Source organism: Streptomyces sp. NPDC041200 (assembly GCF_055591805.1).
This window is the reverse complement of sequence record NZ_JBVIZF010000026.1, coordinates 1-93,395: the sequence shown is the minus strand read 5'-3', so window position 1 is coordinate 93,395 and position 93,395 is coordinate 1. Positions and strand designations below refer to the sequence as shown.

General features: G+C 71.9%; 63 protein-coding genes and 3 pseudogenes. 35 read left to right on the top strand and 31 right to left on the bottom strand.

All coding sequences use genetic code 11. The features are described 5' to 3' along the window. The 4 genes from ACZ6CL_RS34145 to ACZ6CL_RS34130 form a co-directional block, all read right to left on the bottom strand. The coding region (locus tag ACZ6CL_RS34145) for an AAA family ATPase (RefSeq protein ID WP_468943103.1) at window positions 1–532 on the bottom strand (532 nt) is incomplete at its 3' end. Continuing rightward, the gene (locus ACZ6CL_RS34140) at window positions 522–3,278 is read right to left on the bottom strand and encodes an AAA family ATPase (protein WP_468943101.1); all 2,757 of its coding nucleotides are present in this window, start codon (window positions 3,276–3,278) and stop codon (window positions 522–524) included. The genes ACZ6CL_RS34145 and ACZ6CL_RS34140, both read right to left, overlap by 11 nt. Before the next feature lie 61 nt (window positions 3,279–3,339). Beyond that, window positions 3,340–6,243, bottom strand: a complete 2,904-nt coding sequence (locus tag ACZ6CL_RS34135) for a helix-turn-helix transcriptional regulator (RefSeq protein ID WP_468943099.1) — start codon at window positions 6,241–6,243, stop codon at window positions 3,340–3,342. A gap of 271 nt (window positions 6,244–6,514) precedes the next feature. Beyond that, entirely contained in the window at window positions 6,515–6,709 is a 195-nt protein-coding gene (locus tag ACZ6CL_RS34130) for a DUF5999 family protein (RefSeq protein ID WP_468943096.1), read from the bottom strand. Window positions 6,710–7,073: 364 nt separating this feature from the next. Here ACZ6CL_RS34130 and ACZ6CL_RS34125 point away from each other — a divergent pair, with 364 nt between their 5' ends. Both ACZ6CL_RS34125 and ACZ6CL_RS34120 read left to right on the top strand, forming a co-directional pair. Continuing rightward, the gene (locus ACZ6CL_RS34125; protein WP_468943094.1) at window positions 7,074–9,377 is read left to right on the top strand and encodes an ATP-binding protein; all 2,304 of its coding nucleotides are present in this window, start codon (window positions 7,074–7,076) and stop codon (window positions 9,375–9,377) included. A 214-nt stretch (window positions 9,378–9,591) separates the two neighbouring features. Further along, the gene (locus ACZ6CL_RS34120) at window positions 9,592–11,799 is read left to right on the top strand and encodes a pyridoxal phosphate-dependent aminotransferase (protein WP_468943091.1); all 2,208 of its coding nucleotides are present in this window, start codon (window positions 9,592–9,594) and stop codon (window positions 11,797–11,799) included. Here ACZ6CL_RS34120 and ACZ6CL_RS34115 read toward each other — a convergent pair. Further along, entirely contained in the window at window positions 11,794–12,123 is a 330-nt protein-coding gene (locus ACZ6CL_RS34115) for a hypothetical protein (protein ID WP_468943088.1), read from the bottom strand. The two genes, ACZ6CL_RS34120 and ACZ6CL_RS34115, sit on opposite strands and share 6 nt — an antisense overlap. 198 nt (window positions 12,124–12,321) lie before the next feature. On the opposite strand from ACZ6CL_RS34115, the gene ACZ6CL_RS34110 reads away from it, so the two are divergent. Both ACZ6CL_RS34110 and ACZ6CL_RS34105 read left to right on the top strand, forming a co-directional pair. Continuing rightward, a complete protein-coding gene (locus ACZ6CL_RS34110; RefSeq protein WP_468943085.1) occupies window positions 12,322–13,182 on the top strand; it encodes a helix-turn-helix domain-containing protein in 861 nt (286 codons plus the stop codon). Between the two features lie 5 nt (window positions 13,183–13,187). Further along, window positions 13,188–13,424: a DUF397 domain-containing protein gene (locus ACZ6CL_RS34105; RefSeq protein WP_009720660.1), complete on the top strand. Its 237-nt coding sequence runs from the start codon at window positions 13,188–13,190 to the stop codon at window positions 13,422–13,424. A 73-nt stretch (window positions 13,425–13,497) separates the two neighbouring features. Here ACZ6CL_RS34105 and ACZ6CL_RS34100 read toward each other — a convergent pair whose 3' ends face one another. Both ACZ6CL_RS34100 and ACZ6CL_RS34095 read right to left on the bottom strand, forming a co-directional pair. Then, on the bottom strand, window positions 13,498–14,652 hold the full coding sequence (locus tag ACZ6CL_RS34100; protein ID WP_468943083.1) for a M20 family metallopeptidase: 1,155 nt from the start codon (window positions 14,650–14,652) through the stop codon (window positions 13,498–13,500). A 33-nt stretch (window positions 14,653–14,685) separates the two neighbouring features. Continuing rightward, entirely contained in the window at window positions 14,686–16,290 is a 1,605-nt protein-coding gene (locus ACZ6CL_RS34095; protein WP_468943080.1) for an AbgT family transporter, read from the bottom strand. Between the two features lie 136 nt (window positions 16,291–16,426). Here ACZ6CL_RS34095 and ACZ6CL_RS34090 point away from each other — a divergent pair, with 136 nt between their 5' ends. Beyond that, on the top strand, window positions 16,427–17,443 hold the full coding sequence (locus ACZ6CL_RS34090) for an Lrp/AsnC ligand binding domain-containing protein (protein ID WP_468943077.1): 1,017 nt from the start codon (window positions 16,427–16,429) through the stop codon (window positions 17,441–17,443). Window positions 17,444–18,980: 1,537 nt separating this feature from the next. Continuing rightward, the gene (locus ACZ6CL_RS34085; RefSeq protein WP_468943076.1) at window positions 18,981–20,147 is read left to right on the top strand and encodes a transglycosylase family protein; all 1,167 of its coding nucleotides are present in this window, start codon (window positions 18,981–18,983) and stop codon (window positions 20,145–20,147) included. Window positions 20,148–20,250: 103 nt separating this feature from the next. On the opposite strand, the gene ACZ6CL_RS34080 is transcribed toward ACZ6CL_RS34085, so the two are convergent. Both ACZ6CL_RS34080 and ACZ6CL_RS34075 read right to left on the bottom strand, forming a co-directional pair. Continuing rightward, window positions 20,251–20,964, bottom strand: a complete 714-nt coding sequence (locus tag ACZ6CL_RS34080; RefSeq protein WP_468943074.1) for a DUF429 domain-containing protein — start codon at window positions 20,962–20,964, stop codon at window positions 20,251–20,253. A 58-nt stretch (window positions 20,965–21,022) separates the two neighbouring features. Beyond that, window positions 21,023–22,198, bottom strand: coding sequence for an epoxide hydrolase family protein (locus ACZ6CL_RS34075; RefSeq protein ID WP_468943071.1), 1,176 nt, complete (start codon window positions 22,196–22,198; stop codon window positions 21,023–21,025). A 130-nt stretch (window positions 22,199–22,328) separates the two neighbouring features. On the opposite strand from ACZ6CL_RS34075, the gene ACZ6CL_RS34070 reads away from it, so the two are divergent. The 5 genes and pseudogenes from ACZ6CL_RS34070 to ACZ6CL_RS34050 all read left to right on the top strand — a co-directional run bounded on the left by ACZ6CL_RS34070 (window position 22,329) and on the right by ACZ6CL_RS34050 (window position 27,239). After that, window positions 22,329–22,925, top strand: coding sequence for a DUF4291 domain-containing protein (locus tag ACZ6CL_RS34070; protein ID WP_468943068.1), 597 nt, complete (start codon window positions 22,329–22,331; stop codon window positions 22,923–22,925). A 102-nt stretch (window positions 22,926–23,027) separates the two neighbouring features. After that, window positions 23,028–23,255: pseudogene (locus tag ACZ6CL_RS34065) on the top strand (hypothetical protein); the annotation flags it as partial. Continuing rightward, a pseudogene (locus tag ACZ6CL_RS34060) lies at window positions 23,234–23,584 on the top strand (4Fe-4S dicluster domain-containing protein); the annotation flags it as partial. The pseudogenes ACZ6CL_RS34065 and ACZ6CL_RS34060, both read left to right, overlap by 22 nt. 62 nt (window positions 23,585–23,646) lie before the next feature. Further along, window positions 23,647–24,565 (top strand): annotated as a pseudogene (nrfD, locus tag ACZ6CL_RS34055) (NrfD/PsrC family molybdoenzyme membrane anchor subunit). 106 nt (window positions 24,566–24,671) lie between these two features. Next, window positions 24,672–27,239 carry an alpha-L-arabinofuranosidase C-terminal domain-containing protein gene (locus ACZ6CL_RS34050; protein WP_468943065.1) on the top strand — a complete coding sequence of 856 codons (2,568 nt, stop codon included), beginning with the start codon at window positions 24,672–24,674 and terminating at the stop codon, window positions 27,237–27,239. A 53-nt stretch (window positions 27,240–27,292) separates the two neighbouring features. Here the strand turns inward: ACZ6CL_RS34050 and ACZ6CL_RS34045 are convergent, their stop codons facing one another. After that, window positions 27,293–28,048, bottom strand: a complete 756-nt coding sequence (locus ACZ6CL_RS34045) for a GntR family transcriptional regulator (RefSeq protein ID WP_468943063.1) — start codon at window positions 28,046–28,048, stop codon at window positions 27,293–27,295. A gap of 106 nt (window positions 28,049–28,154) precedes the next feature. On the opposite strand from ACZ6CL_RS34045, the gene manD reads away from it, so the two are divergent. From manD to ACZ6CL_RS34020, 5 genes are all read left to right on the top strand, one after another. Further along, window positions 28,155–29,372, top strand: coding sequence for a D-mannonate dehydratase ManD (gene manD / locus ACZ6CL_RS34040; protein WP_468943060.1), 1,218 nt, complete (start codon window positions 28,155–28,157; stop codon window positions 29,370–29,372). Beyond that, window positions 29,369–30,796 carry a mannitol dehydrogenase family protein gene (locus ACZ6CL_RS34035; protein ID WP_468943058.1) on the top strand — a complete coding sequence of 476 codons (1,428 nt, stop codon included), beginning with the start codon at window positions 29,369–29,371 and terminating at the stop codon, window positions 30,794–30,796. Before manD ends, ACZ6CL_RS34035 begins: the two co-directional genes overlap by 4 nt. 33 nt (window positions 30,797–30,829) lie before the next feature. Further along, window positions 30,830–32,227, top strand: a complete 1,398-nt coding sequence (locus tag ACZ6CL_RS34030; protein ID WP_468943056.1) for an MFS transporter — start codon at window positions 30,830–30,832, stop codon at window positions 32,225–32,227. A gap of 65 nt (window positions 32,228–32,292) precedes the next feature. Next, a complete protein-coding gene (locus ACZ6CL_RS34025; RefSeq protein ID WP_468943054.1) occupies window positions 32,293–32,709 on the top strand; it encodes a YchJ family protein in 417 nt (138 codons plus the stop codon). A 140-nt stretch (window positions 32,710–32,849) separates the two neighbouring features. Continuing rightward, complete coding sequence (locus ACZ6CL_RS34020; RefSeq protein ID WP_468943052.1) at window positions 32,850–36,365, top strand: phosphodiester glycosidase family protein; 3,516 nt, start codon at window positions 32,850–32,852, stop codon at window positions 36,363–36,365. A 49-nt stretch (window positions 36,366–36,414) separates the two neighbouring features. On the opposite strand, the gene ACZ6CL_RS34015 is transcribed toward ACZ6CL_RS34020, so the two are convergent. Together ACZ6CL_RS34015 and ACZ6CL_RS34010 are read right to left on the bottom strand one after the other, a co-directional pair. Beyond that, window positions 36,415–36,963, bottom strand: a complete 549-nt coding sequence (locus ACZ6CL_RS34015) for a tyrosine-type recombinase/integrase (protein ID WP_468943049.1) — start codon at window positions 36,961–36,963, stop codon at window positions 36,415–36,417. Window positions 36,964–37,020: 57 nt separating this feature from the next. Beyond that, window positions 37,021–37,488 (bottom strand): nuclear transport factor 2 family protein, encoded by a 468-nt coding sequence (locus ACZ6CL_RS34010; RefSeq protein WP_468943047.1) that lies wholly within the window; start codon window positions 37,486–37,488, stop codon window positions 37,021–37,023. Window positions 37,489–37,543: 55 nt separating this feature from the next. Between ACZ6CL_RS34010 and ACZ6CL_RS34005 the strand changes: the two genes are divergently transcribed. The 4 genes from ACZ6CL_RS34005 to ACZ6CL_RS33990 all read left to right on the top strand — a co-directional run bounded on the left by ACZ6CL_RS34005 (window position 37,544) and on the right by ACZ6CL_RS33990 (window position 40,821). Continuing rightward, window positions 37,544–38,050, top strand: a complete 507-nt coding sequence (locus tag ACZ6CL_RS34005) for a metallophosphoesterase family protein (protein ID WP_468943044.1) — start codon at window positions 37,544–37,546, stop codon at window positions 38,048–38,050. Window positions 38,051–38,165: 115 nt separating this feature from the next. Continuing rightward, window positions 38,166–39,503, top strand: a complete 1,338-nt coding sequence (locus ACZ6CL_RS34000) for an MFS transporter (protein WP_468943041.1) — start codon at window positions 38,166–38,168, stop codon at window positions 39,501–39,503. Between the two features lie 93 nt (window positions 39,504–39,596). Beyond that, complete coding sequence (locus ACZ6CL_RS33995; RefSeq protein ID WP_468943105.1) at window positions 39,597–40,154, top strand: DoxX family protein; 558 nt, start codon at window positions 39,597–39,599, stop codon at window positions 40,152–40,154. Window positions 40,155–40,269: 115 nt separating this feature from the next. Continuing rightward, window positions 40,270–40,821, top strand: coding sequence for a hypothetical protein (locus tag ACZ6CL_RS33990; protein WP_468943040.1), 552 nt, complete (start codon window positions 40,270–40,272; stop codon window positions 40,819–40,821). Between the two features lie 136 nt (window positions 40,822–40,957). Here the strand turns inward: ACZ6CL_RS33990 and ACZ6CL_RS33985 are convergent, their stop codons facing one another. The 7 genes from ACZ6CL_RS33985 to pqqA all read right to left on the bottom strand — a co-directional run bounded on the left by ACZ6CL_RS33985 (window position 40,958) and on the right by pqqA (window position 46,986). Further along, the gene (locus ACZ6CL_RS33985) at window positions 40,958–42,091 is read right to left on the bottom strand and encodes a GDSL-type esterase/lipase family protein (protein WP_468943037.1); all 1,134 of its coding nucleotides are present in this window, start codon (window positions 42,089–42,091) and stop codon (window positions 40,958–40,960) included. Between the two features lie 262 nt (window positions 42,092–42,353). After that, window positions 42,354–43,292: a ParB and winged helix-turn-helix domain-containing protein gene (locus tag ACZ6CL_RS33980; RefSeq protein ID WP_468943034.1), complete on the bottom strand. Its 939-nt coding sequence runs from the start codon at window positions 43,290–43,292 to the stop codon at window positions 42,354–42,356. Window positions 43,293–43,822: 530 nt separating this feature from the next. Next, complete coding sequence (gene pqqB, locus ACZ6CL_RS33975; protein WP_468943032.1) at window positions 43,823–44,710, bottom strand: pyrroloquinoline quinone biosynthesis protein PqqB; 888 nt, start codon at window positions 44,708–44,710, stop codon at window positions 43,823–43,825. Continuing rightward, window positions 44,707–45,861 (bottom strand): pyrroloquinoline quinone biosynthesis protein PqqE, encoded by a 1,155-nt coding sequence (pqqE, locus tag ACZ6CL_RS33970; RefSeq protein ID WP_468943030.1) that lies wholly within the window; start codon window positions 45,859–45,861, stop codon window positions 44,707–44,709. Before pqqE ends, pqqB begins: the two co-directional genes overlap by 4 nt. Then, a complete protein-coding gene (gene pqqD / locus ACZ6CL_RS33965) occupies window positions 45,854–46,126 on the bottom strand; it encodes a pyrroloquinoline quinone biosynthesis peptide chaperone PqqD (RefSeq protein WP_468943027.1) in 273 nt (90 codons plus the stop codon). Before pqqD ends, pqqE begins: the two co-directional genes overlap by 8 nt. Next, window positions 46,123–46,845 (bottom strand): pyrroloquinoline-quinone synthase PqqC, encoded by a 723-nt coding sequence (pqqC, locus tag ACZ6CL_RS33960; RefSeq protein ID WP_468943024.1) that lies wholly within the window; start codon window positions 46,843–46,845, stop codon window positions 46,123–46,125. Before pqqC ends, pqqD begins: the two co-directional genes overlap by 4 nt. Window positions 46,846–46,878: 33 nt before the next feature. Then, window positions 46,879–46,986, bottom strand: a complete 108-nt coding sequence (pqqA, locus tag ACZ6CL_RS33955) for a pyrroloquinoline quinone precursor peptide PqqA (protein WP_385439205.1) — start codon at window positions 46,984–46,986, stop codon at window positions 46,879–46,881. 319 nt (window positions 46,987–47,305) lie between these two features. Here pqqA and ACZ6CL_RS33950 point away from each other — a divergent pair, with 319 nt between their 5' ends. Next, on the top strand, window positions 47,306–48,943 hold the full coding sequence (locus tag ACZ6CL_RS33950; protein ID WP_468943020.1) for an ABC-F family ATP-binding cassette domain-containing protein: 1,638 nt from the start codon (window positions 47,306–47,308) through the stop codon (window positions 48,941–48,943). Continuing rightward, window positions 48,936–50,645: an ABC-F family ATP-binding cassette domain-containing protein gene (locus ACZ6CL_RS33945; protein WP_468943018.1), complete on the top strand. Its 1,710-nt coding sequence runs from the start codon at window positions 48,936–48,938 to the stop codon at window positions 50,643–50,645. Before ACZ6CL_RS33950 ends, ACZ6CL_RS33945 begins: the two co-directional genes overlap by 8 nt. Before the next feature lie 14 nt (window positions 50,646–50,659). On the opposite strand, the gene ACZ6CL_RS33940 is transcribed toward ACZ6CL_RS33945, so the two are convergent. From ACZ6CL_RS33940 to ACZ6CL_RS33905, 8 genes are all read right to left on the bottom strand, one after another. Next, complete coding sequence (locus ACZ6CL_RS33940) at window positions 50,660–51,214, bottom strand: hydrolase (RefSeq protein WP_468943016.1); 555 nt, start codon at window positions 51,212–51,214, stop codon at window positions 50,660–50,662. Window positions 51,215–51,220: 6 nt separating this feature from the next. Further along, window positions 51,221–53,971, bottom strand: coding sequence for an alpha/beta fold hydrolase (locus ACZ6CL_RS33935; protein ID WP_468943012.1), 2,751 nt, complete (start codon window positions 53,969–53,971; stop codon window positions 51,221–51,223). A 69-nt stretch (window positions 53,972–54,040) separates the two neighbouring features. Continuing rightward, the gene (locus tag ACZ6CL_RS33930; protein WP_468943009.1) at window positions 54,041–61,378 is read right to left on the bottom strand and encodes an SDR family NAD(P)-dependent oxidoreductase; all 7,338 of its coding nucleotides are present in this window, start codon (window positions 61,376–61,378) and stop codon (window positions 54,041–54,043) included. A gap of 40 nt (window positions 61,379–61,418) precedes the next feature. Next, window positions 61,419–62,729, bottom strand: coding sequence for an FAD-dependent oxidoreductase (locus tag ACZ6CL_RS33925; RefSeq protein WP_468943006.1), 1,311 nt, complete (start codon window positions 62,727–62,729; stop codon window positions 61,419–61,421). A 5-nt stretch (window positions 62,730–62,734) separates the two neighbouring features. Next, on the bottom strand, window positions 62,735–63,616 hold the full coding sequence (locus ACZ6CL_RS33920; protein WP_468943003.1) for an ACP S-malonyltransferase: 882 nt from the start codon (window positions 63,614–63,616) through the stop codon (window positions 62,735–62,737). A gap of 11 nt (window positions 63,617–63,627) precedes the next feature. Then, window positions 63,628–68,823: a beta-ketoacyl synthase N-terminal-like domain-containing protein gene (locus ACZ6CL_RS33915; protein WP_468943001.1), complete on the bottom strand. Its 5,196-nt coding sequence runs from the start codon at window positions 68,821–68,823 to the stop codon at window positions 63,628–63,630. Window positions 68,824–68,891: 68 nt separating this feature from the next. Next, complete coding sequence (locus ACZ6CL_RS33910; protein ID WP_468942999.1) at window positions 68,892–69,740, bottom strand: polyketide synthase dehydratase domain-containing protein; 849 nt, start codon at window positions 69,738–69,740, stop codon at window positions 68,892–68,894. Beyond that, a complete protein-coding gene (locus tag ACZ6CL_RS33905; RefSeq protein ID WP_468942997.1) occupies window positions 69,737–74,590 on the bottom strand; it encodes a beta-ketoacyl synthase N-terminal-like domain-containing protein in 4,854 nt (1,617 codons plus the stop codon). Before ACZ6CL_RS33905 ends, ACZ6CL_RS33910 begins: the two co-directional genes overlap by 4 nt. A 117-nt stretch (window positions 74,591–74,707) precedes the next feature. Here ACZ6CL_RS33905 and ACZ6CL_RS33900 point away from each other — a divergent pair, with 117 nt between their 5' ends. Continuing rightward, window positions 74,708–76,300, top strand: a complete 1,593-nt coding sequence (locus ACZ6CL_RS33900; protein ID WP_468942994.1) for an SDR family NAD(P)-dependent oxidoreductase — start codon at window positions 74,708–74,710, stop codon at window positions 76,298–76,300. Between the two features lie 29 nt (window positions 76,301–76,329). On the opposite strand, the gene ACZ6CL_RS33895 is transcribed toward ACZ6CL_RS33900, so the two are convergent. Further along, on the bottom strand, window positions 76,330–77,595 hold the full coding sequence (locus ACZ6CL_RS33895) for an MFS transporter (protein ID WP_468942992.1): 1,266 nt from the start codon (window positions 77,593–77,595) through the stop codon (window positions 76,330–76,332). A 257-nt stretch (window positions 77,596–77,852) separates the two neighbouring features. Between ACZ6CL_RS33895 and ACZ6CL_RS33890 the strand changes: the two genes are divergently transcribed. The 3 genes from ACZ6CL_RS33890 (at window position 77,853) to ACZ6CL_RS33880 (ending at window position 81,498) form a co-directional block, all read left to right on the top strand. Beyond that, window positions 77,853–78,155 (top strand): acyl carrier protein, encoded by a 303-nt coding sequence (locus tag ACZ6CL_RS33890; protein WP_468942989.1) that lies wholly within the window; start codon window positions 77,853–77,855, stop codon window positions 78,153–78,155. After that, window positions 78,152–79,777 carry an HAD-IIIC family phosphatase gene (locus tag ACZ6CL_RS33885; RefSeq protein WP_468942986.1) on the top strand — a complete coding sequence of 542 codons (1,626 nt, stop codon included), beginning with the start codon at window positions 78,152–78,154 and terminating at the stop codon, window positions 79,775–79,777. The genes ACZ6CL_RS33890 and ACZ6CL_RS33885 overlap by 4 nt, the downstream gene beginning before the upstream one ends. 83 nt (window positions 79,778–79,860) lie before the next feature. Continuing rightward, complete coding sequence (locus ACZ6CL_RS33880) at window positions 79,861–81,498, top strand: outer membrane protein assembly factor BamB family protein (RefSeq protein ID WP_468942984.1); 1,638 nt, start codon at window positions 79,861–79,863, stop codon at window positions 81,496–81,498. A gap of 50 nt (window positions 81,499–81,548) precedes the next feature. Here ACZ6CL_RS33880 and ACZ6CL_RS33875 read toward each other — a convergent pair whose 3' ends face one another. Continuing rightward, the gene (locus tag ACZ6CL_RS33875) at window positions 81,549–81,779 is read right to left on the bottom strand and encodes a hypothetical protein (protein ID WP_468942981.1); all 231 of its coding nucleotides are present in this window, start codon (window positions 81,777–81,779) and stop codon (window positions 81,549–81,551) included. A gap of 180 nt (window positions 81,780–81,959) precedes the next feature. On the opposite strand from ACZ6CL_RS33875, the gene ACZ6CL_RS33870 reads away from it, so the two are divergent. After that, window positions 81,960–82,421: an Lrp/AsnC family transcriptional regulator gene (locus ACZ6CL_RS33870; protein WP_468942979.1), complete on the top strand. Its 462-nt coding sequence runs from the start codon at window positions 81,960–81,962 to the stop codon at window positions 82,419–82,421. Between the two features lie 32 nt (window positions 82,422–82,453). On the opposite strand, the gene ACZ6CL_RS33865 is transcribed toward ACZ6CL_RS33870, so the two are convergent. Beyond that, window positions 82,454–83,221, bottom strand: a complete 768-nt coding sequence (locus ACZ6CL_RS33865; RefSeq protein ID WP_468942978.1) for a FadR/GntR family transcriptional regulator — start codon at window positions 83,219–83,221, stop codon at window positions 82,454–82,456. Beyond that, window positions 83,218–84,678, bottom strand: a complete 1,461-nt coding sequence (locus tag ACZ6CL_RS33860) for an amidase (RefSeq protein ID WP_468942975.1) — start codon at window positions 84,676–84,678, stop codon at window positions 83,218–83,220. The genes ACZ6CL_RS33865 and ACZ6CL_RS33860 overlap by 4 nt, the downstream gene beginning before the upstream one ends. Before the next feature lie 150 nt (window positions 84,679–84,828). Here ACZ6CL_RS33860 and ACZ6CL_RS33855 point away from each other — a divergent pair, with 150 nt between their 5' ends. The 8 genes from ACZ6CL_RS33855 to ACZ6CL_RS33820 are packed head-to-tail and all read left to right on the top strand — an operon-like array spanning window position 84,829 to window position 93,372. Next, a complete protein-coding gene (locus ACZ6CL_RS33855; RefSeq protein ID WP_468942973.1) occupies window positions 84,829–85,908 on the top strand; it encodes an isocitrate/isopropylmalate dehydrogenase family protein in 1,080 nt (359 codons plus the stop codon). Continuing rightward, a complete protein-coding gene (locus ACZ6CL_RS33850) occupies window positions 85,905–87,419 on the top strand; it encodes an ABC transporter substrate-binding protein (protein WP_468942972.1) in 1,515 nt (504 codons plus the stop codon). Before ACZ6CL_RS33855 ends, ACZ6CL_RS33850 begins: the two co-directional genes overlap by 4 nt. A gap of 16 nt (window positions 87,420–87,435) precedes the next feature. Then, the gene (locus tag ACZ6CL_RS33845; RefSeq protein WP_468942969.1) at window positions 87,436–88,386 is read left to right on the top strand and encodes an ABC transporter permease; all 951 of its coding nucleotides are present in this window, start codon (window positions 87,436–87,438) and stop codon (window positions 88,384–88,386) included. Then, the gene (locus tag ACZ6CL_RS33840; RefSeq protein WP_468942967.1) at window positions 88,383–89,279 is read left to right on the top strand and encodes an ABC transporter permease; all 897 of its coding nucleotides are present in this window, start codon (window positions 88,383–88,385) and stop codon (window positions 89,277–89,279) included. The genes ACZ6CL_RS33845 and ACZ6CL_RS33840 overlap by 4 nt, the downstream gene beginning before the upstream one ends. Then, window positions 89,276–90,334 carry an ABC transporter ATP-binding protein gene (locus tag ACZ6CL_RS33835; RefSeq protein WP_468942965.1) on the top strand — a complete coding sequence of 353 codons (1,059 nt, stop codon included), beginning with the start codon at window positions 89,276–89,278 and terminating at the stop codon, window positions 90,332–90,334. Before ACZ6CL_RS33840 ends, ACZ6CL_RS33835 begins: the two co-directional genes overlap by 4 nt. Further along, window positions 90,327–91,208, top strand: coding sequence for an ATP-binding cassette domain-containing protein (locus ACZ6CL_RS33830; protein WP_468942963.1), 882 nt, complete (start codon window positions 90,327–90,329; stop codon window positions 91,206–91,208). The genes ACZ6CL_RS33835 and ACZ6CL_RS33830 overlap by 8 nt, the downstream gene beginning before the upstream one ends. Next, window positions 91,205–92,698 (top strand): aldehyde dehydrogenase family protein, encoded by a 1,494-nt coding sequence (locus ACZ6CL_RS33825; protein WP_468942962.1) that lies wholly within the window; start codon window positions 91,205–91,207, stop codon window positions 92,696–92,698. The genes ACZ6CL_RS33830 and ACZ6CL_RS33825 overlap by 4 nt, the downstream gene beginning before the upstream one ends. A gap of 8 nt (window positions 92,699–92,706) precedes the next feature. Next, window positions 92,707–93,372, top strand: a complete 666-nt coding sequence (locus ACZ6CL_RS33820; RefSeq protein ID WP_468942959.1) for an SDR family NAD(P)-dependent oxidoreductase — start codon at window positions 92,707–92,709, stop codon at window positions 93,370–93,372. Window positions 93,373–93,395: the final 23 nt, after the last annotated feature.

Below are 93,395 nucleotides of genomic sequence, written 5' to 3'. Positions count from 1 at the left end.
CGCCGTCGCGCAGGGCGCAGACGAGTACGGCGCGCAGCCCGTGCAGCCGCTTGGCCAGGTAGGCGAGCCAGCGCAGCGAGGGGGCGTCCGCCCACTGGAGGTCGTCCACCAGGATCAGCAGCGGCTGATCGGCGCCGACGTCGGCCAGCAGGGAGCGCAGTCCGTTCAGCACCGTCTCGGAGAGGGCGACGGAGCGGCACTCGCCCAGCGGCAGGGCGTCGTCGGCGAGGACCATGCGGGCGAAGTCGCCGTGTTCGCGCAGCCAGCGTTCGCAAGCGTCGGGCGGGGCTGTGGTCAGCAGGCTGTCGAAGAGCTGCCGAACCACGCCGAAGGCGAAGTCCTCCTCCATCGGGGCGGCGTTGGCGCGCAGGACGCGGACGTCCTGCCCGGCCAGCAGGGGCAGCCGCTGCAGCAGCGCGGTCCGGCCGATCCCGAGCGGGCCGGTGAGCAGCAGCAGCGACGAGGTGCCCGCGGCGGCGGCCCGCAGGGCTTCCCTGATCTGGGCCACCTCGGTGTCCCGCTCAAGCAACATCCGTGCCGTATCCCTCCGTCGCCCGCACCAGCTCGTGGAGTTCCGCGCGCCCGGCGATCCGCAGCTTCCGGTACGCGACGCTGAGCCGCAGCTCGACCGTGCGCCGGGTCACCGACAGCATCTCGGCGATCTCCCGGTTGCCGTGGCCGAGTCCGGCGAGGGTCGCGGTGCGCCGCTCGGGTTCGGTCAGCGTCGCCCAGGCGGGGTGCGGGCCGGGCCCGGGCGCGGCGGGCTGTCCCAGCCGCTCGGCGAGCGAGCGCACCCGCGCGGCGAGCCTGCTGGAGGGGCGGTGGGTGGTGGTGAACGTGAACAGCTCGGCCACCAGCGGGGCGGCGGCCTGCCGGTCCCCCGCGTCCAGTTCGGCGGTGGCCAGTTCGATCAGCGCACCGGCGTAGGCGAGCCGGGCGGCGGTGGGGCGCAGAGTGCGCACGGCCTCGCGGAGCCGGTCGGCGCGGGCCTCGCGGGCCACCCGTCCGGCGCCCAGCTGGGCCCAGCCGAGGGTGCTGGCGGTGCCCCACCGCCGGGCCAGGGCGATCTCCTCGTGGCACAGCCGCTGGGCCTCCTCGTGGTCGCCGAGCGCGTGGCACGCTCCGGCGGCCCTCGAACGCCAGGGCATCAGGGCGGGGTTGCCCCGGTCGCCGCGCAGCAGCCGCCGTCCGCAACCGCGGAACAGCTCCAGCGCATCCGCGGGTCTGCCGTCCCGGGAGGCCACCAGCCCCCTGGCGAACAGCAGATGGGCGAAGGCCGCGCCGTCCTGGGCCTCGGCCGGTACGGGGGCGGCGGCCAGTTCCCCGGCTTGGCCGGCGTGGCCGCTCTCCAGGGCGACGGTGATCCGCAGCGCCGTCAGATACGGGAGGTGGTGCGGATGCCAGTGGGTGTGGGGCAGGGCGCGCCCGGCGGCGGCGACGTCCCGTTCGGCCGCGTCGAGCCGCCCGCGCCGCAGGTTCAGTTCGCCCCGGACGGCGAGGACGAGCCCGGCGGCGGCCCGGGCGTTGCGCCGCCGCAAGTCGAGGTGCAGGGCGTCCAGCCGCACCTCGGCCTCGTCCAGGTCGTCGGTCAGGAGCAGGATCCGCGCGGCCGTGATCCGGGGCAGGATCAGCTCGTCGCCGCCGGGCTCGCCGGTGAAGGCGCGCCGGGCCAGCGCCCTGGCGGTGGGCAGGTTTTCACCGCGCAGGGCGAGTTGCCGGGCGCGGGCGGCGGCCTGCGCCGGGTCGGTGGGATGGGCGGGCAGCGGGGGGATCTCGGGCAGCAGCAGGTCGGCGTCGTCGTGGCGGCCGGGTTCGGCGAGCCGTAACAGCCCGGCCAGGGCATCCCGTTCGCCGTCGCGGGCGGCGGGCAGCGCGTTCGCCACGGCGGACCGCAGGCTGTACACGCCGCCGCGGGCGAGGCCGAGGTCGGCGGCGCGCACCCGGGCCCGGGCGGGTGCGTCGCCGCCGGTCCGGATGATCTCCGCGAGCCGCCGGTCGCCGGCCTCGGGCGCGCTCAGCACCTCGATGGCGGCCAGCTCCAGGCCGAGTTGGAGGCGCCCGTCGCGGTCCTGGTGCTCCGCCAGGGCGCGGGACAGGCAGGCGATGGCGCGGGCGGGGTGCCCGGCCCGCAGGGCGGCGGTGGCGGTGCGGCGCAGTGCGTGGACGGCCCAGGGTTCGCCGAGCGGGCGGGCGGCGAGCAGCAGCCGGGCGATGTCCTCGTCGGGTACGGCGGCCCGGTGGGCGAGTTCGGCGGCCCGGGCGTGCAGGTCGGCCCGCTCGTCGGCGGTCATCTCCTCCAGGATCCAGTTCCGTGCCTCCGGGCAGCACAGCCGCAGCCCGGTGCCGGTGTCGGTGGCCAGGCCGCTGGCCTCCAGCGCCGCGGACAGTCCGGATTCGCTCGCCGCTCGGGGCCCGGCGAGCGCGTACACCAGGGGCAGTTCGAGGAGTTCGCCGCAGACGGCCAGGGCGCGGACGACCGCGACGGCGGTGTCGGAGAGCCCGCCGAGCGCGCGGACGACGTAGTCGCCGCAGACGGCCTCGATGAGCGCGCGCAGCTCCGGCGCCCGTCCGTCGACCGGCTGGTGGCCGCGTGCGGTGAACTGGGCCAGCGCCTCGTGCAGCACCATGGGGTTGCCCGCGCTCACCTCGAACGCCGTCTCCGTGAACGCGTCCTCGCCGGGCTGTCCGCAGACCGCGGCGATCATGGTGGCGACGTCCCGCCGGGTGAACGCGGACAGCGCGAGCTGACGGGTGGGGACCAGGCCGGGGAAGGGGGAACCGCCCCACCAGCCGGGGCGGCTGACGCCTCTGCTGCTCGCCAGCAGCGCGACCGGCTTCCCGGGCAGTCGCCGTACCAGGGCGTCGAACCAGTGCCGGGAAGCCGGGTCCAGCCAGTCCACCTCGTGGACGACGAGCAGCGTCGGCCGGTCGTGGGCGCCGCGCAGCAGTTCGGCGAGGCCCGGCAGTCCGCTGTCCGGACCCGGTTCGGCGAGCGTCGCCAGCGTGCGGTCGCTGAGTCCGTCCAGCGGTGTCAGCAGCTGCTGCACCACGCCGTAGCGCAGTCCGCTCTCGCCCCGTGTGGCGTGGGCGGTCAGGGTGCGCAGCCCGCGTTCTCCGGCGAGCCGGGCCGCCCGGCGCAGCAGCGGGCCGCAGCCGAAGCCGGGCCGGCCGGACAGGGTGACGACCGCCGGGTGGCCCGCCGCCAGGTCGGTGATGACCGAGTCCAGCACCGCCTGCTCTCGTTCCCGTCCCGGGAACGGAAGCCCGTTGAGCTGCATGGAACGACTATATGTCGAACGGATAGTCGAGGCGGGGGAGGGCGGCGCCGGGGTGTCGCGCTCAGTCGCGGCCACGTACCTGGGACACCCACGCCGGGGCCTGCGGGTGCGGAATGCTGGGGGTGCGCAGCACCGAGGTCAGCTCGGCCCGCTGGGTCAGCCCCAGTTTCCGGTAGACGCTGGTGAGATGCGTCTCGACGGTACGTACCGTGACGAACAGCGACTCGGCGATCTCCCGGTTGCCCGACCCGGCCGCGGCGAGGGTGGCGACCTTGCGCTCGGTGCCGGTGAGCAGGTCCACCGGGGAGGCGGTGATCTCGCGCATCCGGCCGCCCGCGGCGACCAGCCGCCGCCGGGCGGCCTTGGCGAGCGCCAGTGCGCCGCAGCTCTGGGCGAGGTCGGCGGAGGTCCGCAGGTGCTCGCGGGCGCCACGGGAGTCCCCGGCGTCCAGCAGGGCGGCGCCGAGCGTGAATTCGGCCCGGGCGTGCTCGGCGCGGGCGGGCGAGGCGGACAGCTGCTCGACGGATTCGGTGAGCAGGGCGATGCCGGTCTCGCCGCGGGTGGTCATGCCGCGGGCGAGCGCGGCGAGTCCGAGGGCGCGGGGGGTGCCCCACCGGCGGGCGAGTTCGGTGCCGTGGTCGACGACGTCCCGGGCCTGGTCGGCGCGCTTCTCGGCGGCGTACACCCAGGCCGCCTCGGCCCACCAGGGGATGAAGCACGGGTTGGCGAACCCGGTCTCCTCCAGGGACGAGCCGCAGTCGAGCAGCAGCCGCAGCGCGGTCCGCCCGTCGCCGAGCGCCCAGCGGGCCCGGGCGCGGGCCATCAGGTACCAGTGGTACTCCATGACGAACCCGTCCAGGTTCGGCCGGGTGACCTGGCCCAGCAGCTCTTCGGCCCGCTCGGGCTCGCCGCGGTCGACCAGTATGGTCGCCAGGGCGATATGGGGCATCGTCATGTGGCTGCCCCACCGCTCTTGGCCGACGATCTCGACGGCGGTCTGGGCGTCGGCCAGCGCGTCCGGCATCGCGCCGAACCCGTGCAGGATGAGGGCGCGGGTGGAGAGGGTGAGGACGTACGACCACACCGCGGCGTTCTCCTGGCCGTACCGCAGCGAGCGGTCCAGCGCCTCCAGCGCGTCCTCGACCTCGTCGGCCAGGCCCAGGGTGAACGCGGAGAAGAGCAGCGACCAGTTGCCGAACGCCACCCCCGGGGGACGCAGCGCGCGGCGGGCCTGGCGCACCGTACGCTCCGGAGAGGTGCCCTCCATCGCGCTGAGCACGGTCATCATGGCCAGCAGCTGCCGCTGTGCGGGCGTGTCCCCGGCCGGTTCGGCCAGCTCCGCGAACCGCTCCCGGACCGTGGTGATGGTCGCCTTCTCGTCGGATCCGCTGATCAGCAGCGCGGACCGGACGAGGGTGAGCAGTTCGTGGTCGCGGGGTTCGGGGTCGGGCCCCAGCTCGGCCTCCAGCGCGTCCAGTACGCCGACGAGCGTCCGTACGGCGGCCGGTGACTGCTGCACCGTCAGGCAGGTCATCCCCAGCTGTACGGCGATGGGCGCCTTGGCGCGTACGTCGGGGGTGAGTTCGAGGGCGTCCTTCAGGAGCTGGATCGCCTCCACCGGGTGGGTCTCGGCGAGCGCCCCGGCCAGCTGGACCCGGGTGGACACGCTGTCGGGCTCGGCCTCCAGGATCCGGCGCAGATAGCGGGCGACGGCCTCGGGCGCGCCGCGGTTCACGGCCTGGCCGGCGGCCTCCCGCAGCACCCAGCGCATCCACGGCTGGGGGTCTCCGGGCACCAGCAGCACCTGGCCCGCGACCTCTTCGGCGGGGCGGCCGATATCGCTGAGCAGTTGGGCGGCCCGCGCGCGGAGACCGGGCAGGGCGTCGGCCCCGGCGGCGTCGAGCACGGCCGAGCGCACCACGTCGTGGATGAAGCCGGGGCGGTCCGGCGCCACCACCTCGGCGCCGCGCAGCAGCGTCACCGCCTCCTCGACGTGTGCGGCGGACACCCCGGCGAGGGCGCCGATGTGCTCCGGGTCCTCCTCGCCGAGCACGGCGATCGCGGTGGCCACGTCCCGGACCCAGCCGGGCTGGCGGGCGAACAAGGCGTGCACCGACTGGGCGACCACGTACTGGCCGACCTCGGCGATCTCGCGGATCCCGGTGTCGTCCGGCCGCGCTCCCTTGGCCCGCAGCTCGTGCAGGAGCCGGGTGACGGTGAGAGGGTTGCCGCCGCAGACGGCGGCGGCGCGCTCGGCGAAGGAGGGCGCGACGGGGAGCGGGAAGATCTCCCGGGCCATCTCGGCCACGTCGGCGTCGGTCAGCGGGCCGAGCCGGAGCGCCGAGGAGCGGGGCTGGGCGGCGATGTCGGCCAGCGCGGCGGGCGCGACGGGCTCCGCCTCGGTGCGCAGGGCGAGCACCACGAGGAGCGGCAGGTGGTCGGCGCGCCGCAGCAGGAAGTCGATCCAGCGCAGCGAGCGTTCGTCGCACCAGTGCGCGTCGTCGAGGACGAGCGCGAGCGGGCCCTGTGACATGAGGTTCACCGCGAGCCAGTAGAGCCCGTGGAGCACCGGGTAGGCGGTGGCGGACGAGGGCTGGTCCTCGTCGCCGGGCCAGGGGGCGAGCGCGGGCAGGGCGCGGCGGGCACTGCCCCGCAGCAGCGGGGAGTCGACCGCGTCGTCGGCGGTCAGCTCGAGGGGGCCGAAGAGGGCGCGTACGCCGCCGTAACCGGAACCGGCCACGACCTCGCCGCAGGTGCCGTGCAGGACGGTCATCTTCCCGCAGGTGTCGCTGTCGAGGAAGGCGCGCAGCAGACTGGTCTTGCCGATTCCGGCGGGCCCGGAGAGCACCACCAGACCGGACCGCCCGGCGCAGGCGGCCTCCGCGTGACTGGTCAGCACCGTCAGCTCACCGGTGCGGCCGACCAGCATGCTGGGTAAACCCGAGTCGTTGGCCCGGTCCAGCACAGTGGTCCCCCTCGCACCCCCGTGGTGTGGAATTCGCACAAATACGCTACTCGGCGCGATCATTAGGCTACACGAACAGCCTCACGGCGATCAACGTCGATCGGAGGCGCGCACGAACGCGCACAAGGCGCGCAAGATGCCCCAGAGCGCGCGAAGGCCCGGGAGGCGGAAGGCGTGGTGAGGGCGTTCACCGTTCCGTCCCCGGGCCGTTTTCGTATCACCGTGTGGGTACAAGGCGTGGAGTCGTCAATCGCATCTCCCTTCGTCGGCTTCATCCCGCCTGGTCAGGGCAGGCACGGGGCGCCGGGATGACGCGTCCGTCAGGAAGCAGTTCACCCGTGTCCGCGAAGACCACCACTCCATTGCAGAGCAGACTCCACCCCTGCTCGGGGTAGGAGGCCACCAGACGCGCCGAATCGTGATCGGGCGCGTCGGCGGAAGGACAAGGGGGCTGGTGGAGGCACATGGCGGACCTTCGATCTTCCGCCGACGGTCGGCGGAACTCTTCACGAGGTCACCAGCATGGAACGACGGGCCGGGCGGCGAGGAGGGGAGAACTCCCCGGATGGCTACCTGACCCACCCCCGACCCGGTCGCCCTGGGCGACGACCACTCACGCTCGGTGGACGTGCGAGCACCGGCGAGGGCCCGCGAAGGCCGAGCGAGCTGCGAGGGCCGTCCCCCGGGCATAGCCTGGACAGTGACCGTTCGGGCCGAGCGGGGGAGTCCCGCCCGCCCGAGGCTGGTGCGAGGCATCGATGGGTGCGGTGGCGACCGGCACCCCGACCGGGCGGCAGACAGGCTGGCTGCCGGCCGAGGTGACGACTTTCGTGGGGCGTCGGCACGAGGCGGCCGAGGCCCGGCGCATGCTGTCCGCCTCCCGGCTGGTGACCCTCACCGGGGTGGGCGGGGTCGGCAAGACCCGGCTGGCGCTGCGGGTCGCCGAGGACGCGCGCCGGGCGTTCGCCGACGGGGTCTGGCTGGTCGAACTGGCCGCCTTGGAGACCCCGGATCTCCTCGCCCAGAGCGTGGCCGAGGCCCTGGAGGTCCGGGACCAGTCCGCCCGGCCGCCGCTGGACGTCCTGGTCGACCATCTGCGCGAGCGGCAGACGCTGATCGTCCTGGACAACTGTGAGCATCTGATCCAGGGCTGCGCGCTGCTCGCCGACCGGCTGCTGCGGGCGGCTCCCCGGCTGCGCATCCTGGCCACCAGCCGCCAGGCGCTGGGCACCGCCGGCGAGCAGACCCTGTCCGTTCCGGCGCTGGCGCTGCCCGGCACCACCGGGCCCCGGCTGTCCACCGCGGCGCTGGCGCAGTGCGACGGGGTGCGGCTGTTCGTCGAACGGGCCGGGGCGATCCTGCCGGGCTTCGCCGTCACCGAGGCCAACCGGGACGCCGTGGAGCGGGTGTGCCGCAGACTGGACGGCATCCCGCTCGGGATCGAGCTGGCGGCCGTACGGCTGCGCGCCCTCTCCGTCCAGCAGCTGCTGGACCGCCTCGAGGACCGTTTCCGGCTGCTGACCACCGGCTCCCGGTCGGTGCTCCCCCGCCACCAGACCCTGCGGGCGCTGATCGACTGGAGCCATGACCTGTGCACCGAGCAGGAGCGGCTGCTGTGGTCCCGGGTCTCGGTGTTCGCCGGGAGCCTGGACCTGGAGGCCGCCGAGGCGGTCTGCGCGGGCGACGGCATCGCCCGCGAGGACGTGCTGGACCTGGTGACCGAGCTGGTGGACAAGTCGGTGCTGATGCGGGAGGAGCACGGCGCCACGGTGCGCTACCGGATGCTGGACACGCTGCGCCAGTACGGCCGCGAACGGCTTGAGGCCGCCGGGGAGGAGCCCGACCGGCTGCGGCGGCACCGCGACTACTACCGGCAGCTGGCGGCCGACGCGCGCGCCGCGCTGTTCGGCCCGGCCCAGGTGCAGTGGTTCACCCGGCTCCAGCTGGAGCACGCCAATCTGCGCAGCGCCCTGGAGTCCAGCTTCGCCGAACCGGAGGAGACCACCTGCGGCCTGGGGATCGCGGCCGACCTGCTCTACCACTGGATCACCAGCTACTACCTCGGCGAGGGGCGGCGCTGGCTGGACGAGGGGCTCGCCGCCTGCCCCGAGCCGACCGAGGTACGGGCCCGGGCGCTGTGGACCAACAGCTGGCTGGCCATCATCCAGTCCGACACCAAGGCGGCCGCGGCCATGCTGGCGGAGAGCCGGGCCATCGGCGAACGGCTCGGCCTGGCCCCGGTCCTGGCGTACGCGGCGCTCTACTCCGGCATGGTCGCCATGTACCGGGGCGACGCTCCGTCCGCGATCGCGCTCTACCAGGAGGCGGTGGCCCGCCACCGGGCCACCGGCGATCCGGTCGGGCTCGCGCTGGCCCTCATCCGGCTCTCCCTGGCCCACTCCTTCATCGGCGACTCGCCGCGCGCCATCGCGCTGGGCGAGGAGTCCCTGGAGGTGTGCGACGCCTACGGCGAGGGCTGGCACCGGGCGTACACGATGATGGCGCTCGGCGTCGAGGTGTGGCGCCAGGGCGACACCGCCCGCGCGGCCGCCCTGGAGAAGGACAGTCTGACCTTCAACCGCTCGCTCGACGATCCGCTGGGCGTGGGGGTCAACCTGGAGGTGCTGGCCTGGATCGCCGCCACCGACCGGGACCACCGGCGGTCGGCCCGGCTGCTGGGCGCCGTACGGACCCTCTGGCAGTCGGTCGGCTCCTCGCTCTCCGGCTACGGGCACCTGGCCCACTACCACGACCAGTGCGTGGCGGACGTGGCCCGGGCGCTGGGCAGACCGGCGTACAACGCGGCCGTCAAGCAGGGCGCCCGGCTCCGTTACGACCAGGCGCTGGTCTACGCGCTGGAGGACGAACTGCCCACCGGGGAGGCGGCGGCGCCCGAGCGGCCGTCGCCGCTGACGCCCCGGGAGACCGAGATCGCCCAGCTGGTGGCGCAGGGGCTCAGCAACAAGGAGATCGCCGCGGCGCTGGTGATAGCACAGCGAACCGCCGAGGGCCATATTGAGCACATTTTGAGCAAACTTGGTTTCACCTCGCGTGCTCAGGTAGCTGTTTGGGTAGCGCACCAGGACCGGGCCGCCCTCACCGACGGCGAGCGTCCGCCGGACGCCCCCGCCTGACGCTCCGCGACCGCCACCACCCTCCGGGCGAGCGGGCGACAGGCCGAGCAAGGGGCGGAATTTTATTCGATCAGGGAACATCTGTCCCTCGGTTTCGCGCACACCCCACGAAAATCCTCAGGTCCCCCACGTTTTTGGGATCATGCGTCAGGCTCGAGGGACGAGCCGCAAAGGTCGTGATTGCACGACCCCTTGCGACCGAGGAGGTCCCGCCGTGACTGTTGCCGCAGTCGGCAATTCCGGTGATGCCATGGAACTCTTCCGTGGCACCGCCCACAGCCCGTCTTTCTTCGCGCTCAACCGCGCCGGGATCACGGGTGGCGGACAGGAGCTTGTGGACTTCTGCATCCCCTGCAATCCGTACTTCCCCACCCCCGCCATGTTCGCCGTGATGGCGGTCAGGCTGCGGGAGATCCTCACGTACTACCCGAGTTCCGCGGACACCATCACCGCCGAACTGGCCGATGTGCTGGGCCTGCAGCCGCAGACCATGGCCATGGGCAACGGTTCGACCGAGCTGATCACCTGGATCGACCATCTACTGGTGAAGGAAAGCCTCGCGGTGCCGATTCCCACCTTCGGCCGGTGGACGGACCAGCCGATGGAGACCGGCAAGCGGGTCGACATGTTCCAGCTCCCGGAGATGAACGGATTCCAGCTCGACCCACAGGCCTTCGTCCAATTCGTCCGGTCCCGCGGCTCCCGGGTCGCCGTCATCTGCAATCCCAACAACCCGGACGGCGGGCTGCTGTCCCGCCAGGCCGTCATCGGCCTCATGGACGCGCTGTCCGATCTCGACCTCGTGGTGATCGACGAGTCCTTCCTGGAGTTCGCCGACGCCGAGGCGTATCCGAGCGTCGTGGACGAGGCGATCCTGCGGCCCAACGTCATCGTCCTGCGCAGCCTCGGCAAGAGCTTCGGACTGCACGGCGTCCGCTTCGGCTACCTCGTCGCCAATCCGGCACTGGCCGTGCAGATCCGCTCCCGGCTGCCGAAGTGGAACCTGAACTCCTTCGCCGAGGTCATCGTCTTCATGCTCAAGCGGTACCGGCAGGAGTACGTGCAGAGCCTGCGCATGCTCAGCCGCGACCGGCAGGAGATGACGTCCCAGCTGGCCGGGCTGCCCGGGATGACGGTCTTCCCCTCCCAGGGCAACTTCGTCTTCGTCAAGCTGCCGGGTGGCACGGACGGCGCCTGGGTCCGGGACCAACTGCTCGCCCAGCACGGGGTCCTGGTCCGCGAATGCGGCAACAAGCTGGGCAGCAGCAGCCAGTTCATGCGGCTGGTGGTGCGCTCCCAGCCGGATGTGCAGCGGCTGCTGACCGGGCTGAGCACCGTGCTCTACGGGACCTCCTTCTACGCCCCCCAGATCAGCTACGAGCAGCAGCGCGGCTGGGACGTTCAGGCGCCGCTCTACTCCGCCCCGGCCCAGCAGCTGGACTACCAGTACCAGCAGATGCCGCAGCTGCCCGCGGCGCCCGCCGCTCCCGAACCCCAGCCGCCGATCCAGCAGACACCGGAGCAGATGCAGCAGATCCTGCAAATGCAGCAGATGCAGCAGGCGGCGCCGCAGCAGCAGCTGTACTCGGCGAACGCCCTCCCCGCGCCGCAGGGCGTGGCCTCGGACGCGTACGGACAGTCCGACCCGTACGGGCAGTCGGGGTCGTCGGCGCAGTCGCCGTCGCAGCCGCCCGCCGAGCTGGCACCCGCGTACGTCGCCACTCCCCCGGTCCAGACGCCGCTGTACCAGGTACCGGCGCAGCAGCAGATACCCCAGCAGATGCAGTCGATGCCACAGATGCAGCAGACGCCACAGATGCCGCAGATGCAGTCGATGCCGCAGATGGCTCAGATGCAGCAGGCCCCCCAGATGGCCGAGCAGATGGCTCAGCAGCAGATGCAACAACAGATGCAGCAGATGGCGATGCAGCAGCCCCAGATGGGGCAGATGCAGCAGGCCCCCGCGCCGCAGCCCCAGGCGGCGCAGGGCCAGGCACCGTACCTGCAGATGGCTCAGACCCCGCAGACGCAGTTCCCTCAGGCCCAGGCCCCACAGGTCCCGCAGGCGCAGACTCCGCAGATGCAGATGGCGCAGGCCGAGACCGGCCAGATCCCGGTCGTCCAGCCGCAGGCCCCGGCGCAGGGCGCGATGGCCGGGTACGCCCAGGGGCCCTCGCCCTCCGAGCAGACGGCGCTCGACCAGATCCCGCTCTACCGGCCCGAGCCGACCCCCGTACCGGAGCCGTCCCCGGCGGAGCAGACCCAGGTCATCGACTACGACCCGGCCGAGCTGAGGGCCTCCACCCCGGCCCGGCCCAGCCGCCCCGCCGACGCCGACAAGGACCCGGACGGTTCCGGGCCCGCGCTGATGCGCTACCCGCGCCCGGCCGCGTACTTGCAGACGGACGACAACGCCTCATGATCCGGAACGCCGGTCTCCGCGCGGCCAGGCCGGAGAGACCCCGGCCACCGCGCAGACGGCGATGTGCAGCAGCAGCGGGTGGGTGTAGGGCATTCCGTCGTCCGGCGAGTGCACCACCCGCGGTCCCCCTGCCGCCCGGTCGGTCCGCCGCCCGAGCGGCGGACCGACCGGCACCGCGCCCACCGCGTAGACGGCCGCCGAGGGCCAGTTGACCCCGATGTCCGACTGAGACGGCACGATCCACCACCAGCGGCCTCCGGCGGCCAGGACGCAGCCCACCCGGGGCAGCCGTGCCATGACCGCGGGCCCGTACCGCTCGGCCACTCCCACCGCGTCGTGCGGCCGACACGGCCGCGATGACGGCGGCCTCCGTAACGGGATCATGACGCAACTATCGCGATGGCCGCGCACACATGGCAAGTAACACTCTGAATTGTGCAGAGTTGCTTGTGCAGTGTGTCTGGGCCGTACTGGACATGGCAGACTGCGGGCATCAGCCACGGGGGCAGGGGAGGTAGCAAGGTGAGCGAACCGCGGTCGGCCCCGACCGTGGGCCAGGTCGTCCTCGGGAAACGCCTGCAGGAGCTGCGCGAGAAGGCGGGGTTCAAGCGCGAAGAGGCCGCGCGGGTGTTACGAGTCGCCCCGGCCACCGTCCGCCGGATGGAGACCGCCGAGGTCGCCCTCAAGGTGCCCTACGTGCGGATGCTGCTGGACTCCTACGGGGTCATCGGCGCGGAGTTGGAAGGGTTCATCGCCCTCACCGAGGAGGCCAACCGCCCCGGCTGGTGGCAGCGGTTCCACGACATCCTGCCGGACTGGTTCAGCGTGCACGTCAGCCTGGAGGGCGCGGCCGAGATGATCCGGGCGTACGAGCCGCACTTCGTCCCCGGCCTCCTGCAGACCGAGGACTACGCCCGCGCCGTCATGCAGACCGGTGCCATCGGCAAGGCCGGGGCCCAGGAGGCCGAGCGGCATGTGGCGCTGCGGATGGAGCGCCAGTCGCTGCTGAACCGCCCGGACGCGCCCCGGCTGTGGGTCGTGATGGACGAGACCGTGCTGCGCAGACCCGTCGGCGAGCCCGCGGTGATGCGCAGACAGGTGGACCGGCTGCTGGAGAGCACCGAGATGCCGCATGTGACGCTGCAGATCTCGGAGTTCGCCTCCGGTCACCATCCGGGCACCTACGGGCCCTTCGTCCTCTTCCGCTTCGCTGTTCCCGAACTGCCGGACATGGTCTACGTCGAGTACCTCACCGGCGCCGTCTACCTCGATGAACGCATCGAGGTGGCCTCGCATCTGGAGGCCATGGACCGCATGGCGGCCCAGGCGGCAACCGCACGACGCACAAAGGAAATCCTCCGCGATTTCCGCAAGGAGCTCTGATCTGCATGGATCGCATCTACAACGGCATGCGCGCCACCGACCTCGGCACCGAAGGCTGGCGCAAGCCGTGGAGCGGTGGCAACGGCGGCAACTGCGTCGAGGTCATGAAGCTGGACGACGGCCGGGTCGCGATCCGTCAGTCCAAGGATCCGGACGGCCCGGCGCTCATCTACACCCGCAGCGAGATAACCGCCTTCATCCAGGGCGCCAAGGAGGGCAAGGCCGACTTCCTGGTCTCCTGACCCCGCTCTCCTGAACCGTCCGCCCGCCGCCGTGAGTGACCGTCACGGCGGCGGGCGGCGGTCTTCACGGGGCTTACGAGGCGTCCGCCGCCAGCGCCCGCAGCAACCCGATCGCGAGGGCGGTGCGTGCCGGGACGGCGTCCAGCAGCGTGTGTTCATGGCGGGCGTGGGCGCCCGAGCCGAGGGCGCCGAGGCCGTCGAGGACCGGCCGCCCGAGCGCGGAGACGAAGTTGCCGTCGCTCGCCCCGCCGACCGCGGTCTCCTCCAGCTCCCAGCCCAGTTCGGCCGCGACGGCGTGGGCCTGCTTGAACAGCTGACGGGACGGCTCGTTCGGCACCATCGGCGGCCGGTTCCATCCGCCGCTGACCGCCAGCCGCACCCGCGGATCGGCGGGGGCGAGGGCGGCGAACGCGGCGTCGATGCGCGCCATCTCGGCCGGTTCGGTGATCCGGATGTCGATGCCGCAGCGCGCCTGGGCTGCGACCACGTTGCGGCCGGTGCCGCCGCTGATCAGTCCCACGTTCACGGTGGTGCCCCGCTCCGGGGCGCCGAGGGCGGTGATGTGCGGGACGGCCTCGGCCAAGGCGTGGATCGCGCTGGCTCCGGCCAGCGGATCGAGCCCGGCGTGCGACTCGACGCCGTGCGCCGTCACATCGAACAGCCCGACGCCCTTGCGCGAGGTCTTGAGCGCCCCGTTCTGCGCCGCCTCGAACACCAGGGTGGCCAGGACGCCCTCGCTCAGCCGCTCGATGTGCGGCCGGGAAGACAGGCTGCCAATCTCCTCGTCCCCGTTGAGCAGCAGCCGGACGGTCGGATGCGGCAGCTTCAGCTCGCGCAGCAGCCGCAGCGCCCATACGGCCTGCACCAGGCCGGTCTTCATGTCGAAGGCGCCCGGTCCGCTCGCCTTGCCGTCGGTCACCTCGAAGGGCCACTCGGCGAGGGTCCCGGCCGGCCAGACCGTGTCGTAGTGGCACAGCAGCAGCGCGGTGCCGGGCGCGGTGCCCCGGTAGGTGACGGCCAGCACGTCGCCGTGCGGGCCGCAGTCGTGGCGCTCGGTCTCGTCCGGCTCGCCGAGCCGCGCCACCAGCCAGTCGTGGATCGCGGCGAGCCCGGCGTCCAGCAGGTGCTTGTCGTCGCTCGGCGTCTCCAGTTCCACCAGCGCCCGCAGGTCGTCGGTCATCTCGGGCAGTGCCCGCTCCGTCGCGGCGGCGATGTCGGAGAGCGTCATCAAGGGGTCCTTCCGGGAGGGAGGTTCGGTGGCTCAGCGGACGGGAGCGCCGGGGCCGAGCGGAATGCCCAGCGCCCACCACGCGTAGAAGAGCAGGGTCCAGGTCACCAGCATGGCCAGGGACAGCGGCAGGGTCAGCGAGGCGAGGGTGCCGATGCCCGCGGAGCGCCGGTAGCGCTGGAGGAAGCCGAGCGCCATCACGAAGTAGGCGCTCATCGGGGTGATGGCGTTGGTGCAGGAGTCGGCGATGCGGTAGATCGCCTGGGTGGCCTCGGGGGGCACGTCCAGCAGCATCAGCATGGGGACGAACACCGGGGAGACCAGCGCCCACATGGCCGATCCGCTGGTCATCGCCAGGTTGATGACCGTGCACACCACCACGATGCCCAGGAACGCGACCGGTCCCGTCACCCCGAGGTCCTTGAGGAGGTCGGCGCCCCGGATGGCGAGCACCTGACCCACGCCCGTCCACTTGAAGTAGGCGAGGAACTGGGAGATGGCGAAGAACAGCACCAGGATCGGGGCCATCTCCCGCATGCCCTGGGCCATGAAGTCGGGGATGTCTCGGCTGCCGCGTACGCTGCCCGCCGCGCGCCCGTACACCGTGCCGAGCAGTGCGAAGAGCACTCCGAGCACCACGGCGATCCCGGAGAGCACGGGCGACTCGACGATGCTGCCGCCCTCGCCGCGCAGCGGCGAGCCGGTGGGAATCATGGCCACCACGATCGCCGCGAGGAAGGCCAGGAAGACCAGCCCGCTGCGGCGCAGTCCGCGCCGCTCCTCGGGGCGCAGATCGAGCGCGACCGGGTCGGCGCCGTCCTCCGTGGCGGTCTCGCCGCTGTCGGGCGGCAGCGCCGCCACCTGCCTGGCCGACACCTTCTCGGTGACGAGGGTGATGACGGCGGCCAGGACCACGGAGGAGGCGATCGAGAAGAAGTAGTTGGCCAGCGGGGTGACGGTGTAACCGGGGTCGACCGTGTGCGCGGCCGCCGTGGTCAGTCCGGAGAGCACGGCGTCCATCGGCGTGATCAGCGGGCTCGCGTCGTACCCGGCCGACACACCCACGAAGGCCACCACGATGCCGAGGACCGGGCTGCGTCCGACCGCGCGGAAGGCCAGGCCGCCGAGGGGGACGAGCACCACGTAGGCGGCGTCGGAGGCGATGTGGGCGACCATCGAGGTGAAGGCCAGCGCGAACGTCATCCAGCGCGCCGGGACGCGGGAGACACCGGCCCGCAGCATCGCCGTGAGCATCCCCGACTTGTCGGCGACGGCGACGCCGAGCATCACCACGAGGATGGTGCCGAGCGGCGGGAAGGTGGCGTAGTTGGTGATCGCGTCGGTGATCATCGAGCGCACGCCGTCGACCGAGATCAGGCTGCGGACGACCACGGTCTTGCCGTCGGCCGGATTGTCCGCGGACACGTCCGCCGCGGCCAGTCCCCAGCTCACCACCGCGAGCAGTGCGCTCAGGATGGCGAACAGCCAGAAGGGATGGGGCAGCTTGTTGCCCCAGCGTTCGATGGCGCCGAGAACCCGGAGCAGACGGGACAGCGCCGCGGAGCCCTCCGCGGGCGCCCCGGGCGGCGTCCCGGGTGGTGGGTTGTCGGGCGTGGTGGTGGTGTCGTTCGAGCTCACCGGCCGCACTTCCTTCGTCGGATGACGCAAGCGTGGTCGTCCATTAGAGAAGGACTGACGGAATGAGGCAAGTAAAAGCTTTGTAACGCAAGAATGATTCACTGATCAGGCACTCATCGCACGATACATTCGCTCCATGCCGGACACTTCCCCGCTGGACAATGCCGACCTCGACTTGGTCGCCGCCCTCCAGGTGGCCCCCAGGGCCCCACTCAGCGCGCTCGCCGATGTGCTCGGCAGCTCGGCCAGCACGGTCGGCCGCCGACTGACGCGGCTCGCGGACGAGCGGCTGCTGCGGGTGATCGGGCAGGTGGACTGGCCGATGCTGGCCGAGGGCAACCCCATGCACATCTGGGTGGCCACCGTCCCGGGGCAGGCGCGGCAGGTGGCCGGGCGGCTCGCCGAGCTGCCCGAGATCCCGTTCGTGGCGACGACCACGGGACGCACCGACGTCTACTGCTCCCTGCACGCCACGCGCCGCGCCGGGGCGCGGGAGCTGCTGATGAACCGCATCCCGTCCGTCCCCGGCGTGCGGTCGGCCCACACCGAACTGGTACTGCGGGCCTCGACCAAGTCCGACTCCTGGCGACTGCGGAGGCTCAGCGACGAGCAGTCGCGGGCGCTGCGGGAGGTGCCCGAACCACTGAACGAACCCGCCGAGCCCGCCGAGCCCGCCACCGTCGCCGGTTTCAGCGACGAGGAGCTGGGCGCGGTCGAACTGCTGCGCCACGACGGGCGGGCCAGCGCCGCCGAAGTGGCCCGCGCGCTCGGCATCAGCCGCTCGACCGCCTACCGGCTCACCCAGTCGCTCCTGCGGCGCGGGCTGGTACGGCCCCGGGTGGAGATCGAGCCCGCGCTGCTGGGGTACGCGCTGGAGGTGGTGGTCGAACTGCACGTGGCGCCCGGAGCCATCCAGCAGGTGGCCGACGCCCTCGCCCGGCACCCGTCCGCACGTTACGTGTCGATCGTGGCGGGCACCTCGTCGGTGATCCACCACGGGGTGTTCCGGGACGAGGAGGGGCTGGCCACCTTCCTCACCCACGACCTGGCCGCCCTCCCCGGCATCACCGCCTGCGAGGTGTCCGTGATGCTCGATGTACTGCGCCGCTACTGGATCGGCCGCGCGGACGGACGGCTCGTCACCACGGGCTGATGCGCCAGGACCGCTGGAGGGGACGGGAGCGGCCGGGGGCCGAGGGGGCCGACCGGCGTCCGAGGGCACGGCCCGGAGCGGTGTGCGCCCCCGGCCGGGCGTCCAGCGGCGCGACGGAGCGCCACGTACGCCAGAAGGCCGACGGCGCACGGCCGGTGACGACCGGCATGCGCCGTAGGCGCACTGCACATCCTGGGGTACGGACCGCCGTGCGAGGATTCCCTCGATGCGGCGGGGGATGCCGTACGGAATTGACGGCACCGACGTCGCGGGGGCTCCCGGCGATCCGGGGTCAGGAGGTGATTATCCGGAACCGCTCCTGCGAGCGATCTACCGTGATGAAGTCGATGTGAGGCAATGATATGCGCGTCGGCGCGCTTCCCGCTATACGAGGACCGCGTGATTCTCCGCCAGTTCCCGGCCGCCGCGGGAGTGGCCTCCTTTTCGGAGAACTGGCGCGGTACGCGGGCGGTCCGGGAGGCGGTGGGGGTGGGAGATTAGGCAAACGGCACGTCAAGTTCGCTTGTGAGCCCCCGGGGTTGCCGGGAGGTTGGCCCATGCCTTGAGACGGGGCCAAAGCCGGGTGAGAGCACGGGAGTTGTGGCCGGGGTTCTTCGGTCGCCGTGTACCGTATCCCGCGCCGATGGGCGGTGATGGCGCCAGGCGCGCCAGGCCGGAGGGGGCGGCGCAGGCCGCCCGGGCCGCCGTCGATACCGGTACCGAGGCCCACGCCGAGGCCAACATCGAGTCCCCTGCCGACGGGCCCCTCCCCTACGGCCGCTCCCCGCGGCCCGCGGCGACGGCCGGGCCGCAGGCCGGGGCCGCGACCGCCGTTCACCGCCGGTATTGCCGCGCCCTCTCCACCGCCCTTCCGCTATTCAACTTCTCCCGCTCCGCTCTCCGACCCGCTCTTCGACTTCGCGGTCGCCCCGCGCGACGGCATTCGACCGGTCCGGCGGCCCGGGCCGGTACATCCTGTTCCCCGCCCGGCCCCCGGCACGGCCAAGCGGCCGATCTTGGGCGGGCGGCGGCCGCAATAGCGCTCCACAAGATCCGCCCAACGCGTCCCGCGGTCGCACTCCCCCGCATTGGATCGCCCACGGACCGGTCCGGACCGAACCGCCGCTCCCCGGGCGGAAATTCGGCCGACGTCGAGAAGATGATCGGCCGCCGGTTCCCCGGGAAACCAATCCGCCGGAAAAGCGACATCCCACCGGGGAACCGCGCGCGGCCGGTCGGAGAATCATTTTCCGCCGCCGGGGTCCGCGTACGGCACGCGACGGAAAGCGATCTCGGGCCCGGCGCCCCGGCCGTCCCGTCAGTCCCGGGTCTGTCCGTGCGCCCCCCGGTCCTCCACGCGCCTTCCCCCGCACAGCTGATGGAGCGTCACCCGATCAGGGGGCGGCTTCCGGGAGCGCGCGGCGTCCCGTGACCACCCCTGCGCCTTGTGACCGGCGGCCCCCGCCTGCGGTACTCGTACAGCCGCCGGGACCTCCGGAGGCGACGTCGAGAGCCGTTGTGGAGAGGAACCAGCCTCATGGCCGTTCGAGGAAGTCACCGCCGCCCCGCATCGCCCAGCCGGGTCTCCCCGCTGTGCGCGGTCCTGACCGCGGGCAGCGTCGGCATCGTCCTGCCCTTCCTCAACACCGGCGCCGCCCAGGCGGCCCCGGTCGACACCTGGGACAAGGTCGCCGCGTGCGAGAGCGGCGGCAACTGGCGCATCAACACGGGCAACGGCTACTACGGCGGACTGCAGTTCTCGCAGCACACCTGGGCCGCGTACGGCGGCACCCGGTACGCCCCGCGGGCCGACCTCGCCACCAAGGGCCAGCAGATCGCCGTGGCCGAGGCGGTGCTCCGTGGCCAGGGCCCGGGCGCCTGGCCGGTCTGCTCGGCGCGCGGCCGGCTGTCCCGGTCCGGCCCGCCCGCAGCCGAGGCGGCGAACCGCGGCGCCTCGCGCGGTGCCAAGCCGCCCGCCAAGCAACACCACCCGAAGCGCACCGCCAAGCCATCCGGCAAACACAGTCCCGGGCGGACGGCCGGGGCCGGTTCCGGGACGTACGCGGTGCGCGGCGGCGACACCTTATCCCGCATCGCGACCCGCACCTCCGTCAGCGGTGGCTGGAAAGCGCTGTACCACGCCAACCGCCGCACCATCGGCGCCAATCCGCACCTGATCCACCCGGGCCAGCGGCTCACCCTGCCCTCGGGCAAGGCCCGCGCGGTCAAGCGGCAGTCCCACCGGGCGGCCCCCCAGCGCACGACCGCCCGGCAGTCCGCGGCGCAGCGGTCCACCAAGCACCGGCTGGCGGCCCCGGTCAACGGCCCGATCACCGCGGCATACGGGGTGCGCGGCCCGCGCTGGGCGAGCGGCCACCACACCGGCGTGGACTACGCGGTGCCCATCGGCACCTCGGTGCACGCGGTCGCCCCGGGCACCGTGGTGGCCGCGGGCTGGGCCGGGGCGTTCGGCTACCAGGTGGTCATCCGCCACGCCGAAGGGCTGTACACCCACTACGCGCATCTGTCGGCACTGACGGTACGCACCGGGCAGACTGTCGACGCGGGGCGCCGGATCGCCCGGTCCGGCAACACCGGCAACACCACCGGCCCGCATCTGCACTTCGAGGTACGCACCACCTCGCGCTACGGGTCGGACGTCGACCCGCTCGCCTATCTGCGCCCGTACGGCATCGGCGCCTGACGGCTCCGGACCGGCGCCACTGGACCATTTCCGGGGGTGGGGGAAAAGGGAGGCCGCCCGAGGCACGGCTCGGGCGGCCTCCCGCCGTCTTGCGCCAGGGGGGTCAGTACCAGATGGCGATGTCCAGCCCCGTGTCCGTCTTCTCCGGCGGGGCGGGCAGGCTCACGGCCGTGCCGAGCGCGACGCGGTGTGCGCTCCAGGCCGCCGCCGCGGCGTCCAGGACGTCGTCGGACGGCACCCGCCCGGCCGGGCCCAGGTCGTCGGGCAGGACGATGCCCTGTTGCTGGAGCAGACGGCGGCGCACGGCCTGGCCGTTCCAGCCCTTCTTGCTCCAGGCGACCGGCTCGCCGCCCCGCATGTTCGCGAAGGAGACCTCGGGATGCACCTCGTGGAGCCGGTGGTCGCCGCCGTCCCGGAGGGCGTTGGCCTCCCGGAGCTTCGCCACCAGCCCCCAGGTCTGGCGGGGCAGCCCCAAGCCGGTCAGTTGACGGCGGCACGCGTTGGCCGCGGCGTAGTCCGGCTGCTCCCAGACCTGCCGGGGCGGCACCGGGAAGACCCGCGACCGGTGCGCCCCCAGCGCGTCGGCGGCCAGCTGGTCCGCACGGCGGTTCCCGGACTCCAGCAGCCCCAGCGGCATGTCGACCGCGACCACGGCCGCGTCCTCCAGCCCGGCCAGCAGATCACTCAGCCCGCCGGCTGTCGCGGCACCGGCGAACACACCACCGCGCAGGATCACCGCGACCCAGCCGGAGCGGCAGGCGTCCACCCCCACGACGTCCGGGGACGAACCGAGGAGGGTGTCGCTACGGGAATCCATGCGCCGTATCCGACCATACGGCCCCGTTCCCGTACAGCTATGGCCAACGCCCTTGGGCTCAGCCCGCCGCCGCCCGGTAGGGGCGGAAGAACGCGCGCAGTTCCTCCGCGTACAGCTCGGGCTCCTCGAAGGGCGCGAAGTGTCCGCCGCGCGCGGGCTCGGTCACCCGCGCCACGTTCGCCGTGCGGTCGAGCCACGCCCTCGGCGGGCGGACGATGTCGCCGGGGAAGAGTGAGAAGCCGGACGGGACGTCGACCCGGCGGGCGTGCTGCGCGGGCGGGATCGCGGAGTTCGCGCCGTACATGCGCATCGACGAGCCGATCGTCCCGGTGAGCCAGTAGAGCGTGACGTTCGTCAGGATCTCGTCCTTGGTGAAGCTCCGCTCGATGTCGCCGTCGCAGTCGCTCCACGCCCGCAGTTTCTCGACGATCCACGCGGCCAGCCCGACCGGTGAGTCGGTGAGCCCGAAGGCGGCGGTCTGGGGCTTCGTACGGTGCAGGGCGGCGTAGGCGCCCTCGGTCGCGCCCCAGGCCATGACGTCCTCGAACCAGGCCCGCTCCTCGGGCGTGAGGTCCGCCGGGTCGCCGGTGAACACGGGCAGGCCCCCGTCCATGCGGTGGACGCCCACGACCCGGTCGGGGTGGTCGAGTCCGAGGTAGCGGCTCACATGGCTGCCGATGTCCCCGCCCGCCGCGCCGAACCGCTCGTAGCCGAGGACATCCATCAGCTCGGCCCACAGACGGGCCACGGCGATGGAGTCGAGCGGCGGCCCGGTGGGGCGGTCGGAGTACCCGTAGCCCGGCATGTCGGGCACGACCACGTCGAACGCGTCGGCGGGGTCGGCGCCGTGGGCGCCGGGATCGGTGAGGTGCGGGATGACCTTCGCGTACCGCCAGAACGAGTCCGGCCAGCCGTGGCCGAGGACCAGCGGCAGGGCGGTCCCGGCCGGTGTGGCGGCCGCCCGCGCGTGCACGAAGTGGATGCCGAGGCCGCCGAGCCGGACGCGGAACCGGGGCAGCCGGGCGAGCAGCGCCTCCTGCGCGGGCCAGTCGAACTCGTTTGCCCAGTAGGCGACGAGTTCGCGGAGGTAGCCGAGGTCGGTCCCGAGCGACCACCCGGCGTCCTCGGGAGCGTCCGGCCAGCGCGTCACACGCAGCCGCGCGCGAAGCTCGTCGAGCGCGGCGGGGTCGGTCTGCTGGAGGAACGGCTCGGGGCGGGGCGGGACGTCAGGCATGATGATCACCGTACACAGGGCGCCGTGGCGGCTACCTCAGTCCTCCTCTTCTCTCTTTCCGAAGGTCTTCGCACCGCCGCTGGAAAAATCAGTGGCCGGGCACCGACCTCCCCCGCCACGCTTGGCGACCATGGAACACCAGTCCCACCAGATCCGCGCCCGGCACACCCCGGACACGGTCACCGTCTACCAGGCGTATCCCCCGCACATCGGCCGTCCCGCGGCCCGCGACGGCCGGTTCCCCGCCGTCTGGAAGCGGGACCGGATGACCTGGATCAAGCCGTCGTTCCTCTGGATGATGTACCGCTGCGGCTGGGGTCTGAAGGAGGGCCAGGAAACGGTCCTGGCCGTCGAGATCACCCATGAGGGCTTCGCCTGGGCGCTGCGCAACGCCTGCCTCTCCCATTACGTACGCGGCCTCCACCCCGACCAGGCGGCCTGGAAGCGCCAGTTGCACCGCTCCCCCACCCGGGTCCAGTGGGACCCGGAACGCGACCTGCATCTGCGGCCGCTGCCGTACCGCTCCCTCCAGCTCGGCCTGGCGGGCGAGGCGGCGCGCCGGTACGCCGACGAGTGGACGGTGTCCATCACCGATGTCACGCCCCTGGCCCACGAGGTCCACGCCCTCGTCCGGGCGGGCGACCTCGACGCGGCGGCCGGGCGCCTCCCCGGGGAGCGCCCCTATCCGGCGGAAGATGACCTCCTCTCTCACCTTCGGGTCGCGTAGCCGACGCATCCGGCGGCAGGCGCGGTGTCAAACCCGCCGCGAGGGGAACCCATGCGCCGTATCCGGCCATGCGAGTGGCCTGAGCGGCGGGAAGGACAGGCGATGGGCGTGCGCACCTGGGTCCAGGAGTGGCCCGTCTACCGGCAGCTGACCGGGACCGATCCGCTCGGCCGCGGAGCCACCGCCGCCTCGGCCGCCACCCGTGCGCTGCGCCCCCGCACCGAGACCGCGGACCGGGTGGTGAAGTCGGTCTGCCCGTACTGCGCGGTGGGCTGCGCCCAGAACGTGTACGTCAAGGACGACCGGGTGGTGCAGATCGAGGGCGGGCCTGCGCCAAGGCGTGCCCCACCGACTCCATCCAGTTCGGCCCGCTGGACGAGTTGCGCGAGCGCGCCGCCGCCCGGGTGGAGGACCTGCACGGGGCGGGCGTGTCCGACGCCCGGCTGTACGGCCACGACCCCGAGGACGGGGTGGGCGGCGACGGCGCGTTCTTCCTGCTGCTGGACGAACCGGAGGTGTACGGGCTGCCGCCGGACCCGGTCGTCACCACCCGCGATCTGCCCTCGATGTGGCGGCACACCGGGGCCGCGGCGCTGACGCTGCTCGGCGGAGTGGCCGCCGTGTTCGCGGCGCACGGCCGGAACGGAGGGAAGCGCTGATGGGTGAGGAGGAGGACGGCAAGGGTCGTAAGGGCCGCAGGGGGCGCCGGGGCGAGCAACTGATGGTGCTAAAAGGCCGAGTTCACCTCGTACTACGGCAGGCCGATCCTCAACCCGCCCACCTGGCAGGCCCGGGACATCGCCGGGTACTTCTTCCTCGGCGGTCTGGCGGGCACCGGGTCGGTGCTCGCCGCGGGTGCCGGGCTGACCGGCCGCCCTCGCATGGCCCGGGCGCTGAAGGTCTCGTCGCTGGTGTCCATCACGGGGTCCGCCGCCCTGGTCCATGACCTCGGACGACCGGAGCGCTTCGCCAACATGCCGCGGGTGTTCAAGCCGACGTCGCCGATGAGCGTCGGTTCCTGGCTGCTGGCCGCGTACGGCCCGGCGGCGGGGGCCGCGGCGGTGCTGGACGTCGGGGGCCGGCTGCCGCGTACCGGCCGGGCGGCCACGGCGGCGGCCGCCGGGCTGGGCCCGGCGGTCGCGCCGTACCCGGCGGTGCTGGCCGCCGACACCGCGGTCCCCGGCTGGCACGAGGGCTATCGCGAACTGCCGTATGTCTTCGTCGGGTCGGCAGCGGCGGCGGCCGGCGGCATGGCGCTGATCGCCTCTCCGGTCACGGAGAACGCCCCGGCGCGCAGCGCCGCGCTGTTCGGCACGGCGCTGGACTCCATGGCCGTACGGGCGATGGAACGGCGGCTCGGGGTCGTCGCCGAGACGTACCGCGAGGGCACGGCGGGGCGGCTCACGCGCGCCGCGAAGGTGCTCGGCGCGGCGGGCGCGCTGGGCGGGGCGCTGCTGGGCCGCCGCAGCCGTACCGCCGCGGTCCTCAGCGGCACGGCCCTGCTGACGGCCTCGGCGTGCACGCGGTTCGGTGTGTTCCACGCCGGAATGCGGTCGGCCGAGGACCCGAAGTACACCGTGGTCCCGCGGCGCGAACGGGTGGCGGCGGCCCGGGAGGCGCGGAAGGCGCCGCAGAGCTGAAGGGCTGTCCGTGGCGTTGACGTGCCCTGCCCTCCCCCTTATCTTTCGTTCGAAGTTCTGAGCGACGTACGGGATTTCGAACGACACGATTCGGAACGGGAGACGCATGCCCCGCACACGCTGGAGACTCGGCCTGACCCTCACCATCGGCGCCCTGCTCGCCGGTACCGTCACCGCCGTCCCCACAGCCGCCACCGGCGCTCCCGCGCACACGGCGGCGGACACCACCGACTACACGCTCTCCGTCGACCCGAAGGCCAAGGGCCCGGCCATCGACGACTCGATGTACGGGGTGTTCTACGAGGACATCAACCGCGCGGCCGACGGCGGTCTGTACGCCGAGCTGGTCCAGAACCGGTCCTTCGAGTACGACCCCGCCGACCACGCCTCGTACACCCCCATGACCGCGTGGGCCGAGACCGCGACCGGCGGCGGCACCGGCGAGGCGAAGGTCGTGGACGACGAGGGCCGCCTGAACGAGCGCAACCGGCGCTATCTGCGGCTGACGCTCGGCGGCACCGGCGGATCGGCGGCCCGGTACGGGGTGACCAACTCCGGTTACACCACCGGGATGGCCGTCACGGCGGGTGAGCGCTATGACTTCTCGGTGTGGGCGCGCACCGACCAGACCGCCGGAACACCGCTGACCATCGGCCTCGGCGACGGCTCCGGCGGCGACACGCTCGCGCGTCCGCTGCGCGCCACCGTGCGCGGCGACCGCTGGACCAAGTACACCGGCACCCTCACCGCCGCCGCCTCCAGCACCACAGGGCGGCTCACGGTCGCCGCGGGCGGCAGTGGCACGCTCCGGCTCGACATGGTCTCGCTCTTCCCCCGCGACACCTACAAGCACCGCCGCAACGGCATGCGCGAAGACCTCGCGCAGAAGATCGCCGCCCTGAAGCCCGGCTTCCTGCGCTTCCCGGGCGGCTGTCTGGTGAACACCGGCAGCCACGAGGCGTACGAGGCGCCGAACTGGCCGCGCAAGCGGTCCTACCAGTGGAAGGACACGGTCGGCCCGGTCGAGCAGCGGGCCGTCAACGCCAACTTCTGGGGTTACAACCAGTCCTATGGCATCGGCTACTTCGAGTACTTCCAGTTCGCCGAGGACATCGGCGCGATGGCGCTGCCGGTGGTGCCCGCGCTGGTCACCGGCTGCGGCCAGAACAAGGCCACCGACGACCCCGCGCTGCTGAAGCGCCACATCCAGGACACCCTGGACCTCATCGAGTTCGCCAACGGCCCGGTGACCTCGGCCTGGGGCAAGCTGCGGGCGAAGATGGGCCATCCGAAGCCGTTCGGCCTGACCCATCTGGAGGTCGGGAACGAGGAGAACCTGCCGGACGAGTTCTTCGCGCGGTTCACCGGGTTCCGCAAGGCCATCGAGGCCAGGTACCCCGACATCACGGTGATCAGCAACTCCGGTCCCGACGACAGCGGGCAGACCTTCGACCGCGCCTGGGCGCTGAACCGGGCGGCGGGCGTCGACATGGTCGACGAGCACTACTACAACAGCCCGCAGTGGTTCCTGGAGAACAACCAGCGCTACGACACCTACGACCGCTCGGGCCCGAAGGTGTTCCTCGGCGAGTACGCCTCGCAGGACAACAAGTGGCACAACGCGCTCACCGAGGCGGCGTTCATGACGGGCCTTGAGCGCAACGCCGATGTCGTCAAGCTGGCCTCGTACGCCCCGCTGCTGGCCCACGAGGACGCGACGCAGTGGCGGCCCGACATGATCTGGTTCAACAACTCCGCCTCCTGGGGCTCGACCAGCTACGAGACGCAGAAGCTGTTCATGAACAACGTCGGGGACGAGGTGGTGCCGAGCAAGGCGTCCGCCACCCCCGCCCCCAGCGAGCCGATCAGCGGCGCCGTCGGCCTGTCGACCTGGGCCACCAGCGCGGCGTACGACGACGTCAGCGTGACCGCCGCGGACGGTTCGACGCTGCTGAGCGACGACTTCTCGGGCGATGACGGGCAGTGGACCAAGACCGCGGGCAAGGGGTCGTGGTCGGTGCGGGACGGCGCGTACGTCCAGTCCGACGCCGCCGCCGAGAACACCCTGGTCACCGCGGGCGACAAGGCCTGGCGCGACTACGACCTGAAGGTGAAGGCGACGAAGAAGTCCGGCAAGGAGGGCTTCCTCATCGCGTTCGGGGTCAAGGACACCGGCAACTACTACTGGTGGAACCTCGGAGGCTGGGGCAACACCCGCTCCGCCGTGGAGAAGGCGGTGGGCGGCGCCAAGCAGACGATGGCCGAGGACGCCACGAAGATCGAGACCGGGCGCACCTATGACGCCCGGGTCGAGGTGCGCGGCCGCCAGGTCACGCTGTACCTGGACGGCAAGAAGTGGGGCGGCTTCACCGACGACAAGGTGGCCGAGCCGTTCCGCCAGGTGGTGACGCGGGACAAGGCCACCGGTGAGCTGATCGTCAAGGTCGTCAACGCGCAGAGCACGGCCGCCCGTACCCGTATCGACCTGGGCGGGGGCAAGGTGGCGCGGACGGCGCGGCTGACCACGCTCCAGGGCGCGCCGGAGGCGGTCAACACCGCTGCCGAGCAGCCCGTCAAGCCGGTGAAGTCCACGCTCGACGGGGTGGCGAACACCTTCACGCACACCTTCCCGGCGGACTCGGTCACGTTCATGAGGATCAAGACCAAGCACTGATACGGGCAGGTCATGGGGCGGGTCCACAACGGGCCCGCCCCGCTGTCATGTGCTCAGTCCTCGCGGGCGGCGGTGCGCCGGGCGCTCTCCCGGCGCGGCCGCAGCGGGGCGTCCTGGTCGCTGAACAGCTCCGGGTGCTTGGCCCGGATCTTCTCCACATCGCTGAAGACCAGCCGCAGGTGCGAGCGCAGCGCCCCGTCGGCCCGGTCCAGATCGCCGTCCTCCAGCAGATCGACCACCTCGCGGTGCTGGCCGATCAGCAGCGACATCTGCTGCGTCATGGGCAGTGAGAGGCGGCGGGCCCGGTCCAGCTGGGCCTTGGCCTGGCTGACCACGGGCCACGCCGAGCCGTGTCCGCTCACCGCCATCAGCCGCTGGTGGAACTGCTCGTCCAGCTGGAAGAAGCCGGCCATGTCGGACCGCTCGTCGGCCTCCTCCTGCGCGATGAGCAGCACCCGCAGCTCCGCCACGTCGCGCGCGGTGGCCTTGCCGACGGCGTCGCGCAGCGCCGCGCACTCCAAGGCCTCCCGGATGAACTGGGCGGAGGCCACATCGCGCTCACGGATGCGCGAGATGAACGTCCCCATCTGCGGATAGATGTCCACCAGCCCCTCGTCGGCGAGAAGGATCAGGCTCTCGCGGACGGGGGTGCGGCTGACGCCCAGCTCGGCCGCCAGGTCGTTCTCCGATACGGCCGAGCCGGGGGCCAGCTCCAGGCCGACGATGCGCGCGCGCAGCACCTCATGGACCAGCTGCCGGGTGTTCCGCCCCCGGGAGCGTGCCGCGTGCAGTCCCTCCGCCGATGCCATCCGACCCCTTCCGAACCCTTGACCCACCTCGCTGACGTACTTGTATGGTAGCCGACCAATAGCCCGGGCTCCACCCCGGAGCCGGCGCAGTGAGGAGCAGACGCGCATGGCCACGATCACGGAGGCGACGGTCATCGTCACCTCTCCCGGCCGCAATTTCGTGACCCTGAAGGTGACCACGTCCGACGGGGTGACCGGGCTCGGCGACGCCACGCTGAACGGGCGCGAACTCGCGGTCGCCTCCTATCTGCGGGACCACCTCGTCCCGCTGCTGATCGGCCGCGACCCCGCCCGCATCGAGGACACCTGGCAGTACCTCTACAAGGGGGCGTACTGGCGCCGCGGCCCGGTGACCATGACCGCGATCGCGGCGGTCGACACCGCGCTGTGGGACATCAAGGGCAAGGTCGCCGGGATGCCGGTGTACGACCTGCTGGGCGGCAAGGCCCGCGAAGGGGCCATGGTCTACGGCCACGCCAGTGGCGGCGACATCCCCGAACTCCTCGACGACGTCGCCCAGTTCCAGGAGATGGGCTACCGCGCGATCCGCGCCCAGGCCGCCGTCCCCGGCTCCCCCGGGACGTACGGCATCCGCCACGGCACGGTCGCCACCGTCTACGAGCCCGCCACCGGCGCCCTCCCCGAGGAACAGCCGTGGTCGACGGAGGCGTATCTGGACTTCGCGCCGCGCTATCTGGAGGCGGTCCGCGAGCGGTTCGGCTTCGGCTTCCACCTGCTGCACGACGTGCACCACCGGCTCAGCCCCACCGAGGCGGGGCGGCTCGGCCGCAGCGTGGAGGATCTGCGGCTGTTCTGGATGGAGGACCCCACCCCCGCCGAACTCCAGGACTCCTTCCGCCAGATCCGCCAGTCCACCACCACCCCGATCGCGGTCGGCGAGGTCTTCAACTCCATCTGGGACTGCCAGCAGCTGATCACCGAGCGGCTCATCGACTACATCCGCGCCTCAGTCGTGCACGCGGGCGGCATCACCCATCTGCGGCGGATCTTCCACCTCGCCGAGCTGTATCAGGTGCGCACCGGTTCGCACGGCGCCACTGATCTGTCGCCGGTGAGCATGGCCGCCGCCGTCCATCTGGACGTCACCGTGCCCAACTTCGGCATCCAGGAGTACATGGCGCACGACCCGCTCACCCATGAGGTGTTCCGGCCCGCCTACGAGCTGCGCGACGGCGCGCTGCACCCCTCCGACGCGCCGGGTCTGGGCATCGAGCTGGACGAGGAGGCGGCCGCCCGCTTCCCGTACGACCCGAAGTACCTGCCGGTGAGCCGCCGTACCGACGGGTCGGTGCACGACTGGTGAGCACGCCACAGCGGCTGTCCCTGGCCACCCTGTCCGCCGTACCGGCGGCCATGCGCCCGCCGGTCGATCCGCGGGCGCTGCGCCCGCGGATCGTGCACCTGGGGATCGGCGCCTTCCACCGCGCCCACCAAGCCCTCGCCACGCAGACCGCCGAGGCCGCACGCGGCGGCGGATGGGGCATCGCCGGGGTCACCCAGCGCAGCCGGGCGGTGGTGGACGCGCTGCGCCCGCAGGACGGGCTGTACTCGTTCACCGAGCGGCGGCCCGAGGGCCCGGCCACCCAAGTGGTCGGCGCGGTGACCGAGGTGCTGCACGCGACTGACGACGGCTCCCGGCTGACCGGGCTGATCGCCTCGGCGGACGTCACCGTGGTCACCCTCACCGTGACCGAGAAGGGCTACCGGCGCGACCCGGCGGGCGGCGGTCTGGCACTGGAGGACCCGTCCGTACGCGCCGACCTCGCGGGCGCCCCCGCCCCCGCGAGCGTCGTCGGACAGCTCGCCGCGGGGCTGCGCGCCCGGCTGCGGGCGAGCGGCGCGCCGCTGTCGGTCGTGTCCTGCGACAACATGGCGGCCAACGGCGCGGTCCTGCGGCGGCTGGTACGGGACTTCGTGGCGGCGAGCGCGTGGGACGAGCGCGAGCGCCTCCTCGACTGGATGACCGGCTCGGTGGCCTTCCCCGCCACCGTCGTCGACCGCATCGTGCCCGCCACGACCGACGCCGATCGCGCGGCCGCGGCCCGTGCGCTCGGCGTGGCGGACGAGGGCGCGGTGACCGGCGAGCCGTTCACCCAGTGGGTGCTCCAGGACATCTTCGCCGCGGAACGCCCGCACTGGGAGGAGGCGGGCGCCCGGTTCGTCGCCGATGTGGCCCCGTACCAGTCCGCCAAGCTCCGGCTGCTCAACGGCGCGCACTCGCTCCTCGCCTACCGCGGCCTCGCCGAGGGCTGCGAGACCGTGGCCGACGCCCTCGCCACGCCCTGGGGCGAGGCGGCCGTACGCGCCTACTGCGCGGAGGCGGCGCGGAGCCTGCCGCCCGCCGAGGGCCTGGACCTCGCCGGATATATCGACAGCCTCGTGGTCCGGTTCGCCAACCCGGCCATGCGCCACCGGATCCGGCAGATCGCCATGGACGGCTCGCTGAAGATCCCCGAACGGTGGCTGGCCCCGCTGCGCGAGCTGCGCGCCGCCGGACGGGACGCCCCGGAACTGACGTCGGCCCTCGCCGCCTGGGCCCGCGTCACCCGTGACCACCCCCTGGACGACCCCGAGGCCGAAGCGCTGCGCCGGGCCTGGGACGCCCGGCCCCCGCGCGACGCCCTGCGCCGCCTGCTGAGCCTGCTGGGCGCCGACGACCTCGCGGACGACACCTCCCTGGTCACCTCCGTGGAGGCGGAGCTGCACTCCGGCGCCCGGACGCGCTGACCTCACGTACCACCGTTTCAAAGGAGAGCCGCCGTGAAGACCCCCAGAGTCGTCACCGCCACCGACACGCCATCCCAGGGCGAAGCCACCTCCGCCTCCGCGCCACCACGCCCGCGCGGCCTGCGGCACAACACCCGCTGGCTGATGGTCTTCCTCTGCTTCCTCGGCATGACCGTCAACTACGTCGACCGCGCCACCATCTCCATCTCCCTGCCCTACATGACCGATGACCTGAACATCGGCCCCGAGTGGCAGGGCGTGATCCTCAGCATGTTCTTCGTGACGTACGCGCTGGGCCAGCTGCCCGCCGGGGCGCTGATCGACCGGTACGGCGAGAAGAAGATGTTCGCGCTCGGCGGGCTGCTCTGGTCCGTGGTCACCATCGCCACCGGATTCGTCCGGGGCATCGGCAGCCTGCTGATCGCGCGGCTGGCGCTGGGCGCGGGCGAGGCACCGGCGTACCCCTCGTGCGCCAAGTCCGTCTCCCGCTGGTTCCCGGTCCGCGAACGGGCGCTGGCCAACAGCGTCTGGGACAACGGCGCCCGCGCCGGTACCGCGGTCGCGGCCCCGGTGGTGACCGCGCTGATCGCCTGGCAGGGCTGGCGGATGGCGTTCTGGGTCACCGGCGGGGTCGCCCTGCTGTGGGTCGCGCTGTGGCTGAAGGCGTACCGCGAGCCCTCGGCGGGCGGCGGGATCAGCGCCGAGGAGCGCGCCTACGTCTCGGCGGGCGGCGCCCGGCTGGAGGACGCCCCCGACGAGGACACCGCCAGGGGTGCCGAGGAGGCGGCGCCGGAGGAGCCCGCGGTGCGCTGGCGCGATCTGTTCCGGTACCGCACTGTCTGGGGCATGATGATCGGCTTCTTCTGCCTCAACTACGTCATCTACTTCTTCATCACCTGGTTCCCCAGCTACCTCGTCGACGCCCGCGGCTTCGACCTGCTGAAGCTCGGCTTCTACGGCGCCCTGCCCGGCCTCGTCGCCATCGGCGGCAGCCTGCTCGGCGGCTGGACCAGCGACACCCTGCTGCGCCGCGGCTGGTCGGTGACCCGGGCCCGCAAGACCTGCCTGGTGTGCGGGATGCTGTTCTCCTCGGTCATCGCCTTCGCCGTGCTCGTCCCGAGCGCCATGTGGGCCCTGACGCTGCTGTCCGTCAGCTACGCGAGCCTCGCCTTCTCCGCCGCCTCGGTGGCCAGCCTGCCCGCCGATGTCGCGCCCACCCCGCGCCATGTGGCCTCGCTCGGCGGCATCCAGAACTTCGCGTCCAACCTGGCCGGGGTGCTCGGCTCGACCACCACCGGACTGCTGCTGGGCTTCTTCAACCACTCGTTCGTCGCACCGCTGATGCTGTCCGGCGCGCTGTGCGTGGTCGGCGCCCTCACCTACGGCCTGGTCATCAAGCGCGTCGAACCCCTGCGGATATCCGCCGCCTAGCCCGGAAGCCGCCCGGGCCGGTGGTCCGAAACGGAGGGCACCGCGGGGGACGGCACAATGGGCGCATGTCCCGACGCACGCGCCGTACCACCCCTGTGACCTGCCCCTGCGGGCTGCCCGCGCCCTACGCCGACTGCTGCGGCCGCCTCCACCGGGGGGAGGCCCGGGCGGCCACGGCCGAGCAGCTGATGCGGTCCCGGTACAGCGCCTTCGCGGTGGGCGACGAGGCCTATCTGCTCCGCAGCTGGCACTCCACGACCCGGCCGCCCCGGCTCGAACTCGACCCGGGGCTCCGGTGGGTGCGGCTGGAGATCCTCGGCACGACGGACGGCAGCGCGTTCCACGCGACGGGCACGGTCGAGTTCCGCGCACACTACATGAACGGCGGGGACGGCGGACGCACCGGCGAGCAGCACGAGAACAGCCGCTTCACCCGGGAAGGGGGCGCGTGGGTGTACGTGGACGGGGTGTCCCTGCCCTGACACGCCCCCCATGACAGCAGCCGAACGGCGTTTGTTCTCCATGATGTCGCCCACGCCTTCTGGCGCTCCGTCATCTCCATGGCGATGCTGGGGCGCTGTGCGTGGAAGCCACGCGCGTCCCATGGCCCCATGGAGCTGCCATGTCCCCTGTCGCGTTCACCAGACCCGTGGCGGCGCTGACCGCCGCCTGTGCCCTTGTGCTGGGCGCCGTAGACCAGGCCGCCGCCGACAGTCCCCCCGCGCCCGAACCCCTCCCCCGGTCCGCCGCGGAGATGCTGCGGCCGGTCGCCCCGCCGGCCGCCGTCAACCCGCCGCCCGGCGCACGCACCATCGCCGACGGCGACGGCTTCCAGACCGCCCGCACGTCGCGGCCGGTGGCCCCCGGGGTGAAGCTCACCTCGTACGACCGGCTGGAGTCGGACAAGTGGCTGCGGGCCGACGCGCTTTCCGTGGACCTCACCGGCTCCACGAAGGTCGACTACCTGCGCCCGGACACGGTCGCCCGGCGCGAGACCGTCTCCCGGCTCGCCCAGGAGCACGACGCGGGGCCGGGACGCCGCACGGTCGCCGCGATCAACGGTGACTTCTTCGACATCAACCAGACCGGCGCCCCCGAGGGCACGGGCATCGGCGACGGCCGGATCGTCAACTCCGCCGCGTCCGGCTCCGGCAGGGCGGTCGGCATCGGCCCGGCCGCCGCGGGGCGCGTCCTCCAGCTGTACTTCGACGGCACCCTGACCCTCCCGGACGGCCCGCGCCCGCTCGCGGCGCTCAACGCCGCCAACGTCCCGGGAGGCGGCATCGGCGCGTACAACGCCCAGTGGGGCGAGGCGGACCGGGCCCAGACGGTGGACGGGGCACGGCGCACCGCCGAGGTCACGGTCGTGGACGGCAAGGTCACCGCGGCGCCCGGAGCGCCCGGCAAGGGGGCGATCCCGCAGGGCGCCACCGTGCTGCTGGGGCGTGACGCGGGGGCGGATGCCCTGGGCAGGCTGACGGTCGGTGACGCGGTGTCGTGGGAGTACCGGCCCCGTACCGACAGCGGCGACACCCCGCGCACAGCGGTCAGCGGCCGGGAACCTCTCGTCGTGGACGGCGAACCGGTCGGCCACGAGGGCGAGGGCAACAACATCGCGGCGCCGCGCACGGCCGTCGGCTTCTCCCGCGACGGCCGGACGATGCAGGTCCTCACCGTGGACGGGCGGCAGGCGGACAGCGGCGGGGTCACCCTCACCGAGCTGGGCCGGATGATGAAGGACGCGGGCTCCTACAGCGCGCTCAACCTCGACGGCGGCGGCTCGTCCACCCTCCTCGCCCGCGAACCCGGCAGCGACACGGGCCAGGTGGAGAACAGCCCGTCCGACGGCAGCGAGCGCCCCGTGCCCAACGGCCTCGCCTTCACCGCCCCCGACGGCAGCGGCCGCCTCCGGGGCTTCTGGGTGGAGACGGCGACCGGCGCGGCAGAGGCGCCCACCGCCGATACGGTCCGGGGCGGCCACCCGGAGCGGGTGTTCCCGGGCCTGACCCGCCGTCTCACCGCCGCGGGCTACGACGAGACGTACGGCCCGGCCGAGGGCGCCCCGCACTGGCAGTCGGCCGATCCCCGGGTCGGACAGGTCGGCGCCGACGGCACGTTCACCGCGCGCCGCGGCGGCGACACGGCGGTCGTCGCGCGCCGCGGCGCGGCTCACGGCTCGCTCAACCTGAGCGTGCTGGACGAGCTGGACCGGATCCAGCCCACCACCCGGCTGCTCGGGCTCGCCGACGCCGGGGCCACCGGCCGCTTCGGGATCGTCGGCCTGGACGCGCACGGCACCAGCGCGCCCATCGAGCCGTCCGACGTCCGGCTGACGTACGACCACGCGCTGTTCGACATCGCCCCGGATCCGGCGACGGGCGACTTCACCGTCAAGGCCCGCGGCGACCGGGCCGCGGGACAGGTCAAGGTCGCGGTCGGCGACGCGGTCACCGTACTCGCCGTCACCGTCGGCCTCACCGATCAGCCGGAGGCGTCCTTCGACGACGCCGGGCGGTGGGTGTTCAGCCAGGCCCGCGCCTCCGGTTCGGCGAAGGCCACGCCCGACGGCCACAGCGGCACCGGTCTGGAGCTGACGTACGACTTCAGCCAGTCCACCGCCACCCGCGCCGCCTATGTCACCCCGCCGGAGCCGATCGCGGTGGACGGCCAGCCTCAGTCGTTCGGGCTGTGGATCAAGGGCGACGGCAAGGGGGCGTGGCCGACCCTCCAGCTCAAGGACGCCGCGGGCTCGGACCAGTTGCTGCGCGGCCCGTACGTCACCTGGACCGGCTGGCGACATGTCGACTTCACGGTTCCGGCCGGGGTCGCGTATCCGCTGAAGGTGAGCCGTTTCTATCTCGCCGAGACGGGCGCCGCCCGCCAGTACACGGGTCAGGTCGTCCTCGACGACCTCACCGCCCAGGTCCCGCCGGAGGTCGAGCTGCCGAAGGAGGACGTACGCCCCGATCCGCTCATCACCACTGCCGCGCACACCGGGGGCCGGGACTGGCGATTCGCGGTGATGTCGGACGCCCAGTTCGTGGCCCGGGCCCCCGACAGCCCGATCGTGGCCCAGGCCCGCCGCACCCTGCGGGAGATCAGGGCGGCGAAGCCCGACTTCCTGGTCATCAACGGCGACTTGGTCGACGAGGGCTCCCCCGCCGATCTCGCCTTCGCCCGCCGTGTGCTCACCGAGGAGCTGGGCGACGCCCTGCCCTGGACTTACGTGCCGGGCAACCATGAGGTGATGGGCGGCTCGATCGGGAACTTCACGGCCGAATTCGGCCCCGCGCACCGCACGTTCGACCACCGGGGCACCCGGTTCCTCACGCTCGACACCTCGAGCCTGAGGCTCAGGGGCGGCGGCTTCGACCAGATCAAGCAGCTGCGCGAGCAACTGGACGCGGTCGCCGCCGACCCGGGCATCGGCTCGGTCATGGTGATCGAACACGTCCCGCCGCGCGACCCCACCCCGCAGCAGGGCAGCCAGCTGAGCGACCGCAAGGAGGCCTCGGTGCTGGAGAACTGGCTGGCCGACTTCCGCCGTACGACGGGCAAGGGCGCGGCGTTCATCGGCAGCCATGTGGGCACCTTCCACGCCTCGCGGGTGGACGGCGTCCCGTATCTGATCAACGGCAACGCGGGCAAGAACCCGGCCACCCCGCCCGGTCAGGGCGGCTTCACCGGCTGGTCGATGGTGGGCGTCGACCATGTCTCACCGCGGCAGCGGGCGGCGGCGCGCCACGCACCGTGGACCGGCGGGCCCGACTGGGTGTCGGTGCAGACCCGGGCCCATGTGGACGGGCTGACGGTCACCGCACCGGCCGAACTGCGCACCGGGCAGGACGCGGACGTCACGGCGGCGGTGATCCAGGGCGAGGGGGCCGGTGCCCGCACGGTGCCGGCCGGCGGGCCGCTCAGCGCGGACTGGACCGGCTCACCAAACGTCTTCGTCGGCGATGTGTCGCGCGTCCGGGCGCACCCGGGCCGCTATGTCGCCGCGTTCGACCCGGCGACCGGGAGGCTCCTCGCGCTGCGCCCGGGTACGGCGACGCTCGCGGTGGCCGTGAACGGTGCGACGGCGCAGGCGCGCTTCTCCGTGACGGCGGCCCGGGCCGCCGAGGCGCCCGCGGCGTGAACGGGCCGGTGGGGGCGGGGCGCCGGTCCGGGCCCGGCCCCCACCGGCTTCAGGTGTCCCAGACCCGGCGGACCTGTTCGAAGCGGGTCGGCAGCGGAGGGCGGCGCGCGGCGTACCGGGCGTTCGTACGGTGGACGAAGCGGCGCCACGAGAGCACCAGCCCCTGCCGGGTGATGGGCAGCCCGGCGGCGACGGTCACCCCGTGGTCATGAGTGTGGTGCACGGTGAGCAGCAGCGCGTCCGGGATGGAGCCCTCCAGCTCGGTGCACAACTGCTTGCGCACCAGCAGCCAGCGGCGCAGGACCAGGATCGTCCCGGCGTCCAGACCGTGCCGGCGCGGGATCCGGTGCTTGCCGTGTTCGATGGTCACCCAGCCCGCGTCCAGGTCGAGGGAGGCCATGGTGCAGCGCAGCAGTCCGCCGTAGCGCGCGCCGCTGGCCCGGGCCAGCCCCACGATCACCGCGAGCCGTACCGTCTCCGGCTTCGCGCCGTTCTCCAGGGCCTGCACCGACAGCAGCCGCCAGATCCACTCCGCCTCCGCGGCCGACACCACGGGCCGCGGATACCGGTCCCGCGCCGTCTCCCCCGCCTTCGCCATCACGCCGCCACCTTCCTCCGATCGTCCGCTTGGCACATTATTTCTGCGACCGGCGGATCACAACCCCAGATCGCTCAGGCCCGGGTGGTCGTCCGGGCGGCGGCCGAGCGGCCAGAAGAACTTCCGGTCCGCCTCCGCGATGGGCAGATCGTTGATGGACGCGTGGCGGCGCGTCATCAGACCGTCGGCGCCGAACTGCCAGTTCTCATTGCCGAAGGACCGGAACCAGTTGCCGGACGCGTCATGGCATTCGTAGGCGAACCGCACCGCGATGCGATCGCCCTCGTGGACCCACAGCTCCTTGATGAGCCGGTAGTCCAGCTCTTTCGCCCACTTCCGGGTCAGAAAGTCGACGATCTCCGGACGGCCGTGCGGGAATTCCGTGCGGTTGCGCCAGCGGGAGTCGACGGAGTAGGCGAGGGCCACCTTTTCGGGGTCGCGGGAATTCCAGGCGTCCTCCGCCTGACGGACCTTCTGGAGGGCGGTGTCCCGGGTGAACGGCGGAAGCGGCGGGCGCTCGGTCACAATCTCTCCCTGTGCGGTGATCCATGGCTGACGGTTCACACGGTACGGTCGCCGCGTGCGTCTTCTGCTGATGTCCGACACCCATCTGCCGCGACGGGCCAAGGAGCTGCCGAGCGAGCTGCTGGCCCAGGTGGCGCGCGCCGATGTGGTCATCCACGCGGGCGACTGGGTCGACACCGCCACCCTCGATCTGCTGGAGGCACGCTCGTCCCGGCTGATCGGCGTGTACGGCAACAACGACGGGCCCGAGCTGCGGTCGCGGCTGCCGGAGGTGGCGTACGCGGAGCTGGGCGGGCTGCGCTTCGGGGTGGTGCACGAGACGGGCGCCGCGCAGGGGCGTGAGCGGCGCTGCGCCCACCGGTTCCCGGAGCTGGATGTGCTGGTGTTCGGCCACAGCCACATCCCGTGGGACACCACATCGGCCGACGGACGGCTGCGGCTGCTCAACCCGGGCTCCCCCACCGACCGGCGCCGCCAGCCGTACTGTACGTTCATGACGGCCGCGGTCGAAGCCGGACGGCTGACCGCCGTGGAGCTGCACCGGCTGCCGCCCCGCCGCTGAGGGCGCCCGAAGGCGCCGTTCCCGTTCGCCCCGTTTTCCCCGCCGTTCGTGGCGCTCTCTCTTCTCTCATCAGCCCCCGCCTGTCCCCCTCCGTGGTGCTGATGAGGAGTGACTGATGACGGTACGGAGCGCTGTTTCCGTACGGCGCGCGGCGCTGGCCGCCGTGTCGCTGACCATGTTCTGCGTCCAGCTGGACGCCTTCGCGCTGAATCCGGCGCTGCCCCGGATCGGCCGCGACCTCGGGGCCGAGGGCGGGCTGCCGTGGGTGGTCAGCGGCTATCTGCTGGCGGCGGCCTCGCTGATGCTGGGCGCCGGGCGGCTGGGCGATGTGCTGGGACGGCGCGCGCTGCTGACGGCGGGCCTCGCGGTGTTCGGGGGCGCGTCGCTGGTGTGTGCGCTGGCACCCTCGCTGCCGGTGCTGGTGGGCGCCCGGGTCGTCCAGGGAGCGGGCGCCGCGCTGGCCGTGCCGGTGGGGCTGGCGCTGCTGACGCACGTCTATCCGCCCGCGCTGCGCGGCCGGGCCCTGGGGTGGGCGATGGGCGCCGGGGGCGTCGCGACGGCGTGCGGGCCGTTCGCGGGCGGGGTGCTGACCGAGGCCGCGTCGTGGCGTGCGGTGTTCTGGCTCAATGTGCCGGTCGCCGCGCTCGCGGCGGGGTGCGCGGCCCGCGCGGCGGAGCCCCGGGACCGGCGCGCGGCGCGCCCGGTGGACGGAAAGGGCCTGGTCGCGGCGGTCACGGCGCTGGCCGCGCTGGCGGTGTGCACCGACCGCGGGCCGGTGTGGGGCTGGGCGTCGGGGCGTACGGCCGCCGCTCTGGCCCTGGCCGCCGCCCTGTCCGTGGTCTTCGTACGGCGCGAACGGGCGGCGCCGAATCCCCTGGTGAGCCCGGCTCTGCTGCGCGACCGGCCCTTCGTGGCGCTCACCGCGGCCGGTGCGGTGGCCAATGCCGCGACCGTGGTCTTCCTCTTCGTGGTGCCGACGTCGCTCCAGGGGCCGTGGCGGCTTTCGGCGGGCGCCGCCGTGGCGGCCTTCCTCGCCCCGGCGGCGGCCATGTCCGTGGCCGGACCGCTGGCCGGGCGGATCGCTCCGGCGCGGGCGGTCGGGGCGATGGCGGGGTGTCTGGCCCTGGGCGGGGCGGGGCTGTGCGCGGCGCCGCTGGCGGCCTCGCTGCCGGGCTATGTGCTGGTGGCCACGGGCTGCGGGGCGGCCCTCGGGGTGGCGGGCGCCCTGACCCTCATCGCCACCCAGGCGGCCGCGGGCCCGGAGCGGGCGGGCGAGGCGTCCGGCGTGACCAAGACGGCGATCACTGCCGCGGCGGGCCTCGGTGTGGCCCTGTGCGCTCCGGCCACCGGGACGTCCCTGACCACGGTCGGCCTGGGCTGTCTGGCCGCCGCCCTGGCGCTCGCCGCCGGGGCGCGGCGCGGCCTCCGCGCCTGCGAGGGGCGTACGGATTGAACCCAGGGCCTGGTTGCGACAAAGTGAACATAAGGCACATATCCCTTCTCCGGCTCGGTGGCCGCACACCGAACCCCGACCGACGAGGGCGCCATGGCGTACTACGGCGATGACAGCACTCCCGCGATGGGCACGCCCGCCCATGCCTCGCCCAGGAGCGCGCCGGGCGTGCTGCGCGCCCATGACGTCGGCCTGCTGGTGGTGCGGCTCGGGGTCGGGCTGATCGTCGCCGCGCGGGGGGCGCAGCATCTGTTCGGCTGGTGGGACGGGCTCGGGATCTCCCGGACCGCCGTGGAATTCGCCCACCTCGGCTATCCGGCGCCCCGGGCGATGGCCATCTGCGCGGGGCTCACCGAGACCCTGGGCGGGCTGGGGCTCGCCGTGGGGCTGCTCACGCCGCTGGCCGGAGCCGCCGTGGCGGGCACCATGGCCAATGCCGTCGCCGCCACCTGGAAGCTCGGTCTGTTCGGCGGTTTTGAGTTCCCGCTGCTCATCGGCGTGTGCGCGGCCGGGCTGGCGTTGAGCGGGTCGGGCCGTATCGCGATCGACGGGCTCATTCCGGGGTTGCGGTCGCAGCGGCTCGGCTATGGTGTGGCAGCGCTCGTCCTCGCGGCGATCCTGGCGACGGTCCTCATCCTGCTGCGCGCGTGACGTGGCGCGCCCCGATCCCTGCGGCTCACGGTGAACGGGGCGCGGCGGTTCTCCGTATGGCTCTGTATGCGCCCTGGTATGCGGGGCGCGGACCGAACCTACGGAGGACCAGCTCATGAGCGAACGGTTCACGCCTCCCATCCAAGCCCTCCCGGACGGGGACGCCGAAGTCCGTCTGGTGCTCCACCTGCCGTGGGACGTGGTCTCCGCGCTGGGCCAGGAGGCCGGGCGGCTGGCCGCCCAGATGCACCGGCCGGTGAGCCTGGACGAGGCGGTCAGTCACCGGCTGCGCACCCAGGCCATGAGCGCCGCCGCCCATGCCAAGCCCCAGCTGGAGCGGAACCAGCCCGCGCCCCCGCCGTCGCCCTCGGCGCAGCCCACGACCCGGTCCCCGGGCGAACAGGCCCGGCAGGCGATCGACAAGATCAACGGTTCCGCCTCTTCCGCCAACGGCAGCAGCCACGCCGGGACGGCCCACGGTGGCACCGGTCAGGGCGGCTCCCCCAGCGGCACCGAGGCCTCCGGCCCGCCGCCCGGCGCCACCGCCGCGGACGCCCCCGCCGACCGCGGCATCCTGGAGCGCCCCGCCCGGGCCACCGGCCCGGTGAACGGAACCGCGCACGGGCCGGGGTCGCTGAACGGGACGGCCACCGAGATGCCGAGATGAGCACGACGGCGTAGCAGCCGTCGCCGAGACGGGCTCCGCCGACGCACGGTCGGCCTTGCCTCCGGGGGATGACCACGCGCTGGCGACGATGACCAGCGCGAGGGTGACCCGCCGCCGGGCGGGCGGATCGCGGGCGTCAGGATCCGAGCGCGCCGAGATCGACCGTCGCGGCCATGGCCAGCGCCCCGTCGTCGTTGAGGTGCATGCCGTCCCCGCTGTCGAACGCGGGGCGCAGATGGTCCGGGCGGACGGGGTCCGCCACGGCTTGGGCGACGTCGAAGACCGTGTCGAAGGTGCCGCTGTCGCGGATCCAGTCGTTCACCTCACGCCGTACGGCGATGCCCTCGGGCGTGATGTTGTTCGGGGGGACGGCCCCGGCGAAGGGGCCCAGGGTCGCGGCGTGGATCGTGAGACCGGCGTCGTGCGCCCGCGCGGCCAACTCGGTGAATCCGGCCACCAGTTCATCGGCCGTGACCGGGGGCAGGCCGAGCATGCCGGGCAGCCCGAGGTCGTTCAGGCCGAAGTGCACCAGGACGTGCCGGGCGTTCCCGCACGACAGCACGTCGCGCTCGAAGCGCGCTAAGGCGTGTTCGCCTATCTCGTCGGCTAACAGCCGGTTCCCCCCTATGCCCTGGTTGACCACCCAGCCGTGCCGCAGCCTGCGGTTGAGCGCGTCGACGGAGCGCCGGTTGGCGCCGAGGGTGGTGCCGACGCCCTCGAACCAGGAGTCGCCGAACGCGACGGTGACCGGTGTGTCCCGCTCCGCGAGCACATCGACCCCGGTCACGTAGAACCCGGCCCGGACCTGCTCGGCACCGGGAAGGCTCGCCGCACCGGCGCGGTCCCCGGCCGCGACATAGGCCGTCTCGACGCTCGTGTGGGAGTAGGTGGCCGGTCCGGTGTCCTCCGGGAGGTAGAGGCTGAGCACCAGGTCGGTGCCTGCCCTCACCGGCAGTGCGACCGGATCGCTGACGATCTCCTCGCCCACGGGCACCGTCACCCACGTCGAACCGTCGAAACGCAGCGCGGTATCGGTGGCCGTCTCGATCCGGTCGGCGCCGCCGCGCACGGCGACCCGGGCGTCGGCCACGGCCAGGGGGGCGTGGCCGTACCGATTGGAGAGCCACACCCGCACCTGCTCACCGCCACCGGCCATATGCAGTATCTGGCGCACCGTCTGATCGCGGAAAACCCGAGGCTCGTCGAACCGGAGCTGCTCGTAGGGGCTGATGACCGCGCTTCTGAACCCCGCCAGCCACTGGACAGCCATGATGGGCCTTCTCCTTCCCCCGTCAGCGGTCTCGTCCTGACCGCCGGCGCGGCGGGGCCGGTATCGGCCTCGCCACATGTTCAACCGCGCACTCGCGTCAGTTGAACATCTGCCGGGCATGGCTGGAGGACCGCTGAGAATGTGAATTCGGCGGTTGCCCCGAGCGACGAGTCAGACGATAGCCTGTTCGACGGGCAGCCACCCTCAGCGCTTCGCATCCTGCGTCCTGGACCCGGGCCGCGTCCAGCGATCTGTAATTTCTTCAGCCGGTTTCCCCGACCTCCTGCGCGAACTCCGCCCACATGCCCGCGTATTCTTTCGCCAGGTCGGCCACCAGACCCGTGCAGTGCGGGGGCACCGCCTCGGCCAGCTTCAGCAGCTCCTGCCGCTGCATGGCACTGCGCTGCAGCAGACGAAGCAACCGGCGACCGCTCTCCTTGTGCCGGAGCGACGGATCGCGTAACAACTTGACCATGGGCGACATGTCGGTTGGCCGCATCGGCCTGATGGCGCTCACGGTGGCCTCGGCGGTCCTGCCCAGCGATGTGGCGCAGCTCTTCGTGCCGGTGGCCGACTGCTGCGGGTGCCCGTCCCGGTCCGGTACGGGGAGGCGGCCGGAGGCGAGCCGTTTCCGGACATCGCTGACCGTCGCCGGTGAGATGCCGACGGTCCTCGCCACCTCGCGCAGGGAGGCGTGCGGGCGTTCCGTCAGCAGTTCTGCGGCCCTCCTGCGGCCCTCCGCGCTGTCCGACGGCCGGACCTTGCCGTCCCTGCCGATACGGGCCTTCGGATGCGGTGTCACATCGGTCAGGGTGGACCGCAGCCCCGCCACGGTCTTGGCGCTGAGACCGGCGGTGCGCGCGACCGTGCGGTCCGACAGATGCGGAGACGAGACGAGGATGCGCGCCGCCGCGGCCCGGCGGTCCTCCCGGGACAGCGGAAGGCCGTGCGCCATGTTGGACCGGACCGCGAGGAGGAACGCCTCCTCGGCCGTGCCGTCGAAGAAGCGCACCTCGATGGTCTCCTGGCCCCTCGTCCAGGCGGCCATGAGGCGGTGCATGCCGTCGATCACCCGCATCGTGGACCGCTCCACGACGATCGGCGGAAGCGGACCGTCAACTTCCGCCAGCCGGGCGACATGCGCGGCGTCTTCTCCTTGCAGTCGCGGAGAGAGACCGGGCACGAGCGACGAGATCGGCACGGGCTCGGCCTCTTGGGGGATCGCCCGGGTCAAAGTCCCCGCCCTCGACGGGACGTCGGAATCCTCTTGCTCGGATTCCAGGGGATGTGCGCTGCGATCGGCCATGTGACTGAACCTCTTTCATCCTGAGTCGCCTGGGTGAAATGGCCTGGTCGGCTGAGCTGGTGAAGAGCCAGGTCCGTTCCTCGCGCAAGCCCGGGGGCTGCACCCAGTCCTCAGACCGGCGCGGGGGTGGCGTCCCTGTGGCGGCGCCCTGGCGGGACGCCGGTGAGACACCGCGAACTCCCCTAGCACTACCCGCGCTGTTCCGGATGAAAGAGTTTCACCGACTCATCTCCCCCACATTTCGGCACCCTTGGCGCACCCGCTGCACTGTACACAGAGTCGGGCGTTCAGCGGTGCGGGAGAATTGCACGGAACTGCGTTCCGGAAACATGGGTCGATGCCACGGCGGACAATTACCGATAACCGGCGACGTAGTACCCCATCGTGGCGCTCCGGGCGAATGCCCGCACGATGGGATACATGACTCACAGGATGAGTTCGCTGCCGTCCGCCATGACCTCCACGCCCCCTCGTCGCACCGCCGCGCTGGCGGAAGAGGAGGGATCGAGAAGGGGGTTGGTGTTGTTGAGGTGGGTGTAGATACGGCGCAGCCCCGGGTGGCGGGCGAGGGCCGTGAGGCTGCCGCCGGGTCCGGCCACGGGCACATGGCCCATCAGGGACTGACCGGCGCCCCCGGAGCGGACGGCCGTGCCCAGTTCGCCGGCGCTGAAGAAGGTCCCGTCCAGCAGGGCGCAGGACGCCGATTCCAGCAGGTCGTCGAACCCGTCCGGCCAGGTGGCCAGGCAGGGGGCGTAGACCAGGGCGCCGCCGGTCGCCGTGTCCTCGACACGGTAGGCGCTCACCCAGGGGGCCCCGGGGTCCGGAGCGCCCACGTACTTGGGGGCCTTGGCGCTGACGGGGTGCGCGGTGACGGTGAGCCCGCCCGCCAGCTCGAAGCCGGTGCCGTCCTGCCACTCCCATGGCGCGTAGCGGTCCAGCAGGCCGCGCAGCGGCAGGTCGGCGGTGAGCGCGCCGATGACCGGGGGCGCGGCGTGCACGGTCAGGCCCGCGCCGCCGCGCAGGATGGTCAGCCCCAGGGCGTGATCGACCTCGGCGTCGGTGAGCAGCACGCCGCGCAGGGGGGTGTCCCGCGGACCCGGGCCGGGCGCCAGGGCGGGTGTGGCGAGGAGCTGGGTGCGGATGTCCGGGGAGGCGTTGAGCAGCCACCAGTCGCGGCCATTGCCGCTGACGGCCGCGCACTCCTGGGAACGGGCGGGCAGTTCGCCCCGGTGACAGCGGGCGCACAGCGCGCAGGCGCAATTCCACTGCGGGAATCCACCGCCCGCGGCGGTGCCGAGCAGGATCACCCTCATGGGACCACCGGCTTCCGGGGGACGAACGCCAGGTCGGCCGCCTGCAGGCCGTCCTCAAGCGCCGCGTCGACCAGTGGCCGGTGCGGGGAGAGGCCACAGACCGGATCCGTGGCCGCGGCGTCGCCGGTGAGCTGGAACGCCTGGCAGCGGCAGCCGCCGTGGTCGGTGTGGCGCTCGGGGCAGGTACGGCACGGTTCGCGCATCCAGCCGGTGCCGCGGTAGGCGTTGAACGCCTCCGACTCGTACCAGATCTCGGACAGCGGGCGGCGCAGCGCGTTCTCCCTCGGCAGCGTGGTGATGGCGTACGCCGCCGGGCACGGCAGCACGTCCCCGGTGGGGGTGACGGTCAGCTGGGTGCTGCCCCAGCCGTCCATGCACGGCTTGGGCCGGTCGGCGTAGTAGTCGGCGGTCACATAGACGAGTTCGGGGCCGCCCGCGTGCTTGTCCCGGGCGCACCGGACGGCTTGGCGCGCGGCGGCGAGCTGGTCCGGGGTGGGCAGCAGTGCGGCGCGGTTGCGCAGCCCCCAGCCGTAGTACTGGGTGTTGGCCAGCTCGATCCGGTCGGCGCCCATACCGACGGCGAGGTCCACGATCTGTTCGGCCCGGTCGATGTTGGCGCGGTGGAGTACGACGTTGACGGTGAGCGGCAGTCCGGTGGCGGCGACCGCCTCCGCGGCCTTCAGCTTCGCGGCGTGCACCCGGGCCCCGGCGATCAGGTCTCCGGCGGCGGGGTCGGCGTCCTGGAGGGAGAGCTGGACGTGGTCGACTCCTCGCTCCGCCAGCTCCCGCGCGCGCTCGGCGGTCAGTCCGACGCCGCTGGTGACGAGGTTGACGTAGGCGCCGAGCTGCCGGGCCCGGCCGACCAGCTCCGGCAGATCCGGGCGGGCCAGCGGCTCACCGCCGGAGAAGTGCATCTGTACGACGCCGAGCGCCCGGGCCTGGGCCAGGATGTCCGACCACTGCTCGCGGGTCAGCTCCTCGGAGCGGCGGACCAGCTCCAGGGGGTTGGAGCAGTAGGGGCAGTGCAGCGGGCAGCGGTGGGTCAGTTCGATCAGCATCCCCAGCGGGGGCGGAACGGTCGCGTCACGGGCGGTCGCGTCAGGGGCGCTCGCGTCACGGGCGGTCGTGTTACGCGCGGTCGCGTCAGCCATCCAGGTCCACCACCCGGCGTTCCGCAAGCCGCAGCAGCAGCTCGGAGACGTCGTCGGCGCTCACGCCCTCGTACTCCTCGCCGAGGCGCTCGACGATGCGGCCGACGTCGGACGCGCCGTCGCAGAGGGCGAGCACCGCCGCCGCGGTGTCGTTGAGCACCACGACGCGTTCGGGCAGGAGGGCCAGCTCGCCGCGTACCGGATCGCTGGTCAGCCGGACTCCGGTCCGCAGCCGCGGCACGGTGGGCTGTGGCAGGACGGTCATGTGCGCGTGCCTCCGTTTCCCGAGTGGTAGTCGAGCGCGTCGAGGACGGCGCTCAGCACATCGCACTTGAAGGCCAGCGCCTTCACGCAGGCCTCCTGCTGCTCACGGGTGACGGCGTGCCGCGCCACCAGGTCCAGCAGCGAGCGGCCCTCGGGACCCACCACCTCGATGCGCGCGGTGAAGTACTGGAAGCCCTCTTCCGCGATCCACGGGTAGTGCTCGCGCAGCCGGCCCAGCCGGTGGGCGAGCAGGCCCGGTGAGAACAGCTCGGTCAGCCCTGACGCGGCCGCCTCCAGCCAGGGGCGGCGCCGGGCGAAGTCCCCGTAGGCGTCCACCGCGAAGCGCACACCCGGCAGGACGAGGCGCTCGGAGAGCACCTCGTCCTCACCGAGCCCGACCGCTTCGGCCAGCCGGAGCCATTTCTCCGCACCGCCCGAGGAGGAGTCCGTCCCGTCGTGGTAGACGATCCGGGACAGCCACTGGCGCCGCACCTCGGGCAACGGGCAGTTGGCGACGATCGCGGCGTCCTTCTGCGGCAGGCAGCGCTGGTAATACCAGCGGTTGGCCGCCCACAGCCGCAGCTCGCCCTTGTCCAGCAGCCCGTCGTGCATCCGCTGGTGGAACGGGTGCCGGTCCCAGTACGACGACTCCAGCGCGTAGAGCGCCTTCCGGAATTCGGCCTCGCTCCACGGGGCGCCGGCCTCATGCGTCACGGACATCGAAATGGCTGCGTCCTTTCCTGCGACAGTGCGTCAGTCGCGGGCGAAGTAGGCGGTGACTTCCAGCGCTGTGTCGAAGGAAACGAAATCGGGACGGTGCCAGGTCTTCTTGACCCGGAGTTCCTTGTCGGCGGTCCGCATACGACTACTCCCTTTCATAGAACGGTGTTTGTCGAATGTGCGAGAGTGAGGCTAACGACACCCGTGAGACGGCGGCAATATCCGGCCCGGTGTTCAACACCGGGCGGCAACGGCCACCTCTGGTAGGGTGAAGTGCGAGTGATGTGCGACAAAGGAGAGGCAACCGTGGTTGTGGCGGGTGACGACGACATCTCCGGATGATCCGGATGTCAGCGGACACAGATGTGCACCAGGCATCTGTGGTCGTACCCCCATGCCTTGACCACCGCACCCTCCGGGCCACCCTTGTGCGCCCGCGTCACCTGCGAGGCCTCCCTTCATGTCCGAAGCCGCTATCGTCTGCTCGAATCTCTCCTTCTCCTGGCCCGACGGCACTCCGGTGTTCCAGGACCTGTCCTGGTCCGTGGGTGACGGCCGCACGGGCCTGGTCGCACCGAACGGCGCCGGGAAGTCCACCCTGCTCCGGCTGATCGCGGGCGAACTCGGCCCGAACCGCGGGGGCGTGACCGTCAAGGGCCTGCTCGGCTATCTCCCCCAGAGCCTGCCCCTCACCCTCGACCTCACGGTGGCCGAGGTGCTCGGCATCGCCCCCATCATCCAGGCGCTGGACGCCATCGCGTCCGGGGATGTGGGCGAGGAGCACTTCACGACGGTCGGCAACGACTGGGACATCGAGGAGCGCAGCCGTATCCAGCTCGACCGCTTAGGCCTCGGCGACATCCCGCTGACCCAGCGGCTGCACGCCCTCAGCGGCGGCCAGGTCATCTCCCTCGGTCTCGCGGCCCAGCTGATCAAGCAGCCCGATGTGCTGCTCCTGGACGAGCCGACCAACAACCTCGACCTGGATGCCCGCCGCAAGCTCTACAGTGTGCTGGAGAGCTGGTCCGGCTGTCTGCTGGTGGTCAGCCACGACCGGGAGTTGCTCGACCGCATGGACCGGATCGCCGAACTCGACTCGGGCGAGATGCGGTTGTACGGCGGCAACTACACCGACTACGAAGAGGCCGTGCGCGCCGAGCAGGAGACCGCCGAGAAGAACATCCGCACCGCCGAACAGCAGGTCAAGCGGGAGAAGCGGGAGATGCAGCAGGCTCGTGAGCGGGCCGCGCGCCGGGCCGGAGTCGGCGCCAAGGCCGCCAAGAAGGGCAGCATCCCCAAGATGGCCGCCGGTACGCTCAAGCGTCGCGCCCAGGAGTCGGCGGGCAAGGCGAACGACATGCACGGCCAGCGCCTCGCCGACGCCAAGGCAAAGCTCGACGAGGCTGGCCGGGCGCTGCGGGATGACCGCAGGATCACGCTGGAGCTACCCGACACCAAGGTCCCCGCAGGGCGCACCGTCTTCCTGGGCGAGGGCCTCCACGTCCGCTACGGCGAACGGGAGCTGTTCGCGGGCGAAGGCGTCGACCTCTCGATCCGGGGGCCCGAGCGCATCGCGCTGACCGGCCCCAACGGCGTCGGCAAGTCCACGCTGCTGCGCGTCATCAACGGTGAACTCGACGCGAGAGCAAGGGAATTCAAGCGGGCGGACGGACGGGTCGCCTATCTCTCCCAGCGTCTGGACACGCTGCCGCTGGACCGCAGCGTCGCGGAGTGTCTGGCCTCCTACGCGCCGCAGAAGCCCGAGGCGGAGCGGATGAACCTGCTGGCCCGCTTCCTCTTCCGGGGCCCCGCGGCGCATCTCCCGGTCGAGGCGCTGTCGGGTGGTGAGCGGCTGCGGGCCACCCTGGCCTGCGTCCTGGGCGCCGAGCCCGCGCCACAGCTCCTGCTGCTCGACGAGCCGACCAACAACCTCGACCTCGACAGCGTCGAGCAGCTGGAGGGGGCGCTCAACTCGTACGAGGGCGCGTTCATCGTGGTCAGCCACGACGAGCGGTTCCTCAAGGAGATCGGGGTGAACCGCTGGCTGCGGATGTCGGACGGCCGCCTGCGCGAGACCGGGGCGCCCGCCGGTGACTGACGCATCCACACCACGGACCGGCGGGCAGGACGTCCTCTCCGCCGACCACCGCTCCGCACACCTGCTCGCCGAGAACCTCCACTGCGTGCTGGGGGACCGCATGGTGCTGCGCGATGTCTCGCTCAAGGTCTCCCACGGCGAGCGGGTGGGCCTGATCGGGGAGAACGGCCGGGGGAAGTCCACGCTGCTGCGCGCGCTCGCCGGAGAGCTGACACCGCAGCGCGGCCAGGTCGTGCGCGCCGTCACGGGCCAGGTGGGGTTTCTGCCGCAGCGGCCGGACTTCCCCGCCGACGCCACCATCGAGGACGTGCTCAGCCGGGCGACCGCGGAGTTCGGGGAGCTGTCCGCGCGGATGCGGGACGCCGAGGAGCGGATGGCCTCCGCCGAGGGCGACCTCGACGCGGTGCTGGAGGAGTACGGCCGTCTGCAGGAGGAGTTCAGCCGCCGGGGCGGCTGGGAACTCGGCGCCCGCGTCGGTGAGGTGCTGGACGTCTTCGGCCTGGCCGGACTGGACCGCGGGCGGCACACCCGGACCCTGTCGGGCGGCGAGCGGGCCCGGCTGGCGCTGGCCTCTTTGGTGCTCACCGAACCGGCCGGTCTCCTGCTCGACGAGCCGACCAACCACCTCGACGACCGGGCGGTGGACTGGCTCGTCCAGTGGCTCGCCCGGTACCAGGGCCCGTGCCTGATCGCCTCGCACGACCGGGTGCTGCTGGACACCGCCGTCACCGCCATCGTCGACCTGGACGGCCCCCGCGGCTCCACCGTGCGCTACGGCGGCGGCTACCGGGACTACCTCGACGAACGCGCCGCGGCACAGGAGCGCTGGCGGCAGCGGTACCGCGACTGGAGCCAGGAGCTGGCCGAGGCCCGGCGGCGGCTGCACCGGGCCCGTACGAGCGGCCGCGTCTTCGGGGGCCGGGGCGACAACGACAAGCTGTCCTACAACGCCGCCGGGAGCGCCGCCCAGGCGGCCGTCGCCCGTACGGCCCGCTCCGCCCAGCAACATCTTCGGCGGCTGCTGGACGAGAAGGTGCCGCGTCCTCCGGAGCCGTTGACCTTCACTCCCCCGCCGGAGGCGGGCCCGGCCGACGAGGCTCCGGATGCGGCCGACGGGGTGCTGTTGCGGGCCGAGGGCCTGGCCGCCGGTGCGGTGCTGCGGGACGCGGACCTGGAGTTGGCGCCCGGCGCCCGGTATGTGATCACCGGTCCGAACGGCTCGGGCAAGTCGACGCTCCTGTCGGTGCTGGCGGGCGAGCGGCCCCCCGAGGCGGGGGTGCTGGAGCGCGCGCCGGGGCTGCACATCGGCTATCTGCCGCAGGACAGCGACTTCAGTGCCGAGCACGGCAATCTGCTGGACACCTTCGCCGCTCGCCGCGCGGCCCATGTCGAGGACGCGGCGGCCGAGTTGACCCGGTTCGGGCTGTTCGGGCCCGCCGACTTCGACACCCCGGCGAACCGGCTGTCCGTGGGCCAGTGGCGCCGTCTCGAACTGGCGCTGCTCTTCGCCCGGCAGCCGCATCTGCTGCTGCTCGACGAGCCCACCAACCACCTCAGCCTGGTGCTGGTCGAGCAGCTGCTGGAGGCGGTGGAGGGCTTCACCGGTCCGGTGGTAATGGTCACCCATGACCGCGCGTTGCGCGAGCGCCACCGGGACCGGCTGCTGGAGCTGTCCGGCGGGCGGCTGGTCCGGCCTGGCTGAGGCCACTTCCCGGGCTAGCGGATGTAGCGCCCGTCGAGGTACTTCTTGGCCAGTTCGAGGTAGCGGGGGTCTTCTGAGTTTCTGATCAGTTCGAAGAAGAACATCTCCCGCGTGATCAGGTGCGCGCCGTTCTGCCGCAGGCGGGCGAGCCCCAGCTCGTGGTCCGCGTGGTTGCGGGCGGAGCAGGTGTCGGCCAGTACGAACACCGTCTTCCCCCGCTCGACCAGGCTCATCGCGGACTGGAAGAGGACCACGTGGGTCTCGGCACCGGCCAGCACGTACTGGTCCCGGTCCGAGGACACCACGTGGTTCTCGATGGGATCTTCGCGGAGGAAGTCGAAGTGCTCCTTCTCCAGCCGGGGCGCGCCCTCGGCCGCCTCATGCAGTGAGAGGGAGAGCCCGCCCAGCTTCTTGTGCTCGGTCAGCAGGAGCGGAAGGCCGAATTCCCGCGCCACCTCCGCGACCCAGCAGGTGTTGTGCAGCAGTTGTGTGCCGTCCAGCAGCAGCGGGATGAGTTCCAGCTGCATGTCGAAGAGGACGACCGCCGCCCTGTCCACGTCTACCAGCATGTCGTGTCACCGTTCCCTTTCCATGAGGTGATCCCGCTCGGACCAGAACTCCGTCAGCGTCCGGTTGAAGGCCCGTCCCGCGGTGAGCGGCATGTAGTGCCCGTGGGCGTCGAACTCCCGCACCCGTGCCCCGGGGATCCTGGAGTACAGCGCGGCGGCTTCCGCGTCGATGACGCAGTCGTCGCGGCCGCGCACCACCAGGCAGGGGGCGGTCACGTCGGCGAGCCGGTCGACGATGTCGAAGCCCGTCAGGGCCGCGTAGTAGCAGCGCAGCGTGTCCATGGGGGCGGCCGCGGTGAATCGCTCGGCGGGGTTGCCGCGTTGGCCGCCTCCCTCACCGAACACCACGTCCAGCAGGCTGCCGTGGACGCGCAGTTCCTCCCGCAGCTCCAGGGTGCGGTCGAAGGCGTCGTCGCCGTAACGGGGCGCGCAGCTGATGAGCGTCAGCGAGCCGACCCGCTCGGGGTGCCGCAGGGCGGTGAGGGACGAGACGCAGCCTCCCAGGGACCAGCCGACCAGGTCGGCCGGGCCGTCGGCGGCCTCTCGCAGGAAGGCGGCCACCTCGTCCGCGAGCGTCTCGAAGGAGAAGCGCCGCTGGTCGAAGGGGGCGTTCCCGTGCCCCGGGTACTCCGGGACGTACACCGTGCGCCCCTGCCGGAGCAGGGCCGGGATCTGCTGGGTCCACGCCCGCTGGTCGCAGTTGAGCGGGGGCAGCAGCAGGGTGGGCCGCCCGCCGCGGCCGTACTCCAGCCACCGGGTCAGCGGCGCGGCGTCGTGCGTACGGGGTGCCCGGGTCTGCTGGCGCTCCTCCGGCTCGGGGGGCCGTCCGCCGATGGCGGCCGCGAGGTCGGCCACCGTCTCGTAGCGGAAGAGGTCGTGCGACTTGATGGGGCTTCCGGCCTTCTGGTGGGGGCTGAGCAGCTGGACGGCCGAGAGGGAGTCCAGGCCGAGCGAGGCGATGCGCGTGCCGGGTGTGATGTGGTCCGTTGCCTCGTCGAAGCCCAGCAGAGCCGACAGTTCCGCGCACAGTCGCCGGGCGAGGCGGTCGCCCGCGGGCGCGTCCGGCCGGTCGGGTGTTCCGGCGGGGGCGTCTTCGCTCAGCCAGTGCCGCCGCTTCTCGAACGGGTAGCCGGGCAGCGTGATCCGTGCCAGGTCGGCCGGTGCGTCGAGCCCCCGGAGCAGTGCGGTGGTGTCGCGGGCCCGCCAGCGTGCGACGAGGTCGTGCAAGCCGCCGTCGAGGCGGTGGGGGTCCGTGCGCTCCCCCAGGTCGCCGAGGCCGGTGAGGAGTTCGTCGCGGGTGCGTGCCACGATCACCCGCTCATGGGCGTAGCACGGGCGCCGCAGCAGCAGTTGGGAGAGATCCCAGAGCCGGTCCTCGGGGAGATCGGCCACCAGCGCCCGGCAGCGGTCCGCCAGTGCCGTCAGGCTCTCCCGCGACTCCGCCGACAGGCAGAAGGGCAGCGCCCGCCCGGGACGGCGGTCCACCGCGTCCTCGCCCGCGACACCGCCCGCCACCTTGCGCAGGACCACATGGCCGTTGGAGCCGGTGAAGCCGAAGGCACTGACGGCGCACAGCGGTTTGTCCTCCGGCCATGGCAGCGGCTCCCGGTTGACCCGGAACGGCGCGACATCGAGGTAGGAGGCCGTCTCGTCGGTGGCGGCCACCGGCGGGATGGTCTCGTGGTGGAAGCTGAGCAGCCCTTTGATGACACCGGCCAGCCCCGAGCACACCAGGGTGTGCCCGATGAGCGGCTTCACCGCGCCGAGGTGGCAGCCGTCGCCACCCCCGGCCCGGCGGAAGGCGGACTTCAGCCCCTCCAGCTCGATGGGATCCCCCAGTGGCGTCCCGGTGCCGTGGGTCTCCAGGTAGGCGATCCGCGAGGGGTCGATCTTCTCGCGCTCGTACAGCTGCGCGATCAGCCGTGACTGCGCCTGGGAACTCGGCGCCATCAGACCGTTGGTGGTGCCGTTGTGGTTGGTGCCGGTCGCCTGGACCGCTCCATGAATCCGCAGCCCCCGGGCCCTGGCCTCGTCATGGCGCATGAGCACGAGGCACGCGGCGCCTTCGGCCGGCACGAAACCATCGGCGGCATCGGTGAAGGGCAGCGACGCGCCGTTCGGGGAACTCATCCGGGAACTGCGCGCGAAGCGGAGCACCTCCGGGGTGCTGAAGACCGAGACACCGCCGACGACCGCGCAACGGCCCTGTCCGGCACGGAGGTTGAGTACCGCCTGATGCAGTGCGGCCAGCGAGGACGAGCACGCGCTGTCCAGGGTGAGGGAGGGGCCGTTGATGTCGTAGAAGTAGGAGATACGGCCCGACAGGGTCGAGGGCGCGTTGCCCAGGAAGCTGTGGGTGCCGTAGACGACATCGCCGCGCCGCGCCACCAGGTTGCGGTAGTCGCCGGGCAGCCCGGCGACGAACACACCGCAGTCCAGGGCGCGCAGGTCGGCGGGGGTCAGATAGGCGTCGTCGACCGCGTGCTGCACCGTCTGCAGCAGGATCCGTTGCTGCGGGTCCATGCACTGCGCCTCGTTCGGCGAGATGCGGAAGAACCGCGCGTCGAAGTCCTGGTGTCCGTCCAGGAAGCCGCCCGTGAACGCGGCGTCCTCCTCCCTGGGCCAGCGGTCGGTGGTGCCCAGGGCGCTGCGGCCCAGGCGCAGCCGCTCCCAGTACTCCTCCAGACCGTCGCTGCCCGCGAACCGGCAGGCCATGCCGACCACGACGGGGGTGTCGTCCTCAAGCAGCTCGTCCATGCCCACTCTCGTTTCCCTGCCGTGGCGTGGTGGTCCCGATGCCGGTGCCGGTCCCGGCCCCGGTCCCGGTCACTCGAACCAGAACCTGTTCTGTGCGAACGCGTAGCCCGGCAGTCGCAGCCGCCGGTACCGCCCGTCGTCGAACATCGTGGGCCATGCGAACTCCTCCCCCTCCAGGTAGCGGGCCCGTACGGCCTCCAGCGCGGCGCGGTGGCCGGGATCCGCCGCGTCCGGCAGGGTCACCGGGTGCGCGGTCGGCCGATTCCGCCCGCACTTCGCCACTTCCTCCGGCCGGGCCTCCTCCAGCTGCCGGAGCAGATCGGAGGTGCTGGAGGCGATCCAAGCCATCCGGTACTCGAAGTGGTCGCGGCCGGCCGTCAGGGTGTGGGCGATGTCCGCGAGGTCCGCCCGCTGCGCCTCGGGGCCGCGCAGCCACTCCAGCAGGGTGTCCCGCATCGCCGAGAGCGATCCGGTGGTGCGGGCGCTGAGCGTGATGAGCCAGTACGGCCGCGACGCCCTGCGGGGCGGTGGCGCGGCGGGGGCCTCCGAGAGGACCACGTGTGCGTTCGAGCCGCCGAAGCCGAAGGAACTGACGCCGGTCACCAGCGGTGTGCTCCGCTCCCATCGCTCGTTCTCCAGCAGCAGCCGGAAGGGCGAACCGTCCAGCTCGACGAGCGGATTCAGCTCCTTGAAGTTGATGTTCGCCGGAAGGTGCCGGTTGCGCAGGCACAGGAGCAGCTTCAGCAGCCCGGCCATCCCCGCGGCCGGTTCCAGGTGGCCCACGTTCGTCTTCACCGCGCCCAGCGTGATGCTGCCCGGCTCACGGTGCGGGGCCAGTGTGCCGAACGCGGCCCTCAGCGCGCTGATCTCGATGGGGTCACCCAGGTTCGTCCCGGTGCCGTGGGTCTCGATGTGGGTGACCCGGGCGGCCAGTTCCGGTGTGTAGGCCTTCTCCAGCAGGGCGGTCTGGGCCTCGGGGTTGGGGGCGGTGAGCGAGTTGGAGCGGCCGTCGTGGTTCTCGGCCACCGCCTCGACCACCGCGAGGACGGCGTCGCCGTCCCGCTGGGCGTCATCGAGCCGTTTGACCACCACACAGCCCACGCCCTCGGCCCGCACGTAGCCGTTGGCCTCCTGGTCGAAGGTGGCGCAGCGGAAGTCGGGCGAGAGCACTCCCAGGCCGTTCGCCGCGTCGGTGGCGGCCGGGTCGACGAGCACGCTGACGGCTCCCACGAGGGCCACCTCGCACTCCCCCGCCGCGAGCGAGAGCACACCCCGGTTCAGCGCCACCAGCCCGCTGGAACAGGCGGTGTCGACCGTCTGGCTCGGCCCTGTGAAGTCGAGCAGATGGGACACGCGGTTGGCGAGCATGGTGTGCGCGTTGCCCGTGACGGTGTACGGGTGGGCCCAGTCCGCGCCGTTGTGCAGCGCCGCCTGGTACTCGCTGAACTGCACACCGGCGAAGACACCCACGTCCCGCAGGGTCGCGGGTGCGTGGCCGGAGTCGAGGAGGGCGTTGTAGGCGCACTGGAGGAAGAGCCGGTGCTGCGGGTCCATGAGCATGGCTTCCCGGGCGGAAAGCCCGAAGAAGGCGTGGTCGAAGGTGTCGTACCCGTCGATGGTGCCCGCGAAGTACTCCTTACCGCCGTCCTTCGCGGGGTCCTCCGCTTGGTCCTTCGCTCGGTCCTTCCAGCGGTCGACCGCACGGATGGCGCTGCGGTTCTCGACGAGCAGCCGCCAGAAGTCCGCCAGGTCGGCCCCTCCGGGCATGACCCCGCTCATGCCGACGATGGCGTACTTGCCGCGATCGGGCCTTGGGTCAGGGATCGCGGCCGCTGCCGAGTCGTCCTTCTCCGGTACGCCCTGGTCCCTCAGATAGGCGCTCAGCGATGTGATGCTGCTGTACTTGAAGAGGGCGTTGGGCGGTGTCTCCACGCCGAATTCCGGGCCCAGTTCCCGGGCCAGGCCCTGGAGCATGACCGAGCTGTAGCCGAGGTCGCCCCAGGTGCTGTCGAAGGTGATGTCGGCGGGCCGCAGGCCGGTCTGGGTACGTACCAGCTCCACGAGCCGGTCACCGATGTCCTCCAGCGCCGCCGCGGGGGCCGGGCGTGCCGGGTCGCCGCCGTCCTCTGTCGGCGCCGGTCCTTCGGTGCCGGGGAGCAGCCGCCGCCGCATCCGCTCCACGTCGCCGACGCAGGGGATGACCTGGTGGCACGTCTGCGGTAGGCCGTTCAGCAGGTCGACGAACAGATCCGCGCCCCGCCGCGAGGAGAGCGGTTCCATCCCGAACTGGCCGCGCAGGTACTGGGCGAGCGCCTGGTACCGCTCGCGTCGTTCGTCCTCGGCGTCCAGCCACAGCGGCCAGTTGACCGAGAGGGTGAGGCCGCTGCGTTCGCCGTCGGTCACGCGCCGGGCGCGTTCGGCCGCGAACTCGTCGAGGAAGCGGTTGGCGGCGATGTAGTCGCTCTGCCCGGTGTTGCCCAGCACGCTGGAGATGGAGGAGAAGACGCAGAAGAAGTCCAGGCGCAGATCCGCGGTGTACCGGTCCAGGTTCTGGGCGCCCCGCACCTTCGGGGCGAGCACCGCCTCAGCGTCGTCGGCGGATTTGTTCTGCACCAGGGCGTCGCGGATGACACCGGCGGAGTGGATGACCCCGTCGAGTCCGCCGAAGCGCTCGCGGATGCCCGCGATCAGGTCCCGGGTCCGGTCGGGCGAGGCGATGTCCGCCTGCTCGTAGTGCAGTCCTGGCGACGCGTCGATCCACTGCCGCCGCCCGGCGTCCGGCGCGGAGCGGCCGACGGCGATCACGGTGGCGCCGTACCGTTCGATCAGGCGCTCGGCGATGGCGCGGCCCACCGCGCCCAGACCGCCCGTGAGGAGATACGTCCCCCCGGTGCGCACCCGGACGCCGTCGCCCCGCTCGATCTCCGTCAGTTCTCGTGTCTCGCGCGTGCCGTTCGACCACCTGACCTCGGTGAACGGCTGCCGGGCGGCGCTCAGTTCGTCCAGCAGGGGCCGCCAGCCGTCGGCGAGCGCGGCGTCGATGCCGCTCCGGCGTGCCAGGACGGTGCGGATGTGGGCGTTCTCCTCCGCGAGTCCGTGGAGGAAACCGGCCAGGGCGCGCACCTCGGCCGTGTCAGCCTCACGGGTCACGCCGAGGATCGTGGACGGGGTGCGGCAGGCCTGCAGCGCCCTGGCGATGGACAGGGCCGAGGCCACCGTCGTCTTGCGCCGGAGGTCGACCCAGTACAGGTGGTCCAGCCCCAGCTCATCCGTCAGATGCCGCAGGGCTCGCGCGGCGGCCGCGTCGTCGCCTTCGGGCAGCTCGATACGGTCCGCCTCGATGGCCAGCGCGTCACCGGGCACCACCCGGATCAGCCGGGTCGGCTCGGGTGGGCGGGGAAGCGGGTGCTCCTGGCCGCCGTTGGTGAGAACGAGGACACAGCGCACCCTTGGGTCCGCCGCCGGTCCGTCCGGTCCGTCCACCGCGCGCTCCCGCCACTGCGGGGTGAGCAGCAGTTCGCCGGAGGCGTCACCGGCCGAGGCCGGTGCGGTCGGCCGGTTCGCGTGGTCGAGCGCGTCGGCCACGTACCGCTCGGTGGCGAAGGGGTAGAGCGGGGCGTCCACCAGCATGCGGACCGGGAACAGCTCCGTGAAGCCGGGGTTCCCGCCGTCGAGGTACGCCGAGGCCGCGCGGGCCCAGGCGTCGTCGTCCGGTGGCGCGGCCGAGGAGGTCCCATCCGTGCCCTGGAGCAGCCCGGTCAGCTGCTCGACGCTCTCAGCCCAGTAGCCGCGCCGGATCCGGAAGTGCTGCCTGGCGCAGCACAGGGTGTAGCTCAGCCCGTACAGGGACGTGTCGGGCGCGTTCCGCAACGCGGTGAGCAGGTCGTCCGCGCGGCGCCGCACGGCGGCCTCGTCCCGTCCCGAGAGCGGGATGAAGTAGCGCGGAAACGCGGGGGCGGGGCGGCTCTCGCGCGGTGCCACGAACTCCTGGATGATCGCGTGCCCGTTGGCGCCGCCCGCGCCGAATGAGCTGAGTCCGGCGAAGCGCGTGGGACCGCTGCCCCTGGGCCAGGGCCTGGCCTCCTTGACCAGGGCGAAACGCGAGTCCTCCAGGTGCAGGTCGGGGTTCTCCAGTGCGCAGTGGAGCGTGGGCGCCAGGGTTCGGTGGGTGAGCTGCTTGACGATCTTTACGAGCCCGGCCATGGCGGCGGCGGACTCCAAGTGCCCGATGTTGCTCTTCACCGAGCCCAGGTAGGCGCGGCCCTGCTCGGGCCCGCCGTACGCCCGCCCCAGCGCGCGCACCTCGATCGGATCGCCGAGCCGGGTGCCCGTGCCATGCGCCTCGATGTAGGTCACCGCGGACGGTTCGATGTCCGCCGCGGACAGCGCCGAGGCGATCACGCGGTGCTGGGCGCGTTCGGACGGCACGGTGAACCCGGCCGTCCTGCCGCCCGCGTTCACCGCCGTCGCCCGGATGACGGCGTGCACCCGGTCCCCGTCCCGCAGCGCCTCGGACAGCGGCTTGAGGACCACGGCCACGGTTCCCTCGCCGGGCACGTAGCCGTCCGCTTCCACTCCGAAGGCCTGGCAGTGACCGGTAGGACTGAGGAACGTGCCCTCGGACAGCAGACGGTACTTCCCCGGGTGCGTCATGAGGTTCACCCCGCCTGCCACGGCCAGCGCGCAGTCCCCGGAACGGATGCTGCGGACGGCGAGGTGCAGGGCCGTGAGCCCGCCGGAGCACATGGTGTCCAGGGCGACGCTGGGGCCGTGCAGGTCGAAGGCGTAGGAGACCCGGTTGGCGATCGCGGCGAACGAGCTGCCGATCACCCGGTCGGGGGCGGTGAGGTCCTGGTAGTGGCCGAACATGGCGGCCACGAACACGCCCACGTCGTCGGTGGGCTGGGCGAAGTACCCCGAGTCCTCCAGAGCGTGGTGGACACACTGCAGGAAGCGGCGCTCCTGCGGGTCCATGTACGGCGCCTCGATGGGCGTGATGTTGAAGAAGACGGGATCGAAGTCCAGGGCGTGGTCCAGGAATCCGCCGTGGCGGCCGTACGAGGTGCCCGATTCGTCGGGCGAGAAGGAGTGCTGGCCGCGCCAGTCCCAGCGATCACCGGGGATGACCCGCACCGCGTCGTCGCCGTTCAGCAACGCCTGCCAGAACGCCGCGGTGTCGGCACCACCGGGAAACTCCCCGGCCATGCCGACGATGGCGATGTCGCCGGGCCGGTAGGCGTCGTCGGACACGGTCGCGTCCTCGCTCAGGGCCGCGGCGGGTGCCGCGGACGCGGGGTCCACGGGCGCCGCAGACACGGGCGCTTGTGCCGCAGGCCCGGGCGCCACGGGCGCGGGGGACACGGACCCGGGCGCCGCAGGCACGGGCCCGGGCGTCCCGGACGGGGGAGGTGCGGGAGCCTCAGACGCAGGTGCCACGGACCCGGCGGGCACGGACCCGGGTGCCGGAAGGGTCGCGGACGCGGGCGCCCCGGGCGCCGCGTGCGCCGGAGGCGCGGGGACCGCAGACGCAGGTGCCACGGACCCGGGTGCCGCTGATGTCGCAGGCACGGGTGCCACGGGGTCAGCGGGGGCCGCAGGCCCCGGAGCCGCAGGGGCCTCGGGCGCGGGTGCAGCAGGCGCAGGTGGCGCATCTATCGCGGGCGCGAAGGCCACGGGGGCCTCAGACGCGGGGGGCACAACCCCAGGGGGTGACGCCGCAGGCGCGGGTGCGGGGGCCGCAGGCGTCGCGGGCGGCACGGACCCGGGAGCCGCGGGCCTCGGGGGCGTGGGGGCGGGGGCCGTCGGCGTGGGCTTCGTGGCGGGCTGGTGCGTCCCCGGACGCTCTCGGGTGAGGAAGGATTCCAGCTCGGCGGGGAAGTTCTCGGCCACATGCTCGCCGAGCGCCGCGACCGTCGGGTACTCGAAGAGGACCGCGCGGCTCAGCCGGGATGTCCCGGCTATGCCCAGCCGGGCTTCGATGTCCCGGCTGATGCGGATGCTGCCGACGCTGTCCACGCCCTGGTCCAGCAGGTTGTCGTCGTCGCGCAGGTGTCGCAGGCCACTGTGGCGTGCGACGAGTTCCCTCAGCCACCGCGTGGTGTCGGTGAGGAGATCCTCGGCGGGGGGACGAATCACGGAGGGCGTGGCGTCGTCGGGGTCCAGCCGTACCTGTCCGTCGTAGATGGCCAGGCGCCGCGTCCCGGCGGCGAGGGCCGACATCAGCGCGTCACACGCCTGCTCCGGCGGCATCGCGCGCAGCCCGGACCCGTCGTCCGGCATCGGCATTCGCATGCCATCGGTGTCCCACAGGCCCCAGTTGATGCTGTACCAGTCGGGCCGGTGTGCGGAGAGCCGGTCGAGGAACGCGTTGGCCGCTCCGTACGCCACCTGGCCGACATTGCCCGTGACGCTCGTCAGCGAGCTGAAGTGCACCACCATGCCGGGCCGGTGCGGGCCGGAGAGGGCCGCCAGGTTGAGGCCGATGGCCACCTTCGGTCGCAGGACGTTCTCCAGGCGGTCCGGGGTCAGGTGGTACAGCAGACAGTCGTCGAGCACACCGGCGAGGTTGAACACGGCCGTGAGCGGGCCGAATTCCTCGTGGAGGTAGCGCAGCGCCCCGTCGAGCGCCTCGGGTTCGTGCGCCGCGACACTGACGTAGCTCCTCGCGCCCGCGTCCTTCAGCGCCTCCCGTGTCTCCCGGCCGGGAGTGCCGCGCCCGAGGACGAACACCTGGGCACCGTGGCGCTCGCTCAGGTAGCGGCACAGGTGCCGTCCGATGCCCCCGGCACCGCCGATGAGCACGACACGGTCGCCACGGCCGAACACCTCACGCGGCCGTTCACTCTCCGGCGTCAGCGGCGTGTGCTCCAGCCGTGCGATCCGGTCGCCGTCGGCCCTCAGTCGCGCCCCCGGAGACCCGGCACCGGCCGCGATCCAGGCGCGCAACCGCGCTGCGGACACGGCGTCGGCGTACTCGACGGCCGTGTGGGTGAGCGGACATTCCAGCGCGGCCGACAGGGCCATGCCGTCGAGCAGCGACGGGAGCACGTCCGCCGCGCGGGACAGCGTGACGAGATGGATCGGGCGCCCCGACTCCCGCAGAGCCTGCAGCAGGGACAGGCAGGTCCGGGCGAACCGCGTCGCCCGCCCGTAATCCGGCGTGCCGCCGGACGGTCCGTCGCCCCATGCCACCACCACGGTGGCGTGGCGGCCGACGCGCCGCCGCAGCTCCTGCGCGAGCCCGGCCTCGTCCTCCGTGGCGGGGCCCGCGGACCAGCACTCGGCGCCGAGGGACGCGGCCGCCGCCGCGATGTCCTCGAGGTCGGTGATGACGAGCGTGTCGCCGACCGGGCCGCCGGTCGCGTCCGGGGCGGCGAGGTCCTTGTACCGAGGTGCTAGTGATGTCACAGGTCGTCCCCGTCCGAGAAGCCGAGAAGGTGAAGCTCGCTCATACGCCCATGAATTCCTTGACGCCCCGGAACTGCCCGACGGCGGGCGCGTCGTCCGGGAAGGGGTGCGGAACGCCCAGCCGGTCCGCGATCACCATGCCGGAGACGATGGCCCCCTCGTGCCCGGTGATGCTGGTGTCGGTGCCGCAGAACCAGAGGTTGTTCCGGCCCTGGATCTCGCTCAGCCGCTTCTTGCGGCGTAGGTCCACCGGCCGGAGCTGGGGAAGTTTCCACTGGCGGCGGACGATGACGCGGTCGGGGGCGATCTCCTCCTGAGGGTCGAAGGTGATCAGGATGGGTGCCTTGACCTCCCGGTAGGGGTGGAGCGCGTTGCAGTTCCGGGTGAGGCTCCCCATCAGTTCCTCGGCGCGGTCCAGCTCGAACCCAGGTGGCATCCGGAACTGGCAGTAGGCGTCGCCGCCCTCCGGGCTGAGCCAGCTCTCGTCCTGGTGGAGCACGCTCTCGACCGGTACGTAGGCGAAGTTGCCGAGCAGTTCCCCGTACCGGGCGTCGGAGGTCCGCAGCAGTCGCAGCGTCACGTCCGCGTGCGTGGCGAACACGACCTGGTCGAACCGGTGCTCCTGGCCCCCGGCCACCACCGTCACCCCCGTGTCCGTCGGCACGACGGCCTCGGCGGGGGTGTTCAGCCGGACGCGGTCGCCCAGTTCGTCCCCGATCCGGCGCAGATAGCCGTGGATGCCGCCGTCCGCCTTGCGCCAGTAGCCGGCGGAGAAGAAGGAGAGCAGGTGCATGCTGAACGACAGCGCCACGTACATGAGGTTGTAGTCCAGGGAGGGCGCGTGGCAGCCCGAGTAGATGCTCAGGATGGGGTTCATCGCCTGGTACTTGAAGCTCTTGGAGTACCCGTTCTCGTCCAGGTACTGGCCGATGCTCATGCTCTTGTACCGGTCGTCGCCCGAGGTGGGGATCTGGTTCATCTCCCGGTGGAACCGGTCGAACTCCTCGTGCAGTTCCTCGCGCAGCCCGCCGAGGAAGGTGAGGTTGTTCCACGTCTGCCGCTCGCCGGGGAAGTCCACGTGGACGGAGGACGGGGCGACGTAGGTGGTGATGCCGAAGTCGGTCAGCAGCCGGAACATATTGGGCGAGAGCTTCTCGTTGAAGTGTTCCACGCCCATGTCCACGTGGAAGGTGCCCTGTTCCGTCTCGACCGGATGGCTGTACGCGTGACCGCCCAGGTACTCCCCCGCCTCGAACAGCGTGACGTCGTGCTTCCGGGCCAGCTGCCAGGCCGCGACGGCGCCGGAGCCGCCGCCACCGATGACGGCGATCCTGCTGATTGCTGTGTCCACGGTCCTCACTTCCAGGGCTCGGGCTGCGGCGAGGGTTCGTCGCCGAGGATCTCTGTGCTCAATTTGGTCAGCACCGTGCCGGGGCCGACCTCCTCGAACGTCTTGTGTCCGGTACGGGCCAGATGCGCCACGGTCTGCCACCACCGCACCGGTTTCACCAGCTGGAACACCAGCTCCTCCAGCAGGTGGTCGGGGTCCAGGGCCCGGCCGCTGGTCGTGGAGATCACCGTCTTGGCGGGCGGGGCGAACTCCCGGTCCCGCAGGAAGCGGGCGAACGCGCGCCGGGACGGCTCCATGTGGCGGGAGTGGAAGGCGCCGCCGACCGGCAGCGGCACACAGCGGTGGCCCGCCTCGCGCAGGCGCGGCACCAGCTCGTCCAGCCGTGGCCTCGCCGCGCTGAGCACGAGCTGCTCAGGGCTGTTGTAGTTGGCCACGTCCACGTCGAAGAACTCCAGCTGGACGAGGTGTTCGTCGATCTCGTTCGCCCGGGGCCCGATGACCGCCACCATGGCCCCGTCGCGCGCCTCCTGCATGAGCGCGCCGCGCTCGGAGACGATTTCCAGCCCCTCGAAGAGGTCGAAGACCTTCGCCGCGAAGAGCGCCGGGTACAGCCCCAGGCTGTGGCCCGTCACGCACCGCACCTGCTCGTCCCCGTGGCGTTCGGTGTACGCCAGGTACATCAGGCAGCTGACGAAGTAGACCGCCTGCTGGGTGTGGGCGGTCTGGTTGAGCCGCCCGTGAGGGTCCTCCAGGCACAGTTCGCGCAGGGAGTATCCGACGATCTCGTCGGCCCTCTCGCACAGCCGGGGGTACGCGTCGAACACCTCCCTGCCCATGCCCAGGTGCTGGGAGCCCTGCCCGGGGAACATCACGACGTCGCTGGCCACGGCCGCCCCCGTCAGTTCAGCTCGAAGACGGTGAAGGGGGCGGAGGCGGGCTCCGGTCCGGGCTCCGGCCTCCCGACGGCCACGGACACCGCCTCCTCCAAGGCCACCAGGACCTCGCCGTGCCGGTCGGTGAAGAAGATGTCATAGACGCGGGAGCGCTGGGAGTGGCCACCCGGCCGGGCCACGCAGGTGCAGTACACCGCCTCGTCGCGTGGGGCCCGTACGACGGTCAGCCGTCCCAGGTGGTACGGGACGAACACGGACGCGTTCGGTGCCTCCTCGGCCGCGAGCAGGAGGGACAGCTGCATGCCGCTGTCCAGCAGCGCGGGCGACAGGCCGTATCCCCAGTCGCGGTCCGCGTGGAGGAAGGCCCGTACCGCGCCCGCCCCGACCTCGGCCCAGCGCACGCAGCGCAGCGGTTCGCCGTAGTCATAGCCGAGCCGCCGGAAGGTGGCGTAGACCTCCCGGCCGTCCTGCCTGCGGGCGCCGGAGGGCGGGTCGGGCGGGCCGCCCACCGCCGCCGGTGCCATCACCTCGGCCGTGCAGTGCACCGTGCCGGTGGCACGGTCGACGAGCGACAGCTCGCGGCCGTGCTCCCGCACCTCGACGGCCTCGGGGTCGGTGATCCTCTTCTGCCACAGCACGTTTCCGAGGGCGCTGCCCGCCGCCCGCCCGGCGAAGACCGCGAGCGTCCAGGCCGCCGGGGCCATGCTCACACCGTCGATCCGGTGGGCGGACACCAGCGAAGAGAGGGCGTGGAAGCCGGACTCCACGGAATCGATCCAGTGGCGGTGGCGCAGGAACGGATACGCGGGCAGATCGACGGGGGTGCGCCGGGGGTAGTACGCGTCCCAGGACGGGGAGCCGCCCGACTCGTACAGGGCCGCGACATCCGCAGCCGTACGGGCCGACAGCTCCTCCACTGCCCGTACCGCCGTGGCCACGGGCTTCGGCCGCTGCCGCAGATCCTGCTCCAGACCGCGGACGAGTTCGTCCTGAGTGCGGCAGACGATGGCCACGCGGTGCGGGAAGGTGTCGCGGCAGCACGCCAGCGTGTAGGCGAGGGCGTCCATGTCGACCCGGCGCCCGTGCAGCCACCGCCGCAGCTCGTCCATGGCCAACTGCAGCCCCGCGCTGGTGTGGTGGGAGAGCGGGATGACGTAGCAGTCGCGCCCGGGGCCCGTGGTGGCGGCCTGTTCGGGCACCCCGCGCAGCACCACATGGGCGTTGGCGCCGCCCGCGCCGAACGAGCTGACGGCGGACACCAGCGGTAGGGCCTCGGGCCAGCTCTCGCGCTCCGTGCTGAGCGTGAACGGAGTGTCCGCGAAGTCCAGGTGCGGGTTGGTGCGCTCCGCGTGCAACGAGGCCACCAGGGTGCCGTGGCGCATCTGGAGCACCGCCTTGAGCACTCCGCTCAGACCGGCCGCCGATTCGAGGTGGCCGACGTTGGACTTCACCGAGCCCAGCCGGACGCGCCGCGTCCCCGCCGCGGCGTAGGCCTTGGTGAGGGCCCGCAGTTCGATGGGGTCACCGAGTGCGGTGCCGGTGCCGTGGGCCTCGACGTAGCCGACCTCTTCGGGGGAGGTGTCCGCCGCCGCGAGGGCCTTGGTGACGAGTGCGTGCTGCGCCTCGGGGTTCGGCGCGGTGTAGCCGTTGGCCCGGCCGCCCGCGTTGACCGCGGAGCCGCTGATGAGCGCGTAGACACGGTCCCCGTCGCGTACGGCGTCCTCGGCGGGCCTGAGCACCAGGCTGATGACGCCCTCGCCGTCCACGAAGCCATCGGCCCCGGCGCCGAACGGCCTGCACTCCCCGGTGCGCGAGAGCATCTCCAGACCGCACAGCAGCCGGTACTGGCGGGGGTGGGTGATGAGGTTGACGCCGCTGACGACGGCACGGTCGCACTCCCCCGTGCGCAGCGACTGGCAGGCGAGGTGCAGCGCGGTCAGGGAGGCCGAGCAGGCGGTGTCGACGGCCATGCTGGGCCCGTGCCAGTCGAAGTGGTACGAGGCCCGGTTGGCCATCGACCAGAACGTCGAGGTGGGCGGTTCGGCGCCGCGTTCGGTGGCCGTGTGCCAGGCGTACCCGCCGTTCATGACGCCGACGAACACTCCCGTGTCGCTGCCCGCGAGCCTGCCCTGGCTGTACCCGGCGTCCAGGACCGCCAGGTAGGTCTGCTCCAGCACGAGGCGTTCCTGCGGGTCCATCCGCGCGGCGTCGTGAGGCGTGATGGAGAAGAAGGTGTGGTCGAACGCGTCGATGTCATCGATGAAGGCGCCGCGTTCGGTGTACGAGACGGGCTCGGGGCCGTCCACCAGGCGCTCGCGGAAGCGCTCCGGGGGGATGGGTGAGGTGCAGTCCAGGCCTTCGAGGAGGTTGTTCCAGAACTCCGTGGTGTCGCGCGCCTTCGGCAGCCGTGCGGCGATGCCGACGATGGCGATGTCCCCGGGCCGTGGCTCGACGTCGCGGACATCGCGGGTGGGCGCGGCCGGGGCCGGGGACTCGTCGTGCGACTGGGGCTGTGTCTGCGGCTGGGGTTGCGGCTGCGGCTCGGGCTCGGGCTCGGTGACGGGGAACGCGGTGTGCACCGCGTCGGCGTGTTCGGTGACCAGATACTCCACCAGCCGCGCCACCGTCGGAAATTCGAACCACACCGTGGCAGGCACGTACCCCACCCGCTCACGTAGTGGCTTCAGCAACTCCATGGAGATCAGCGAATCGATGCCCATATCCCGGAACGGGCGATCACGTTCCACCTCGTCCAATTCAAAGCGCATCGTCTCCGCGATCACCCCACGGACGAACCCCTCCACCTCCTCCCGCACATCACCGACAGCCACCACCGGCTCCGGCTCGTCCGCCGCGCCCGCCAGGGCGACCATCACCTGCTGTCCGTCCCCGCCGTGGGGCCGCACGGTGCCGAAGCCCGCCTCGTGCATGAGCGCGCGCCACTGGTCGCCGTCGAGCAGGGGGCTGTGCTCGATCCGGTACGGGTCGTCGCTGAGCCACCAGCCGTCGGTGAGTCCGAAGGTCAGCGTGGCGTAGTCCTGCCGGGCCGTGATCTCGTTGAGAACGAGGATTCCGCCCTCCCGCAGCACCCCGCGCACGTTCCGGAGCGTGCCGGGGACGTTCGACGTCGCGTGGAGGACATTGGTGGCCACGACCACGTCGAAGGAGCCGGTGTACTGCGCGGGCGGGTCCTCGATGTCGCAGATCTCGTAGGTGAGGAACGGGTACTCGCCGAAGGAGTCCCGGGCCTTGTTCAGGAACGCGTACGACAGGTCGGTGAAGTGGTAGCTCACACCGCGCGGGTCCAGCTCCGGCAGGACGAACCGGGTGGTGCTGCCGGTTCCGGCGCCCACTTCCAGGATGCGCAGCGGGCGCCCCGGTGAGCGGCGCTGGTACGCGGCGACCACCCGCGCGCAGATCCGGTTGAAGTAGTCGGCGATGGGGTTGCTCTGGTACACGGGCGCGACGAGGTCGAAGCCACCGTCGGGGAAGAGCACGTCCAGCGCGTCGGTGGTACCGCTCAGCACGTCGGGCAGGTGCTCCACACACCGGTCGAGCAGCTCGAGGTGCCCTTCCAACTCCGGGTAGATGCGCAGGAGTTCGTCCCGGGACGGGGAGGTCGCCGGGGGCATCGCGCCGATGGCCTCCCGCAGCTTCGCGTACTTGGCGATCGGTGTCGTCGGCAACGGCACCTGGTGCAGCCGCCACCGCGCGTACGCCTCCAGCCGCTCGGAGAGGTCCCGGTTGCGGGCGACATCCGCGTCGTCGCCGGTGAAGGCCGGTACGACGGCGTCGAGGACTCCCGCCACGTCCGCGGGCTCGTGCGGTGTGATGCCCATGCGCTCCAACGCCTCGTCCGTCCCTTTCACACAGGTGATCTGTCGGTGGTCGGCGGCGAGGAACCGCTCGATGACCGCCAGCCCCTCGGCCGGTTCGATCGAGCCGATCCCCAACCGCTCCATCCGTACCCGGTACTCCGGCTTCGCGACGACGCCGATCCCGCCCCAGTACCCCCAGTTGACGACCTTGGCGTCGATCAGCAGGGCCTGGTGGAGAAGGTCGGCGTAGGCGTCCTTGGCCACGCACGCGGCGGCGTAGTTGGCCTGTCCCGCGCTGGCGATATAGGCCTGGACGGAGGAGAAGAAGAGGCAGAAGTCGAGGTCCCTGCCGCGCACCGCGTCCACCAGGTGGCGGGTGCCGTGCAGCTTCGGACGCAGTACGTCGCACAGCACTTCCTCGCTCATCGTGGCGAGGGTGGAGTCCTGGAGCACGAGCGCGGAGTGCACGACGCCGTGAATGACCTCGTGGGCGTCGAGGGCGCGCCGCAGTGCCGGGCCGTCGGCCAGGTCGGCCCGGTGGTAGTGGACATCGCGGGCACCCAGCTCGCGCAGGCGCTCCCCGGTCGCGGCGAAGTGTTCGGCCGGACGGCGGCCGACGACGACCACCTCGGCCTGGTAGGCGGCGGCCAGGTATTCGGCGAGCAGACCGCCGAGCCCGCCGGTGCCGCCCAGGATGACGTAGGTGCCGTGCGTCCGGAACGCCGAGCCGTCCGGCGGACCGCCGAGGGACGCCGGTCCCATCGACGCTACGGCGTACTCGTCGCCGCGTACACAGACGGGCTTGCCCGGCACGGTCGGCAGGGGCCGGTCCAACGCTCCGGACAGCGACGGCGCGGTGAGGTCGGCGAGACAGAAGGTGCGCACCGCCCACTCGGGCCGCTCCTTGGCGAGTGTCTGGGACAGGCCGACGTACACCCCGTCCACGGGGTGGGTGGCGGCGGTGAACAGCGGGCTGGGCACCGCCTTGTCGGTGAACACGTCGAGCCGGACCCGGGGGCGCCGGTCGAGGACGTGGACGAGCCGGAGAAAGGCCGTGACCTCGTCGTCCGCCGTCCCTTCGGCCCATGCGGTGCGGCTGACGAACACCAGGTGTTCATCGGCGGCGGCCGAAGCGGCGGCCGGAGCGGCGGCCAGTTCGGCCAGCCCCGCGCCGTCGAGCCGCAGGACCCTGCTGTGCGGGAACTCCTCCGTCAGTTCCCGGTGGAGACCGTGCTGTCCGGGCGGCGTCAGGAAGGTCTTCGGGCCCCCCTCGGCGGGCCGTGGTAAGTCCAGTCGGCCGTGTGCCCACCGCGGGGCGAACACCATCCGGTCCACGGAGGCACCATGGACCAGCGAGACATCGGGGAGCGCGCTACCGGACACGGCATTTCCACCTTGCCGTTCATCGTGACTCAACGAAGTCCCCCATGCCTAGGGTTCACAGCGGGATGTCAGAGGGCGGGTTTCACACCGAGGTCGAAGACCGAGAGAAGCGGTTCGTAATCCTCATCGAATACCGTGAAGTGCGTTCTGAAGGGAGAGAGCTTCTCCGTCAGGACGAAAGCCGAAGCGGCAGGAAAGCGCGGCGGGGCGTGGAAAACCATATGCCCCATGGAGAAAGGCATCAAGCTGTCACGATGCTCTCCGATGGAGATCGCCATGCCCGACTGGAAGGAGCAGTCGAGGAGGTTGACCAGGCCCATCCGTGTGCCGTCGTTGTGGGACAGCCAGGCCAGTGAGGACTGTCCATGCCGCTGTACATAGGTGATGCGGCGGAAGTAGGGACCGTAGTCGATGCCCATGTGCGAGAACTCCGCGTATATCTCCCGCCGGGTGAGGTGGGACCGGGTGTTCGCGCAGATCGTGTCCCGTACGTCCAGGCCCACCGCGGGGGCCCGGTCCTGTCTTTCGAACAGGAGCGTGCCCATACCGCAGTGCGCGCCGCGATTGCTGACGGTGTAGTCCACCGACATCCCGTCGGGTGCGGAGCGAAAGGCCAGGGAGAGTTCATCGAGCGGCTCATCACCGGGAATCGGCCGCAGCCAGGCGGCGTCCCTGATGGCGAACGTCTGCTGGCCGGGGTGGAGTTGGACGGCGCCGTGCAGCGCCATCTCCAGGCTGACCACACCGGGCAGGACGCGCCGCCCGCGTACCCGGTGCTCCCGGAGGTACGTGTGGCCGGGGCCGATCCGCGCCCGGAAGCCGCCCGGTTCACCGGCCGCGAGCAGGGGCACAGGCTCCACCGCGCCGTGGTCGGCCGCAACGCCGTGACCGGCTGCCGTGTCGTCCGCGGTCGTCATGGTGTGCGTCCCCCATCCGTGAACCAGAGGTCGGTTTCGTCGAACGGGTAGGCGGGGAGCCGCAGCCTGCGCGGCTCGTGCTCCGCGAAGAGCGCCTGCCAGTCGACGGGTTGACCGGCGAGGTACCGCTGGCGGGCCGACTCGGGAGTCGGCGGGTGCGCGGCGCGTTCCCGCTCCGCCGGTGGCGCGTGCACCGGCTCGCCCGCCGCGCGCAGCGCGCGTACCAGCTCCTCGCCGGACGAGACGCACCAGGCCTGGCGGTACGCCAGCGGCGCACGGCGGCACAGGGTGTACGCCACGTCGAGCAGGTTCTCGTCCGACAGTCGCCCGGCCCGCTCGAGGTGGTCCAGCAACGTGGCCGTGAGCCTGCGCAGCGCCTGTGGGGTGCGCGCCGACAGCGGCACCAGCAGGGTCTGCGCGCGGGTGCCGCGCCGGGCGGGAGGACTCGGTGGCGAGGAGAGGACGACGTGGGCGTTGGTGCCGCCGAAGCCGAAGCTGCTGATCCCAGCCGTGAGCCGGTCTCCGTCGTCCCACGGAACCGTCTTCCGCAGCACCTCGAAGGGGGTGTCCTCCAGGTCGATGCCCGGGTTGAGTTCCTGGACGTGGAGGTTGCCCGGCAGCATCCGGTGCTCGAAGGCCTTGATCACCTTGGTCACGGAGGCGACTCCGGCGGCAGGCTCCAGATGCCCGATGTGGGACTTGACCGCACCGAGCCGGACGCGGCGCCCGGCGGGCTCCGGCACCAGGTGCGCCCACGCCCGCTTGAGCGCGTCGATCTCGATCGCGTCGCCCAGCACCGTCCCGGTCCCGTGGGTCTCGATGTAGCCGGTGCGGGCGGCGAGTTCGGGGGTGTAGGCGTCCAGCAGCAGGTGGTACTGGGCGTTGGGGTTGGGGGCGGTGAGCGAGTTGGCGCGGCCGCCGTGGTTCTCCGCCACGCTCTCGACCACCGCGCGGATGTCGTCGCCGTCGGCGAGGGCGTCGTCCAGCCGCTTGACCAGGAGGGTTCCGTACCCCTCACCGCGTACGTAGCCATTGGCCGAGGCGTCGAAGGCCGCGCACCGGTGGTCGGGCGAGAGGAACCGCGCCGCCTGGAGCCCCTCGTTGATCTGGGTGTCGAGGATGAGGTTCACCCCGCCCACCACCGCCGCGTCGCACACCCCGGCGCGCACATCGCGGCAGGCCTTGACCAGCGCCACCAGGGAACCGGAGCAGGCGGTGTCGAGGGTCGTCGAGGGGCCGTGCCAGTCGAACCAGGAGGAAACGCGGTTGGCGATGAGGCTCATGGAGTGCCCCACCAGCGAGTACGGCATCTGCCGGGCGTCCGCCCTGGCCTGGAGCAGCGCGTAGTCGTTGCCGGTGGCCGCCATGTAGCAGCCGGTGCGCGATCCGCTCAGCTCGGACGGGGCGTACCCGGCGTCTTCGAGCGTGTGCCAGACGGACTGCAGCAGCAGCCGCTGTCGTGGATCCAGCCAACTCGCCTCCAGTGGCGAGATGGAGAAGAACCGGGCGTCGAACCCTTTGATCCCGGGCAGGAATCCGGCGACCTCGCCGGGCAGACCACGTTCGGCACCGGCCGGTGTGACGCAGTCCCTGCCGTCGACCAGGGTCTGCCAGAACGCGTCGGGGTCCGGCCCGCCGGGCAGGACCGCCGAGAGCCCGACGATGGCCAGGCGGTCGTCGGCGCCGGGTGCGGCCGGGGCCGTCCCGGTGCGTGGCGCGGCCGTGGGCCGGATGTCCTGCCCCTGCGCGGGCAGTCGCCGGTCGCCGGTCAGCCGGACGACGGTCTCGGCGACGTTGCGCAGGGTGTTCAGGCGGTAGAAGTCGTGTGCGTGGACGACGACGCCGTAGCGTTCGCTGATCTTCGTGGCGAGGATGTTGTAGCCGAGCGAGGTGACGCCCTGATATCCCAGGGGCCGGTCGGCGTCGGGCGGCGCGAGGCCCAGTTCGGCGGCGACGAGCTGCCGCAGCTCGGAGAGGACGTCTCCCCCAGGGTCCGCCCCGCCGGCCCCCGCCCGCTCCGCGCCGGTCGCGGGAGGGGTCGCCTCGTCCTCGTGGTACAGGCCCAGCGAGGACAGGGGCGCCTCCGCCAGCTGCTTCACGTCGGTCTTGCCGTTGGCCGTCAGCGGCATCTCGCGGAGCCGGTGCACCGCCTGCGGCACCATGTAGTACGGCAGCGTGTCCCGGCACCGCTCCCGCGCTGCCGCGGCGTCGAAATCGTCGGTGGCGGGCAGCCACACGAAGCAGCGCAGATGCGGTTCGGGCTCCGGCCGGACGACGGCGACGACGGTGGCGGTCGGTGCCTGGGCGGCCACTGCGGCCGCCACTTCGCCGAGTTCGATCCGGTGGCCGTTGACCTTGCGCTGGCCGTCGTCGCGGGAGACGTAGGTGAGGTGCGACGGACCTTCGTAGTGGACCAGATCGCCGGTCCGGTAGGAGGGCGTGCCGTCGGGCAGAGCGCCGAAGGCCGTCGACGGGGCGTTCAGATACCCCTGGGCCACGCAGTCACCGGCGATCATCAGCTCGCCCCGCATGCCCGGGGCGACCGATCGGCCCTCGGCGTCCACCACGTAGTACCGGGTGTGGTGCGCGGGCTCTCCCAGGTGGATGCGCCGGGCGTCCGTGACGCGCTGCCAGCTCGCCCAGATGGTCGCCTCGGTCGGGCCGTACATGTTGTACACGGCCGCGCCCTGGCTCAGCAGATACTCCGCGAGGTCGCGGTCCAGGGCCTCCCCGCCGCACAGCAGGGTCATGGGCCGGGCGGCCCGCCACCCGGCGGCCTTCAGGATGCGCCACGTGGACGGCGTGGCCTGGACGACGGTGGCCCCGCTGCCGCCGATGCGCTCGGCGAGCAGGGTCCCGCTGGTCCTGGCCTCCTCGGACAGCACCTGGACGCTCGCGCCACACAGCACCGGCAGCAGGATCTCCAGCAGCGATATGTCGAAGCCGATCGGCGTCAGGGCCACGATCCGGTCGTCCGGGCCCATGCCGGGGTCCTCGCGCACGGAGTGCAGGAAGTTGACGAGGCTGCGCTCGCTCACCGCCACGCCCTTGGGGGTGCCGGTCGACCCGGAGGTGAACATCACGTAGGCGGTGCGGTCCTCCTCCGCGGGGGCCGACGGCCGGATGTCGTGCGGCTCCGGACCGTGCGACGGGGGCGGTGGCGCTGCGTCCACCTCCTGTGTCCGTACGTGGGGGAACAGCCGCCCCGCCCGGTCGCGGGTGGCCGCGTCCACCAGGATCACGCCCAGGCCCGCGGTCTCCGCCATGTACGCGAGCCGGGCGTCCGGCAGTCGTGGGTCCAGCGGTACGAACGTACGCCGCAGCGCGAGCGCGGCCAGATAGGCGACCGGGATCGCCGCCGACCGCTCCAGGAAGATGCCGATCGGCTCCTTCCCGGCCCCCGCGCCACCGGGGGCGAGGGCGCCGCACAGCCGGTGTGTGGTGCCGAGCAGTTCGCCGTAGGTGAGCGACCGGTGGTCGTCCACGACGGCCACCCGGTCCGGTTCCTGCCCGGCGGTGGCGATCAGGACCTCGCCCAGACTCTGGGTCTCGCCCAGATCCTGGGCGGCGTTCCGTACGGCTCCCTCGGCCACCGGTTCCGGCGGGCGGGACAGGTCGCACCGCGACGGCGGCCGGTGCGGTTCGGTGGCCATGAAATGGGCCATGCGGCAGAAGTTGGTCGCCAGCGCCGACAGGGCCGGTGGCGACATCACGCGCGTGGAGGAGTCGAAGGAGAGGTGGATGCCCTGCTCGTCGGAGCTGAAGTTGACGCTCAGCTCGCTCGAACTAGCGGTCTCCGGCTTGCGGACCCAGGACACCTCCAGCCCCCGCAGCCGCGGCATCGCGGTCGGCAGCATGGCGGAGGAGGCGTTCACCACGAGATTGAGGACGCTGTGTCCCAGGTCCGCCGTGGCGCCCTGGTTGGCGGTGGCGAGGGCGAGCAGGTCGAGCGTGGGGAAGCCCTGGTGAGCCCTCAGCTCCTCCCGCCGGGTGCGGACCTGCTCGAACACCGACAGGGCGGGCCGGTCCGCCGAGAGGTCCAGCCAGAGCGGCAGCAGGTTGGTGTGGCAGCCGTAGGGGTCGCCGTACGCCCGGGTGTCCACGGTGTGCGCGACCACGACGCTCTGGTCGTCGCCGCCGTACGTGTGCACCAGGGCGCCGGTGACGCCCACCACGAACTGGAGCGGGCTCAGCTCGTGGTGGCGCAGAAAGCGGTGGATGACGTCGGCCCGCTCACCGGTGAGCGTCTCCTTGGCCGCGATGGCGCGGCCGGTCGGCTGGGGCGCCGCGGAGGAGAAGGGCAGCGGCTGGTGCAGTCGTCGGCCCGCCAGCATCGACCGCCAGAAGGCCTCGTCCTCGGCGACGGCGGCGGTCTGCCGCAGCGCGCCGAAGGACCGCTCCCGCACCGGCGTGTCCCCCTGCCAGCAGGCGCTGAGCGCGGCGATGAACGGGGCGTAGCAGCCGCCGTCGAACACCACGTGGCTGAAGTCCAGGCGCAGCCACAGCTCTTCCGGGCCGGCCTGCCAGCACCGGAAGCGGAACAGCTCCTGGCCGGTGGGATCGATGCCGCCGGGGTCGAGGAGTTCGTCCTGCCGCTCGCAGCGCCGCACTATCCGGCGGGGCGCCGGACGGCTGCGCGCCATCAGTGTTCCGCCGATGTCGGTGAAATAGCAGAGAAGCCGCGGAAAGGCAGTCGAAACCACCTCTCGTAATGCGTCGTCGAGACGGCTCATGTCGACATCGCCGGTCAACGCGTAAACGTAGCTGATGGTGAGTCCCGGGTCATCGGGATTCTGGTGGTACCGGTGCCACTGAAAGCTTTCGTAGGCGCTCGCCTGACGTTGCGTCATGCGTAAAAGACCTTTCGCCCGCCCAGGCCTCTGGAAAATCCCATGATGCCGTGCGGCGATCATTTGTCACCACCGTGCACGGTCTCCTTCGTTCCTGTCAGGTGTTCAACTGCTCCCGTGCCGCGGTTGAACACCCCGGCGTCCGCGATACTCACCCCGTCCCACGGCGTCCGCTCGACGACGCTCATCGGAGGTATCCACGTGCTGCTCTCGGATCACGACGTGGCGCTGTTCGCCCGGGTCAGCGGCGACCGGAACCCGCTGCACCGCTCCCCCGACTACGCCCGCCGCACGCCGTTCGGCCGAACCGTCGCGCACGGCGTCCTCGCGGTCCTGGCGACGCTGGACGAACAGGCGCCGGGCGAACAGGCGCCGGACACGGCGGGGGTGACGGCCGTCGAGGCCGACTTCGGCAATCCCGTCTTCCCCGGGGTGCGCTACCGCTCCGACACGCTCGACGGTGCCCGCGGCAGCAGCGGATACCGGCTGCTCGACGGCGACCGGACCTGTCTGACCGTGCGGGCCCGCCCCGGCGCCCCGCCGGACCTGGATCCGCTTCCCGTACCACCGGCGCGGTCGGCGGCGCCGCGCACGATCGCGGATCTGCCGCCCGGCACCACGGTGTCCGGCGCGTACGGCCCGGACGGGATCGACGCGCTGTGCGAGCGGTTCCCGGCCGCCTCCCGGCTGCTCGGGCGGACGCCGCTGGCCTGTCTGCTGTGGACCGGCTATCTGGCCGGGATGCGGCTGCCGGGTGAGAACTGCCTCCTCGGCCGGGTGGCGCTGCGGTTCCTTCCGGTCACGGCCTCGGGCTCCGCGCGGCTGTCGTACACCGCCCGCGTGCTCCATACCGACCACCGTTTCGGGCTGGTGTCGATCGGCGGGGAGATCACCGCGGACGGTGAGGTCGTCGCCGAGGCCGAGATCGAGGCGGTGGTGCGTACGCCCGCTCCCCTGGCCACGTCGGCCACTGTGAGCACGCACCTGGGCCCGTCCACCCGGCTGCGGGGCACCTCGGCCGTGGTCGTCGGCGGCAGCCGTGGGCTGGGCGCGGCCCTGTCCCTGGCGCTGGCGTCGCAGGGGTGCGAGGTCTACGTCGGGCACCGGGGCGCCCTTCCGGATTCCCTGCGGGCCGACGGCGACAGGCTGCCGGGCCGTTTGCACTCCGTACCCGGCGACGCCGCGGACCCGGCCTGGAGCGGCGAGGTGCGCGCCCGTGTCGAGCGCGCGGGCGGCCGGCTCGACTTCCTGGTCTGCAGCGCGGCCCCGCCACTGCACACCCTGGGCCTGGCACCCACCGACCTGGAACGGATGGACGCGTTCCTGACCGGCTCGATGCGGCTGGTCAGCGCGCCCATGGCGGGGCTGCTGAACCTCTTGGAGCCCGGGCGGGGCGGGTGCCTGGTGATCTCCTCGGCCGCCCTGCGCGAACCGCCCCACGACTGGCCGCACTACGTCGCGGCCAAGTCCGCCGTCGAGGGCCTGGTCCACTGGGCCGCCCGGCACCACCCCGGGGTGGCGTTCCTCCTCGCCCGGCCGGGGATGCTGCGGACCGAGCAGACGAACTCGCCCAGCGCCCGGGAGACGGCCGGGCCGGTGGAGCCGGTGGCCGCGGCGCTCGTGCGCCGTTTGATGGACGCCGGGCCCGCCGACGGGATCCCGCGGATCATCGGCGAGGACATCGGCGATCCGGTCCCGGCCGGGCGGTGACGGACGGGCGGTGACAGATAAGAGCGCGGTCAGACCATGGAGGTCGTGTCCGCGTTCTCCTGTGCCCCCTGGGCGCCGGTGCCGCCCATCCCCCGCACGGCGATGAGCGCGAAGGCGAGGACGACGAAGGCCGCCGCGGAGAAGATGGGAACCGCGCTCGACCCGTCGATCATGCCGAAGACGACGCCGGACAGCCCCGCGGAGATGGCCGCGATGGCACCGGCCGTGCCCATGACGGAGCCCTGGTGGCTGTCGGCGACGGCCGCCGACATCATGCCGACCAGGCCGCTGTACGAGATGCCGTACGTGACCGCGCCCACCAGACACAGGGCGTAGAGCGCGACCGACGAGCCGGTCAGGGCGGTACCGGCGATGCAGACGGCCATCACGGCCAGCGCGCCGGTCACCGCGACATGTGGCTTGAGGTACTTCATCGACAGCGGCACCAGGGAGAGGAAGGCGGCCGCGAGGCCGATGCCGACCACCGAGATCAGGTTGGTGACCGCGCGCTGGTCGAAGCCCTCGTTCGCCGTCAGATACAGACCGATGAACTGGAAGAAGGCCGTCCAGCCCAGTGACATGAAGAGCAGGACGGCAGCGAGCAGCCTGACCCCGGGGAAGGAGAAAGACTCCATCAGGTGCTTCACGGGGTTCGGGAAGGCCATGCGCCCCGCGGGCTTCGGCGCCGGGGCCTCACGGTAGGCGACGAGCAGGATGAGCAGGTTCAGCAGCGTGGCACCGGCGACGAAGATGAACGGGGTCTTGAGGGTGAACCAGGAGACCAGAGTGGGGTCGCTGAGGTAGCCGCCGATGAGCGGGCCCACCACGTACCCGGTCGAGACGCAGAACATGATCAGCCCGATGGAGTTCACCCGGCGTTCCTTCGGCGTGACGTCGAGGATGGCCGCCTGGGCGACCGGCAGGCTGCCGGAGAAGAGGCCGCCGACCACCCGTCCGGCGACGAACATGGAGACGTCCCGGCGCAGCATGGCCCAGATGGTCAGCGCGTAGCCCAGCGCCAGCCCCAGCAGGCACAGTGCCAGGGTTTTTTTGCGGCGGAAGTGGTCGGACAGGGAGCCGAGCAGCGGTGCGCCGAGGAACATGGCTAACGAATAGCTGCCGATGGCGACTCCGTAGAACAGGTCACGGGTGCTGGTTCCGCCGCTGCTCATGATGCCGGTATGGGCGTCATAAGAGATGGGAATCAGCACCGGAATGATGAGACTGACACTCAGGTTGTCGATCAGGATGATGAAGTAAAAGGGAACGAGGCTGGCCAACCCGTTTTTGCGCATGGTTCCTTCTTCTGATTCGGCTTCTGGTCCCGCTCGATCGGTACCGGTGGATCGACTGGCGCCATGGCGGCAGGCCGGTGGATTGTAGCCGAGGTGATGACCGCGTGACATGAACGCCCCCCGTCGCGCACGCAGTTGCGGCGTCCGGTGAGCGGTCCTTACGCTCCAGATCCGGCCGTCGGTTTGATGGCCGCCCGGGATGCTTCACCTTTCCGCCATATGCGTTGGCCGACCGTGGCCGAAACGAGGGTGTTCTCGTGAGGGAAACGAACGAACCGGAATCCATGCCCGACGGGGCCGCCGAGCCACCCCACGTTCCCGCCCAGCAGGCGCTGGACACGGTGCTGGAGGCGTTCCGCGGGGTGCTGGGCCTGGCCGTGGTCGCCCCGGATATCCCCTTCGCCGCGCTCGGCGGGGACTCGATGCGGGCCGTGCGCGTGCTGTCGCGCCTGTGGCGGGAGGTGGGCGTGGAGCTGCCCGTGCACGCGCTCGGAAAGGACACGACCGCCGCGGAACTCGCCGAGGCCGTCCGCGCCCATCTGGACGGCCGGGCGGGATGAGCGGCGCGGAGCATCCGGGGATCGTCCTCGCCGCGACCTTCACCGCGGACGGGCTCAGGGCCGCCATGGACCGCGCGCTTGAGGGGACGGGCCGTACGGTCCTGACGGCACCGTACGGCCAGATCGTGGAGCCGCTGCTCGACCCGGGCGGTGTGCTGCTGACCCACGCCGGGGTGAACGTCGTGCTGCTGCGGGTCGAGGACCTGGTCCGGGGCGCCGCGGACCCCTGGGGCGACGACCGGCTCCTGGACGAGCTGCTGTCGGCGCTGTCCGCCTCACCCGCCCGCTCCGCGGCGACCTGGCTGGTGGCCCTGACGCCGCCGTCGCCGGGCGCCCTGGCCGACCCCGTCGCGGCGCGGTGGATCGACGCCGCCACGCGGCGGATCAGCGACGCCGTCGGCCCACTGCCCGGCGTGCACCTCATCCCGCTGGACGACCTCGCCGACCGCTACGGCGTGCCGGAGACCCACGACGAGTACGCCGACCGCATCGCCCATCTGCCGTACACCGACGCGTACCTGGACGCGCTGGCCGACTGGCTGGCCCGGATGGCCGCCACGACGTGGCGCAGGCCCCGCAAGGTCGTGGTGCTCGACTGCGACAACACCCTGTGGTCCGGAGTGTGCGGCGAGGACGGGCCGCGCGGGGTGGAGATCGGCCCGGGGCGCCGCGCGGTCCAGGAGTTCCTGCGGGACCAGCGCGCGCGGGGCAAGCTGCTGTGCCTGTGCAGCCGTAACGAAGAGGCCGATGTCCAGGCCGTGTTCGCAGAACACCCGGACATGGTCCTCACCATGCCGGACATCACCTCCCACCGGATCGGCTGGCGGCCCAAGGCCCAGTATCTGTCGGAACTCTCCGAGGAGCTGGGGCTCGCGCTGAACTCCTTCGTCTTCGTGGACGACGACGCGGTGGAATGCGCGTCGGTGCGCGCGCAGTTGCCCGAAGTCGCCGTGGTGGAGCTGACCCGGGACGCGGACGCGGCACCGGGCCAGCTGGCCCGCGAGACGGCCTTCGACCAGCTCACCGTGACGGACGAGGACCGGCTGCGGGCCGACTGGTACGGGGCCGAGCCGGAGCGCCGGGCCCTGGAGCGGTCCGCCGCGGACTACGAGGAGTTCCTGGCCCGCTGTGCCATCGAGGTCACGATGGAGCCACTGCCGGGCTCCCTGCTGGAGCGAGCTGCCCAACTGACCACCCGCACCACGCAGTTCACCCTGGCGGGCGCCACCTTCACGGTGCCGGAGCTGCGGCAGCTGCTCGACGCCCGCGGTCATGGCTGGATGGTGCGGGTCCGCGATGTGTTCGGCGACTACGGCACGGTCGGGCTCGTGGTGGCGGAGGCCGACGGTGACACTCTGCACGTTCCCGTCTTCCTGCTCAGCTGCCGGGTCCTCAACCGCCGGGTGGAGACGCGGATGCTGCGGCTGCTGAGCGCCGAGGCCCGTGCGCTCGGCTGCCGCACCCTGCGTCTGCCCTATCGGCCCACCCGGCGCAACGCGCCCGCGCGCCACTTCCTCCAGCAGCTCTCCGGCAGTGCCATCGGCGCCGACGACACGCCCGGTGTCATCGACGTACGGACCGCCGACTGGGCCGACGCCTCCGCGGAGACGTCCGCGCGGTAGCCGAGCCGACCCCACCACACGTGGCCGGCGATCCCGCCGGCCGCTCCGCCCAAGGCGTCCAGAGGGAACGAGGGAAGCACTCCATGAAACCCGGTACGAGCCGATGGCCCGGTCAGGGCCGGAAGCTGTGGCGGCGGCTGGCCGTCGCGGCGGCCACCTGCGCCGCCCTCACACTGGCAACCGGCGCCCCCGCCGCGAACGGCGTCGAGTCCGCCCAGTCCAGAGTCGAGCCCGCCCAGGACAGAAGTGTCCCCGCGAAGCCCGACTGGCACAGCGCGGGACAGAACAACCACAACACCCACCACGCCGCCACCGAGCGCACCGTCGGCCCGAAGAACGTGGGCAGACTGGCGCCGAAGTGGACCTTCACCACCGCGGGCGATGTCTCCGCCACGCCCACCGTCGTGAACGGCACCGTGTACGTGCCCGACTGGGGCGGCAAGCTCTGGGCCGTCGACGCCGACAGCGGCAAGGAAGTCTGGTCGAACACCATCACCAGTTACGACGGCATCACCGGGGACATCTCCCGGACCAGCCCCGCGTACTGGAAGGGCAACCTGTTCATCGGCACCGGCACGCTGATGACACCCGAGGCCAAGAGCGCCTACCTCATCTCCATCGACGCGAAGACCGGCGAGAAGCGCTGGAAGACCAAGGTCGACGACGATCCGACGACCGTCATCACCTCCTCCCCCACCGTGGACAACGGCATCATCTACGTGGGGACGTCCTCCAAGGCCTCGACCCTCCACGACGAGCCGAAGTTCCGTGGCTCGGTGCTGGCCATCGACGCGCGGACCGGCAAAATCCTCTGGAAGACGTACACCCTCCCCAAGGGGTACACCGGCGCCGCGGTGTGGGGCAGCCAGCCCGTGGTCGACCACAAGACCGGTCTGCTCTTCGTGGGCACGGGCAACAACTACACCTCTCCGCCCGGTGTCTGCCTCAACCCCAAGCAGACCAATTGCACCCCGCCCGACAAGGACAACCACTTCGACAGTGTCCTCGCCCTCGATCTCAAGACCGGCAAGCTCAAGTGGGCTCACCACACCCTGACGGCCGACACCTGGATGATGTACCAGCCCAACCAGGCCCCGGACTTCGACTTCGGCTCCGCTCCGAACCTCTACACCACCACGATCGACGGCAAGCGGACCGACCTGCTCGGCGTGGGGCAGAAGAGCGGTGTCTACTACGCCCTCGACCCGGCCACCGGCAAGGTCGTGTGGGAGACCCAGGCGGGCCCCGGCGGTCCGCTGGGTGGCATCCTGTGGGGCACGGCCACCGACGGGAAGCACATCTTCGCCGGTATCGGCAACGGTGATCACCTCCCCTACACCATCACCGCGGCCGACGGCACCAAGACCACCATCAACAGTGGCTTCTACGTTTCGCTCGACGCCGCCACCGGCGAGATCGAGTGGCAGACCGCAGACCCGCAGGGCAAAGACGGCCAGTGGCTGGACGACTCCTTCGTGACCAGCGCCAACGGCGTCATGTACGCGGGCTCGTCGGCGCCGAGCGGCACCAACATGTACGCGCTGGACGCCGAGACCGGAAAGATCCGGTGGGACTTCGCCAGCGGCGGCTCCGTCTTCGGCGGGCCCGCCGTGGTCGACGGCAGTCTGTACTGGGGCTCCGGCTACTACATCTCCAACGTGGGCGAGGGCCTGAGCGGCCACAACAACAAGCTCTACCGCTTCACCCTCGACGGCCGCTGACGCGCGCCCCAGCCACCTGAACAGGCCCGGACCTGCTGGTCCGGGCCTGTTCACACCCGGACGACCCTGACGACGTCGAGCGACCGGTTCAAGAACGTGACGAGCTGCCGCACCCTGATCTCGTCCGCCGTGTCCACCTCGATGGTGATCCTCCGCAGCCCGCCGACGGGCGCGGCGACGTCCATGGTGAGCACGTCGAACTGGCGATGCGCCACGATCAAGGCGACCCGGGCGACCGCCAGGGGCGTGGCGACGACATCGAGTCGCAGGACGGGATTCATGGCTTCGGAGGGGACAGCGGCGCATGGTGGTGATGATGTTACGGCTGGCATGAGGACACGCTTTCAAGGGTCCGGTCCGCACACAACAAAAGTGCGTCGACGATGCGCGGCACGCTCCTTTAGGGAAGTCCCTCCGCGTCGGGAGTGATCACTGTGGGAAGTGCTGCTTACACTTGCGGCATGTCGGCACCCATACATCTCGACTCGGTCGATCTGCAGATCCTGGAGCTGTTGCGCGCCGACGGGCGGCGCACCGTTCGCGACATCGCACGTCTCGTGCAGCTGTCACCGGCGCCGGTGCGGCGGCGCATCGCCCGCCTCGAGGAGTCGGGAGTCATCACCGGGTACACGATCACGACGGACCAGGCCAAGCTCGGCCAAGGCCTGCAGGCGGTGACCGAGCTGCGCTTCACGGGCGACACGGATATCCACGACATCGTTGAGTTCGCCTCGACGCTGCCGGAGGTCGACGAGGTGCTGACGCTCACCGGCGATGTGGACGCACTCGTCCGGTTGCATGTCGACAGCGTCGATGAGCTGCAGAAAGTGGTCAATCGCCTGCGGCGCAAGGGGGTCGGTGTGCTGCAGACGAAGACACTGATCGTCATCGACTCCTGGCAGCGCGGAACGCCCGTACCCTGAGGCACGTGCCCGAAGGCACGTGCCCTGAGGTGTCAGGCCTCCTCGTCGTCCATGAGCGCGAGCAGCGGCTCCCGCTCGTCCTCGGGGACGTAGCCCGCGTAGTACTCGTAGAGCTTGCGCCGTGAGATGCGTGCCGCGGCCAGGCCGTCCCGCAGCCGGATCGCCTCCAGCACCTCCTGGTGGTGCTGGAGCGACTCCCGCATGAGCGCCGTGCTGTTGTGCGCGTGGGCGACCTTGTCCGAGATCAGCGAGAGGACGGCGCCCCGGACCACCTGGTTGCAGACCTCGATGAGGGAGTTGCGGCTGGCCACGGCCACCGCCTCGTGGAAGGCGACGTCGGCCTTGCTGAACTCCTCGTATCCGGTCTCGATCGCGTCCGCCATGACGGCGAGCGTCCGTTCCATGGCGGACAGCTCGTCCTCGGACCGCAGCCGGGCCGCCAGCATGCTCGCCGATCCGTCGAGGATCATGCGGAACGAGATCAGCTCGGCCATCGACATGTTGTCGAACTGGACGAGCCGGGTCATCTCCTTGGTCAGGCGGGCCGACGAGAACGGCAGGATCTCCGGGCCGTTCGGGTCGCCCGGGCGCGAGCGGACGAGGCCGTTGCTCTCCAGTACGCGCAAGGCCTCCCGCACGGTGGGACGGCTCGCCCCGAACTGCGTCACCAACTCGCGCTCGCTCGGCAGCCGTTGCCCCGGCTTCAGGTCACCTCGCGCGATCGCCTGCTCGATCTGTTCGACGATGCGCTGGTAGAGCCGTACCGGCGAGACCTGCCGGAACTGTGCCCCGTCACTCAAGGTTTTTCCCCTTCGGGCGTGGTCGATGTCGTGCTCTCCCCCGTGGGCGCTCCGAGGTTGTGGTCCGGCCAGCGCGGGACCGCATCGGCGGGCCGGTTCCGTTCGTACCACGCCGCCGCCCTCAAGACGCCGAGATCGTCGAAACGGCGGCCCGCGATCTGCACCCCGATGGGCCGGCCGTCCGCCGTCAGACCACAGTTGACGGTCGCCGCGGGCTGGCCCGACATGTTGTACGGCGCGGTGAAGCCGATGTGCGCCATGGTCTTCGCGTCCCCCGTGAACGGCATCGGCTGCTCGGCGGGAAACGCCGCCACCGGAGCCACCGGCGAGAGCACCAGGTCGTAGGGGACCGTCGCCGCCACGGTCCGCGCCTGGATGCTCATGATCTGCTGGTAGCACTGGAGAACCCTGGTGCCCGGCACGTCCGCACCTCCCTGACACCACCGGATGACGTGGGGGTGGACCCGCATCCGGGCCTCGGGCGCCAGCTCGCGGAAGTCGTTCCAGGACCGCACCCGCAAGAACAGGTCCAGGTCGTCCAGGAGCTGCTGGCTCATGAACGGCTCGACCGGCTCCACGACGGCTCCGGCCGCCTCGAAGACCTCGGCGGCGCGCTTCACCGCAGCGAGGATCTCGGCGTCGCTCGACTCCCCGCAGCCCGCGTCGAGGTGCACACCCACCCGCAGTCCGCGGACCTCGCTCTCCAGCGCCGACCAGTCGATGTCCTGCGGTGGCAGGCTCGTCCAGTCCCGGGGGTCGGGCTGGCTCAGGACCCGCATGAACAGGGCCGCGTCCGCCACCGTGCGCGTCATGGGACCGGCGGCGCGCCCCAGGTACGGGGCGTCCAGCGGGATCCGCCCGTAGCTGGGCTTGAGCGTGGCCAGGCCCAGCCAGGTGCCCGGCAGCCGGATCGATCCCCCGATGTCGGTGCCCACGTGGAGCGGGCCGTATCCCCCGGCGGCCGCGGCTCCGGCACCGGAGCTGGAGCCGCCCGTGGTCCAGCCGGGGTTCCAGGGGCTGCGCGAAATGCCGTGGCGGCTGGAGACGCCCGAGGAGAGCATGCCCCAGTCCGGCATCACGGTCGATCCGAGTATCACCCCGCCGGATTCGGCGACCCGCGCGGCGATGGGGGCGTCCGCCTCGGGGACGACCGGCTCGGTCCCCGCGTTGCCCGAGGGCATGGGGACACCCCTGCGGGCGACGTTCTCCTTCAGGGTCACGGGCACGCCGTCGATGGGTCCGAGCGGTTCCCCCGCGGCCCATCGGGCCTCACTGGCCTGGGCTGCTTTACGGGATTCCTCCGGGTCCCGCACCCAGAACGCGTTGAGCACACTCTCGCGCGCCTCGATCACCGACTGGACCGCGTCGTGGACCTCGACCGGCGACAGCGTGCGGCCGGCGAATCCGGCCACCATGTCGACGGCCGGTATGGCGGCCAGCCCCTGTTGCGTCGGCACCCGCACTCTCCTTCTCCCTCAGCTACCGCTGGGTGGTACCTCCCAGCCATACCCGGGGCATTCGAACCCTTGACAAGGACAGTTTCAGTCGTCACGGTACCTGACAAATGAGCTTACTGGTCAGGCCAGTCACAGCGGAAGGTGGCGTCCATGACGGACACCAAGGTCGTGCGGCTCGCCGTCATTCCGGGCGATGGAATCGGCCCGGAAGTCATCTCGGCGACGGTGCCCGCACTCAGGGCCGCGCTGGAGGCCGACGGCCACCGGCTCGACGTGACCTCGTTCGACTGGGGAGGCGAGCGTTTCCTCCGGCAGGGCGCGGCCATGCCGGACGACGCGGCCGACCTCGTCAAGCAGACGGACGCCGTGTTGTTCGGAGCCGTCGGACGCCCCGATGTACCGGAACACGAACTGGTCTGGGGCCTGATCATCGGCCTGCGGCAGCAACTCGACCTCGCCGTGAACCTCCGCCCGGTGCGCGCGTTCTCCGGCGTCCCCACCAAGGTGCGCGACTCCGATGGCGTGGACTTGGTGATCGTGCGCGAGAACACCGAGGGCGAATACGCCGGCGCGGGCGGGGTGGCGCACGCCGGGAGCGGACATGACCTCGGCATCGAGGTCGCCGTGCACTCCCGCCGTGCCATCGAGCGGGCGGCGCACCAGGCCTTCGCCCTGGCCGGCCGCCGGTCGGGCCGCCTGTGCCTGGTGACCAAGTCCAACGCGATGCGCTACGGCTATCCGCTGTGGGACCGGGTGGTGCGCGAGGTCGGCGAGCGGTACCCGGCGGTCCAGCTGGAAACGGTGCTGGTCGACGCCATGGCCGCCCGCATGATCCAGGCTCCGCGCTCCCTCGACGTGCTGCTCACCAGCAACCTCTTCGGCGACATCCTGTCCGATCTCGCCGCGGTGCTCGCTGGTGGCATGGGCATGGCGCCCAGCGCCAACGTTCTTCCGGGCGGTGGCGTGCCGGGTCTCTACGAACCCGTCCACGGCTCCGCGCCGGACATCGCCGGGAAGGGTGTGGCCAACCCGGTGGCCTGCATGCTCTCCGGTGCGATGCTGCTCGACGACGTCGGACACGGTGGCGCCGCCCGCCGTCTCCGCGACGCGGTGGCGGACACCTTGCGAGATACCAGGCACCACACGGCCGACCTCGGCGGCAACGCCACCACGGCGGAGGTGGCATCCGCCGTTCTGCACACGATGGAGAGCCAGGGGCAGCACATATGAGACATACCAGGCGGCTGACACGGCACACCGGGACGGTCGCGGCCATGCTCGCGTGCCTGCCGCTGGCAGCCTGCTCGGCCGGGTCGACGGCCACCGGCAGCACCGGGAAGAACTCCCTGAACATCGGCCTCACCGCCGAGCCGGCCAACTTCGACTTCACCAAGACCGAGGGGGCCGCCATTCCGCAGGCACTGCTCAACAACGTCTACGAGAACCTGGTGAAGCTGGACCAGTCCGGGAAGATACGGCCCCAACTGGCCACGTCCTGGCGCCTGTCCGAGGACCGCAGGACGTATACGTTCCATCTGGTGAAGAACGCCAGGTTCAGCAATGGCGCACCGTTCACGGCCGAGGACGCCAAGTTCTCCATCGAACGTGTCCCCACCGACTGGACACTGGCGCAGAAGTCCCAGATGGACGTCGTCGACACGGTCCGGGCGGTGTCGCCCGGCGAGCTGAAGGTCACCCTGAAACGGCCGAGCAACGACTGGCTGTACCGGATGACGACCCGCGTCGGCGCGATGTTCAGCCGGACCGGTGTGAAGAAGCTGGCCACCGAGCCGGTGGGCACCGGCCCGTACGTGGTGAAGAGGTGGAACCGCGGCGACTCGATCACGCTGGCCCGCCGCAAGGGCTACTGGGGGCGCGAACCGCACTTCGCGTCGGTCACCCTCAAGTACTTCAAGGACCCGACGGCCATGAACAACGCGCTGCTCACGGGCACCATCAACGTGATCGGCCAGATGCAGTCGCCGGATTCGCTGTACCGGTTCGAGAACAACCCGAAGTACAAGGTCATCGAGGGCACGTCCAATGGCGAGGTGGTCCTCTCCCTCAACAACGGCTCGGGCCCGATGAAGAATCCAAAGGCCCGCCAGGCGGTGCGTTACGCCATCGACCACAAGGCCCTGTTGGACACGTGCTGGGGAGGCCGCGGCAAGCTCATCGGCAGCATGGTCCCGCCGACCGACCCGTGGTACCAGAACCTCACGGACCTGTATCCGTACGACCGCGACAAGGCGAAGAAGCTGCTCAAGGAGTCCGGTCAGGCGGGTCGTACGCTGCGGCTGCGGCTTCCGACGCTGCCGTACCCCACCGCGTGCGGCACCGTGGTCAAGAGCCAGCTCGAACAGGCCGGGTTCAAGGTCAAGCTCGACCAGCTGGAGTTTCCCGCCGCCTGGCTGACCGCCGTGTTCAAGAACGCCGACTACGACATGTCCATCATCGGCCATGTGGAGCCCCGCGATATGCAGACGGTGTTCGGGAACAAGTCCTCCTACATCCGCTATGACGACCCCAAGTTCCGCGCGTTGCTGATGAAGGCGGACCAGGGCTCCCGGAAGGAGCAGATCACCTCCATGCGGGCGGCTGCCCGACTGCTGTCCAAGGACGCCGCGGCCGACTGGCTGTTCCTGTTGCCGAACCTGATGGTGGCGGACAAGAGCATCACCGGTCTGCCCGTGAACTCCGTGTCCGAGTCACTGGATCTCACCGGCCTCGGCCGGTCATGAAAGGCGGACTCAACCAATGATCGTCCGTCTTCTGCAGCGGATCGCGATTCTCCTGGCCAGCCTGGGCGTGAGTTCCGTCGTGGTGTTCGCGTTCATGGCGGTGCTGCCGGGGGACCCGGCCCGCGTCGCCCTCGGTACCAGCGCGTCGGATACGGCGGTGGCGCAACTGCGCGAGCAGTTCGGGCTCGACCGGCCGCTCGTGACGCAGTACTTCAGCTGGATCCACGGACTGGTGACCTTCGACCCGGGTAACTCCTACATCTCACACGCGCCGATCGGCCCGCAGATCGCCGACCGCCTCCAGGTCACCCTGTGGCTCGTGGGCACCGGAATGACCCTCGCCTTCATCCTGGCGGTCCCCATGGGCACGCTCATGGCGATGCGGCACCGCAGGCCTTCCGGGCTCATCCTCTCGGCCCTGTCCCAAGTCGGGGTGGCCGTCCCGGCGTTTCTCGCGGGCATCCTGCTGATCACCGTGTTCGCGGTGGGGCTCGGATGGCTCCCGGCGAACGGCTGGACGCCCCCGGTGCAGAACCCGGTCCTGTTCCTCAAACAGCTGGTGATGCCAGCGCTGGCCCTCGGACTGGTGCAGGGGGCGGTGCTCACCCGCTATGTCCGCAGCGCCGTGCTCGATGTCCTGCGGGAGGACTACCTGCGCACCGCTCGGGCCAAAGGACTGCGCCCGACGCGGGCCCTGCTGCGCCACGGCCTGCGGAACGCGGCGGTGCCCGTGGTCACCGTCCTGGCGCTGCAGCTCGCCACGCTGCTGGTGGGCTCCGTCGTCATCGAACGGGTCTTCGTCATTCCCGGGCTCGGGAGCCTGCTGCTGGACAGCGTCGCCAACCGGGACCTCATCGTGGTGCAGGACGTGGTCATGATCATCGCAATGGCGGTGCTGTTGGTGAACTTTCTGGTGGACATGGTCTATCTGGTGATCGACCCGCGACTCAGGGAGCGTGCGTCATGAGTGCTGCGGACACGGGCATGGGAACGGACACGGAGGTCACTGTCGCCTCCGCGTCACCGGACGCCCGCCGGCGGCGCCGCCCGGTGACGGGCAGCCTCCTGGTGGGCGGTGTCATCGTCTCGGTCGTGATCGGCATGGCGCTGCTGTCCTTCGTATGGACCCCGCACAACCCGACCCTGGTAAACCCCTCGGTGCGGCTGCAGGAGCCGTCGCTGGAGTACTGGTTCGGCACGGACAAGTTCGGCCGCGACGTGTTCAGCCAGATCCTGATCGGCTCACGCACCACACTGTTCGTCGGCTTCGTGGCGGTGGGGGTCGCCGCCCTGGTCGGCGTGCCCCTCGGCATCGTCGCCGGAATGGCGCCCGGCTGGTTCGGCGAGCTGCTGATGCGCGGCAACGATCTGATTCTCGCCTTCCCGGCGCTCCTCCTGGCCATCATGTTCGCCGCCGTGTACGGCGCCGGGACGCTGGTCGCGATGATCGCCATCGGCATCGCGTCCATCCCCAACTTCGCCCGGCTGATCCGCGGCGGCACGCTGCAGGTCATGAAGACCGAGTACGTCATCGCCGCGCGCGCGGCGGGCCGCGGACCGTTCGCGATCGGCCTGCGGCATGTGCTGCCCAACGTCAGCAGCCTCGTCATCGTGCAGGCGTCGGTCGGTTTCGCCATCGCCGTACTCGCCGAGGCCGCGCTGTCCTTCCTGGGCTTCGGCACCCCGCCGCCCACCCCGTCCTGGGGCCGGATGCTGCAGGAGAGCCAGGAGCTGCTGTCGCTGGCCCCCCGGCTCGCCGTGTTCCCGGGCATCGCGATCGCGGTGGCCGTGCTCGGATTCAACCTGCTCGGCGACGGCCTGCGCGACCGTTTCGACCCCAAGCTGGAGGACCGCCGATGACCCCGGCACCCGAGGTGGCACCGGCCTTGGGGCCGGACTCCCCCGATGATGTGTTGACCGTGCGGAACCTCGATGTCTCGGTGGGCGGCCGCAAGCTCGTCGAAGACGTCGGCTTCACCATCCGGGCCGGTGAACGGGTCGGCCTGATCGGCGAGTCGGGGTCGGGCAAGTCGCTGACCGCGCTGAGCGTCATGGGCCTGCTCCCCGAGGAGCTACGGGCCACCGGCTCGGTGCGGCTCGCCGGAGTCGGCCACGACCTGGTGGGCGCCGGCGAGGCGCGGATGTCCCGGGTGCGGGGCAAGGAGATCGCCATGGTCTTCCAGGAGCCCATGACCGCTCTCAATCCCACGATGAGGGTGGGGCGGCAGATCGCCGAGGTGCTGCTGGTCCACCGGACCCGGCCCGACCGCGCGTCCGCCGGCGCCGCCGCCGTGGAACTGCTCGCCCAGGTGGGGCTGCCCGACCCCGAGGCCGCCGCACACGCCTACCCGCACCAGTTCTCCGGAGGCCAGCGGCAGCGGGTGGTGCTGGCCATCGCCCTCGCGAACGACCCCGCGCTCCTGGTCTGCGACGAGCCCACCACCGCGCTGGACGTCACGGTGCAGGCGCGGGTGCTCGACCTGATCGTGCGGGGCGTCCAGGACCGCAGGTCGGCCATGCTCTTCATCACCCACGACCTGGCCGTGGTGGCCACCGCCTGCGAACGGGTCCTGGTCATGTACGGCGGGCGGGTGGTCGAATCCGGCCCGGTCCGGGAGGTGTTCACCCGCCCCCGGCACCGCTACACCCAGGGCCTGATCGGCGCCTCGGACCTGACCGCGACCGACGACCGCGGCCGCCTGATCACCATCGGCGGGTCGGTTCCCCCGGCGGGGCAGTTCCCCGCCGGATGCGTCTTCCGGAACAGATGTGCCCACGCGACCGAGGTGTGCGCCACCAGACCGGAATGGATCGCGGACGGTCCGGACTCCGGCTACGCCTGCTTCCACCCGGTGTCCGGGAGCGGCGCACCCGGCACCGGCACACCGACGAACCAGGAGGCCGGCCGTGGCTGAGCAGCCGACCACCACGCCCCTCGCGCCCGGGTCGCCGTCCGGCGCCGTGGACGCCATCACCGTCCGCGACGTCACGCGCGACTACCGGCGGCCCCGCACCTCGCTGCGCCATCCCAGTCCGCCGGTGCACGCTCTGCGCGGTGTCAGCTTCGCCATCCCCCAGGGACAGCGGTTCGGCATCGTGGGCGAGTCGGGGTGCGGGAAGTCGACCCTGCTGCGCATCCTGGCCGGGCTCGACCGCCCCACCAGCGGCAGCGTCGCGATCGACGGCCGGGACATCACCGGGCTCCGGGAGCGGCAGCTGAAGTTCGTCCGCGAACGGCTCCAGCTCGTGTTCCAGGACCCGATGAGTTCGCTGGACCCGCGCATGCGCGTGGGCGACATCGTGGCCGAGCCGCTCGTCGCACAGGGACATCCGAACCGCAGGGAACGGGTGGCCGAGCTGCTGGAGGCCGTCGGCCTGCGCGCCGACGCGGCGGACCGATATCCGCATCAGTTCTCCGGCGGCCAGCGGCAGCGCATCTCGATCGCGCGCGCTCTCGCGCCCCGTCCGAAGGTCATCGTGGCCGATGAGCCGGTGAGCGCCCTGGACGTGTCCGTACGGGCCCAAGTGCTCAACCTCATCGCCGACCTCGTCGACGAGCTGTCCCTCACGCTGGTCTTCGTCTCCCACGACCTGTCCGTCGTCCGCCATGTGTGCGACCGGGTCGCGGTCATGCACGCCGGACAGATCGTGGAGACCGGGCCCACGGAGCAGGTGTACGAGGAACCGCAGCATCCCTACACGCGCAGGCTGATCGCCGCCGTTCCGACCCTGGGCAAGGCACTGTCCGGAGTGTCGGCGGCCGACCTCAACCAGGAGTACCGACCGTGACTGTCCACGTGAAATCCGCCGACGGCGAGAGCCCCGTGGGGAGGGAGTTTCCCGAGGGGCTTCCCATCGGCGACCGCTGGGTGAAGGCTCCCGCCACCGAGGACGTCCGCTTCCCCTACGACGGGACGCTCGTCGCCCACGCCCCCGTCGGGGACACCCGCCTCGCACGCGACGCGGTGGACGCGGCCCTCGCGGTCCGCGACCAGGTCGGCAGGCTCCCCTCGCACACCCGCAGAGCCGCGCTGCTCGCCACGCACGAGGCCGTCGCTTCACGGCGCGCGGACTTCGAGCGGCTCCTGGTCCTGGAGACCGGCAAACCGCTGGTCGACTGCCGTGTCGAGGTGGACCGCACCCTGCTGACACTGCTGACGGCGGCCGAGGAAGTGGCCCGGCTGCACGGGGAAACGGTGCCACTGGACCTGCTGCCCTCGGGTGAGGGGCTGCTCGGCTTCTGGACCCGCAAGCCCATCGGCGTGGTGGTGGGCATCTCGGGCTTCAACTACCCGCTGCTGCTCGCCGCGCACAAGATCGCGCCCTCGCTGGCCGCCGGGTGCCCCGTCATCGCCAAACCCGCCCCGCAGACGCCGCTGGCCACCCTGTGGCTGGTGCACCTCCTCCGCGAGGCGCTGCGCGGACACCAGGCACCTGAGGCCGCGGTGCAGCTGGTGACCGGGGGCCCCGAGGTGGGCGTCGCGCTCACGACCGACCGGCGGATCGGGGCGGTGTCCTTCACCGGTTCCGCCGCCGTGGGCCACCGGATCGCCCGGGACGCGGCACCCACCAAGGTGCTGCTCGAACTCGGCTCCAACGCCGCCCTGGTGGTGGCCGCCGACGCCGACCTCGACGCCGCCGCCGACGCGGTGGTGCGCGGCGGCTACTACGCGTCGGGCCAGGCGTGCATCAGTGTGCAGCGGGTCATCGTGGTGGACGCCGTGCGGGAGGAGTTCACGGCCCGCCTCACGGAGCGGGTGGCGCAGGTGACCGTGGGCGATCCCCGCGATCCGGCGACACGCGTCTCGGCACTCATCGACACGCGGTCGACCGAGCGGGTGTGCGCGTGGCTGGACGAGGCGGTGGAGGCCGGGGCGTCGCTGGTGGCCGGAGGCAGGGTCAACGGCGGGGTGATCGAGCCCACCGTGCTGCTCGACGTGGCCGACACCCTGGCCGTCTGGGACGAGGAAGTCTTCGGCCCCGTCGTGGCGGTGCGGTCCGTGCCCGATCTGGAGACGGCCTTCAACATGGTCAACGACTCGCGCTACGGACTGCACGCGAGCGTCTACACCAGCGCCCTGGACACGGCCTTCGCCGCTCTCGACCGCCTGGAAGTGGGCGGAGTGGTCGTCAACGAGGTCCCCGGCTTCCGCTCCGACGTCATGCCGTACGGCGGTGTGAAGGACTCCGGGGCCGGACGGGAGGGCCCGAGGTTCGCCATCGAAGAGCTGACCGTGACCCGTATGGCAGTGATCCGCCCGACGACAACGAAGCCGTGAGGACCACAGTGCAAGCAACAGACCGCACCGACGCGGTGGACGCGTACTCCAACCTGTTCAGGCTCGACGGCCGCAAGGCCGTCGTGGTGGGCGCGGGCAGCGGAATCGGCCGCGAGAGCGCCCTGGCGCTGGCCGCGCACGGCGCCACCGTAGTGTGCGCCGACCGTGATCTGACGGCGGCAAAGGAGTCGGCCTCGATGGGGCCGAACCTCGTCGCGTACGCCCTCGATGTGCTCGACGGGGAGGCGGTCGCGCGAGCCGCCGAGGAGCTGGGCCCCGTCGACGTGCTCGTCTTCACCGCCGCGACGAACGTGCGCAAGACCCTGCTCGACTACACGGCGGAGGAATTCGAGCGGGTCGTCGCGCTCAATCTGCGCGCCTCCTTCGACCTGGTGCGATCCTTCGGCCGTGGCATGGCGGAGCGCGGCCGGGGCAGCATCATCGGCTTCAGCTCGATTCGCGCGGTGGCCGTCGAGCCGGGGCAGGGGGTGTACGCGGCCACGAAGGCCGGGCTCGTGCAGATGCTGCGCACCGCGGCGGCCGAGCTGGGCCCGTCGGGCGTGCGGGTGAACACCGTCGCCCCGGGCGTCGTGGACACCCCGCTGACCGCGCAGATCAGGGCCGTACCGGAGTGGTCGGAGGCCTACGCCTCCAAGAGCGCCCTCGGCCGCTGATCCCGGCCGGACGAGCTGGCCGG

Excerpts from the sequence above, each read along its gene's own strand:
- ACZ6CL_RS33985 (WP_468943037.1), bottom strand. The coding sequence starts at position 42,091 with ATGGCTGTCCAGTGGCTGGCGGGGTTCAGAAGCGCGGTCATCAGCCCC.
- pqqD (WP_468943027.1), bottom strand. The coding sequence starts at position 46,126 with ATGACCGTCCTGCCACAGCCCACCGTGCCGCGGCTGCGGACCGGAGTC.
- ACZ6CL_RS33870 (WP_468942979.1), top strand. The coding sequence starts at position 81,960 with ATGTCGGCACCCATACATCTCGACTCGGTCGATCTGCAGATCCTGGAG.
- ACZ6CL_RS34080 (WP_468943074.1), bottom strand. The coding sequence starts at position 20,964 with ATGGATTCCCGTAGCGACACCCTCCTCGGTTCGTCCCCGGACGTCGTG.
- ACZ6CL_RS34050 (WP_468943065.1), top strand. The coding sequence starts at position 24,672 with ATGCCCCGCACACGCTGGAGACTCGGCCTGACCCTCACCATCGGCGCC.
- ACZ6CL_RS34100 (WP_468943083.1), bottom strand. The coding sequence starts at position 14,652 with ATGACGCTCTCCGACATCGCCGCCGCGACGGAGCGGGCACTGCCCGAG.
- ACZ6CL_RS33995 (WP_468943105.1), top strand. The coding sequence starts at position 39,597 with ATGGCGTACTACGGCGATGACAGCACTCCCGCGATGGGCACGCCCGCC.
- ACZ6CL_RS34015 (WP_468943049.1), bottom strand. The coding sequence starts at position 36,963 with ATGGCGAAGGCGGGGGAGACGGCGCGGGACCGGTATCCGCGGCCCGTG.
- ACZ6CL_RS33990 (WP_468943040.1), top strand. The coding sequence starts at position 40,270 with ATGAGCGAACGGTTCACGCCTCCCATCCAAGCCCTCCCGGACGGGGAC.
- ACZ6CL_RS34140 (WP_468943101.1), bottom strand. The coding sequence starts at position 3,278 with ATGCAGCTCAACGGGCTTCCGTTCCCGGGACGGGAACGAGAGCAGGCG.
- ACZ6CL_RS34090 (WP_468943077.1), top strand. The coding sequence starts at position 16,427 with ATGCCGGACACTTCCCCGCTGGACAATGCCGACCTCGACTTGGTCGCC.
- ACZ6CL_RS33905 (WP_468942997.1), bottom strand. The coding sequence starts at position 74,590 with ATGACGCAACGTCAGGCGAGCGCCTACGAAAGCTTTCAGTGGCACCGG.
- ACZ6CL_RS34020 (WP_468943052.1), top strand. The coding sequence starts at position 32,850 with ATGTCCCCTGTCGCGTTCACCAGACCCGTGGCGGCGCTGACCGCCGCC.
- ACZ6CL_RS33845 (WP_468942969.1), top strand. The coding sequence starts at position 87,436 with ATGATCGTCCGTCTTCTGCAGCGGATCGCGATTCTCCTGGCCAGCCTG.
- ACZ6CL_RS33935 (WP_468943012.1), bottom strand. The coding sequence starts at position 53,971 with ATGGACGAGCTGCTTGAGGACGACACCCCCGTCGTGGTCGGCATGGCC.
- ACZ6CL_RS33840 (WP_468942967.1), top strand. The coding sequence starts at position 88,383 with ATGAGTGCTGCGGACACGGGCATGGGAACGGACACGGAGGTCACTGTC.
- ACZ6CL_RS33850 (WP_468942972.1), top strand. The coding sequence starts at position 85,905 with ATGAGACATACCAGGCGGCTGACACGGCACACCGGGACGGTCGCGGCC.
- ACZ6CL_RS34085 (WP_468943076.1), top strand. The coding sequence starts at position 18,981 with ATGGCCGTTCGAGGAAGTCACCGCCGCCCCGCATCGCCCAGCCGGGTC.
- ACZ6CL_RS33940 (WP_468943016.1), bottom strand. The coding sequence starts at position 51,214 with ATGCTGGTAGACGTGGACAGGGCGGCGGTCGTCCTCTTCGACATGCAG.
- ACZ6CL_RS34000 (WP_468943041.1), top strand. The coding sequence starts at position 38,166 with ATGACGGTACGGAGCGCTGTTTCCGTACGGCGCGCGGCGCTGGCCGCC.
- pqqC (WP_468943024.1), bottom strand. The coding sequence starts at position 46,845 with ATGTCCGTGACGCATGAGGCCGGCGCCCCGTGGAGCGAGGCCGAATTC.
- ACZ6CL_RS34130 (WP_468943096.1), bottom strand. The coding sequence starts at position 6,709 with ATGTGCCTCCACCAGCCCCCTTGTCCTTCCGCCGACGCGCCCGATCAC.
- ACZ6CL_RS33885 (WP_468942986.1), top strand. The coding sequence starts at position 78,152 with ATGAGCGGCGCGGAGCATCCGGGGATCGTCCTCGCCGCGACCTTCACC.
- pqqA (WP_385439205.1), bottom strand. The coding sequence starts at position 46,986 with ATGCGGACCGCCGACAAGGAACTCCGGGTCAAGAAGACCTGGCACCGT.
- ACZ6CL_RS34075 (WP_468943071.1), bottom strand. The coding sequence starts at position 22,198 with ATGCCTGACGTCCCGCCCCGCCCCGAGCCGTTCCTCCAGCAGACCGAC.
- ACZ6CL_RS34070 (WP_468943068.1), top strand. The coding sequence starts at position 22,329 with ATGGAACACCAGTCCCACCAGATCCGCGCCCGGCACACCCCGGACACG.
- pqqB (WP_468943032.1), bottom strand. The coding sequence starts at position 44,710 with ATGAGGGTGATCCTGCTCGGCACCGCCGCGGGCGGTGGATTCCCGCAG.
- ACZ6CL_RS33950 (WP_468943020.1), top strand. The coding sequence starts at position 47,306 with ATGTCCGAAGCCGCTATCGTCTGCTCGAATCTCTCCTTCTCCTGGCCC.
- ACZ6CL_RS33895 (WP_468942992.1), bottom strand. The coding sequence starts at position 77,595 with ATGCGCAAAAACGGGTTGGCCAGCCTCGTTCCCTTTTACTTCATCATC.
- ACZ6CL_RS33875 (WP_468942981.1), bottom strand. The coding sequence starts at position 81,779 with ATGAATCCCGTCCTGCGACTCGATGTCGTCGCCACGCCCCTGGCGGTC.
- ACZ6CL_RS34105 (WP_009720660.1), top strand. The coding sequence starts at position 13,188 with ATGGATCGCATCTACAACGGCATGCGCGCCACCGACCTCGGCACCGAA.
- manD (WP_468943060.1), top strand. The coding sequence starts at position 28,155 with ATGGCCACGATCACGGAGGCGACGGTCATCGTCACCTCTCCCGGCCGC.
- ACZ6CL_RS34025 (WP_468943054.1), top strand. The coding sequence starts at position 32,293 with ATGTCCCGACGCACGCGCCGTACCACCCCTGTGACCTGCCCCTGCGGG.
- pqqE (WP_468943030.1), bottom strand. The coding sequence starts at position 45,861 with ATGGCTGACGCGACCGCGCGTAACACGACCGCCCGTGACGCGAGCGCC.
- ACZ6CL_RS33880 (WP_468942984.1), top strand. The coding sequence starts at position 79,861 with ATGAAACCCGGTACGAGCCGATGGCCCGGTCAGGGCCGGAAGCTGTGG.
- ACZ6CL_RS34045 (WP_468943063.1), bottom strand. The coding sequence starts at position 28,048 with ATGGCATCGGCGGAGGGACTGCACGCGGCACGCTCCCGGGGGCGGAAC.
- ACZ6CL_RS33910 (WP_468942999.1), bottom strand. The coding sequence starts at position 69,740 with ATGACGACCGCGGACGACACGGCAGCCGGTCACGGCGTTGCGGCCGAC.
- ACZ6CL_RS33855 (WP_468942973.1), top strand. The coding sequence starts at position 84,829 with ATGACGGACACCAAGGTCGTGCGGCTCGCCGTCATTCCGGGCGATGGA.
- ACZ6CL_RS33835 (WP_468942965.1), top strand. The coding sequence starts at position 89,276 with ATGACCCCGGCACCCGAGGTGGCACCGGCCTTGGGGCCGGACTCCCCC.